This is a genomic window from Rhizobium sp. RU36D (genome assembly GCF_900176345.1).
Taxonomy (GTDB): Bacteria; Pseudomonadota; Alphaproteobacteria; order Rhizobiales; family Rhizobiaceae; genus Allorhizobium.
In genome coordinates, this window is sequence record NZ_FWXU01000009.1 from 113,213 (window position 1) to 198,183 (window position 84,971).

Sequence of the window (84,971 nt, forward strand, 5' to 3'; positions counted from 1 at the left end):
GCAAGTGGAAACCGCCCCTGAAGAATTTCTTCGGCAACGAAGGTGTCCGTGGCCCGGAGGTCGGTGGGCGCCACGATCAGGCGCGCCAGCGTTCCGCCGGAAAAGCGGAAAGCCGAGACATGTCCCACTGCGATCTTGCGCGATATCCTCCGCCACGCCTCACGGAGGTAGAGATAACCAAGTCGTCGCCGTTCCGTGATCCGCATCATATTTCCGTGCAAGCGCAGGCCAGCGCCGCCCGGCCGAACGACCGGAGGGATGCCGCCCCCTCCCGACAGCAGCTCAAAAACCCGAATCAGCAGGCTTTCCGATTACCGCCGGCAATCAGGCCTCTCCGCCTGACGAATCAAGAGTTTTTTGAAACCGCCATCGCAATATCCGAACAAGCGAATATCAGATTATGCATTTGGTAACAAAGGCTATGAATATTTCATTAACCCTTGCTAATCAAACAGGCATAGAAACCGTCAAGACCGCCGGAGACCCCATCCCGCGCGCCGAGCATGGCGGGCGTGGTGCGGATTTCGCCGAGCGGCGTGACGGCCTCTTCAAGACCGGGCAAAGCGTCGGGCGCAATCGGCACGCGGCGCAGATCGGGATTGGCAGCCAGAATGCTGGCGACGACATCCTCGCCTTCCGCCGGATCAAGCGAGCAGTTCGAGAAGACCAATTGGCCACCCGGCGCCAGCAGCGTTACCGCATGGGCCAGCAACTCCTCCTGAACCTTGGCAAGCTTGGCGATATCATCGGGACCCTTGGTCCAGAGAACGTCGGGATGGCGGCGCGTGGTGCCCGTCGAGGAGCAGGGGGCATCGAGCAGGATGGCGTCGAACAGTTCCGCGGGCTTGAAATCCCGGAGATTGGCCTTGACGCACTGGGCCGAAAGACCGAGCCGCTGCAAGTTTCCCTGCAGCCTTGCAAGGCGATTGGCCGATTGTTCGACGGCGGTCACCTCTGCACCCAGCAGAATAAGCTGTGCGGTCTTGCCGCCCGGGGCGGCACACAGATCGGCGGCGCGCTTGCCGGCGAGACCGTGGAACAGCCGGGCAGGGATCGCCGCGGCGGCATCCTGCACCCACCATTCGCCAGCCTCGAAGCCTTCAAGCGTCGAGACCGCGCCCTTGAAGTCACGAAGGCGCACCCCGCCGGTGGGAAGGACGACACCATTGAGAGTCTCTGCCCAGCGGGCGGGATCTGACTTCACCGTCAGGTCTATCGACGCAGGCGACAGCAAGGCTTCGCCGATCGCATGGGCGGCTTTCTCGCCATAGACGGCCTTGAGCCTGCTATCGAACCATTCCGGCACGCAGCTTATATCGGCCGCCCACTCCAGGAGGTCCTTCTTTTCCCGGCCAACGCGCCGCAGGATGGCATTGACCACTTTGGAAAAGCGCCGGCTGCGCGGATCGCGATTGGCCTGTTCAACCGCGAGATCGACGGCGGAGTGATCCGGTATGTCGAGATAGATCATCTGCGCGGCGGCCACGACCAGCAAGTGCTGCAGGGAGCGTGCGCCCTCCGGCAGTGGCGTGTCCAGGAGAGCCGAAATCATCGCCTCGATGCGCGGCAAGTGGCGTAGCGCGCTGTTCAGGATCGCCCGCACCAGGGCACGATCCGCATCCGACAGGGCCGTATAGCTTGGGTTGCCATGCTCGGCATCCAGCATGCCATCGAGCGAAGTCTTGCGGTCCACGACGGCCGAGAGGATCTTGGTCGCCGCGATCCGGGCCGCCAGGCCCGGCTTGAAGGGCTCCTGATCACGGGGGGCGGAGCCGTTTTGGGGCCTGGGCCGGGTTTTGCCGGCTGCGCCCTTATGCTTTTCGTTCAAGACCAGGGACCTTTACGCGGTTGAGAGCCATCGCGGCCCCAGCCGGTGTCGGGCACAGACCGCGTTTTGCGCGCGGGCTTAGCAGTTTGCTGCGGTTCCGTCGATCCCTGTCCGAAGCCGGGCGAGGCCGGGCGGAACTCAGCCGCCAGGCGCTGCAGGGCGTCGATGCGGTTCTGCGTGTTCGGATGGGTCGAAAACAGGTTGTCCATCCGCTCGCCACTCAGGGGATTGATGATGAACATATGGGCGGTCGCGGGATTGCGCTCGGCATCGTTGTTATGGATGACCTGGGCATCTCCGGCGATCTTGGCAAGCGCCGAGGCCAGCCAGATCGGATTGCCGCAGATCTCAGCACCGCGACGGTCTGCCGAATATTCACGCGTGCGGCTGATGGCCATCTGCACCAGCATGGCGGCCAGCGGCGCCACGATCATGGCCACGAGCACGCCGATGAAGCCCAGGGGATTGTTGTTGTTTTCCCGGTTGCCGCCGAACAGGAAGGCGAAATTGCCGAGCATGGAGATGGCACCGGCAAGCGCTGCGGTCACCGTCATCGTCAGGGTGTCGCGATGCTCGATATGGGCCAGTTCATGGGCCATGACGCCCGCGACCTCCTCCGGGCTCAGCCGGTTGAGAAGCCCCGTGGAGGCGGCCACCGCGGCGTTCTGCGGATTGCGCCCGGTGGCGAAGGCATTGGGCTGCGGGCTGTCGAAGATGTAGACCCGGGGCATCGGCAGACCGGCATTAGCCGCGAGATCGCGCACCATGCGGAAGAACTCCGGCGCGTTGCGCTCATCCACTTCCTGGGCCCGATAGGCCGACAGCACCATCTTGTCGGAGTTCCAATAGGAAAAAAAGTTCATGGCCGCGGCCACGAGAAAGGCGATCATCATGCCGCCCCGACCGCCGAGGAGAAAGCCGACGCCCATGAAGAGGGCAGTCATGAAGGCAAGCAACATGGCAGTCCGCATGAAGTTCATCATATCTCTCCGTCAGAGGGTGCAATTTCCGCGACCAAGGTTTAAATCCCGGTCTGGCTGCCCTATGATTTAAAAAGCAGACAGCCTGTTTTCAATGATCAGCGGAATGAATCCATGAGCTCGGAGCAGAATGAAGGCCTCAACGCCACCGATATCGCCAATGACAACATCGTTGGCGCGCCGCGGGCGCTGAGCCCGGCCGCAAAGCGTGCGCTGGCCGAGGCCGAGGAGCGTCGTCGCCAGGCCCAGGAAGTCGAGCCTGCCCCCGAAGTGGGAGGCCGCGGCGGCAAGGATCCTGCCCGCTTTGGCGACTGGGAAATCAAGGGCCGCGCGATCGATTTCTGACACCAGAACAAATTCCTATTGTTCTTTCGTGATTGACGGAATATATTCCTTATATGTTCGCTCGATCACTCGCCGCTATCGCCATATTCGCCTTGGTGCCGCTGACGGCAGCCGCCGCGGAGGCCGCGTCTCGGCATATCGCCGGCCCGGTTGCGGCCGATCTCATCAGGGTCATCGACGGCGACACCTTGCTGGTTTCCGCCGCGCCCTGGCCCGATCACCGCGTGACCACCTATGTCCGGCTGCGCGGGATCGATGCGCCGGAACTCAAATCCAAGTGTCCCTCCATTCGCCGTGCCGCGGCTGAGGCGCAGGAGGCCCTGGAAGCTATGGTGGGTGACGGCTCGTCCTTGCTGCTGGAGGATATATCCGGCGACAAATATTACGGCCGGGTGCTGGCGCGCGTGGTTCTAGCCGATGGTACCGACCCGGCAGACGCTTTGCTCGCGGAGGGGCTGGTCGATCCGTATGCGGGCGGCAGGAAGGCGAAACACACCTGCAACTGACGCAAAGCCCGAGCATAAAAAAACCTCCCGCCGGCTAAGCGACGGGAGGCTTTCAACGGCATATTTCAGCCTGATGTCACGCCGCCTTGTTCTGGCGGTTGGCAATGAGGTCCTCGACCACGGCCGGATCCGCCAGCGTGGAGGTATCGCCCAGTGCTCCAAAATCGTCCTCGGCGATCTTGCGCAGGATGCGGCGCATGATCTTGCCGGAGCGGGTCTTGGGCAGGCCTGGCGCAAACTGGATCTTGTCCGGGCTTGCGATCGGGCCGATCTCATTGCGTACATGCTTGACGAGCTGCTGACGCAATTCGTCCGTGCCTTCATGACCCGACATCAGGGTGACATAGCAATAGATTCCCTGGCCCTTGATGTTGTGCGGATAGCCGACAACAGCGGCTTCCGACACAAGCTCGTGCGACACCAGCGCCGATTCGACTTCCGCGGTGCCGAGTCGATGGCCTGACACGTTAAGCACGTCATCCACGCGACCGGTGATCCAGTAGTAGCCATCCTCATCCCGACGGCAGCCGTCACCGGTGAAATATTTCCCCTTATAGGTGGAGAAATAGGTCTGGATGAAGCGCTCGTGATCGCCATAGACGGTGCGCATCTGGCCGGGCCAGCTGTCGGTAATGCAGAGATTGCCGTCGGCAGGCCCATCGAGCACATTGCCCTCGTTATCGACGAGCTCTGGCTTGACGCCGAAGAAGGGTCGCGTGGCCGAGCCAGGCTTGAGGTCGGTTGCGCCCGGAAGCGGCGTGATCAGGATGCCGCCGGTTTCCGTCTGCCACCAGGTATCGACGATCGGGCAGCGCTTGTCGCCGACCACATTGTAATACCATTCCCAGGCTTCCGGGTTGATCGGCTCGCCGACCGAGCCGAGGAGACGCAGGCTTGACCGGGCCGAGCGGGTGACGAATTCGTCCCCGGCGCCCATCAGCGCGCGAATGGCCGTCGGCGCGGTATAGAAGACGTTGACATTGTGCTTGTCGATTACTTCCCAGAAGCGTCCCTGATCCGGGAAATTCGGCACGCCCTCGAACATCAGCGTGGTAGCGCAATTCGCGAGCGGGCCATAGACGATGTAGGAATGGCCGGTGACCCAGCCGACATCGGCCGTGCACCAGTAGATCTCGCCATCCTTGTAGTCGAACACATATTCATGGGTCATCGACGCATAGACGAGATAGCCGCCCGTGGTATGCAGCACGCCCTTCGGCTTGCCGGTGGAGCCCGAGGTGTAGAGGATGAACAGCGGATCTTCCGCTCTCATCTTCACCGGCTCGCAATGGCCCTTCACGCTGGCGATTTCCTGGTGATACCAGAGGTCGCGGCCGGGCGCCCAGTTGGTCTTGCCGCCGGTGCGGCGCACCACCAGCACGTTGTTGACCGTCACATACTGGCGCGCGGCGATGTGGATAGCCTTGTCGGTGTTTTCCTTGAGCGGCACCGGCTTGCCGCCGCGCAGGCCCTCGTCGCAGGTGATGACGAAGGTAGACTGGCAGTCGACGATGCGCCCGGCAAGTGCCTCCGGCGAGAAGCCGCCAAAGACCACCGAATGCACCGCGCCGATGCGGGCGCAAGCGAGCATGGCATAGGCCGCTTCCGGAATCATCGGCATGTAGATGGTGACGCGGTCACCCTTCTTGACGCCGTGCTTCTTCAGCACGTTGGCCAGGCGACAAACCTGATCATAGAGCTGGTTATAGGTGATCTTCTTGTCGATATAGGGGTTGTCGCCTTCCCAGATGATGGCGGTGCGCTCGCCATGGGTCTTCAGGTGACGGTCGATGCAATTGTAGGAGACATTGGTCAGGCCGTCTTCAAACCACTTGATCGAGACCTTGCCCTTGAAGGACGTGTTCTTGACCTTGGTATAGGGTTTGAACCAGTCGATGCGCTTGCCATGCTTATCCCAGAACCTTTCGGGATCCTCGACGCTCTCCTTGTACCACTTCTGGTACTTTTCATTATCGATCAAAGCGCGGGTCTTCGCCGATTTCAATACGGGATAGGTTTTGGCCGACATGATCTCCTCCTCATGTTGTGGCGCTGCTACTCCATCGAGCGTGGTGTCTACGCCCGGTCGTCGGCGCATTCTTAGCAGGTCACGCGCGTGCAGCAATTAGACAAAGGTCATTTCGAACTTGCCGAATTGCAATTGCAAGCCTTTGCCGCTATAAGGCCTCATATTTCCCGGAAATTGTGGTATTACCCCACGTCCCGCGGCCTCCGGCGCGGACAGAGAAGGACTGTAACTTCATGGCACAAACACTGCTCATGCCGAAGGCGACGGCCGTCTGGCTGGTAGACAACACGGCACTGTCGTTCGATCAGATTGCCAATTTCTGCAAGCTGCATCCGCTCGAGGTCAAGGCCATCGCGGACGGCGAAGCAGCACAGGGCATCAAGGGCCTGGACCCGATTTCGACCGGACAGTTGTCGCGTGACGAAATCCGCCGTGCCGAGAGCGATCCGAACCACAAGCTGAAGCTGTCGGAGCCGAAAGTCCGCGTGCCCGATTCGAAACGCCGCGGTCCGCGCTACACGCCGGTTTCCAAGCGCCAGGATCGTCCGAACGCCATTCTCTGGCTGGTGCGCAACCATCCCGAACTGAAGGACGCCCAGATCTCGCGCCTCGTCGGCACGACCAAGACGACGATCGAGCAGATCCGCGAGCGTACCCATTGGAACTCCACCAACCTCGCACCAATGGACCCGGTCACGCTCGGCCTCTGCAGCCAGATCGATCTCGATCTCGAAGTGGAAAAGGCCTCCAAGGGCCGTCCGCTGCCGACAGCTGCGGAACTGGGCGCGACCTTGCAGTCTGCGACCGAGACCGAACAGCGAGGTTTCAGCTATCGCCAGGACGACGAGGAAAAGGAAATCGACGCCAATGCGGTGTTCGCAAAGCTGAAATCCCTAAAGTCGGATCGCAACGACGACGAGGACGACGATCGCTACTGATCCCTCATTTTTACTGCAGACAGAATGTGGCCCGGTGCGACGACGCCCGGGCCTTTTCTTTGAGCCGCTTTGCTTCTCTTAAAGCCGGCTCACGGCTGGTCGCGTCGCAACTCCTCAGCAAGCGAATAGCTGCGGGTTATGAAGGCCTGGAGCTCTTCATTTTCCCTTGAGAAGATGCGGCCATCGCGCTGCAGAACGAGATCGCTGAGCGAGCCCATGCCGCCAAAGAGCCCAAAGAAGCGAACCACGCCATAGTAGTCCGACTGTTCCACCAGATCAGCGCATCTGGCGATCTCCTGCGCCCAGCTCGGCGCGCCATGAGTGCGCAGATGCGCCTCAAGGTCTCGAAGGGCCCGAGCAAATGCAGCGATATCAGGATGCAGTGCCATCAACGCAGCATAGGGCATCGAACCGAGCTGGGAAACACCTCGGCCCAATGCGCCTGGCGTTAGCATGCATCCACGGCGCGATGCAGGGAAGCAACGCCGCAGATCGCGATATGTTCTATGACGCCAGCGGGATCTGCGCCATGCCGTTGCGCTGCAGCACGGCGGTGATCTCGTCCAGGATCGCCGGATCGTCGATTGTTGCAGGCATTTTCCAGGGCAGTCCGTCGGCGATTTTTTGCATCGTGCCGCGCAGGATCTTGCCCGAGCGCGTTTTCGGCAGCCGCTCCACCACCATCACGGTCTTGAAGGCCGCGACAGGACCGATCTCATCTCGGACCAACTGCACGATTTCCCGCTGGATCGCGGAGGTTTCCCGTGAAACATTTCGCTTGAGCACGAGGAAGCCGCAGGGAACCTGGCCCTTCAAATCATCGGCTATGCCGATCACTGCGCATTCCGCGACGTCCGGATGCATGGCGCAGACCTCTTCCATTGCACCCGTCGACAGGCGATGGCCGGCGCAATTGATGATATCATCGGTGCGGGCCATCACGAAGACATAGCTTTCGTCATCGATCATCCCGGCATCGGCGGTCTTGTAGTAGCCGGGGAACTCTTCCAGGCAGGACGCACGGAAGCGCTCATCGGCATTCCAGAAGCTGACCAGACAACCGGGTGGCAAGGGAAGCTTGACCACGATGTTCCCGAGTGTACCAGGTCCGACAGGATGGCCGGCATCATCGACCACCTCGATCTGGTAGCCCGGCATGGCAACGGCGGGCGAGCCATACTTGATCGGCAACAGCCCGAGGCCTGCTGGATTGGCCGCCATCGGCCAGCCCGTTTCCGTCTGCCACCAGTGGTCGATCACTGGAACCTGGAGCTGCATTTCGGCCCATTTGATGGTTTCGGGATCGGCCCGTTCACCGGCCAGGAAGAGAGCGCGCAAGCCGGAGAGATCATATTTGCGGAAGAACTCGCCATCCGGATCATCGCGCTTGATCGCGCGAAACGCTGTCGGGGCGGTGAACAGCACCTTCACATCATGTTCCGACACGACCCGCCAGAAAGTGCCGGCATCCGGTGTCCCCACAGGCTTGCCTTCGAACAGGACGGTCGCATTGCCGGCGAGCAGGGGGCCATAGACGATGTAGGAATGGCCCACCACCCAGCCGATATCCGAGGCAGCCCAGAAAACTTCACCCGGCTTCACACCATAAATGTTTCGCATCGACCAGGAGAGCGCCACCATGTGACCGCCATTGTCGCGCACCACACCCTTGGGCTGGCCTGTCGTGCCCGATGTGTAGAGGACATAGAGCGGATCGGTGGCCAGAACCGGCGTGCACGGCACGTCATTGCCCAGAAGCTTCTCAGCCTCGATCGCCTGGCCGAAATCGACGTCGCCATGCTCGTAGCGTAGCGGAGCATGCAGTTCGTCCCGCTGCAGCACGAAGCAATAGTCCGGCTTGACGCGCGCGAGATCCACCGCATGATCGAGCATAGGCTTGTAGGGAACGACGCGGCCGGGTTCCAGTCCGCAGCTGGCGCTGATAACGGCCTTGGCACTACAGTCATCGATGCGCGTGGCCAATTCATGGGCGGCAAACCCGCCGAACACCACGGAATGCACGGCGCCAAGCCGCGCGCAGGCCAGCATCGAGAACACAGCTTCGGGCACCATCGGCATGTAGATGACCACCCGGTCGCCACGGCCGATTCCGTGATTGCGCAAAACAGCGGCAATCGCCTTCACCTCGGCCAGCAACTCGTCGAAACTATAACGCCGTTTGAGGCCGGTCATCGGGCTATCATAGATCAGGGCCGTATCGGCACCGCGACCGGCGAGAACGTGGCGGTCGACACAGTTGTGACAGGTGTTGGTTTCGGCTCCACTGAACCAGCGGCCGTAGGTACCCTGTTCGCCGTCGAATATGGAGGTCGCCGGCTTGAACCAATCAATCGCGTCCGCTGCAGTCTTCCAGAAGGCCTCCGGGTCGTTCTGCCAGGCCTTGAATGTGTCCAGATAGCTCATCGTCATAACATCCTCCCCGAGCCCATGCTCCAACCACGGCTCGTGAAGAGAGGTTACGGACGCACGGGCTTCATGGGAAGCCAGACGAAAGCGGTAGTGAGGCTTGTCTTTTGATAATTCCGATCCGGCCCGCCGTCAGCGCGTGCCGAAGATCGCCGAGCCGACCCGTACGCTGGTCGCGCCCATGGCGATGGCCGATTCGAAGTCTCCGGACATGCCCATCGAAAGCCTGGGCACACCATTCTCCCTGGCCAGCTTGGCAAGCAGGGCAAAATGCGGACCGGGATATTCGTCGGCCGGAGGGATGCACATCAGACCCTCGATCGACAGCGACAGTTCCTCACGGCAGAGCTTCAAAAAGGACCCGACATCATCAGGCGCAACGCCCGCCTTCTGCGGTTCCAGACCGGTATTGACCTGAACATAGAGCCTCACCGACCGACCCTGCCGCCGCATTTCGTCAGCCAGGGTGCGGGCGATTTTCTCGCGATCAACCGTTTCGATAACATCGAACAGCGCCACAGCGTCGGCCGCCTTGTTCGACTGCAGCGGGCCGATGAGATGAAGCTCGATCCCTGAAGTCTCGGCCTTCAGCTCCGGCCACTTGCCTTGCGCTTCCTGCACGCGGTTTTCGCCAAAGATCCGCTGCCCACAGGCGATCACCGGCCGGATGGCATCGGCTTCAAACGTCTTGGAAACGGCGACAAGGGAAACCGAATCCGGCTCACGACCGGACTGACGGACCGCCCTCGATATCCGTTCCCGCACCTCGTTCAAGCGTTGCTCGACTGTCATATCCATGCCCTCGCTGCAAATCACCGCATCCTATGTGCGACACCCTACGCTGCAGGGCAAGCCGCGGATCGCAGGGCAAGGTTCTGCCACGCCTATGGCGCAAGCTTTTCGGGGCACAGGGCGGGGAAAACTTGACGATAGGACTGTTTCATGGTGAAGGTCACCACCAAATTTCCCCTTTCAGTACCGGAATTTTAAAGTCCCATGAGCACCGAACGCTACAATCCGCGCGACGCAGAACCCCGCTGGCAGGCGAAGTGGGCAGAGGCACGCGTTTTCGAAACCGACAACGCGGATATGTCCAGGCAGAAATATTACGTGCTCGAGATGTTCCCCTATCCATCGGGACGCATCCATATGGGGCACGTGCGCAACTATGCCATGGGCGACGTCGTGGCGCGCTATAAGCGCGCACGCGGCTTCAACGTGCTGCACCCCATGGGCTGGGACGCATTCGGCATGCCCGCGGAAAATGCCGCCATGCAGAACAAGGTCCATCCCAAGGACTGGACCTATGAGAATATCGCCACCATGCGTGGTCAGTTGAAGTCCATGGGCTTGTCGCTGGATTGGTCGCGCGAATTCGCGACCTGTGATGTCGAATATTACCAGCGCCAGCAGCATCTGTTCCTGGACATGATGGAAAAGGGACTGGTCTATCGCAAGCAGTCCAAGGTCAATTGGGATCCGGTCGACCAGACCGTACTGGCCAACGAGCAGGTGATCGACGGCCGCGGCTGGCGCTCCGGTGCGCTGGTCGAGCAGCGCGAATTGACCCAATGGTTCTTCAAGATCACCGACTTCGCTCAGGACCTGCTGGAAGCGCTGGATACGCTCGACCAGTGGCCCGAAAAAGTACGCCTGATGCAGAAGAACTGGATCGGCCGATCGGAAGGCCTGACCCTGCGTTGGGAGATTGTTCCGGCATCGGCGCCGGAGGGTTTCACGGACCTGACCGTCTACACCACCCGGCCGGACACGCTCTTTGGCGCGTCCTTCATGGCGATTGCCGCGGATCATCCCCTGGCCAAGGCGGTTGCTGAAAACAATGCCGACCTCGCAGCATTCTGCGATGAGTGCCGTCGCCAAGGCACATCCCTTGCCGCTCTGGAGACTGCCGAGAAACGCGGTATGGATACCGGCATCAGAGTGAAACATCCCTTCGATCCCGCGTGGGAACTGCCAGTCTACATCGCCAATTTCGTGCTGATGGATTACGGCACCGGAGCCATCTTCGGCTGCCCTTCCGGAGACCAGCGAGACCTGGACTTCGCCCGCAAATATCAGTTGCCTGTGGTTCCCGTCGTCATGCCTGCCGATGCCCACGCAGCGAGTTTTGCGATCGGCGATGTGGCCTATGATGGCGACGGCGTGATGATCAATTCGCGGTTCCTCGACGGCATGACCCCCGCCGAGGCGTTTGAGACGGTAACCGAGAAGCTGGCTGCGACATTGCTGCACGGCCGGCCACAGGCAGAGCGCAAGGTGAACTTCCGACTGCGCGACTGGGGCGTCTCCCGCCAGCGCTATTGGGGCTGCCCGATCCCGGTGATCCACTGCGAGGACTGCGGCGTCGTGCCGGTGCCGAAGCAGGATCTGCCGGTCAAGCTGCCGGATGACGTGAGCTTCGATGTTCCGGGCAATCCGCTCGACCGGCATCCGACTTGGCGTCACGTGAACTGCCCTGTCTGCGCCAAGCCTGCCCGGCGGGAAACCGACACGATGGATACCTTCGTCGATTCGAGCTGGTACTTCGCCCGCTTTACCGCGCCATGGCAGAACGAACCGACCGATCCCAAGGTTGCCGACCACTGGCTGCCGGTCGATCAGTATATCGGCGGCATCGAGCATGCGATCCTGCACCTGCTTTACTCGCGTTTCTTCACCCGTGCGATGCGTGAAACCGGACATGTCAGCCTGTCAGAACCGTTCCGCGGTCTCTTCACCCAGGGCATGGTGGTTCATGAGACCTATCGTCTGGGCGAAGGCGCCAACGGCCAATGGGTAACGCCGGCCGAGATCAGGATCGAAGAGATCAATGGCGTGCGGCGCGCCCGCATGATCGCCTCTGGCGAGGACGTCGCCATCGGCTCGATCGAGAAGATGTCGAAGTCGAAGAAGAACGTTGTCGATCCCGACGACATCATCGCCTCCTACGGAGCCGACACCGCCCGCTTCTTCGTTCTCTCCGATTCTCCCCCGGAAAGAGACGTCATCTGGTCCGAATCAGGCGTTGAGGGTGCGCATCGCTTCGTGCAGCGCGTCTGGCGCCTGGTTTCCGAAGCCGCACCAGCCTTGCGAGCAGTTGCTGCGAATCCGGCTAAGGATGGCGAAGCTCTGGCGATCTCGCAGATTGCGCACAAGACGCTGATGGCTGTGCAGGGGGATTTCGACAAGCTCGCCTTCAACAAGGCTGTGGCGCGCATCTACGAACTTGTGAACGCCCTGGCGGCTCCGCTGACCCGTGTTGCCGGTGGCGAAGGGGACGCGACCTACACCGCCGCGGTGCGCAATGCCGCGGAGATCCTGGTGCAGCTCATCGCGCCCATGACGCCGCATCTGGCGGAGGAATGCTGGGCCGTGCTTGGCAATGCCGGCATGGTCTCGACCTCCACCTGGCCGGTATTTGATCCTGATCTGGTGGCCGAAAACGAGATTGTGCTGCCGGTCCAGATCAACGGCAAGAAGCGTGCTGAATTGACAATCGCCCGTGATGCGGACCAAGATGCCGTACGCGAGGCGGTGCTGGCCCTGGATGCGGTAGCGGCCGCGCTGCAGGGCCAGGCGCCAAAGAAGATTATTGTGGTGCCGCAAAGGATTGTGAACATTGTTGTTTGATTTCGCTCGCCTGCGGCTAAGCAAATTGGTTCTCGGTTCCACGCTCCTGGCGGTCAGCCTGGCAACTGGCTGCCAGGTTCGTCCGCTTTATGAGACGGGTGGGAATGCCGGAAAGGCGCTGCCTGCGATCGGCTTTGCTGATGCGACGGATCGCGTCACGCAGGAACTGCGTAATCGCCTGATCTTCCTGACCTCAGGCGGCGCAGGCGAGCCCCAGAACCCGGAATACAGTGTTCAGCTGAACGTGTCGTCCAGTGCGTCAGAGGTCTTGGGTGACAAAGATACCAATGTCATGAAGACGGGCAACCTGACCATGTCAGCAAGCTATTCGCTGAGCCGGATGTCCGATGGCACCATCCTGAAGGTGGGTAAGCGGACCGTATCGGTATTCGTCTATTATCCAATCCAGGAATTCGCCAAGATGCGCGCTGTGCGGGACGCGGAAGACAGAGCGGCCGGAGAGATCGCGGAACTGGTTCGGGCTGATCTGGCGGCTGTCCTGGGCCGCTGATACCGACATCAGATGACCGAGATAAAGTCCCACGAATTCGATCAGTTCCGTCAACGATCTCGTGGGCAATATCGCCTGTTTGTGTTTTATGGGCCTGATCAGGGTTTGATCAGCGAAAGAGCCGCGGCTATTGCCAGCAACACAGGCGTTGCCCTTGACGATCCCTTCTCTCTGGTTCGGCTTGATGCGTCTGACATCCAGAGCGATCCTGGGCGTCTGGCTGATGAGGTCAACTCGGTCGGCTTGTTCGGTGGCGAGAAGCTGATCTGGATAAAGGGGGCAGGGGCCGATAAGCGCCTTGCCGACGCGCTCGAACATATTTCGGCAACGGAACAACATGAAAGCTATGTGATTATTGAGGCCGGCGACCTAAAAAAGGGGGCTGCCTTACGCAAGATCGGCGAAACATCGCGCAATATCGCGATCGTGGCCTGCTATAGTGATGACGCTCGATCCCTCAACGCCTTGATAGACGCCGAACTTTCCGAAGCCGGGCTGGCGATTTCCCCCGCCGCACGGGCCCTCTTGATCGATTCCTTGGGCGGCGACCGGATTGCATCCCGAAACGAGATCCGCAAGCTGGCGCTCTATTGCCGGGGAATGCCCTCAATTGAGCGCGAGCATGTGGTCGACATCGTCGGTGACGCCAGTGCCATCTCTGTTGATGAAGCGGTCGACGCTGTCATGAGCGGCAAACCCGATGACCTGCTGCATGCGATGCAGAAAATCGCATCGTCCAAGACATCAGTGTTTCTCGTTCTGCAGAATTGCATGCGGCAGTTCCAGCAGCTTGAAGCGATGGCGGCGGAGATGCAGTTGAAAAAGCTCCAGCCGTCACAAGTGATGCAGACGCTTGGCCGGGGCATTCATTTCCGCCGTAAACCCGTCCTTGAAAATGCGCTAAGGACTTGGCCGCCGTCAGAACTGGCGCGCGAGGCCCGCCGTTTGCAGGCGACTATCCTGCAAACACGACAGAGGCAGGCACTGGAAGACACGATTGCCTTGCAGAGCCTGCTGTCAACGACGTTGCACGCTGCACGGTTTAATAGAAGAGCCGGCTAATCATTTTTGCCTGGGAGTTGAGCTTATCGGGCAGCCTCTAGCAGGCGGCAGATTTCCTCAAGTTGCTCCAGAGTCTTGTAAGCAATCCTCAACTGGCCACCAGCACCCTTGTGATTGATCGTCACGGAAAGGCCAAGACGGTCACTCAGGCTACGCTCCAATGCCAGCGTATCGGAATCCTTCATGCTGGCAGCGCTGGCAGCATCTGGAGCAGGTGCATTCTGAGCCTTGATGTCATTCTGCGCCAGGCGCTCTGCATCCCGCACAGACATGCCTTTGGACGTAATGACCCGTGCGAGCGCGACAGGATCCGAAGTCGGTACCAGTGCCCGAGCATGACCGGCGGACAGGCTGCCATCGGCCAGCATGTTCCGCACCTGATCGGGCAGCTTCAACAGTCTCAGGCTGTTTGCCACATGGCTTCTGCTCTTGCCGATAATCTCGCCGAGATCATTCTGCGTGTAGCCATGTTCAGCAATCAGCTGTTCATAGCCAAGAGCTTCTTCCAGCGGATTGAGATCTGCGCGCTGGACGTTTTCGACGATTGCGAGTTCTAGGGCTGTCCTGTCATCAACATCACGGACAATGACGGGAATTTCCACGAGACCGGCGAGCTGAGCCGCCCGCCACCGACGTTCGCCGGCAATGATTTCGAACCGATCACGATCACGCGTGCGGACGACCACCGGCTGCACGATGCCATGCTGGCGGATCGATCCGGCCAGTTCCTGCAACACGGCTTCATCAAAATAGCGGCGCGGGTTCTTCGGATTGCGCGAAACGAACTCGATCGGCACCATGCGATCAGCGCTGACCGTTGAACGGCCTTCTCCGACCGGCGCCGGCTGGTCCATTTCACCGATCAATGCAGCCAGGCCACGCCCAAGCCGACGTTTGGAGATGTCGTCATTCATACCGCAATACCTTCACATTCCCGGCGTCTTAGATCCAAATCAGGCGGCAGCTTTTCGCTGGCGCTCTCGCTGGATGACCTCGGAAGCCAGCTGCAAATAGGCCTGGCTGCCCGCACATTTCAGGTCATAAAGAATAGCCGGCTTACCATAAGATGGTGCCTCGGAAACTCGGACGTTACGCGGAATCAAGGTGTGATAGACCTTTTCACCCAGATGCGTGCGAACATCGTTGACAACCTGTTGCGCCAAGTTGTTGCGGGCATCGAACATCGTCAGAACAATACCCTGGATATCCAGCGAGGGATTCACGCTGCGGCGCACCTGATTGATCGTCTCAAGCAACTGGCTGAGACCTTCCAGCGCAAAGAATTCGCACTGCAAAGGAACTAGCACCGAATGCGCCGCGGCCATGGCATTCATCGTCAGAAGATTGAACGACGGCGGGCAATCCAGGAGGACATAGTTGTAGGACCGCGCATCGTCGGCAGACAGAGCCGTCTTCAGGCGAAACACCCGATCGGCCTGCTGGGCGATTTCCATCTCGAGCCCCAGGAGATCCAAGGTAGAAGGGATAATCGCCAGGTTGGGCACTGCGGTCTGCAAAGCGGCTTCCGCAACCGTGTTTGCTCCGACAAGGATGTCGTAGGACGACAATTTCCGCTCACGCCGACCGATCCCAAGGCCCGTGCTGGCATTCCCCTGCGGATCCAGGTCAATGATCAAAACCCGTTCACCGATCGCGGCAAGTGCCGTCGCAAGATTGATGGCGGTCGTGGTCTTGCCAACGCCACCCTTCTGGTTCGCGATGGTAATGATGCGGTTTTTTTCGCTCGTCATGCGGCACCTGAACTCAGTTGAGGCTTCGGGGCGATATCGGTGATCTCCAGAATGACGGAGTCAGGCTCGATCGCACTGGAATGTTTTATCATGTCGAATTGCCAGCGACCACGCGCTTTATCGACTTCGGCCTGATAATCCCGGCCTTTGTGGAAATAGGTTCTTATCTGGGGATTGCGCTGCACCCATGGAAGGGCAAATTCCAGGAGCATGTCGAGCTCCGCCAAGGCCCTGGCAGAAATTGCGTCACAAACGTCGATTCGGGCAGGAGCGTCTTCGATACGGCACGCATGGACCGTGCCGCGAGCCCCTGTCTCAAGAAGTACTTGCCGGAGAAAACCAGCCTTCTTGTGATTGCTTTCTACAAGATGAACCCAGCCATCTCCCAGCTCCGCCAGGAGAATTGCGGTAATGATGCCAGGAAACCCGCCGCCGCTACCAAGATCAATCCATTGTTTCGGATACGGTAGGAGATTGAAAATCTGAATACTGTCCGCCAAATGGCGCTGTTGAAAATCTTTCTTGGTGGATGACGCCACCAGATTCATGGTCGCTGACCACTTTTCGAACAGTCGCTGAAAGATCTCGAGCCGCTGGCGGGTTTCACGTGAAACATCCACGCCAGCAACCTTCAAGGGTATATTTGACTCTGACAACGCTCTAGCTCGCTTTCCGCTCGAAATCACCGCGGCGCAGCACGCCTATAAGCAAGGAGATGGCCGCCGGTGTCATACCATCGACCCGGCTTGCTTGAGCGATTGTAGAGGGTCGCGCGGCAGTGAGTTTCTGCTTTAGCTCGTTCGACAATCCTGGCAAGCCTAGGAAATCGAAATCCACCGGAATACCGCGCTGCTCTTCGCGCTTTGTGGCGTCGATATCCGCCTGTTGCCGATCCAGATAGGTCGCGTAGGCACAGTGAGTGGATAGAGCAGACGCAATTTTGGGCGACCAGCCCTCCAATTCAGGCCAGATCTGTCCCAGCTTGTTCAAGTCGATATCTGGAAAGCTGAGCAGTTCCGACGCAGACCTTCGGCGTCCGTCCTGATTCAATTTTAGACCATGAGCCGTGGCTTCATTCGGTGTCAACGACAGTTCCTGAAGCTTCTGTAGGCCTCCACGAAATGATGAATCAAATTCTACAAAGCGAGACGCACGATCGGGGCCAACGCATCCCCACTCGATGCCTTTCGCTGTCAGGCGCAAATCGGCATTGTCAGCTCGTAAGGACAAACGGAACTCCGCCCTCGAGGTAAACATGCGATAGGGCTCTGTTATCCCCCTTGTTGTCAGATCGTCGATCATGACCCCGATATAAGAATCAGCGCGGCTGAAATGCACTCCACGACGTTTCTGTGCGCGCAGCGCAGCGTTTAGTCCAGCCACGAGACCTTGCGCGGCCGCCTCTTCGTAACCGGTCGTTCCATTAATTTGGCCTGCCAGATAAAGACCTTTCACGGTCTTCAGCTCTAACGACGGCTGCAACTCTCGGGGGTCGACATGATCATACTCGATGGCGTAGCCCGTCTGAATAATCCGAACAGCTTCGAGACCAGGAATAGTCCGAATAAACGCTTCCTGGACGTCTTCAGGCAAAGATGTGGAGATGCCGTTGGGATACACCGTCGTGTCATCAAGGCCCTCCGGCTCCAGAAAGATCTGATGGCCGTCGCGCTCACCAAAACGGGTGATCTTGTCTTCAATCGATGGGCAATATCGCGGCCCCACACCCTCGATCTGGCCGGAATACATCGCCGAGCGATGAATATTGTCGCTGATGATCCTGTGGGTTGCCGCCGTCGTTCGCGTAACGCCACAATCGATCTGACGATTCACGATTTTGTCGGTCATGAATGAAAATGGTATCGGATCCGAATCGGCCTTCTGCATCTCAAGCGCCGCCCAGTCGATGGTGGTTCCGTCCAAACGCGCGGGCGTGCCAGTCTTGAGGCGCCCGAGGCGCAGATCGAATGACGCCAGAGTGGCGCTCAGACCAACGGAAGGCGCTTCTCCAATGCGTCCCGCAGGAATTTTCCGATCGCCAATATGAATAAGACCGCGCAAGAACGTGCCGGTCGTCAGAACCACGGCATCGGACTTGATCGTCCGCCCATCCGCCAACACGACACCATGCACGGTACGTCCTTCGTTGAGGAGATCGACAACGTCCCCCTCCATGATGTCCAGTCCAGGTAGATTGAACAAAGCAGCCTGTACCGCTTCACGATACAGACGGCGGTCCGCCTGCGTACGAGGACCCCAAACGGCTGGACCCTTCTTCCGGTTCAACATGCGGAACTGGATACCCGCCTGGTCGGCGCACACACCCATTACACCGTCGAGTGCATCGATCTCGCGGACCAGATGACCCTTTCCAAGGCCGCCAATAGCCGGATTGCATGACATGACACCAATTTTTTCCTTCTGATGGGTAATCAGAAGCGTCTTCACACCCATGCGTGCGGCAACAGCCGCTGCTTCAGTACCGGCATGGCCGCCGCCGATCACGATGACATCATATTTCGGGTCCGTCATGATTTAATCCTAGCTCTGGCGAGCCCCACTGGGTCGCCGGTGCATGTTTCACGTGAATCACTTGCCGATACAGAAGGATGAAAAGATAACACCGAGTACTTCCTCGGTGTCTATGCGGCCTGAAATACGCCCAAGCGCATCGGCAGCCTGGCGGAGATCCTCCGCCAAAAATTCTGTCTCGCGAATACTCCAATCATCAGCCGTCCGCAAGGCGAAAATGGCATTCTTGATATGGTTCACGTGTCTCAACCGGCTCGGAACAACCTGCGTCAAGCCATGCGTTCGGGCTTCGATATGACGGATAATTTCATTTCGCAACTCATCGATACCGGCGCCGGTCTCCGTCGAAATCACTAAATCATACTTCCCCGCATAAACGTCGGGGTTCAGATCGAGTTTGGTCCCAACACTGACGATCGGGATACCATCCGGTAAATCGGGGCCCGTGTGGTCAGTCGCCTGTAGATCACATAGCAAGAGGATTAGATCTGCTTCCGATATCTTAACACGGGCCCTATCGATGCCCATCCGTTCCACCTTATCAGTGGCTTCCCGTAGACCGGCCGTATCGTAAAGACGAACCAAGTAGCCGGAGAGGTTCAGGTCCGCATGAAGAACGTCCCGGGTAGTGCCAGCTATATCGGTAACGATGGCTACATCGTTACCCGCTAAGGCGTTCATAAGGCTCGATTTTCCGGCGTTCGGAGCGCCAACAATCACCGCCTTGAAACCATCACGAATGATTTCTCCGGCGCCCTCAAGCCGGATATGCTCCTGCATCTCCTCACGCAAGGCCGCTACATCGCGGATGACGCTTTGAGCAAGGCTACCGGGCACGTCTTCCTCATCGGCAAAATCAAGCTCTGCTTCCAGCATCGCACGAGCATGCAAGATGCGCTGCCGCCAGGATGCATAGAGTTTCGATTGCGTACCGGAACTTCCTGATATGGCTAGGCGTCGTTGCATCTCCGTTTCGGCGGCCAGCAGATCGCCAAGACCTTCCACCTCGGCCAGATCAAGCTTGCCACGCTGAAATGCGCGGCGAGAAAACTCGCCTGCCTCCGCCGTACGGCAACCAGATGCCTCAAGTTCGGCATAGACTGCCGAAAGCACGGCTCGGCTACCATGCAAATGGAGTTCCACGCAGTCTTCACCGGTAAACGAGTTGGGCCCAGGGAAGACCAACACAAGCGCTTGGTCCAATAGGTTACCGTCACGGTTTCGAATCGATCGCAGTGACGCGATGCGTGCGTCTGGTAGTTTGCCGGCGAGTTTCTCACAGGCAGCAAAAGCCGCTGATCCACTGATACGGACCACGGCGACACCGGCCGGCAGTGGGCCGCTGGAAAGCGCGAAGATGGTATCTGAGAAGCTGGCCATAATGAACTTTCCAAACGCTCTGCCACGCTGCAAAGCCAGTTAGTCTCAAAACGCACAACGCCGGAGCGTTAGCCCCGGCGCCGAAGACAAGCAATATGCTGCCTCGATCAGGTATTCATCGAATCGAAGAAGTCACCATTGTTTTTCGTCTGCTTCAGCTTATCCATCAGGAACTCGATCGCATCCGTGGTACCCATCGGAGCAAGAATGCGCCGAAGCACGAAGATCTTTTGCAGGTCCTGGCGCGGTACCAACAGGTCTTCCTTACGCGTACCGGATTTCAGGATATCCATGGCCGGGAAGATGCGCTTATCGGCGACCTTGCGGTCGAGCACGATTTCCGAGTTGCCGGTGCCCTTGAATTCTTCGAAAATGACTTCGTCCATACGGCTGCCTGTATCGATCAGGGCCGTCGCGATGATCGTCAGCGAGCCGCCTTCCTCGATGTTACGGGCCGCACCGAAGAAGCGCTTCGGGCGCTGCAAGGCGTTGGCATCAACACCACCGGTTAGAACCTTGCCGGATGACGGCACGACGGTGTTGTAGGCGCGGCCGAGGCGTGTGATGGAGTCAAGCAGGATGACGACATCCCGGCCATGCTCCACGAGCCGCTTTGCCTTTTCGATCACGATTTCAGCGACCTGGACGTGGCGCACCGCTGGTTCGTCGAAGGTGGAGGATACCACCTCACCGCGCACCGAACGCTGCATATCCGTCACTTCTTCCGGGCGCTCATCGATCAGAAGCACGATCAGGTAACATTCCGGGTGATTGGCCGTAATGGAATGGGCAATGTTCTGCAGCAGCACGGTTTTACCGGTGCGCGGCGGCGCGACGATCAGCCCGCGCTGGCCCTTACCGAGCGGCGCCACCAGATCAATCACGCGTGCCGACAGATCCTTGGATGTGGGAACGTCGAGCTCCATCTTGAACCGCTCGTTCGGGTAGAGCGGCGTCAGGTTGTCGAAGTGAACCTTGTGACGGATCTTCTCCGGATCCTCGAAATTGATGGTGTTGACCTTGAGCAAGGCGAAATAGCGCTCGCCTTCCTTGGGGCTGCGGATCGGCCCTTCAACCGTGTCGCCGGTTTTCAGCGAGAAGCGACGGATCTGTGAGGGCGAGATATAGATATCATCAGGGCCGGGAAGATAGTTTGCATTGGCCGAGCGCAGGAAGCCGAAGCCATCCTGAAGAACTTCAACAACACCCTCCCCGATGATCTCAACATCCTGGCTGGCCAGCATCTTGAGGATCGCAAACATCAGTTCCTGCTTGCGCATGGTGCTGGCGTTTTCGACTTCAAGCGATTCGGCAAATGTCAGGAGATCGGTCGGGGATTTGCTTTTGAGTTCTTGTAGCTTCATTTCTGCCATGAAGAAGGACCACGTATTATTTGTGAGGGGGAAGGCGTGCCGTTGGACTTCGCTACGGTCGGAGAAGAGACCGCAAATGACAGAACGCTACGCAAGCCTGAAAGATAGGATTTGCGGAAAATAGCGATTCACCCCGCCACCTGCAAGGGAAAAGGGAAAACAACGCAAAATTATACAAATTAAAGGCAGATGCCTATCAAAAAGGCTTCACGATGACCATGATAACGATCAGGATCATCAAGACCGTCGGAACCTCGTTGATCACACGCCAGTGCCGGGCGCTGCGCTCGCGTCGGTCTGCGGCAAACTCCCTGATGGCTTTTCCGTAATATTCGTGAACCCCTGTCAGGCCAACCACGGCAGCCAGCTTCACATGGAGCCAGCCGCCCATAAAGCCAAAGCCCTCCCAGGCAAGGTACAGACCAAAGACCCAGGTCACCGCCATCGCCGGCCGCATGATCAAGCGGAACAGGCGTTGCTCCATCACCTTGAAGGTTTCCGACTGGTTCGTACCGGGCTCACTGTCGAAATGATAGATGAACAGCCTGGGCATGTAGAGCATGCCTGCCATCCAGGAAATCACCGCAATCACATGCAGTGCCTTGGCCCAGAGGTAGAGATCGGCCGGCTCAAGAACGAAGATCGCAAGCGCCACGAGCAGGAAAACGACGAGGGCTGACACAGCGCGCCAGGCCGCCTTGGCGCCAGCCCGTTTTCCGCTCTCGAGCTCCCGGTCAGCCATGGGAGGTCCCGCGCACCCGCTTCACAAGCGCCGTCACGTGCTCCGGGTCCGCCTGGGGTGTGATGCCATGGCCGAGATTGAAGATCAGCGGTCCCTGGCCCAAAGCATTCATAATGCGGTCAATGCCCTCATCAAGCGCGGCGCCACCGGCAACGACCCGCATGGGATCGAGATTGCCCTGAACCGGTCCGTCCTTCTGCAATTCGGCGGCAAAACCCAACGGCACCGACCAATCTAGCCCGATCGCATCAGCACCGGTGCCCTGGCGGTAATCCTTGAGCAGATAGCCCGCACCCTTGGCAAAGGCGATGATCCGCGCCTGCGGCCGCCTGCTGCGCACCGAGGCAATCATCCGCTGAACCGGAGCAACGCAATAGCGCGCAAATTCCTCCTCACCCAGCACACCCGCCCAGGAATCGAAGATCTGCACCGCATCGGCGCCGGCATCGATCTGCTCCACGAGATAGTCAGCGGAAATTTCGGCAAGGATTGCCAGCAAGCGATCAAAGGCTTCGGGATAGCGATAGGCGAAAAGACGCGCTGGCGCCTGGTCTGGCGTCCCGTGCCCCGCAATCATATAGGTCGCAACCGTCCAAGGCGCCCCACAAAAGCCGAGCAGGGTGGTTCCCCCTGGCAATTCCTGGCGCAAGCGCCGCACGGTCTCGAACACCGGCTGGAGATGCGAAAGAACATTTTCCCGCGTCAAGTTTGCTATCCCCTCCGCATCGATTGGGGTCATCTGCGGTCCGTGTCCCTCAGTGAAGGTCACGTTCCTTCCAAGGGCATCGGGGATCACAAGGATATCGGAGAACAGGATGGCTGCATCGAAGCCATAGCGGCGGATTGGCTGGAGTGTCACCTCGACCGCGAATTCCGGGGTATAACAGAGATCGAGAAAACTCCCGGCCTTTGCCCTCACCTCACGATATTCAGGCAGATACCGTCCGGCTTGCCGCATCAGCCAGATGGGAGGCGGTGTCAGTGTCTTGCCGTTCAACACATCCATGATTCGCCGATGATGTTCGGTCACTCTGGCCATCCCTAAAAAATCTAAAATGATCTTAGATCTTCTTCTATTTCTAAGAGTCACTGACTATCAAGGATTAAACCCTGTCCACAATGCAAAGGGCAAACCGGGCACTGCTGCAAAACATCGACGCGGATACATCGGGACTTTCATAAAATCGCGCAAATATCCAAATCGAATTTCTGAATCAATGATTTAGGCGATAAACGGTTATAGAGCGGCCTGTGGATCACCTGTGTATGGGAGTCGGCATGCTCAGGTTATCCACATTGCACTCCCGAGGCCAGAAACCAGTCCCTGAGATCCGGCATTGTGGATAAAACGGCAGTTTTCCCCTTGCCTGCCAAGGCGCGCTGCGGATACCGCTTGTTCTCCCGGTTTATCAACAAGGGTCGGTTTATATCGTGGAGAACAAAAAACACTTCTTCCATCTCCATCTGATTTCTGACTCAACCGGCGAGACTCTGATCTCGGCGGGTCGTGCCGCTGCCGCCCAGTTCCAACAAAGTCACGCGATCGAGCATGTCTATCCGCTGATCCGAAGCCGCAAGCAGCTCACCCCCGTTCTTGAGGCCATCGACAGGGAGCCAGGCATTGTTCTCTACACCATCGTGGATGCCGATCTGTCGGCAAGGCTGGAGGACGGATGCCGGAGTATTGGGGTTCCCATCGTCAATGTGCTGGAGCCTGTTCTAGCGAAATTCCAGACCTATCTCGGCGCGCCTTCTCGCGGACGTGTGGGTGCCCAGCACGCCCTGAACGCGGAATACTTCGCGCGCATCGAAGCCCTGAATTTTACCATGGATCATGACGATGGGCAGATGCCGGACGATTACGACGAGGCGGATGTGGTGATCATCGGCATTAGCCGGACGTCAAAAACGCCGACGAGCATCTATCTCGCCAATCGAGGGATCAGGACCGCTAACATTCCGATCGTCAGCGGGGTGCCTCTACCCGAGAGCCTGTTCCGTGCCACCCGACCGTTGATCGTCGGATTGATCGCGACATCCGACCGGATTTCGCAAGTGCGCGGCAACAGGGAACTCGGGGTGACCGCGGGTTACGACCGAGAACACTATATCGATCGCGCCTCCATCGCCGAGGAACTGAAATATGCCCGGGCTCTTTGCGCGCGCAACAACTGGCCGATCATCGACGTCACCCGTCGGTCGATCGAGGAAACAGCGGCCGCTATCGTTGCCCTCCGGCCGAAGCTGCGATAAGCGGCGGGAAAAATGTGGATGGAGGATCCCCGATGAGTAGACTGGTGCTGGCCTCGGCAAGCCAGGCCCGACGCATGTTGCTGGCCAATGCGGGTCTTGAATTCGACTACGAGCCGGCAACGATCGATGAGCGGGCGATCGAACAGGGTATGGAGGTCGGCGCGACCCCCGTCGATGTGGCGTTGGAACTGGCTCGCAGAAAAGCACTGGATGTTGCCGGGCGCAATACCGGCGCGCTGGTGATCGGCTGCGACCAGACGATGTCGCTTGGTGCCGAGATCTTTCACAAGGCAGCAGATCTGGATGCGGCCCGTCGGCAACTTCTGCAACTCTCAGGAAAGACGCACCGGTTGAACAGCGCGGTGGTGCTGGCAAAAGACGATAAGGTTGTTTGGGAGCATGTGAGCGTCGCCGACATGGAGTGTCGCGTGTTCGACGCTGGCTTCATCGACCGCTATCTGGAACGGGCAGGTGGATCAGTCCTGGCGAGTGTCGGAGGCTATCAGTTGGAGGGGCTCGGCATTCAGCTCTTCTCCCGGATCACCGGGGACTATTTCACCATCCTCGGTTTGCCACTCTTGCCGCTGCTGGCGGAACTGCGTCGCATGGGAGAAATCGATGCGTGATTCACGTGAAACATTGGTTAAGAAAGCCTTTGTTGTCGGCTATCCAATTGCCCATTCCCGATCTCCGCTGCTGCACAATCACTGGCTCCGCGTGTTCGGGATCGACGGCTCCTATGACCGGATCGAGATCTCGCCATCAGAGTTCCCGCAATTCGTGGCAAGGCTCAAGTCGGGTGAGGCGGGTCTGATCGGAGGCAATGTCACTATTCCACATAAGGAACTCGCTTTCCAACTGGCTGACCGTCCTGACGAACTGTCTGAGGAGCTTGGGGCGGCCAACACCTTATGGTTCGAAGACAGCGCTTTGCGGGCGACGAATACCGACGGCTACGGCTTCGTCAGCAATCTCGACCAGCGTCATCCCAGGTGGGACAAGACAGACCGAGCCGTTGTCTTTGGCGCCGGCGGGGCAAGCCGCTCGATCCTACTGGCGCTGCGTGATCGCGGCTTCCGCGAAATCCATGTCGTCAATCGCACCCTTGATCGCGCCCGTGAACTCGCTGACCGCTTCGGCTCAACCATCCATGCCCATCCGCTGGAGGCCTTGAGCGAGGTGATGCAGGACGCGGGCCTGTTCGTGAACACGACGTCAGTCGGCATGGAGGGCAAGCAGGCCGCGATCGATATAGATTTCAGCCGGCTATCATCAGGGGCGGTGGTGACAGATATCATCTATGTCCCACTGGAAACCCCGATTCTTGTTCAGGCGCGCCGCCAGGGTTTTGCGACTGTCGATGGCTTGGGCATGCTGCTCCACCAGGCGGTGCCAGGCTTTGAAAAATGGTTTGGCGTACGGCCTGATGTGACGGAGGAGCTGCGGCAACTCGTCATTGCCGACATGGGGCAGGGCGCATGATCGTCGTTGGTCTCACCGGATCGATCGGCATGGGAAAATCGACGACCGCGTCGTTTTTCGTGGAGCGCGGGATACCGGTCAACGATGCAGACAAAGTGGTCCATGAGCTCTACAACAGCGAAGCCGTGCCCGCCATGTCGGCCCGGTTTCCCGAGGCGATCCGAGACGGCGTCGTTAATCGGGATCTGCTGTCGCAGACTCTGGCTAAGAATCCGGCTAAGTTTAAGGAGCTGGAAGCCATCATTCATCCCCTCGTTCGTGCGCGGGAGCGTCGTTTCCTGGAAGACCAGAAAGACGCCGGCGCCGATATAGTGGTCTTAGATATACCGCTGCTGTTCGAGACGGGCGGTGAAGATCGGGTTGACGTGATCGTCGTGGCGAGCTGCGCTCCGGAGATTCAGCGGGCGCGAGTGCTTGACCGGCCGGGCATGACACCAGAGAAGTTCCAGATGATCCTGTCGCGCCAGGTGCCTGATTCGGTGAAGCGGGAACGAGCCCACTATATCGTGGACACGGGTCTCGGCTATGACGAGGCGAGACGACAGGTCGACGAGATCATTGCCGCCATCAGGGCGGCGGCAACAGACGGAACGGGGAAGTAAAAAGATGCGCGAGATCGTCTTCGATACGGAAACCACGGGGCTCGAATTCAAGGCCGACCGCGTCATCGAAATCGGCGGCATCGAACTGCTCAATCAGTTCCCAACGGGTCGAAGCTTCCATGTCTACATTAATCCGGGCGACCGACAGATCCATCCCGATGCGCTGGCCGTGCATGGCATCACCGAGGAATTCCTGAAAGACAAGCCATTGTTCGCCGACATCGTCGATGATCTCGAGACCTTTTTCGAAGGTGCCCGTTGGGTCGCTCATAACGCGACCTTCGACATGAGTTTCATCAATGCCGAGTTTGCGCGGCTTGGCAAACCGCCCGTCCCGTCGGACCGGGTCATCGATACGCTGGCGCTTGCCCGTCGCAAACATCCCATGGGGCCGAACTCCCTGGATGCGCTTTGCCGACGCTACGGGATCGACAACTCCCACCGCACCAAGCACGGTGCACTTCTCGACTCCGAACTCCTCGCCGAAGTCTATATCGAGATGCTGGGTGGCCGGCAGGCGACATTCGGACTTAGCCAGACGGCAGGACCGAAGACGTCCGCGCGCGCGGACGAAGATGTCGTCGAGATTGCACTGGAAAGACCGCGTCCCTTGACGCCCCGGGTCAGCGCGGTGGAGACCGAAGGCCATCAGGCCCTGATCAAACGCCTGGGCGAAAAGGCGATCTGGAGCCGCTACTCCGCCTAAACGAAAATGCCCGGCGCGAGGCCGGGCATCATCATGATCAGCCGTAAAGCCAATCCTTAGTTCGGAACAGCCTGGACCTTGGCGCGCGCCTGATCTTCGGCGACGCGCTGGGCAAACATCTGCGCAAAGTCGATCGGGTCGATCATCAGCGGCGGGAAGCCGCCATTGCGCGTGGCATCGGCGATGATCTGGCGCGCGAAGGGGAAAAGCAGCCGCGGGCACTCGATGAAGAGGATCGGCAGCATGTGCTCCTGCGGGAAGCCCGAAATGCGGAAAACGCCGCCGTAAACGAGTTCAGCTGCAAACACTACCTTGTCGCCGTCCTTGGCTTCGGCACTCAGCGTCAGCACCACGTCGAAATCGTTTTCCGACAGTGGGTTGGCGTTGACATTGACATTGATGTTGATGGCAGGCGCCTTGTCACGGGACTGAAGGCTGCGCGGCGCGCCGGGATTCTCAAAGGAGAGATCCTTGATGTATTGTGCCAGAATGTTGAGGGACGGCGATGCTGTTCCCTGGGTGCTGTTGTCTTGGGCCATGGGGCTTCCTCGAGGCTTTTTTCGCTGAGGCCATCTAACATTTCAACCGATGGCTTACAACCCTCGCACTCCCGAGCGCCATGACGCCGTCAGCGTGCAGAACAACGGCTACACCCGCTCATTGCCGTTATTGTCGCGGCTACTTTGGTAATCCTCAGGCTCCAGGTCGATCACCTTGCCCTGGGACCGGGTCGGTTCCGATGGCTGTTCGGGACCGGTTGAAAATCCGCCGCGCTCAGTTCGCACGACAACAATGCGTGGTCGAACCAGCGACCAGACGAAATCGCGAACCGGGGGCAAAAACAGCAGAAGGCCTAGGATATCGGTGAGAAACCCGGGAATGATCAGCAGGATTGCAGCAACGACGATCAAGGCGGCATGCACCAGCGGTCGGCTGGCGTCACGGCCCGCGCGGCTTTCCGCGGCGAGCTTGCGCAGCGTCTCGGCACCCTGCATGCGCAATAGGACGATGCCCAGAAAGACCCCTGCGACCGTCAGCAACAGGACCGGCAGCACGCCGATGAGCCGTCCCACCAGCACGAAGCCGGCAATCTCAGCCAGAGGCAGAAGAAGGAAGGACAACAGCACAAGGCGCATGCATGAATTCTCCGCTGGGATCGCATTATCCGGCAGCCCGGTCTGCCTGATCACTCTATCCATGACCGATCTCTACAAAGAATAAAGATCAGCCATTTGAATGATGGCGGGATGCAGACTATATGGGAAGGCGACAACAGAATTAAACAGCGGCGCTGGGGTGTAATGGGATCGAACGATTTTATAACGGTTTTCTTTCTGATCGCGGCGGTGCTGATCTTTCTTCAGCTGCGCAGTGTCCTCGGCCGCCGCACCGGCCATGAAAAGCCGCCATTCGATCCTTACAGCCCACGCGACGTTGCCAAGGGACCCGGCAGTGACGATGGCAAGGTCATCACCCTGCCGCGCCGGGACGAGGCTGATGGCGACGAACGCTTTGCCGCGATCGACAGCTTTGCCAAACCCGGCACCGATCTCAATAAGGCACTACGCGATGTCTCGAAGGTCGACCCGAGCTTCAATCCGCGCGAATTCCTGAATGGTGCGCGCGTGGCCTATGAAATGATCGTGATGGCCTTCGCCGAAGGTGACCGCAAGACGCTGAAGAGCCTCTTGTCTCGCGAGGTCTATGAGGGCTTCGACAGCGCGATCTCCGAACGCGAGAAGAACGGCGAAGTCATGAAGGCGACCTTCGTCGGCATCGAGAAGGCAGAGATCACCCAGGCCGTGGTCAAGGATCACGACGAGCAGATCACGGTGCGCATCCTGTGCCAGCTGATCTCGGCGACCTACGACAAGGCGGGAACGCTTGTTGACGGCGATGCCGAAACCGTGGCCGAGGTGAACGACATCTGGACCTTCTCCCGCGATACCAGGTCGCGTGACCCGAACTGGAAGCTCGTCGCCACCGAATCGGAACGATGAGCACGGGCGCCCCTTTCCGGCTCCGCCCCCTTGCCTTTGCCGACCTTGTCGGCTGGCAGGACGACGATCCCTCTGCATTGCTGGAGGGATTGTTTTCCTGCCGAGAGCACATCCAGAACGTCAAACCCTACAAGACCGGCCAGCTTGGCCTGACCAGCGAAGACCTCTTGCCGTTGCTTGAGGCCGCGCGAAACCTGTCCGGCGACGCGGCTTCGATACGCAGCTTCTTCGAGCGCGAAACAGTGCCTTTCCGTATCGAGCGCACCGATGGTGGACGCGGCTTCGTGACGGCCTTCTTCGAACCCGAAGTCCAGGTGTCCCATGAAAGGGATGCGGAGTTCCGCTTCCCATTCTATCGGCGGCCTAACGATCTCGTTGATGTCGACGACGCCAATAGAACAGCCGATTTTGATCCGACTTACGCCTTTGCCCTGAAGACGCCGCAAGGCCTTGCCTTCTACCCGGACCGGCGGGCGATCGACCAAGGCTATCTTGAAGGAAAAGGCCTGGAGATCGCCTGGGCGCGCTCCAAGGTGGATGTGTTCTTCACCCATGTTCAGGGCGCCGCCCGGTTGCTCTTCCGCAACGGCGAGCGCAGGCGCATCACCTACGCGGCCAAAGCCGGCCATCCCTTCTCGCCGATCGGCCGGTTGCTGATCGATCGCGGTGAGATCCCTGCCGCCGAAATCTCGATGCAGGCCATAAGGGACTGGCTGATTGCCAATCCGGACCGGGCGGATGAGGTGCTCTGGCACAACAGATCCTATATCTTCTTTCGCGAAGCCGATGTGGCTGATCCTGAGAAGGGGCCGATCGCGGCGGCCAAGGTGCCACTCATCGCGGGACGGTCGCTTGCGGTGGACAGGTTCATCCACACCTTCGGCTATCCGTTCTTCATCAACGCCTCCAAGCTAACCCATCTCGATGGCGGCCAGCCCTTTGCCAGGCTGATGCTGGCGTTCGACACGGGATCGGCAATCGTCGGTCCGGCGCGTGGTGATATCTTCACGGGATCGGGATATGAGGCCGGTGAACTGGCTGGAACGGTGCGGCACGAAGCCGACTTCACCATCCTGATCCCTCGACAGGCGGCTGCGAGGTTTTGCCGATGACCGGCAATGGCAAGCTCAGCGCCGAAGATCGCATCCTGTGGGGCAAGGTGGCCCGCAGCACGCGGCCCATGCCTGGGCGCCAGGAGGAGATCGACGAATTCGAGCGCGTCATCGCGGAGATGGCGGCCGAAGCCGAGCAGGCCAGGCCAAGTCAGCAGGCACCTCGCGCGTCGGTCGATCCGCATCCCCAGCCGGTGCGAAAACCAAGCAGCCAGCACCACCCCCTGGAGCGACCGGTCAAGCGCAAGATCGCCAAGGGCCGGCTGCCGCTCGAAGCGCGCATCGACCTTCATGGGCTGGTTCAAAGCGAGGCCCACGCCATGTTGCTCGGCTTTCTGGTGCGGGCCCACGAACGGGGTCTTCGGCATGTTCTGGTCATCACGGGCAAGGGCAGTTCCATGGGTAGCGAAGGCGCCCTGAAACGCGCCGTGCCCATGTGGTTCTCGAAACTGGAATTCCGGCACCTGATCTCGTCCTATGAGCAAGCCGCTCGGCATCATGGCGGCGATGGCGCTTTGTATGTGCGTCTGTCCCGCGCTCCGGGGTCACGCGAATGACGCCGTTCGGCGAAGCCATGCGAAAGCTGCGGGAACGAAAGGGTGTCTCGCAGAAGGAAATGGCGGCGGCGATTGGTGTATCTCCAGCCTATCTCTCCGCTCTCGAGCATGGTCGCCGCGGCACGCCGAGCTTTGATTTCCTGCAGCGCGTTGCCGGCTATTTCAACATCATCTGGGACGAGGCTGAGGAACTCTTCCTTCTGGCGGGAACGTCGGATCCGCGGGTGGTGCTGGACACATCAGGACTGCCAGCGCCCTATACGGCCTTTGCCAACCATCTGGCCCGTCGGATTCGCTCTTTATCCCCCGACATGATAAGGGTTCTCGAACAGACCCTTGACGAGTTCGAAAAAACGACATGATCGCCTCGTCTAGAGGCGCTTTATCCCCAAGCCTATGGGCGATGCTGTTGGGAAACCTGCAACAAAACTCTTATAGTCGCCAGAGCCAATGCCGATGATTCGGCCCTGCGCGGCGGCTCTCCCGAGACCAGACTGGAAAAATATCGATGACCGACACACCCGCAATTGAAACCGGCGACACCGAAGAATACGGCGCCGATTCCATCAAGGTCCTGAAGGGACTGGATGCGGTGCGCAAACGTCCCGGCATGTATATCGGCGATACCGACGACGGCTCCGGCCTTCATCACATGGTCTACGAGGTTGTCGACAACGCCATCGACGAGGCGCTGGCGGGGCATGCCGACGTGGTGACAGTGACCCTGAATGCCGATGGCTCCGTCACCGTCACGGACAACGGCCGCGGCATTCCGACGGACATTCACTCGTCGGAAGGCGTCTCCGCTGCCGAGGTCATCATGACCCAGCTGCATGCCGGCGGAAAGTTCGACCAGAACTCCTACAAGGTATCCGGCGGCCTGCATGGCGTGGGCGTTTCGGTCGTGAACGCCTTGTCGGTCAAATTGAAGCTGAAGATCCGTCGCGCCGGCAAGGTGCACGAGATCAGCTTCACCCATGGCGTTCCGGATGAACCGCTAAAGGTGGTCGGTGAATACGAGGGCCGCTCCGGTACCGAAGTGACCTTCCTTCCCAGTGAGGAGACCTTTACCAAGACGGAATTCGACTACGGCACGCTGGAACACCGCCTGCGCGAACTCGCCTTCCTGAACTCGGGCGTGCGCATTCTGCTCACCGACAAACGTCGCTCCGATATTCGCCAGGAAGAGATGATTTACGACGGTGGTCTCGAAGCCTTCGTCACCTATCTCGATCGCTCCAAGAAGCCACTGGTGCAGAAGCCGGTTTCCATCCGCGGGGAGAAGGACGGCATCACCGTTGAAGTCGCGATGTGGTGGAACGACAGCTACCACGAAAACGTCTTGTGCTTCACCAACAACATTCCCCAGCGCGACGGCGGCACGCATATGGCCGGCTTCCGCGGTGCATTGACCCGCCAGGTCACGTCCTATGCGGAATCGTCCGGCATAACCAAGAAGGAAAAGGTGACGCTGCAGGGGGAAGACTGCCGCGAAGGCCTGACGGCCGTTCTCTCGGTCAAGGTTCCCGATCCCAAGTTTTCGTCACAGACCAAGGACAAGCTGGTTTCGTCTGAAGTCCGCCCCGTCGTTGAAAGTCTGGTGAACGAGGCCTTGAGCACCTGGTTCGAAGAACATCCTTCCGAAGCGAAGATTTTGGTCGGCAAGGTGGTCGAGGCCGCCGTGGCACGCGAAGCTGCCCGCAAGGCGCGTGAATTGACGCGCCGCAAGGGTGCGCTCGATATCGCGTCCTTGCCCGGCAAACTGGCTGACTGCTCGGAACGTGACCCGGCTAAGTCTGAGCTGTTCCTGGTCGAGGGTGACTCCGCAGGCGGTTCTGCCAAGCAGGGTCGCTCGCGCGAGCGTCAGGCCATCCTGCCGCTGCGCGGCAAGATCCTGAACGTCGAGCGTGCGCGTTTCGACAAAATGCTCTCCAGCCAGGAAATCGGCACGCTGATCACGGCGCTTGGTACCTCGATCGGCAAGGACGAGTTCAATGCCGACAAGCTGCGCTACCACAAGATCATTATCATGACGGATGCCGACGTCGACGGCGCCCATATCCGCACCCTGCTGTTGACATTCTTCTTCCGCCAGATGCCGGAACTGATCGAGCGCGGCCATCTCTATATCGCCCAGCCGCCGCTTTATAAGGTGTCGCGCGGCAAGTCGGTCCAGTACCTGAAGGACGAAAAGGCCTTCGAGGAATACCTGATTTCCATGGGTATCGAGGAAGCGCGCCTCACGCTTGGTAATGGTGAAGTCCGAGCCGGCCAAGATCTGCGGGACGTGATCCAGGACGCCCTGCGCTTGCGCTCCCTCGTGGAGGGCCTGCATTCCCGCTACAATCGCAATGTCATCGAACAGGCGGCGATCTCGGGGGCACTCAATCCCGAGCTCACCGACAATGCCGAGCGCGCAGCTGCAACCGCGGCTGATGTTGCGCATCGGCTGGACCTGATCGCTGAAGAGACCGAACGCGGCTGGACCGGTGAAGTGACGGGTGAGGGTGGCTTGCGCTTCGAGCGCATGGTGCGCGGTGTCAAGGAATATGCCGCTGTCGATGTGGCCCTGATCGGTTCGGCGGACGCGCGCCACATGGACCAGCTGACGCCGCGGCTGAAGGAAATCTACGGTGTCCCGCCGAAGCTGTCGCGCAAGGAAGGCGAGATCGAAATTTCCGGTCCGCGCGCCCTGCTCGACGCGATCTTCGCCACCGGCCGCAAGGGCCTCTCGATGCAGCGTTATAAAGGTCTCGGCGAGATGAATGCCGAGCAGTTGTGGGAAACCACGCTCGACCCGAATGTCCGCTCGCTGCTGCAAGTCCGCGTTAATGACGCGACTGATGCTGATGGACTGTTCTCACGGCTGATGGGTGACGAAGTGGAACCGCGCCGCGAATTCATTCAGGAAAACGCCCTGAGCGTCGCCAACCTCGACATCTGAGCGGCTACGAAGAGCGTTCTCGCACTGTCAAGAGTGTTTCACGTGAATCCAAAGTTAACTGTGATTCACGTGAAACGTTATTCATATCTTTACGATTGGCGGAACTTGCCTTCAAACACCATGGTATCGAGGGGATTGCGGCCATTGGGCTTCTCGCGTTCGCGCAGATGGTCTGGCAAGGCGCTGAGATCCGCCAGTTTCCCGATCGCGACCGCAGCCTCGATCTTGTGATCCGAGGGAACATCCAGTTCGACCTGAGCCCGATCGAAATTCACACCGCCCATGCCGTGGGCCAGATATCCTGACATCGTTGCCTGAAGCGCCAGCATCGCCCATGCGGCTCCCGCATCAAAACTGTGGCTGCGGATCGGGCGGGTGGTTCCATCAGGCCGGTGACGCACGGTTTCGGAAACCACGAAGACAAGCACCGATGCATCTTTCGCCCAAACCTGGTTCCCATCGTCCAGAAGCGACAGCAAGAGATTGAACGCCTCCGTCCCTCGATGGCCGTAGATAAAGCGCCAGGGCTGACCATTGCCCGCGGAGGGTGCCCAATGGGCGGCTTCAAGAATGGTCATCAGGTCATCCTCAGGCATGGCTTCGCCGGTAAATGCCCGGGGAGACCACCGCTGCAGGAAAAGGGGATGGATATTGTAGTCCGACTGGCGACCATTGGCCTGTATCATGTAGGGATCCCGTTGTTCGTTGAGCCGCATTCCAAGGCTTGAATCACCTCGGCCGCGATACCGCAGAGCAATAGATACCCCTGAACCCGGACCTGACAAGACAGGTGCTACAAAAGCCCGCAAAGGCGCACTCCACATGGGAATCGTGGGACGCGACGAATTTTAACGAGTCCAGAAGTGGGAACGTTAAGGTCCCCCAGGTATTCTTATCGTCGACCGGCCGAGAATTCCTTGGACAACTCAGGCCCCTAAAACTCGCAGGTTTCGCGCATGCGAAAATTGTTACTAATTTGTGAAACTCTGCTAGCGTTCCGAGCTCGGGCTCCGAAAACAGGCGGGTCCATGCGATCAGCAAAAGGTGCATAGTCGATGTTCTATCAGCTCTACGAAATGAACCACGCAGCCATGGCGCCGTTTCGGGCCACTGCTGACGCCATGCGCCTTGCCTATAAGAATCCGCTGAATCCCATCTCGCATACGGTATTTGGTCGCACGGTGGCTGCGGGCTTCGAAGTCTTCGAGCGGGTTACCCGCCGATACGCAAAGCCGGAATTCGGCCTACCGCGCACGCAGATCGGTGAGCACAGCGTTGCCGTGCATGAGGAAATCGTCTGGAAGAAGCCGTTCTGCAATCTCCTGCATTTCCAGCGCGTGCTGCCGGTCGGTCATGGCCAGGATCCCAAGATCCTGATCGTCGCGCCGATGTCGGGACACTACGCGACGCTGCTCCGCGGCACCGTGGAGGCCCTTCTGCCGAGCGCCGACGTCTATATCACCGACTGGATCGACGCCCGCGTGGTGCCGATGGCCGATGGCAATTTCGACCTGGATGACTACATCGACTACGTCATCGAGATGATCCATCATCTTGGGCCTAACACCCATGTGGTCGCGGTCTGCCAGCCCTCCGTGCCGGTCCTCGCCGCGGTGGCCGTGATGGAAGCGGCGAACGATCCTCTGGCACCCGCGTCGATGACGCTGATGGGCGGCCCTATCGATACCCGCATCAATCCGACGGCCGTCAACCAGCTGGCCCAGAACAAGCCGCTGGAATGGTTCCAGGACAATGTCATCATGAATGTGCCGTGGCCGCAGCCCGGCTTCATGCGCCCCGTCTATCCGGGATTCCTGCAGCTCTCGGGCTTCATGTCGATGAACCTTGACCGGCACATGATCGCCCACAAGGAATTCTTCATGCACCTGGTGAAGAACGATGGCGAGCCAGCCGAGAAGCACCGGGATTTCTACGACGAATATCTTGCCGTCATGGATCTGACGGCCGAGTTTTATCTGCAGACCGTCGACACGGTCTTCATCAAGCATTCGCTGCCGAAAGGCGAAATGCGCCATCGCGGCAAGATCGTTGACACCAAGGCGATCCGCAATGTCGCCTTGCTAACCGTCGAAGGCGAGAACGACGACATCTCGGGCGTCGGCCAAACCCACGCAGCCCAGACGATCTGCTCCAACATTCCCGACGACATGCGGATGCACTACCTGCAGCCCGATGTCGGCCATTACGGCGTTTTCAATGGTTCACGGTTCCGCAAGGAGATTGCACCGCGCATCGTCGCTTTCACCCGCAAGCACGCTCACCGCGCATCGCCTGCGATCAAGCGCGTGATCAAGGGCGGCAAGTCCGCCTGAAACGCTCAACCAAGCAAACAAGCCTCAGCGGCTCGGAACTCCATACGGTTCCGGGCCGATTTATTGTGAGAATATCAGCATTTTATGCGATTACGGCGGATTTCGCCTTGAAGCGCCATTTTTCATTTCCCACATCGAATTCATCCGGAAGCATGGGGCTTCCCGAGGGAACGTGAGGAAATTGATGATGAACCAGTCAGCTCTGCTCCGCCCTGACTGGACGCCGGCAACGGTTGTCCTGATGGTGCTGGGCTTCATGGTCTTCTGGCCATTGGGCTTGGCCATGCTGGCCTATATTCTGTTCGGCGAGCGTTTCAAGGGGTTCAAGCGGGATGCAAACCAGACCGCGGACACCATCTTCGCCAAATGCCGTGGCGCCGGCTTCCGCAGCCGCCCGCATTTTTCGACCGGCAATGTCGCCTTCGACGATTGGCGCAAGGCGGAGCTTGACCGCATCGAAGCCGAGCGTCGCAAGCTCGACGAAATGCGCGATGAGTTTGACGGCTACATGCGCGAACTGCGTCGTGCCAAGGACCAGGAAGAGTTCGACCGGTTCATGCGCGACCGCAACGCCAAGCGGGACCAGAACAACGGCTCGATCGAACCTTACACCCAGGCATAAGGCGCAAGCCATCACCGAGGGGTCGGCATCTCAATGCCGGCCCTTTTTTGCGCGGTGCAAGCGCCGCCGAATCGGCTAAAAGAGCCCAATGTTCACCCTGCTTCAGAAGAAACGAAAGCCTGCCGCGCCCGCGCCGCCGCAAAAGCGCGTTTTGGATGTTGATGGCCGGGCCATGCCTTTGACGGTCACCAAGAATCCCCGGGCGACGCGTCTCACCTTGCGCATCGAGCCTGGCGGACGCGGGCTGAAACTCACCGTGCCACCTGGATTGAAGGATCGCGAGGTCAATGACTTCCTCGATCGTCACCAGGGTTGGCTCCGGGTTCGGCTTGCAAAGTTCAGCGCGGACAATGCCATCCGTCCGGGCGGCGAGATCCTCTTCCGCGGCATTCCCCATCGCATCGTCCACACAGGTGAATTGCGTGGCCTGACCCAGGCCATCGATTCCGAGGTGGGCCATATCCTGAGCGTCGGCGGGCTGGAGGAACATATGGGCCGCCGCATCGCCACCTTTTTCAAGAAGGAGGCGCGCAAGGATCTGGAAACCTATGTCGCCATTCATACCAAGGCGATCGGTAAGCCGGCCAAGTCGCTCACGCTCAAGGATACGCGCAGCCGCTGGGGTTCCTGTTCCTGGGAAGGCAATCTGAGTTTCTCCTGGCGCATCGTCATGGCGCCGCCGGGGGTCATCAATTATCTCGCCGCCCATGAGGTTGCCCATCTCAAGGAAATGAACCATGGGCCGGGCTTCTGGTCTCTTTGCGAGCGGCTTTGCCCCGACATGGAAGAGGCCAAGCGCTGGCTGAAGCGCCACGGCTCGGCCCTTCATGCCATTGATTTCGAGTAAGACGGCATAGCCAGGCCATGCTTTTGTCGCGTTCAGGCTCGACTCTTTCGTCATTTCGTGTCACTGCGCTGCCATGAAACCGGATATCAAGATCTGTGGTCTGAAGACGCCTGAGGCCATCGCACGCGCCGTGGATCGCGGAGCGAGCCATATCGGCTTTATCTTTTTCGAGAAGAGCCCACGAAACATTGAGCCGGATATCGCGGGCGCCCTGGCCGATGCCGTGCGCGGCCGCACCAAGATCGTCGCGGTCACGGTTGATGCCAGCACGGATTACCTGGATGAGATCGTCGATCAGCTCCGGCCGGATATCCTGCAACTGCACGGCAGCGAGCGTCCGGAACGGCTTCTGTCGCTGAAGGCTCTCTACGGCCTCCCGATCATGAAGGCTTTCGCTCTTCGGGATCAGGATGATCTTCGCAAGATCGAGCCCTATATAGGCATAGCCGACCGGTTCCTGTTCGATGCCAAGCCGCCGCAAGGGTCTGACCTGCCGGGCGGCAACGGGGTTTCGTTTGACTGGCGTCTGCTGCGTGAACTTGACGCGGGCGTCGATTACATGCTTTCCGGTGGATTGAATAGAGACAATATAGCCGCCGCCCTCGCGGAAACTGGCGCCAAGGGCATAGACGCCTCATCCGGTGTTGAAAGTTCGCCTGGCGTGAAGGACCTGGACATGATCGACGCGTTCTTCGACGCATTCGAGCAGGCCACGTCCGCAAAGGCTTGAGATCAGGGAGAAGACAGTGAACGAGACGCCGAAACCGAATTCCTTCCGCGCCGGGCCTGATGAGGATGGCCGTTTTGGCATCTTCGGAGGCCGCTTCGTGGCGGAAACCCTGATGCCGCTGATCCTCGACCTGCAGGAAGAGTGGACCAAGGCCAAGACCGACCCGACCTTCAAGGCCGAGCTCGATCATCTGAACACCCACTATATCGGTCGTCCGAGCCCGCTGTATTTTGCCGAACGCCTGACGGCTGAACTCGGCGGCGCCAAGATCTATTTCAAGCGCGACGAGCTCAATCACACCGGCTCGCACAAGATCAACAACTGCATTGGCCAGATCCTGCTGGCCAAGCGCATGGGCAAGACCCGCATCATCGCGGAAACCGGTGCCGGCCAGCACGGCGTGGCCTCCGCAACCGTTGCCGCGCGCTTCGGCCTGCCTTGCATCGTCTACATGGGGGCGACAGACGTGGAGCGTCAGGCTCCCAACGTTTTCCGCATGAAGCTCTTGGGTGCCGAAGTGAAGCCTGTTACCTCAGGCCATGGCACCCTCAAGGACGCCATGAACGAGGCCCTGCGCGACTGGGTCACCAATGTCGACGACACCTATTACATGATCGGCACGGCTGCCGGTCCGCACCCCTATCCGGAAATGGTGCGCGAGTTCCAGTCGGTCATCGGTCGCGAAACCCGCGAGCAGATGCTGGCGGCGGAAGGCCGCTTGCCGGACATGCTGGTCGCAGCCGTTGGCGGCGGCTCCAATGCCATCGGCCTGTTCCATCCCTTCCTCGATGATGCCGGCGTCAGGATCGTCGGTGTCGAGGCGGGCGGCAAGGGCCTTGATGGCGAGGAGCATTGCGCATCGCTCACCGCAGGTTCGCCGGGCGTTCTGCATGGCAACCGCACCTATCTGCTGCAGGACAAGGACGGCCAGATCAAGGAAGGCCATTCCATCTCCGCAGGTCTCGACTATCCCGGCATTGGCCCGGAGCATTCCTGGTTGAAGGACATGGGCCGCGTCGAATATGTGCCGATCATGGACAACGAGGCGCTGGAGGCGTTCCAGCTTCTGACGCGCACCGAAGGCATCATCCCGGCTCTTGAACCCTCTCACGCTCTCGCCGAAGTTGTGAAGCGCGCGCCGAAGATGTCGAAGGACCAGATCATCGTCATGAACCTCTGCGGCCGTGGCGACAAGGACATCTTCACTGTCGGCAAAATTCTTGGAATGGGGCTCTGAACATGACCGCACGGATGGACAAGCGATTTGCGGATCTGAAGGCCGAGGGCCGGCCGGCGCTGATCACCTATTTCATGGGCGGTGACCCGGATTTTGCCACCTCGCTCGCGATCATGAAGACGCTGCCGGCGGCCGGCTCGGATGTCATCGAGCTCGGCATGCCTTTCTCCGATCCCATGGCCGATGGCCCGGCGATCCAGGCTGCGGGACAGCGCGCGCTAAAGGCGGGGCAGACGCTCGCCAAGACCTTGGATCTCGCACGCGAATTTCGCAAGAGCGACGACGCCACGCCGATCGTCATGATGGGCTACTACAACCCGATCTACATCTATGGCGTCGAGCGCTTCCTGGACGACGCGCTGGCTGCCGGCATCGACGGGTTGATCGTTGTCGACCTGCCGCCTGAAATGGATGACGAGCTCTGCATTCCGGCCCGTTCGCGTGACATCAACTTCATCCGCTTGGCGACGCCGACGACCGATGACAAGCGTCTGCCGATGGTGCTGCGCAACACCTCGGGTTTTGTCTACTACGTCTCGATGAACGGTATCACCGGCTCGGCATTGCCGGACACCACGAAGGTCGGTGGCGCTGTCAACCGCATCAAGCAGCACACCAATCTGCCGATCTGTGTTGGTTTCGGCGTCAAGACGGCCGAACATGCCCGCCTGATCGGTGCCAGCGCCGATGGCGTGGTTGTCGGCACGGCGATCGTCAACCAGGTGGCCTTGAGCCTCAATAAGGACGGGTCCGCCAGCGCCGATACAGTTCAGGCGGTGGCGACCCTTGTGAGCGGCCTTGCCGGCGGCGTGCGCACCGCACGTCTTGCTGCGGCCGAATAACAACCCATATATTCGGGATACATGCAGGAGTTACGCTAGTGAACTGGATCACGAATTACGTTCGGCCGCGGATCAATTCCATGCTGGGCCGCCGCGAGGTCCCGGAAAACCTCTGGATCAAATGCCCGGAAACGGGCGAAATGGTCTTTCACAAGGATCTAGAGGAAAACAAGTGGGTCATCCCGGCATCGGGCTACCACATGAAGATGCCGGCCAAGGCCCGCCTCGCCGATCTGTTCGATGATGGCTATTACGAGGCGCTGCCGCAGCCGAAAGTGCCGCAGGATCCGCTGCGTTTTCGTGATTCCAAGAAATATACCGATCGCCTGAAGGATAGCCGCGTCAAAACCGAGCAGGAAGATACCATCCTCGCCGGCATTGGCTCGGTTGGTGGCGTGAGGCTTGTTGCCGTCGTCCATGAGTTCAACTTCATGGGCGGCTCGCTTGGCATTGCTGCAGGCGAGGCGATCATCAAGGCCTTTGAACGTGCGATTGCGGAGCACTGCCCGCTCGTGATGTTCCCGGCGTCCGGTGGCGCGCGCATGCAGGAGGGTATTCTCTCGCTGATGCAGCTGCCGCGGACCACGGTTGCCGTGAACATGCTGAAGGAAGCCGGCCTTCCCTATATCGTCGTGCTGACCAACCCGACCACGGGCGGCGTCACGGCATCCTATGCCATGCTCGGCGATCTCCATATTGCCGAACCCGGCGCTGAAATCTGCTTCGCCGGCAAGCGCGTGATCGAGCAGACGATCCGCGAAAAGCTGCCGGAGGGATTCCAGACCTCCGAATATCTCCTGGATCACGGCATGGTCGACATGGTGGTCAAGCGGCACGACATTCCCGGATTGCTCGCCCGCAACCTGCGCATCATGATGAAGATGCCTGATCAGCTGTCCGACATGCTGGATGGCGGCGTGCGGACCCAGACGGCGATCGCAGCACAGTAGCCCCAGGCTCTAGAATAAGGGTAACGAAAACCCCATGGAAAAGCCCGCTGCGAGCGAGGCTGAGCGCGAGATCGAAAAGCTGATGGGGCTTCACCCCAAAGGCTTCGATCTCTCCCTCACGCGCATCAGACGTCTCCTGGAGACGCTGGATAACCCGCACCTGAAACTGCCGCCTGTCATCCACGTGGCCGGCACCAATGGCAAGGGATCGGTTTCGGCCTTCTGTCGGGCCCTTCTTGAGGCTGCGGGGTTGCGCGTTCATGTTCACACCTCACCACATCTGGTGAACTGGCATGAACGTTACCGGATCGCGGCCGAGCAGGGTCCGGGACGCTTTGTCGATGATGGCAAGCTCGCTGCCACGGTTCGGCGCGTCGCGGAGGCCAATGCCGGCCAGCACATCACCGTCTTCGAAATGCTGACAGCGGTCGCGTTCCTCCTGTTCTCGGAGGAGCCGGCCGATGTCGTCATCATGGAAGTGGGGATGGGCGGGCGTTTCGACTGTACCAACGTCATCGAAAAGCCCGTTGTCGCCGTGGTCATGCCGATCTCCTTCGACCATCAGGCCTATCTGGGCGATCGGGTCGAACTGATCGCCGCCGAAAAAGCCGGCATCATGAAATCAGGCTGTCCCGTCGTGATCGGGCATCAGGAATATGATGCCGCCCTGGATGTCCTGGTCACCACCGCGGAGCGGCTGTCCTGTCCCGTCAGCGTCTACGGTCAGGATTTCCATGCCCATGAGGAGTTCGGCCGCCTGGTCTACCAGGACGAATTCGGACTTGCGGATATCTCCCTGCCGCGGCTCCCCGGCCGCCATCAATATGCCAACGCGGCGGCCGCCATCCGTGCGGTCAAGGCAGCCGGATTTCCGGTAACGGAAGCGACCATGGAAAGGGCCATGACCTCGGTCGAGTGGCCAGGTCGTCTGCAGAAGCTGACCGAAGGTGCCCTGTTCGCCGCCGCGCCCAAAGGCGCTGAGCTCTGGGTTGACGGAGGCCACAATCCCGGTGCCGGTGAAGTGATTGCGGAAGCCATGGTTGGCTTTGAGGAGCGCCAGTCGCGTCCGCTCTATCTGATCATCGGCATGCTGAACACCAAGGACCCGATCGGCTATTTCAAGCCCTTCGCCGGTATTGTCGTGCATGTTTTCACTGTCGCGATCCGCGGTACCGATGCTGCGCTCGATCCCGTTGTGCTGGCCAATGCAGCCTATGATGCCGGGCTGGTCGCTGAACCGGTATCCAGTATCAACGAGGCGCTTGCCTTGATCTCTGAGCGTCTGGATCCGAGCGAGCCTGCGCCCCGCATCATGATTGGAGGATCGCTTTACCTCGCCGGTAATGCACTTGCGGACAATGGCACCCCGCCAAAATGAAAAAAGCCCGGCGAAACCGGGCTTTGATCTGCCTTATCTGACGTTGATCCGACCGATCACGCGGAAGCGCTGGAAATCCAGCTCGTCAAAGCCGTCTTCGGTGCTGCACCGACCTTGATGTCAGCAACCTGGCCGCCCTTGAACATGGCGAGCGTCGGGATCGAGCGGACGCCGAACTGAGCGGCCAGTTCCGGGTTCTCGTCGATGTTGAGCTTCGCGACCTTGACCTTGCCGGCGAATTCATTCGAAAGCTCTTCAAGGCTCGGGGCGATCATCTTGCACGGACCGCACCATTCCGCCCAGAAATCCACGACAACGGGTTCTGCGGATTCGAGCACTTCGGATTGAAAATTGGCATTGTCGACTTTTACGGTAGCCATTGGCTGCTCCTAACGGATCTTTGCGTTGTCCTATATGTGATGCTTTTCGCCGGCATTTCAATAAGCGCTATTTCACATGCCGTTGAGCTGGGCAAGCGTCTGCACCACGTCGTCCTCATTCAGTTCCAGCACACGCGCCGCCTCTGTGTAAACAAGCAGGCAGCCGATCCTCTTGTCCGGATAGAGAGGCTTGAGGATTTCCGAATAGATCGCCAATTGCGCGCGATGGGAAAAAGGAGCGTCAGGGACGGCAGAGGGCGCATGCCGGTTGGTCTTGTAGTCCAGGAGCAGCACGGCGTCATCGGTCACCACCATCCTGTCGATGCGACCTGAAACGGCCCGCGGTACCCCTCGCACGGCAATTGTTCCCATGACGGAGACCTCAGCCTGCCCATGGGCGGAAAACGCCTGCCTCAAGGCGGGATGCTGCAGGATCGCCATGACAGAGGCGACCAGTTTCGCCCGCTCGCCCGCCGGCCAGAAGCGCGCGGCACGCTCGCTGAACCGCTCGGCCGCCGCTGCCCGTTCCTCTTCAGCAAAGCCGGGCAGGATCTGCAGCATGCGATGCACCAGGCGCCCCCTCTGCAAGGCGATGCCCGCACTCTCCTTGGCTCCGAACAGTGGCGACACAAGCGGCGCGTCTGCCGCTTCTTCGTCCAGGGCAATCCCGATGCCGGATGGGCTCAAAGGTCGGGGCAGGGGCGGGGAGGGTGGCAGCGGAAGGCGAAGCGCATCCGGCAGGCGTTCGTCTATGCTCTCACGGCTTTGCTCCTCACGCCGGGGGAAGCGCAAATGCGATGCCGGCAGCCGCCAACTCAGCCCTTCCCATCCACCGTCAGGCCCGTCGAAATGCCGCTTCTCGCAACGGGATTCGTCGAGACCGAGGGTAGACGCGACCATCTCGTGCCATATGCCGGTATTCACCCGCACGCCCCGGTAGCCGCAGACGACAAGCTTGTCGGCAGCGCGTGTCATCGCCACGTAGAGCAGCCGCCGATACTCCTCCTCGGCCAGCGCCTTGTTGCGCTCACCATCCGCCTGGGTGAGTGAATTGCCGACTTCTCCCGTGGGTATCCAGACGGGAACAGGCAGCCGGCTGCCCGGCGTCTCCATCATGCGAAACCGGGCGAGATGGCTTGAGTTGAAGGCAGCCGAGCCGCCGTCGACGACGAAGACGATAGGTGCTTCCAGGCCTTTGGAGGCGTGCACCGTCATGATGCGCACCTCGTTGCGGGACTTGTCCTGCTCCCGCTTGACCTCGGGGGTCTCAAGTTCCAGGCCCGACACGAAGGCCTGCAAGGCCGGCAGGCCTGATGTTTCCGTGGCAAGGGCGTAGCTCAGGAATTCATCGAGAATATCGCTGACCTCGCTGCCGAGCCGGGCAAGGAAGGCGCGGCGCCCGCCATGTCCCGCCAGCACATGGGCGTAGAAATCATGCACCGAGAGGCGCTGCGAGAGCGCAATCATGACCTTTAGCCGCTCGACCACGGCCTGCCACTTGGCAATGCCTCCCTCAGCGAGCGCCTGGATCACGTGCCAGACGCTTTTGCCGGCGTCCCGGCCGGCAGAGGCTTCGAACACATCCGCTTCCGTCAGATCGAACAGCGGGCTTTTCAGAAGCGAGGCGAGTGAAAGATCATCCCCCGGCATCAGTGCGAACCGTCCAAGCGCCAGGAGATCCTGGACAGCGATATGGCCGTTGAGGCGCAGGCGGTCGGCTCCGGCTACCGGTACATCACCGCGACGCTTGAGTTCACGGGTGAGGGCTGTAACGAAAGCACCGCGCTTGCGCACCAGGACAAGGATATCGCCTGCCTCAATGGGCCGCTCCATGCCCTTTTCGATGATCGTGTCCCGACCGATCATGCCTGAAATCACATGGGCGATGCGGCGGGCCAGCACGGCCGATGGTGCACTTTCCGGCGTCGAATCGAAAGGCGCCGTCCAGTCCTCCGAGGCCTCCACCACAGGCGGCACCACCATATCCCACAGATCGACACTGCCGGGATGACCCGTTCGGCTCGACATATGCACAACGGCGTCGCGGGTCGCGCTAAGGCCGCGGGCATTCTCATCGACCGAGAAGACCTGATCCACGGCGCTGAGAACGGCTGCGGTGGAGCGAAACGATAGTGGCAGCCGGACGGAGCTGAATTTCTGCCCGCCTTGCTCCACTTCCCGCCTCGTATCGGCTCCCTCCAGCGAGAAGCGCTCCGGCCGCGCACCCTGGAACGAATAGATCGACTGCTTTTCGTCGCCCACCGCAAAGAAGGTCCTGAGCCGCGTCTTCGCGCCTTCGCCGCTGAAGAAATCATCCCTGAGCGAGCGAATGACGGTCCACTGGATCGGGCTGGTATCCTGCGCCTCATCAACCAGGATGTGGTCGATGCCCTGGTCGAGCTTGTAGTGGATCCAGGGACCGACGGCGCTTTTCGTCAGGAGATCGGCGGTACGGGCAATCAAATCCTCAAAATCCAGCTGGCTGCGGACTTTCTTCAGATCCTCGTAATCCTGGTCCAGCCGTTCGGCCAGCACGAGAGCGGCGCTGCTTGCCCGGTACATCTGGAAGACCCGCAGGCGATCGCGGCAGGCGACAACGTGATCGCGTGCCGCAGCGATGGCCTCGGGCAGCTCAGGCGCCAGCTTCAGCATGGCGGCCGTGCAGAAGGTCTTGTCGGCCTTGGGCTTGTCGCTTGCGGTGAGGAAGGCGCTCTCGATCAGCCGTAACCGTTCCAGCGCGTCCGTTGCCTGGGCCGCCGCTGCGAGATCCTCGGCTATGGCCTGGGCCTGAACGCCGCCCTTGGCCCTGGCGACCTCGATATAGCTTGTCAGCGCGGCGCCCGTCAGCCCCGGCAGCGGCCAGAAGCGTTCAAGCAGGGCCGCCTCGCTATCCTCCGGCTCGACGCCGAGCGCACGGCGAAGCGCTATGTCGGTGCCACCTGCATTGGCTGCCGCAGCGGTAAAGTCACGCACGGCGCGCCGGCTGGAGATGATCTCATTCAGTAGCTTGTCCAGGCCCCATTCGTCGGCGAGGTTCAACACTTCGCTGAAGGCATCGGCGAGGCTACTGTCCTTTTCGGCTGACGTTGCCGTCAGCAGCGCCCGGCGCGCATCTGCCAGCATGGTGGCTGCTGCCCGGTCGTCGAGCACCGAGAAGTGACCGGCAACATTGGCTTCCAGCGGAAACTGGTGGAGCAACGCCTCGCAAAAGGCGTGGATGGTCTGAATTTTCAGGCCGCCCGGCGTTTCCAGCGCCTTGGCAAACAGTCGCCGCGCCTCCGTCAGCGTCACGCGGCTCGGCTGCTTGCCATCGATAGCGGCGATCCGGTCTGAAAGCTCCTTGTCCGGCAGCACGGCCCATTCGGCCAGCCGGGCAAACACGCGGTTCGACATTTCCGAGGCCGCCGCCTTGGTATAGGTGAGGCACAGGATAGAGGACGGCCGCGCGCCCGAGAGAAGCAGGCGGATCACCCGCTGCGTCAACACATGCGTCTTGCCCGAACCGGCATTGGCCGAAACCCAGGCTGAGCGCTGCGGATCCGACGCCAGCGCCTGCTGCGAGCTGGTCCAGTCGATCCAGGCGACCGGATCCTGGCTTTGCGGAAGATCTGCCTCACTCATCCCCGGGCGTCTCCCCTGCCTCGGCGGTCGACCATTCCGCCACCCGGGCCAGATGGTCATATTCCCCGCTGAAATCGTTCTGCATGGCCGGTATCAGCCGCGACACGAACCCCTTCTCGCCGGATTGCAGCAAGCGCACGAGCTTCGTCAGTTGATCGATCGACTCCACAGCAAGATCCACGGCTGACTTCTGCACCTTGGCGCGTTCGGAAAACTCGTTGTTGACGGTTTCCGCCTTGAACCGGCCGCCTGGCCGCAAGCGCACATAAACAAGGTTTTCCGGAGCAAGCGAGCCGGCGCCACGGAATGCGCCGCCCCTCAGCGCCGCAGCCTCCAGCGCCAGCTGCGGGTCCAGCAGGCTTCGGGCCTGGGACACGCTGGGGTTCGAACCGGTCTTGTAGTCGATCACGTCGGCATAGCCTGCTGCCTTGATATCGATCCGGTCGGCGATGCCGGTCAGGCGAATGCCCGCCTCGGCGATATCGAGACCCGCCGGCACCTCTGTCAGCGAGCGGATGATCGTCTGCCGCCTGGCCTTCTCCCAGGCCAGGAATGCGCGGCCAACCTCGGCAAAGCGCAGACGCCACACCACGTCGATATGCGGCGGCAAGCCCTCTTCATCAAACAACCCGTTGGCGATGGCGTTCATGATCGCGGCGGCTTGCGGAGCATCCGGAGGATGACCCTCGCGCACGAAGCGTTCGACGATACGGTGATAGAGAGTACCGCGTTCGGCGGTGCCGGGATCCCGATTGAAGGGATCGACCGGATCAAGCCGCAAGATGCGCCGCGCATAGATCGAATAGGGGTCGCGGCGCAGACGACCGACCTCGCTGAAGGAATAGCTCTTGGGCTGTAGATGCACCGGCGGCCGAGGTTCCGGTCGCTGCGCCGGCTTCTGGCTTTCCGCCTGGTCCAGTTGCTCGGCGAAATGCCGGTAGCGATCGCCGCGGTTCCTCAGGGCATTTGCAAACTCGGTGCCGCCCAGTGCCAGAAGCCGCTGCAGCCAGCGGGAAGCCACTGTCGGCGCTCCTCCCTGACGCAACGCGCGGGAATAGATCAGCCGGCGCGTACCGTTTGCCATGGCAAAGTCATGGGCCTGCTGACCGATGCGCCGCTCCGGCGGCTCCAGACCGATTTCGGTCTTCATGATCCGCGACAGGAAGGGGTTGTTGGCCGTCTGTCCGGGCCAGGACCCCTCGTTCAGGCCGCCCAGAATAATGGTGTCGACATGCTGCAGCCGCGCCTCCAGCGTACCGAAGATGAAGACTCGGGGATGGCGCAGCGCCTTCGGCTTGACCGCCGATCCCGCCATCAGCGCATCCATGATATCGACGAATTGTCCACCTGATGCCTCGATATCGCCATCGGTCGCGATGATTTCGGTGAGCAGGCCGGCGAGCGTTTCGCCTGCCTCATTCCCCCAGAGTTCGGCGAGATTGCCTTTTTCATCGCCGCAGATCGCCTCGATCACCCGTCCCGTGCGTTCTGCCCAAACCCGCAAGGGCAGGGACTGGCGAAACCTGCCCTCCGGTTGCTGATGCAGCAGGCTGCCGGCCAAGGGTTCAATGGCGGCTGCGATCCGGTCGGCCAGGGCTGCCGCGGCTGGATAGGCCTGCGCGCCAAGATTGAGACGCCACTGGGGAGGATGCCGGTCCTGCGCATCCGCCGTCACGCGATGCTCCAGCAGCGGTCTCAGCTCGGCAATATCCACGCTTGCCACACCGCCGCGCAGGCAGAGGATTTCAAGCGCCTGGACCGACTGGAAATAGGGTTCCGCCTCCATGCCGAACCGGCAAAGCGGGTGCTTGAGCAGCGACACGATCGCCACGGGATCACCTGGACGCAAGCTCGCTTCAAGGAGAAGCTTGAGAAGCGTGCCTTGTGGCGTTGCGTTGAAGGGCGTGCCGGCCGAATCGTCGGCTGTTATGCCGAAGCGGGCAAGCTCGGCTGCGACACGCCGCGCAAGCGCACGGTCGGGGGTGATCAGAGCCGCGCGGCTCTCACCGTTTTCACCGGGCTCCTCCTCCAGTGCCAGTCGCAGGGCAATCGCGATGGCGGTTGCTTCCTCCCGCTCATTCGCCGCCTCAATCAGGCTGACATCCGCGAACGCGGCATGGAAACGCGGGTCGCCGAACCCCTCGCGCCACCCCGTCCAGCCATGGGTGGCCTCTGCCGGTGCCATGGCGCGCGAGAGAATTGCAGCCCGATCCGCCAGGGCACCATCTTCGTCACCCAGCGCGGCAATATCCTGCCGGCCAAGGCCGAGTTTCTTGAGCAGCCGGCTCATTCCATATTGCGGATGGGACCGTGTCGACGGATCCAGCAGCCGGTCGGCAAGGGGTTCCGGATCGACAAGACCCCAGTCCTGCTCGGGCATGGACAGATCAAGGCCGGGAAGAACGACCACCCCCTGGGGATGGCGGGCGATGGTCGAAATGAGATCGGCCGCTGCCGGAATTGAACCTGTGGAACCTGCAACGATGACAGGATGATCCGTTTCGCGGCTGGCGAGCCGTCGCGTTTCGGCGCCAAGCGCCGCATTTCTGTGGCGTGACGGCGACGACCGGTTCAGCTCCTTCAGGCGCTCGGGCCAGAAGGCATTGGCGATCCGCAGGAATTCCAGCGTGAGTTGCCACCAGGAGGCAAAATCCCGCGCGTCCAGCTTGTCGAGATCGGCCCAATCCCGTTCCTCCGTCTCGACCGCGTCGATCAGCTCGATCAATGCGCGTGCGAGCCAGATCGCATCTGCCGGGCTTGCCGGTGCCACCAGCGGCGAATCGCTGTGAATGCTGCGCACGATCTCTGGCAGCTTGTTGCGCCAGGCCAGAATCAGCCGGGCCAGTTCGAGAAGCCTGACGATATTGCTGACCGGCGGCGCGAGATCCAGCATTTCAGGCACATCGGCCTCGAAGAAATCGACATCGTCGTCGGTTTCCCCGAGGGGTTTGATGATCGGCAGGATCGCAGATCGTCCGCCAAGCAGGTCCGCGAATTCCGCGCGCAGCACGCGGGCCGAGCGGCGGGTCGGGACCAGGATGGTGACTTTGGCAAGCGAAAGCGGATCGGCCGGATCATATCGGTAGTCAGGGGTGAGGCGCCCGTCGAGCAGGGATTGCGCCAGCACGCGCAGGAAAGGCAGGCTCGGCGGAATGGTGAGGACGCGCGGCGACGTTCCTCTGTCTCCCGATGGGGTCATGGCCGCGCCAACCGGCTGACCACGGCCTCGGCAGGCGCGATGGCGTCCGGCGTGCCCACAGTCAGCCAGTGGCCTTCAAGCGGCAATCCGTAAAGACGCCCTGCCGCGATCGCCCTGTCGAAATAGATATTCAGGTTGAAGGCATCCGCTGGCGCGTCATCAAGCAGGGCCGAATGCAGCACGATCGCGCCTGCATAGATCACCGGTTCCGGATCGCCGTCGCGGTATCGCGCCAGTCGTCCGTCGGAACCAAGATTGAAATCGTTCTTCTCACCATGGCCAGTCGTCTGGTCCGGCCGGGCGCAGAGCAGGGCCATGTCCATGCGGGCAGGATCGAAGAAGCGCGCCAGCCGCGGCAGGTTTGCCTCCGCACCCGGCTTGTCACCCACCCAGAACAGGTCGGCATTCATGACATAGACGGGGCCACGCCCCAGCAGCTTCAGCCCCTTGGCCAGGCCGCCGCCGGAGTTCATCAGCGTCTCGCGTTCGTCGGATACGACGATGTCCAATCCGTCATAGCGAGCCAGATGGGCCTCCATCTGGTCGGCGAGGTGGTGGACGTTCACCACGGCCTTGCGCACCCCGGCCTCGGCGAGAATATCCAAGGCATAGTCGATCAGCGGCTTGCCGCCGATCTTCACCAGGGGCTTAGGGATCGTTTCGGTGATCGGGCGCATGCGCGTGCCGAGGCCCGCGGCGAGCACCATGGCTTCTGTAATGGTCATGGCCTTGAGCTGACTGATTCGGTGGCGCCGATTCCAACCTTTGCGCACCATTCCCGCAAGGGCAAAAGCGCCTCGTGCCGTAAGGCGGTGCTGAGATATCGCAGGGTGCGCGGCATGTGTTTCATATATCCGGGCTTGCCATCCCGTTTGGCAAGCCGCACCCAGATGCCCGTGAGCTTGCAGGCCCGCTGGGCGGCCATGATCGACCAGGCGCGAAGAAAGTTCTGTTCATCGAAACCGGGATCGCGGCGCCGCAAGCTCAGATAATCGTCCATCAACTTGTGCGCCAAATCGTCCGGTATATCGACCCGCGCATCCTGGACGATGGACGCGAGATCATAGGCCGAAGGACCGATCATGGCGTCCTGGAAGTCGATGAGGCCGATCCGCGCAAGTCCCTCGTGCTGCGGTCGCCATATGATGTTGGGCGAATGAAAATCTCGGAGCAACAGGGTTTTTTCAGAGGCTTCGAGCGCATCGATCAAGCCGTCCCAGACCGTGTTGTAGTCTGCCCGTTCAGCGTCGCTCGCAGCCGCGCCGCGCTGAGAGGGAAGGTACCAGTCCAGCAGCAGCGAGACTTCCGTCTTGATCGCCACGCGGTCGAAATCCGCGATATGGTGACGTCTTCCACCGCCGGCGTCGACGTCGCGCTCGAACCGTTGGCCATGTAACTCGGCAAGGCAGGCGATGCTGGCGCGGTAGCGCTCCTCGATAGGCTGGCCAGCTGATGTCACGATCAACTCGCTTCCCAGGTCTTCGATCAGGAGCAGGCCGATATCGGCTTGTTCGGCAATGATATCCGGCGCGGCAAAACCATGGGCCTTCAACAGGCCGGCAATGGCGATGAAGGGCTCGACATTCTCCGCCAGATGCACCAGTTGCGGATAGGTCTTTCCGTCAGCGATGATGGGTCCCGGTGGTCGCGCCGGTGCATCCATCAGGATCAGGCGGTCGCCGTCGGCGGGATAGATATATTCATAGGCGCGGCTTGAGGCATCCCCTGTCAAATGCCGGCGCCGGGCCTCGCCATATCCGTGGTCCGCCAGAAAGTGCCTGATGTCGAGGACACGCTGGATGCGTTGAAGTTTCTGTTGCGGACCGCTGATGCGCACGCGCCTGCCGGCACCCGTAAAGGCGAATGTCAGTGAAATCCTATTCCCTGGCAGATCGTCCAGCGCCCGCTCCGGCCATTCGATCAATGCAATGCCGTTTTCCAACGCGTCATCCAGGCCGAGTTCGGCCATTTCCGACGCATCACCGAGGCGATAGAGATCGAAATGCGCCACGGGCAGGCGCAGCGCATAGGATTGCACCAGCGTGAAGGTGGGGCTCGGCACTTCCAGGTCGTCGTCATCGGCCATCGCGCGCAGGAAGGCGCGGGCCAAGGTGGACTTGCCCGCACCGAGATCGCCATGCAGCGCCAGGCAATCGCCGGCTGACAGGGCCAAGGCCAGGTCTTCCCCCAGCCTCGCCGTCGCGCCTTCATCGGCAAGCTCAAGCTCAATGGACGATGAGTCCAGGCTCATTCAGCGGCCACGGATTGCTGCGCCTCGGACGCGGTCGGAATGCGGCACAGAACCCGCGTGCCCTGTCCTGGCGTGCTTTCGATCGAAACGCTGCCATTGTGCAGGTTGACGAAGCTCTCGACGATGGAAAGGCCAAGTCCTGCTCCGCTGCGTTTGCCGCCCTTGCCATTGGCGGAGAAACGCTGGAACACGGTCGCCAGCATCTCCTCGGATATGCCGCAGCCGCTGTCGGTGACGGTGAAGACAAAATCCTCGTCCTCGCGCCAGCATTTCAGCACCACGGCCGTTCCTTCCGACGAGAAGTTCACGGCATTGGTCAGGAGCTTGATCAGCACCTGCTTCAAGCGCTGCTGGTCGGCGATGATGTGGCCGAGGCTTGGCGGAGCGACAATCTCCAGCGTCACATTGCTCTCCTGCAGACGATCCGTCATCTGCATCGAGACATCGTCAAGCAGGTCGCTGAGATCGATTTCCGCGTAGTTCAGCTGCATGATGCCGGCATCGACGGTCGCGAGATCGAGGATGTCGTTGACGATCGTCAGCAGCACCGATGAGGAGGTGGAGATGTGATCGATGTATTCCGCCTGGCGGATGTTGAGCGGTCCAACAGCCTGCGCCTTCAGGAGATCGGTGAAGCCGATAATGTTGGTCAGCGGCGACCGCAGCTCGTAGGAGACGTGCTGGACGAAATCGTTCTTGAGTTCGTCGGCCTTGCGCAGCGCCGCATTCTTCTCCGTCAGTGCCCGTTCAGCGCGCACACTGTCGGTCATGTTGACGAAGGTCAGCATGGTCTGGGCGTTGGAGAGCGGAATGACCGCGTAATCCAGCACGAGACCGGACATCAGCTCCAGCGTGCCCTGACGCGAGGGGCGTTCGTCCTCAAAGCTGGTGATCATCTGGCTGAAGGCCTTCCAGCCATCGGCCCGATCATAAGACGGCAGGCAGGCGTCCTCGATCGCGCGAATATGGGTACCGGCCGCAGCTTCTTTCTCGGTGATGCCCCAGAGCGCCCGGAAGGCAGGGTTTGACAGGCGAATGCGACCGTCGGGACCAAAGACGGCCACGCCTTCGGAGAGGTGGTCGATCGTTTCGCCCTGCACGCGCAGCAGCGTGTTGTAGCGTGTTTCCAGCTCGACCTGTTCCGTCAGGTTCTCGAAGACCCATGTCGCGCCGCCTTGCGGATGCGCCGAGGCGATCACACGGAGGGTCTGGCCATTGGGAAGGTGCCAGATATCCGTCTGCGTATCGATGGCGCGATAGACCGAAAGGGCATTTTCCTTCCAGGTCTTCCAGCTCAGCTGTTCGGGAAGCTTGTTGGCAGAACGTAGCCGGTCCAGGAGTTCCGCATTGTCAGGCCGCTGATCGAGGAAGGCCTGATCCAGGCTCCACAATTGCTGGAAGGCCTGGTTGTAGAACTGCAGCCGCCTGTTGCCATCGAAGATGGCGACGGGGGTCGCCAGGTGATCCAGCGTGTCGGCATGGCTTTTCAGCGTGCGATCCAGTTCCTCGCGCAAGGCTTCGGCCTGGCTGACATCAATGGCAATACCGGCCGAACCGGCAGCGCTTCGGGCATCCACCACATCAAAGAAGCTGCGATTGCCGTGAACGACGGTTGACACCCGGTCCTGATAAGGAGATTCCAGCGTCCGGACGGCTTTGATTTTTTCGCGGGTCACGGTCTGCAGAATTTCGCGGCTTTCCCGCACGGCCTGCTCGGGCGAGGCGGCTTCGACAGCGGCGCTATAGGCGTGGTTGACCCATTCCAGACGACCTTCGCCATCGCGGCGCCAGACCGGCTGTTCAATGGCGTCGAGCAGGCTCTCGAAGGTCGCGATCGACGCGGCAAGGCGGGCCTTCTCGATTTTCAGCTCGGCCAGTTCGGCGCGAAGATTATTGAGCGCGACAAACCGCGCAAAGGCACGACCGCCCGAAACACGACCCTGCACCTCAAGCACTTCGTCGCGCTGGGTTTCGATCACGAGATCGAAGCTGCATGCCTGCGACTTCAGCTCATCCAGGGCCTTTTCAAGCGCCATGGCCGAATTCGGCTTCAGCCAGCGACCAAGTGCCAGAAACTCTGCGTCCGACTGGGGAGCGCCGGTTTCCGGCGGTAATTGTCCCAGGAATTCCGGGCGCCCATTCTGGCCGTCCCATATGACGATGCGTCGGCTTTTGTCAGCGATCAACGCCTGGTAGCGGGAAATGCTCTGCCGGGCATCGGAAAGCGCACCGCGCATTTCCTTGGTTTCGGCCGCCATGGCGCCGCGCTGTCGCACCAGCCATACCGCCGAGACCAGCGCTGCCGAGAGAACCCCGAGCACCAACGAGTAGCCGGCCATCTCGCCCGTCGTGAAAAGTCGCGCAGCCTGCGCGCTCTGGGCCGCTGCCGCACCGGGCATCGCTGTCAGAGCGGTGGCCGTCATCGACCAACGCCAGAATCGAGACATGCCCGAATCCGGCTGGCCCAAATCCCGCCGATTTGTGCCCGCGCGCGAGAAATTCGTCTCGGTGCACGGACCCCGTTCTTCCGTCACCGGCGCCTCTATGGACGCATGGTCCTGCGCCACGCTGTTACGCGGGCTCAGGCTATTTTTTGATACCGACATTTTCGGTCTGTCTCCGCCATATGTGCCGCATTTGTCGACAAGACATCCCCTTCCGCTGCGTAAGGCCAAGCCTACGCGGCGAATCAAGTCCTAAAACAATACTGCCTAAGGGAATCCTCTGGAAGGGCAGCGGGCAAAAAAGAAGCCGCGATCTTTGTCAAGATCGCGGCTACCAGATTTGGTATGTTGTCTACAGGATATTAATAGCGGTAGTGGTCGGACTTGAACGGACCAGACTGGGTCACGCCGATATAGGCGGCCTGCTCGTCCGACAGTTCGGTCAGCTTCACGCCGAGCTTTGCGAGGTGCAGGCGAGCGACCTTTTCATCGAGGTGCTTCGGCAGGATGTAGACCTTGTTCTCATACTGGCCGGGCTTGGTGTAGAGCTCGATCTGCGCCAGAACCTGGTTGGTGAACGAGGCCGACATCACGAAGGACGGATGGCCCGTGGCATTGCCGAGGTTCAGCAGACGGCCTTCCGAGAGCAGGATCATGCGGTTGCCGGCGGGGAAGTGGATCAGGTCCACCTGCGGCTTGACGTTTTCCCACTTGAGATTGCGCAGCGACGCGACCTGGATCTCGTTGTCGAAGTGGCCGATATTACCGACGATCGCCATGTCCTTCATCGCACGCATGTGCTCGATGCGGATGACGTCCTTGTTGCCCGTCGTGGTGATGAAGATGTCGGCGGTGGAGACGACGTCTTCCAGCGTGACGACTTCAAAGCCGTCCATGGCAGCCTGCAGCGCGCAGATCGGGTCGATTTCCGTGACCTTCACGCGGGCGCCGGCGCCCTGCAGCGAAGCCGCCGAACCCTTGCCCACATCGCCATAGCCGCACACCACGGCGACCTTGCCGGCCATCATGACGTCGGTGCCGCGACGGATGCCGTCAACCAGCGATTCCTTGCAGCCATACTTGTTGTCGAATTTCGACTTGGTGACGCTGTCGTTGACGTTGATCGCCGGGAAGGGCAGCAGGCCCTTCTTCGACAGTTCGTACAGGCGGTGAACGCCCGTGGTGGTTTCTTCGGTCACGCCCTTGATGGCGTCGCGCTGTTTGGTGAACCAGCCGGGGGAGGCGGCCAGGCGCTTCTTGATCTGGGCGAACAGGATTTCTTCTTCTTCCGAACCGGGGTTCGACAGCACGTTCTCGCCGGCTTCGGCGCGGGCGCCGAGCAGGATGTACATGGTGGCATCGCCACCGTCATCCAGGATCATGTTGGAGAGGCCGCCATCGGCCCACTGGAAGATCTTGTCCGTATAGACCCAGTAGTCTTCGAGCGACTCGCCCTTGACGGCGAAGACCGGGATGCCGGAGGCTGCGATGGCAGCGGCGGCATGGTCCTGGGTGGAGAAGATGTTGCAGGACGCCCAACGGATTTCCGCGCCGAGAGCCGCCAGGGTCTCGATCAGCACGGCCGTCTGGATGGTCATGTGCAGCGAACCGGTGATGCGCGCACCCTTCAACGGCTTGGATTCGCCAAATTCGGCGCGGCATGCCATCAGGCCCGGCATTTCGGTTTCGGCAATCGTGATTTCCTTGCGTCCGAAATCGGCAAGGCCGATATCCGCGACGACGTAGTCCTTCTCAGTGCTCATAGCTATCTCCAGGCTAGCTTAAGGGCGCCGGTTCCGGTGTCTTGAGGCACGGAACAGGAATGGCCCAACCGCATCCGCCTTCAATGGCGGATTTCCGCCCTGCCATGTATCAGTCTTCGAGCGATCTGGCAACCTGGATATAAAGAAGTCTTTATGTCTTTATATGGTGGTAAATACCGAGTTACATCTCTTCGCCGAACTTATTCTCGATCAGCCGCTCCAGGGCCTGGAGTGCCTCAGTGGCCTGAGCGCCTGAGGCGGAGACTTCGATGCTGCAGCCGGGGCTCGCCGCCAGCATCATCAAACCCATGATCGATGTGCCGCCGACGGTGGTACCGTCCTTGGAAACCGTGATCTGGGCGTCGAATGCCTCCACGGTCTGCACGAATTTGGCGGAGGCACGGGCATGCAGGCCGCGCTTGTTGGTGATGAGCAGAAGCCTGGTCAGCGACGACATGAGGGTGGGTCCTGGAATTACTTGCCGCTCAAGACGCGGCTGGCGACATTGATGTATTTGCGGCCGGCCTCGGATGCGTCGATCAAGGCCTTTTCCATGTTGTTTTCGCCGCGCACGCCGGCAAGCTTGATCAGCATCGGCAGGTTCACCCCGGCGATCACCTCGATACGGCCACTGTTCATCACGGAGATCGCGAGATTCGACGGCGTGCCGCCGAACATATCGGTCAATATGATCACGCCATGACCGTCATCGGCACGCATGACCGCATCGAGTATATCCTGGCGCCGCTGATCCATGTCATCTTCGGGACCAATCGAGACAGTTTCCACGAATTTCTGTGGTCCGACGACATGTTCCACAGCGTGATGAAACTCTTCAGCCAGCTTGCCATGAGTGACAAGCACAAGTCCGATCATTCTTTACCGCCCCCTTGGACACCAAACAGATGGCACATATCGCAATGCGGAAAAATCGTCCATCGGTGGGCGATCATCTTGGCTATGAAAATCTCAAGTGCAAGTTAAAATCTCGCCATTTTTACCGCGCTATAGCCGATCTTGCCGCCAGAAGCGCCTGAAATACCGAAAAAGGTGCATGCAGATCGTGTTGCAGCCGAATGGCCGGAAGGCCAAAATCGCTTCCAAATTCATAGATTTCATCCTCCGGTGGCAGGCGCTCGGCCTCCTCGACCCGAACCGGAAGGATCGCCCAATGCATCACGGCTTTGTCAATGCTTTGCACCTTGCCGATGCCACTGCCGCGGATCTCGATCAGGCCGGCGATGCTGGCGGGCCGACGCGCCACGACCACATCTCCATGACGCGCAAGGAACACCCGGTCATCGGCCACCAGTGCGCTGAACTGGCCGTGCGCGCGGGCATCACTGATCAGCGCCAGCGCCAGCCTTGATTTGCCGGATCCGGACGGACCCACAAGCAGCAGGCCGGTCGTGCCCACCACGATGGCGGTGGCGTGAACCGCGCCGGTCATGCACCCTGCTCGACCGGCAGCGACAGAACGAAGCGCGCCCCGAGAATTGCGCCGCCATCGGGATCGATGATGTTTTCCGCAAACAGCGTGCCGCCATGGGCCTCGGCGATCTGCCGACTGATCGATAGGCCGAGGCCCGAATTCTGGCCAAAGCCTTCGCCTTCCGGGCGATCGGTATAGAAGCGCTCGAAGATCCGGTCGATATTCTCCGCCTGGATGCCTGGACCATTGTCTTCGACGTGCACGACACAGCGCCCCTTGACGCGAGACAGGCGTACCGTGATGCGGCCGCCCTTCTCGGGAACAAAGGAGCGGGCGTTCTCGATCAGATTGGTGATGATCTGGCCGATGCGCAGGTCGTGCCCACTGACGGAGAACTTGGTTTTGCTGCCAGGCTTCTGGTCGACGACATATTCGATTTCGACCGGCTTTTTCGTGCTGCGAATCTGCCGGGAGATGTCGACCATATTGGCGAGCAAAACCTCGAGATCGACATGCCCGGCATCCGTGCGTGCCAGTTCCGCATCGAGCCGCGAGGCGTCGGAAATATCGCTGATCAGGCGATCCAGCCGGCGCACGTCGTGCTGGATAATGTCCATCAGCCGCTTCTTGGAATCGTCATTGCGCGCCAGCGGCAGGGTTTCCACCGCGCTGCGCAGCGAGGTCAGCGGGTTCTTCAATTCATGGCTCACATCGGCGGCGAACTGCTCGATGGCGTCGATGCGGTCGTAAAGTGCCGTGGTCATTTCCCGCAAAGCGACCGACAGGTTACCAATTTCGTCCTGGCGAGCCGAAAAGTCCGGGATCTCCTCACGCTCTCTCGCGCCGCGTCGAACGCGGATGGCGGCAGCAGACAGGCGACGCAAGGGATTGGCAATCGTCGACGACAACAGCAGCGACACGACGATGTTGACCAGCGTCGCCACGCCGAAGACCCGCATGATGGCCAGGCGCTCGGCATGGACGATCTTGTCGATATCGCCGCCTTGCGTCGAAAGAAGCAGCACGCCAAGCACGGCGCGCGAACGCTGCACGGGGACCGCCACCGAGACGATCAGTTCGCCCCGGTCCGTTACCCGGACAACCGCGCCGCGCACGCCGGTAAGTGCGTTCATCACCTCTGGGTAGATCGAGCCATCGCCGCCAGGCGCCTCTCGGTAGAGGGAGAGGTTTGCCGGTTGCAGAAGCTTGTTGAAGATGCGGCCGATCCAGTCGGTGATGCCGCCGCCATCATCGTCCAGCGGCGGTAGATCGAAGCGCAGGACCTGGCCGCGGGAATAGAGGTGACGGGAATCGAGCAGCAGATTGGCATCGGCATCGTAGACCCGCGCTCGGGTGCGGGTCGGTGAGATCAGACGCCGCAGGAGAGGGGCAACCTGTTCCGGATTGATCGAGAACTCCAGATCCTCGTCCTTGGGAACCGGCGTGATGCTCTGGCCCGCCTGCAGTTCAAGCAGTTTCTGTGGGTCGATGGTGATGGAATTGGTGTCGACGGAGGCCGAGGACTGGATCGCTGCCGCGATGATTTCACCTTGGGTCAACAGGCTTTCCACGCGGGCATCGATCAGCCCTTCGCGAAACTGGTTGAGATACATGATGCCGGCGACCAGCACCACGAGTGCGGCGAGGTTGAAGAAGACGATGCGGCGCGTCAGGCTTGAAAACAGCGCATTGCCAAACAGCCGCCGGATCAGAGTGAAGGAGTGCGACAACAGGCGACGAGGTTCGTCCTCGACTTCGTCGAGCCTTGTCAGTCGCCTGTTCGAGATCTGCTTGTCCAACTGTCAACCCTTTGGTCGCGACGCAGCCCTCCGTCAGCGTCGCGCGGTCGCCGGCGCCCGCCGGGCCGACGCTATTTCAAGGCCCTGATTATGCCGCCTCGCGGAACCGGTAGCCTACGCCGTAGAGCGTTTCAATCATGTCGAAGTCGGTATCGACCATCTTGAACTTCTTGCGAAGCCGCTTGATGTGGCTGTCGATTGTCCGGTCGTCCACATAGACCTGCTCGTCATAGGCCGCGTCCATCAGGGCGTCGCGGCTCTTGACCACGCCGGGACGCTGGGCGAGCGAGTGCAGGATCAGGAATTCGGTGACGGTCAGGGTGACCGGATCGCCCTTCCAGGTGCAGGTGTGGCGTTCCTGGTCCATCGAAAGCTGGCCGCGCTCCAGAGTGCGCGCCTGGACCTCGCCCGCGGTCTTTGCCGTTCCGCCTGCCGCCGCTGCCGCTTCCCGTCCGGCCGCACGGCGCAGGATAGCCTTTACCCGCTCGACCAGCAGCCTTTGCGAGAATGGCTTGGTGATGAAATCATCGGCGCCCATCTTCAGGCCGAACAATTCGTCGATTTCCTCATCCTTGGAGGTCAAGAAGATCACCGGCAGGTCACTCTTCTGTCGCAAGCGGCGCAGAAGTTCCATGCCGTCCATGCGCGGCATCTTGATATCGAAGATCGCCAGTTGCGGCGGCCTTGCCAGCAGCCCGTCCAGCGCTGACGCCCCATCGGTATAGGTTTCGACCTTGTATCCTTCAGCCTCCAGCGCAATGGAAACCGAGGTCAGGATATTGCGGTCGTCATCCACGAGGGCGATTGTCTGCATGCTGTTCGTCTCCGTCATCATCGCGCTTATCCCAGCCAGATCCCCAGCCCGGGTTGTGGCGGTACAACGCGTACATGAGGATAAAGGTGGAACAAATTGTGGCAAAGATAAAGGGTGCGTGGGGGAAAGCCCTTGTTTTGCGTCTTTCATGACGCCTGCCAATGCATCAGATGAGGCGTTTCAAACCGATTTAAAAGAGCGTTTAGAAATTTAAATCGATTAAATAATTGATATCATTAATCTATTTTCGTTTTGTCGCTTGCCTTTTCTAAAAAGCATCACTAGCCTTTAGAGAAATTCAACGGCGCTCTGCCCAAAGCTAAAGGATGATGCCATGGAGGAGCTTGGTGTAAACAATCCGCTCGTCGGAATTGCGGGGATTGGTTTGGGTGACGCTGCGCGTGTCTTCTACAACCTCACCCCCAGCGAATTGTATGAGGAAACAATTCGCCGCGGCGAAGCGGTATTGACCGCTGACGGTGCCATCTGCGCCGAAACCGGTCAGCACACCGGTCGCTCGCCCAAGGACAAATTCGTCGTCCGGGACAGCAATACCGATGACCAGGTCTGGTGGGACAACAACAAGCCCATGACGCCTGAACATTTCGGTCTGCTGCACAAGGACATGCTGGCCCATGCCGCGGGCATGGACCTCTTCGTTCAGGATCTGGTGGGTGGCGCCGATGCCGACAATGCCCTGCCGACTCGGGTTGTTACGGAATATGCCTGGCATTCCCTGTTCATCCGCAACCTCCTGATCCGCCCCGAGCGCTCCACGCTCAAGGATTTCGTGCCGAAGCTCACGATTATCGACCTCCCGAGCTTCCGGGCCGATCCGGCGCGCCATGGCTGCCGGACGGAGACGGTCATCGCTTGCGACTTCACCAACGGCCTCGTCCTGATCGGCGGTACGTCCTATGCCGGCGAGATGAAGAAGTCGGTGTTCACGGCTCTGAACTACCTGCTTCCCGCCAAGGGCGTGATGCCGATGCACTGCTCCGCCAATGTCGGCCCGTCGGGTGATTCCGCCGTGTTCTTCGGCCTGTCCGGTACCGGAAAGACGACGCTGTCGGCCGATCCGAGCCGCACGCTGATCGGCGATGATGAGCATGGCTGGGGCGAGGCCGGCATCTTCAATTTCGAAGGTGGCTGCTATGCCAAGACCATTCGGCTATCGGCCGAGGCCGAGCCGGAAATCTTCGCCACGACCAAGCGTTTCGGCACCGTCCTGGAAAACGTGGTTCTCGACGAAAACCGCGTGCCTGATTTCAACGATGGCTCCAAGACCGAGAACACGCGCTGCGCCTATCCCCTGCATTTCATCCCGAATGCGTCGGAAACCGGCATTGCCGGCCACCCCAAGACGATCATCATGCTGACGGCGGATGCCTTCGGTGTCATGCCGCCGATTGCGCGCCTGACACCCGAGCAGGCCATGTATCACTTCCTGTCCGGCTACACCGCCAAGGTGGCGGGCACGGAAAAGGGCGTGACCGAACCGGAGGCCACTTTCTCGACCTGCTTTGGCGCCCCCTTCATGCCGCGCCATCCGGCAGAGTATGGCCGGCTGTTGCGCGACCTGATCGCTGGACACAAGGTTGACTGCTGGCTGGTCAACACCGGCTGGACCGGTGGTGCCTATGGCACCGGCCACCGGATGCCGATCAAGGCGACCCGTGCGCTTCTGGCCGGTGCTCTGAATGGCGAGTTGAAGACCGCGCAGTTCCGCACGGATCCGCATTTCGGTTTCGCGGTGCCGGTCTCCGTCGAAGGCGTCGATGCGCGTATCCTCGATCCGCGCTCGACCTGGGCCGATGGCCAGGCCTATGATGCCCAGGCGCGCAAGCTCGTGGCGATGTTCATCACCAACTTCGCCAAGTTCGAAGATCACGTCGATGGCAATGTTCGCGACGCTGCACCGACGGTCAGCATCGCTGCCGAGTAAGAGCAGTTACAGCAATCGAGGATCCGGCCCCGCGGCCGGATCTTTTCGTTTTTAGAGCTTGGCGGTTTTCCCGGGCGCCTGAATATGGGATATGGTCCGCAGGAGAGCAGACCATGGCCAGCGAAACGCTTCACATCAATGACCGAATAGCGATTGCCGGCTGGGAACTCACGGAGCAGTTCGTGTTGGCTGGAGGCCCTGGCGGCCAGAACGTCAACAAGGTCTCCACCGCGGTCCAGCTGTTCTTTAACCTTGCAAACTCGCCGTCGCTCAACGAGCGGGTCAAGGCGAATGCGATGAAGCTCGCCGGCCGGCGCCTGTCCAAGGATGGCGTGCTGATGATCGAATCAAGCCGTTTCCGCAGCCAGGATCGCAACCGCGAAGATGCCCGGGAGCGGCTGAAGGAACTGATCCTTGAGGCCGCCAAACCGCCGCCGCCGCCCCGCCGCAAGACCAAGCCGACCAAGGGCTCGATCGAGCGACGGCTGAAGGAGAAGACTGGCCGATCCGAGGTCAAGAAGATGAGGGGCCGACCGGTCGGCGACTGACCGGCAGGCAGAAACCGATATGGCCAAAACCAATCCCTTGCCGGAAGGCCTCAGGTTTTATCCCGGTTTTCTGGATCGCCAGCAGCAGGAAAGGCTGGTCGATCAGGTGCGGGACGTCGTTACCGTGGCGCCGCTCTATGTCCCCGTGATGCCAAAGACCGGCGCCCCGATGTCCGTTCGCATGACCAATTGCGGCCCTCTCGGCTGGGTGACGGACAAGGACCGGGGCTATCGCTATCAGGCCACCCATCCGCTGACGGGAAAGCCCTGGCCCGACATTCCCTCGGAAATCGGCGCGATTTGGGACGCTGTTGCGGACTACTGCAAGCCGCCGGAAGCTTGTCTTGTGAACTTCTATGGCGAGGATGCCAAGATGGGCCTGCACCAGGACCGCGACGAGCAGGATTTTTCTGCACCCGTCGTCTCGATCTCGCTGGGAGATACCTGCCTGTTTCGCGTCGGCGGCCTGCACCGCAAGGACCCGACCCGCTCATTCCGCCTGGAAAGCGGTGACGTGCTGGTTTTGGGCGGGGAGAGCCGGCTCAGATTTCATGGGGTGGATCGCCTGTATCCGGGAAGCTCGACGCTTCTGCGCCAGGGAGGCCGGATCAATCTGACCCTTCGACGGGTCAATCCCTGAATTGGAGAGTGCCCGATATATCGCAAGCTTTCTAATTTAGAAATGCATGCTATAGTTTGCGGAGCGCAACCTTTTCAATGAGATGGTTCTCACCCTTCTGCAGGATGAGGTCGGCGCGCGGCCGTGTCGGCAGGATGTTTTCCCGTAGATTCTTCAGGTTGATATTGGCCCAGAGGTCTTCTGCGCGGGCCAGCGCTTCGCTTTCGCTGATGGAGGCATAGCGATTGAAATACGAACTGGGATCCCGGAAGGCGGTCTCCCGGAGACGCATGAAACGCTCCACATACCAGCGATGGATCTGGCTTTCATCGGCATCGATATAGATCGAGAAGTCGAAGAAATCTGAGACCATCGGCACGATCTTGCCGTCGGCGGGCAGGTTGCGCGATTGCAGGACATTGATGCCCTCGAAGATCAGGATGTCGGGACGATCCACGATGCGATATTCGTTCGGCAGCACGTCATAGGTCAGGTGCGAATAGCTGGGTGCCTTCACGTTCGGCTGACCCGCCTTAATGGCAGACAGGAATCGCAGAAGCGCGCCGATATCGTAGCTTTCCGGAAAACCCTTGCGATTGAGCAGGTTTTCCCGGATCAGGGTAGCGTTGGGATAAAGAAAGCCGTCGGTGGTCACCAGATCCACCTTGGGGCTGGACGGCCAGCGAGCGAGCAGTTCCTTCAGAATACGCGCCGTGGTCGATTTGCCGACTGCCACCGATCCGGCAATGCCGATGACGAAGGGTGTCTTGGTGACCTCCGACATGCTGAGGAAGCGGTTGCGCTGCTCGAACAACAGTTGCGACGATTCCACATGGGATGACAAAAGGCGCGACAGCGAGAGATAGATGCGCCGGACTTCGGTAAGGTCGATCGGGTCGCCGATAGAGCGCAGCCGCTGGACTTCATCGGCTGTCAGGGTAAGCGGCGTATCCGCGCGAAACCGAGCCCATTCGTCCGAGGTGAAGAAGTTATAGGGGGAATAGGCGTTGGCCTGAAAATGATCCAGCGTTTCCGGCGCCTCTGCTTCCCTGCTTGACGTCATCATGGGGTTGTTCGGCCGGCCTTTTCACTGAGGCCTGTCTGGCCCGTGCGACGCTGTAACTCCTGCATGACCGTTTCTAACGGTATATCGGCAATTTTCAATACGACCAAAAGATGAAACAGCAGATCGGCGCTCTCATAGACCAGGTTTTCCCGGTCATTGGCGATTGCCGCGATCACAGTTTCCACCGCTTCCTCGCCCAGCTTCTTGGCCGCCTTGGGTTGACCGCCGGCCACCAGCTTGGCGGTCCAGGATTCCTCGGGAGACGCTGCCGCCCTTGTGGCAACAATGCGCTCAAGATCTTTGAGACTGAAATCAGACATGGCGTTGGTTCCGGACTGGCTCAGTCGAGCCGCATGGCGATGCCGTGCGAGGCCATGTAAGACTTGGCCTCGGCGATGGAATAGGTGCCGAAATGGAAGATGGATGCCGCGAGAACGGCGGTTGCATGGCCGTCCCGAATGCCGGCCACCATGTCGTCCAGGTTTCCAACACCTCCCGACGCAACGACCGGAACCCGGACGCTGTCGGCAATCGTGCGGGTCAGCGCAATGTCATAGCCGCTCTTGGTGCCGTCGCGATCCATAGACGTGACCAGCAGCTCGCCAGCGCCGCGCGCGACGACCTTGGCGGCGAATTCGATGGCATCGATGCCGGTCGGCTGGCGTCCGCCATGGGTGAAGATTTCCCAGCGATCGGTTTCACCGGCTGCCGACACCTTCTTGGCGTCGATCGACACCACGATGCACTGGTCACCGAATTTGTCGGCCGCTTCCGCCACGAAATCCGGGTTCTTCACCGCTGCGGAATTGATAGAGACCTTGTCGGCCCCGCAGAGAAGCAATTTGCGGATATCCGCGACCGTACGAACGCCGCCACCGACCGTCAGCGGCATGAAGCAATGATCGGCGGTCTGGGCCACGACATCGAAGATCGTATCGCGATTGTCGGACGAGGCGGTGATATCGAGAAAGCAGAGTTCGTCGGCACCGGCAGCGTCATAGGCCTTCGCGGCGGCCACGGGATCGCCGGCATCAATGAGATCGACGAAATTGACGCCCTTGACGACACGACCGTCCTTGACGTCGAGGCAGGGAATGACACGGGCCTTGAGGGTCATGGTAAGGTCCTAGTTCCGGCCGCTGCGGGCCGCGCGAATGAGATCCAGCGCTTCCTTTGGATCGATGCGGCCATCATAGAGTGCGCGGCCGGAAATGGCACCTTCAAGTTTGCGGGCATCCGGCTGCAGCATGCGCTTGATATCGTCGATCGAGGCAAGGCCGCCTGAGGCGATGACCGGGATGGAGACCGCATCAGCCAGTTCCAGCGTCGAGGCCCAGTTGATGCCGGTGAGGATCCCGTCCCGATCGATATCCGTATAGATGATCGCGGCGACACCGGCGCCCTCGAATTTCTTCGCCAGCTCGATAATCCCGAGTTCCGAGGCCTCGGCCCAGCCTTCGACGGCCACCTTCCCGCCCTTGGCATCGATGCCGACGGCGACCTTGCCGGGAAACTTCTTGCAGGCTTCCATCACAAGCGCCGGATCGCGCACAGCCACGGTGCCGAGAATGACACGGGTCAGGCCGCGCGACAGCCAGCTCTCGATATGGTCGAGCGTACGGATGCCACCGCCAAGCTGGACCGGGTTCTTCGTCGCCTTGAGGATGGCATCAACGGCATCACCGTTGACGCTCGATCCGGCGAAGGCGCCGTTGAGATCGACCACATGCAGCCACTCGAAGCCCTGGTCCTCAAAGGATTTTGCCTGGGCTGCCGGATCGGGATTGTAGACCGTCGCCTGGTTCATGTCCCCGAGCTTCAGCCGAACACATTGGCCGTCCTTGAGGTCTATCGCTGGAAAAAGGATCATGTCGTCGTCACGTTTGAATGCTGCGCCCGCTCAGGCTCTTCACCGCATCTACGATATCCGCGCCGAAAAGCATAGCGCCAACACCCACCGCCGCGAAAACTATCGCCAGAAACAGCACCGCAAAAAATGCCACGCGCACATGCCGCCAGAAGCTTGAACCTCGCCTCGCGCTCTCCTCCAGGTCCCGGGCCTGCCGCAGCGCCTCGGTGTTCAGCGTGGCGATACGAATGTCCGGCTCGATCGCCTCGACATAGGTTTCCGCATAGCTCGTCAGGATATGGGCGGCCCGCTCCCGCAGCGTATGCCGCAGGTCCTGCGAAAGATAGTTGCTGGTGACGGCGGCGATTTCCTCCTGGCTTGGCGTGCGGCCGGAATTGCGCCGTCTATGGCTCACCACCCAGTCGCGCTTCTGCCGCTCGTAAAGCCCATAGGCGAGCAGCCCGATGAGGTCGTCATCCCCTTCGACGTAGAAATCCAGCACGGATTCCGAGAGATCGGCCGCGCTGGTTTCGTTGCCGCGCATCTTCATGCCCGTGTCAGAGAAGGTCTCATGCATCATGGGTCGAGCCTCTTCTTGAGAATCCGTGCCGCCTTGGCGAGCGCTGCCAGATGAACCGCTCGATCCACCTGCCGGAGGACGGTGCCATCCGAGAGCCTGACGTCGGAAAATGCCCGCATGCCGGTGCGCGCGGGCTTCAGCAGATAGACGATATGACCGGACCGTTTGGGCGCCATGACGTGGCTCCTCGCCTCAAGGCTTCATAGAGAAGAGATAAGGCATCCGTGTGAAATTGAAAGGATCATGGCTTCCAGGACAGGAAGTTGGCAATCAACCTCAGGCCCAGAGTCTGGCTCTTTTCCGGATGGAACTGGGTGCCAACCATGTTGGCGCGCCCAACCACCGCGGTCATCGCGCCACCGTAATTGGTGGTGGCGATGACAGCGTCAGGGTTTTCGGCGGCAAGGTGATAGGAATGCACGAAATAGGCGTGCAGCCCATCCGGACCCGTCTTGATACCCTCGAAGATCGGGTGTGGGCGCTTGAGATCAAGCGTATTCCAGCCGATCTGCGGGATTTTCAGGTTGGGATCGTCAGGCGTCATCTCAACGACATCGCCCTTGATCCAGCCAAGGCCTTCCGTCACGGTCTTTTCGAGCCCGCGCGACGACATCAACTGCATGCCGACGCAGATGCCGATGAAGGGCCTTGCTTTTTGCTCTACCGCTTCGATGAGGGCATCCGTCATTCCGTCGACTGCATTCAGCCCGCGGCGGCAATCGGCATAGGCGCCAACACCCGGCAGGACGATGCGATCTGCGGAGGCGACCGCATCGGCCTTGTCCGTCAGGTGGATCACCGCGTCGATCCCGGCTTCGCGCGCCGCGCGCTCGAAGGCCTTGGTGGCCGAGCGCAGGTTTCCCGAACCGTAGTCGATAATGGCTACACGCATGTAAGCTCCTGTACTGCTGGCTAGCTCAGCATGCCCTTGGTAGACGGGATACGGCTGGCCTGCCGCGGATCAATCTCGGTGGCCGTGCGCAAGGCGCGTGCGACGGCCTTGAAGCAGGTCTCGGCGATATGATGGTTGTTGGCGCCGTAATGGTTCAGGATATGCAGGGTAATGCCTGCATTCTGCGCCAATGCCTGGAAGAACTCCCGCACCAGTTCCGTGTCGAAGGTGCCGATCTTCGGCGCGCTGAAGGCGACGTTCCACACGAGGAAGGGCCGGCCGGAGACGTCGATCGCTGCCTTCGTCATGGTTTCGTCCATGGCGAGGTCGATCGATGAATAGCGGGTGATCCCCCGGCGGTCGCCAAGGGCTTTGGAAATCGCCTGGCCGATCGCAATGCCGGTGTCTTCCACGGTATGATGGTCATCGATATGCAGATCGCCCTTGACCTCGATATCCATGTCGATGAGGGAATGACGGCTGAGCTGATCCAGCATATGGTCGAAGAAGCCGACACCGGTCGAGATTTTCGAGGTGCCCGTGCCGTCGATATTCACGGAAACGGACACTGAGGTCTCGTTGGTCTTGCGTGAAATGCTGGCGGTGCGGAGGGAAGCGGCTTCGGCCATGGCTTGGTTCCAGATGCGACGATGATGCCGCTCATTAACAGGCGGCGCCTGAAGAATCCAGAAGTTGCGTCGTAAAATGCCCTTGACCGACATAGGCATCGACCGGCGTCATTTCAACGGATTGTAATCAGACTGATGCCGCTTACATAGGTGCCGAGTGCCTGGACAGGGCGATTATGAGGGCCGGATGTGCCGGCGCATGGGTGTTTGATGACAACGATTGTGACAATTCGCAAAGCTGGAAAGGTCGTCATGGCCGGTGATGGCCAGGTGAGCCTTGGACAGACCGTGATGAAGGGCAATGCCCGCAAGGTCAGGCGCATCGGCAAGGGTGGTGAAGTCATCGCCGGGTTTGCCGGCGCCACGGCAGATGCCTTTACCTTGCTCGATCGGCTCGAAAAGAAGCTGGAGCAGTATCCCGGCCAGCTGATGCGCGCGGCCGTGGAACTTGCCAAGGATTGGCGCACGGACAAATACCTGCGCAATCTCGAAGCCATGATGCTGGTGGCCGACAAGGACATCACTCTGGCGGTGACCGGCAATGGCGACGTTCTGGAGCCCGAACACGGCGCCATGGCGATCGGCTCGGGCGGCAATTTTGCGCTTGCCGCTGCACGGGCGCTGATGGACGGCGAAAAATCGGCTGAAGATATTGCCCGCCGCTCGCTGGAGATCGCGGCTGATATCTGCGTCTATACCAATGGCAATATCGTGCTGGAGAGCCTGGACGCTGCCTGATGGGGCGTCCGGTGAGACAAGAACAGGTTTTGATCCCGGCGGCCTCTAGGGAGCCGGATGTTCAGGAGTTTAGACACAATGACCAATTTTTCTCCGCGCGAGATCGTCTCGGAGCTCGATCGCTTCATCATCGGCCAGCATGAGGCCAAGCGCGCGGTCGCCATCGCGTTGCGCAACCGCTGGCGGCGCCAGCAGCTCGACGAGAGCCTGCGCGACGAAGTGATGCCGAAAAACATCCTGATGATCGGCCCGACCGGTGTCGGCAAGACGGAAATCTCCCGCCGTCTCGCCAAACTGGCGGGCGCGCCATTCATCAAGGTTGAAGCGACCAAATTCACCGAAGTCGGCTATGTCGGCCGCGATGTCGAGCAGATCATTCGCGATCTCGTTGAGATCGGCATTGGCCTGCAGCGCGACAAGAAGCGCGCCGAGGTCGAGGCCAAGGCCCATGCCGGCGCCGAAGAGCGCGTTCTGGATGCGCTGGTCGGCGCTACCGCGTCTCCGGCCACGCGCGACAGCTTCCGCAAGAAGCTGCGCAACAACGAACTCGATGACAAGGAAATCGAGATCGAAGTGGCCGATTCCGGCAGCGGAATGCCGGGCTTCGAGATCCCGGGCATGCCGGGCGCCAATATCGGCGTGCTGAATCTCTCGGAAATGTTCGGCAAGGCCATGGGCGGCCGCACCAAGAAGGTGCGCACGACGGTCAAGGCCTCTTATGCGGACCTTATCCGCGACGAATCCGACAAGCTCATCGATACCGAGGTCATCCAGCGCGATGCCGTGCGGTCGGTGGAGAACGACGGTATCGTGTTCCTCGACGAAATCGACAAGATCGCCGCTCGCGAGGGTGGCGTTGGCGCCGGTGTATCCCGCGAAGGCGTGCAGCGTGACCTTCTGCCGCTGGTGGAAGGGACGACCGTATCAACCAAATACGGACCCGTGAAAACGGACCATATCCTCTTCATCGCCTCGGGCGCCTTCCACGTCTCAAAGCCCTCGGATCTGTTGCCGGAACTTCAGGGCCGCCTGCCGATCCGCGTCGAGCTGAAGGCCCTGACCAAGGAAGACTTCCGCCGCATCCTGACGGAGACCGAGGCGAGCCTCATCCGCCAATATAAGGCGCTGATGCAGACGGAAGAGCTGAACCTCGACTTCACCGAGGACGCGATCGATGCCCTGGCGGACGTTGCGGTCAAGCTCAACAGTTCCGTCGAGAATATCGGTGCGCGTCGCCTCCAGACTGTCATGGAGAGGGTGCTGGACGATATCTCGTTCAACGCGCCGGACCGGGGCGGTTCGCAGGTCATGATCGACTCCGACTATGTTAAGAAGCATGTCGGAGACATCGCGGCCGATGCTGATTTGTCCCGCTATATCCTGTGATTCACGTGAAACGGGCGGCGTTGAAGCCGCCCGTTAACGTCGAATTGAGCAGGTTTCGGCTCGACAGTGAGGCAGGACAGTCTATAAGTGCTGCCTTTAGAACCAAGCGTGCCGTCAGATTCGACCGCGAGCCTTCGCGCCCGGTATACGCGACATGCAAGATCGAATCATCTGACGTGTCATCGAGGACCTATAGAACGTGCGACGAATAACTTTGGCCGTCATCTGGGCGTTCAGCCTGATAGCAACGGAAGCAAGTGCAGCGTCGACCGTTCCTCCGGGAAACCGTCATGTCGAGCAACCGGCAATCCCCGGCGCATCCGTCAGGCGCACCAATTCTGGCAAGACGTCATTCGATGCAAAGTATGAGAAGGTCCGGGACCTCCTGGCATCCGACCGTGCGCTGGTCAGCAAGATCAAGAAGACGGCGTCCGCCTACGGGATCGATCCGATTCACATGATCGGCGCCATCGTCGGCGAACATACCTTCAACGTCGATGCCTATGATCGTCTCCAGACCTATTATGTGAAGGCCGCGTCCTATGCCGGCAGCAGCTTCAGCTTTTCCTATGATGGGGAAAGCATAGCGAGCTTCGTCGCCCGCCCCGAATTTGCGGAATGCAAGGACAAGCGCGACTCTTATCAATTGTGGTCCTGCCGAGAGGAAATCTGGGAACGGGATTTTCGCGGCAAGACGGTGGGGGGCACCAAGTTCCCCAACAACCGGTTCAGCGCCGTGTTCTTCCAGCCCTTCTACGCCGGCCAGACGTTCGGGCTTGGCCAGATCAATCCGTTGACCGCGTTGATGATGACCGATCTGGTTCACCAGAAATCCGGCTATCCGAAGCTCGACGAGAACGATGCGGCCGGCGTCTACAAGGCGATCATGGAGCCGGATATTTCGCTGGCCTATATGGCTGCCGTCCTGCGCCGGGCGATCGATGACTACAAGCAGGTCGCCGGGATGGATATCTCAAGCAATCCGGGCGTCACCGCAACGCTGTTCAACATCGGTAACTCGCTGCAGCGCGCCCGCGCGCTTGCTGGTCGAAATGCCGGTGGAGCGACCGTATGGCCGGAAGAAAACTATTACGGCTGGTTGGTCAACGACAAGCTCGAAGAGCTGAAGTCGCTGCTCTAAGTCCTGTCTTGCGAACTGCGTAGCGGTTCCGCGCAAAAGATAGGCCATCACAAAAGGCTGCAGCAGGTCGCGTCTGATCTATATCAGTGCTGCCTGAAGTCAGCGACGGAAAGGCAAGTCCAATGAACGGCCCGACCACCTCTACCAAATGTCTCGACGGAGCCCTGTTCGAGCCGCCGGCACCAACACCGCGAACCGTGCCGCCCTCGCGGCTGGAAATCATCCGCACCGTGTTCCGCAATCCGCTGGAACTGTGGGGCGAGCCGTCCTACACACTGCCCTATATCGATACGAAGTTCTTCAATCAGCGCACGCTGATCGTCAACCATCCCGGCCTCATCCGTCATATCCTGGTCGACAATGTCGCCAACTACGAGATGGCCGAGATCCGCCAGCTTCTGCTGCGGCCGATTCTCCGCGACGGTCTGCTGACGGCCGAAGGCGACGTCTGGAAACGTGGCCGCAAGGCCATGGCACCCGTTTTTGCGCCACGCCACGCCAAGGGTTTTGCGGCGCAGATGTTGGAGCAGTCCGAACTCTATGCGGCCAAATACGAGAGACTGGCGCGATCCGGCGCTGTCAGTGACCTCTCCGTCGACATGACGGAACTGGCCTTCGGCATTCTCTCCGAAACCCTGTTTTCCGGTGATGTTGTCACGGAGTCTGGTGACATCTCGGGCGATGTCGATCGGCTTCTGCATGTGATGGGCCGTGTCGATCCGATGGATCTGTTGCGCGCCCCGTCCTGGGTGCCACGCGTCACCCGTTTCGGCGGTGCCCGCGTGCTCGGAAAATTCCGCGCCATGGTCTTGGAAACCATGCGAAAGCGACAGGCAATTCTGCAAAAGACACCGGATGCCGCGCCGCAGGACTTTCTCACCCTGCTCCTGCAGCGCATGGGGCCGGATGGGCTGACCGAGGAGGAGATCGAGGACAACATCCTGACCTTTATCGGCGCCGGCCACGAAACCACCGCCCGCGCGCTGGCCTGGACACTCTATTGCGTCTCGCAGCGACCGGAATTCCGCCAGCGCATGGAAGACGAGATCGACCGTGTGATCGCCGAGGGTGCGGAGCCGGTCGAATGGCTCGACCGCATGCCCTATGTCAGGGCCGCCTTCGAGGAGGGATTGCGGCTTTATCCGCCGGCACCTTCGATCAACAGACAGGCAATTTCGCAAGATCGCTGGACGGCACCGGATGGCGAGGTGGTTGAAATCGAAGCCGGTATGACCATCCTCGTCATGCCCTGGACGCTGCACCGCCATTCCCTTCTGTGGGAGAGCCCAAGGGCCTTCCTGCCGGAGCGTTTCCTGCCGGAAAACCGGGCGTCGATCGAACGTTTCCAGTATCTGCCCTTCGGCGTTGGCCCCCGGGTCTGTATCGGTGCGACCTTTGCGTTGCAGGAGGCGGTGATCGCATTGTCGGTTCTGATGCATCGCTATCGCTTCGATACGACGGCAGAGACCCAGCCTTGGCCGGTGCAGAAGCTCACCACCCAACCCGCCAATGGCATGCCGATGCGCGTAACGCTCAGGCCGCGCGCGGCCGCAGGCGAAAAGGCGGCATGATTCTGCCGCAGGCTCGCTGGCATTGCGCCGGGCCTCCATGTCATATAGCCGCGCCGACGGGAGAATCGCCCGCATCGGCCCAGACAACCGGCCCGGAGATAGCCTCACGTGACGTCTTCCATCCTGCTCGGCATTGATACCGGCGGCACCTACACCGATGCCGTGCTGTTCGATGAGGACAAGGGCGTCATCGCCAAGGCGAAATCCCTGACCACGCGGCATGATCTGGCCGTGGGTATCGCGGGCGCCGTGGATGCGGTGCTCGCGCTGGCGGACCGGCCGCCGCAGACGATTGGCCTGGTCTCCTTGTCGACCACCCTTGCCACCAATGCGCTTGTCGAGGGGCAGGGAGGGCGTGTCTGTCTGGTCATGATCGGCTTTGGGCCTGATGACCTCAAGCGCGACGGCCTTGCCGAAGCATTGGGCAATGATCCCGTCGTCTTCCTGCCGGGCGGGCACGACGTGCACGGAAACGAAACGCCGCTCGACATGGCCGAGCTTGAGGCGCGGCTGCCGGATCTGCGGGAAACCGTCTCGGCCTTTGCCATCGCTGGCTACTTTGCCGTGCGAAATCCGGCCCATGAACAGCGCGTTCGGTCCCTTGTGCGGGATGGGACCGGCTTGCCGGTGACCTGCAGCCACGAGCTATCCTCGAAGCTGGGCGGACCCCGACGCGCGCTGACGACGCTGCTGAACGCCAGGCTCACCGGCATGATCGACCGCCTGGTCGGCGCCTGCGAGGGGTTCGTTCGAACACGGGGCATCGCCGCGCCTGTGATGGTGGTGCGTGGCGACGGCGCCTTGATTTCAGCCTCCGAAGCCCGCCTGCGACCGATCGAGACGATTCTATCCGGTCCTGCCGCAAGCCTGGTCGGTGCCCGCTATCTGACCGGACTGGACGAGGCCGTGGTCAGCGATATCGGCGGCACGACGACGGATGTCGCCGTGTTGGACCGTGGAACACCGCGCCTTGACGCCGAGGGCGCTGTCGTCGGCGGCTACCGGACCATGGTCGAGGCGGTTGCGATGCGCACCTATGGCCTGGGCGGTGATTCGGAAGTGCGAATCAACGACCGTGGCCTGACGGCGCAGATCGAGCTTGGCCCGCGGCGCGTCCTGCCGCTTAGCCTTGTCGCCGCTCTCCATGGCGATGACGTGATTGCTGAACTCGATCGGCAGTTGCGGGCGTCCAGTCCCGGGCGTCATGACGGGCGATTCGCGTTGCGCACGGGTGTTCCGCATCATCTGTCCGCCGGCCTGCAGCCGCAGGAACAGGCGCTGTATGACCGGATCGATGTCGTGCCGCAACCGCTGGACAAGCTTCTGACGTCCACGCCGCAGAAGGCGACATTGGACAAGCTGGTGGCGCGGGGCCTCGTCCATCTCTGCGGCATCACCCCTTCGGACGCGCTTCACGTGCTGGGTCGGCAAGGCCAATGGAATGGAACGGCGGCAGAGGCGGGGCTTCGGCTCGCTGCGCGAGGCAAGGATGGCAGCGGCCGGCCGATTGCAAGCTCAGCGGAAGAATTGGCTCAAGGGATTGTCGACCGGCTGACCCGTCAGTCCGCCGATGTCATTCTCGCTGCCTGCCTGTCGGAAGATCGGGTGCCCGGCATCGATCCCGCCACGTCCATCCTGGTGGATCGCGCCTTCAATCGGCCCGATGGCATCGTGCGCTTCAGCTTGACCCTCGATCGCGCTCTGGTCGGTCTTGGCGCTTCGGCCCAGGTCTATTATCCCGCGATTGCCGGCCTGTTGAACGCGGCCTCGGTCATTCCCTCCGATGCCGATGTCGCCAATGCCATCGGTGCTGTGGTCGGCCAGGTGCGCTCCACGGCGACCGTCTTCGTGACGAGCCCGGAGGAGGGAATCTATTTCATCGCCGGCAGCGGAGAAAACCTCAGGCTATTGGATGAAGCCGAGGCCTTTTCCCAAGCGCGCGAGCGCGCACAGCTTGCGGCAACAGCCCTGGCGAATGCCAATGGCGCTGTGGATCCGGTGGTGAGCCTCCACGAGGAAGTCGATGCTCCCGAAATTGAAGGCAGGCGTAAGCTGGTGGAGGCGCGGTTTATCGCCACGGCCACCGGCAGACCCGCGATCGCAACGACGTGATTGTTTCCAAAATGGAACAAATCATTCTAATTCATGCCTGATTGAAGAATGAGTTCACATTCGTCATCTTGGGGCAGAGACACAGGACCGCTTGGCCGGCAGGAGAAAACGATGGCGCGCACGGAAATACATGGACTTGCATTCGACAACGCTCTGCACAGCTTCCTGCTGGAAAAGGCGCTTCCCGGCACCTGCGTGGACGCCCAGGCGTTTTTTGCGGCCTTCTCCGCCATCGTCCACGATCTGGCGCCCAAGAACCGCGCCTTGCTCGCCAGGCGGGACGCGCTCCAGGGCGAAATCGATGCATGGTACCGGAAAAACGGCGCGCCGACGGACATGGATGCCTATCAGGCCTTCCTGCGCGAGATTGGCTATCTTCTGCCTGAGGGCGAGGATTTCACCGTCTCGACCGCCAATGTCGATCCGGAAATAGCGTCGATTGCTGGCCCTCAGCTCGTCGTTCCCGTCATGAATGCCCGCTATGCACTGAATGCCGCCAATGCCCGCTGGGGTTCGCTTTACGACGCGCTCTACGGCACCGATGCCATTCCCGAGAGCGATGGCGCCGAAAAAGGCAAGGGCTACAATCCCGCGCGCGGCGCGAAGGTGATCGCCTGGGCCCGTGACTTCCTCGACCAGTCCGTGCCGCTGTCGGGCGCGAGCTGGAAAGAGGTCGCTTCATTCAAGATCGAAAATCAGGCCCTGTTCGTCACGCTCGCCAGCGGCACGACGACCGGTCTCAGCGATCCCACGCAGTTCGCCGGCTATCTCGGCGAGGCGGGAGCGCCGAAGCAGATTCTGTTGTCGAAGAACAAGCTGCACATCGAGATCCTGATCGACGCCATAACCGCGATCGGCAAGGACGATCCTGCCCATATCTCCGACGTCTGGTTGGAATCGGCAATCACCACCATCATGGACTGCGAGGATTCCGTTGCAGCCGTCGATGCCGAAGACAAGGTCGTCATCTATTCGAACTGGCTGGGTCTGATGAAGGGCGATCTGACCGAAGCGGTCAGCAAGGGCGGCAAGAGCTTCATCCGCAAGCTGAACCCCGATCTCGACTATACCGCGCCAGACGGCTCTACCTTCGAACTGCATTGCCGGTCGTTGATGCTGGTCCGCAATGTCGGTCACCTCATGACCAACCCGGCGATCCTGGACCGCGATGGCAACGAGGTACCGGAGGGAATCATGGACGCCATGGTGACCGCATTGATCGCCTTGCACGACATCGGTCCGAATGGCCGACGCAAGAACTCCCGAGCCGGCTCGATGTATGTCGTCAAGCCGAAGATGCATGGACCGGAAGAAGTGGCCTTCGCCTGCGAGATCTTCACCCGCGTGGAGCAGGCGCTCGGCATGGCCCCCAATACCATCAAGATGGGCATCATGGACGAGGAGCGCCGCACCACGGTCAACCTCAAGGAATGCATCCGCGCGGCCCGCGAGCGGGTGGTCTTCATCAATACCGGCTTCCTCGACCGCACCGGTGACGAGATTCACACCTCGATGGAAGCCGGCCCGATGATTCGCAAGGGCGACATGAAACAGGCCGCCTGGATCGCGGCCTATGAAACCTGGAACGTCGATATCGGCCTCGAATGCGGCCTGTCGGGCCACGCCCAGATCGGCAAGGGCATGTGGGCCATGCCGGACCTGATGGCGGCCATGCTGGAACAGAAGATCGCTCATCCCAAGGCTGGCGCAAACACCGCCTGGGTCCCCTCGCCGACGGCCGCGACATTGCATGCGACGCATTATCACAAGGTCAATGTCGCCGAGGTTCAGTCAGGCCTGAAATCCCGTTCCCGTGCCAATCTCTCCGATATTCTCTCGGTACCGGTGGCCGTCAGGCCCAACTGGACGCCGGAGGAAATCCAGCGGGAACTCGACAACAATGCCCAGGGTATTCTCGGCTATGTCGTGCGCTGGGTCGATCAGGGCGTCGGCTGCTCCAAGGTTCCGGATATCAACAATATCGGCCTGATGGAGGATCGTGCGACGCTGCGCATTTCCGCCCAGCACATGGCGAACTGGCTGCATCATGGCATCGTGACGGAGGCGCAGGTTCTCGAGACCATGAAGCGCATGGCCGCTGTCGTTGATACGCAGAACGCGGCTGACCCGGAATACCGGCCCATGGCGGCCGATTTCGACGGCTCCGTCGCCTTCCAGGCAGCACTCGACCTGGTGCTGAAGGGCCGCGAACAGCCGAACGGCTATACCGAACCGGTCCTGCATCGCCGGCGAATCGAGCTCAAGGCCAAGCTGTCGGCATAACATCGCGCGATTCGACACTCGACGCATCCTCCGCCGTGAGCCTGGGATGCGTCCGTTGCTTGCCACGCCAGGCAGTCATATCCGCAAAGCAAAAGGCCTCCGATTCGCATCGAAGGCCTTTTTCATTTGCAATTTCGATAGTCAGACTTACTGCTGAACGATGACCTTGGCGCTCTTGCCCGGACGTACGCGGGAATAGAGGTCGATGATGTCCTGGTTCATAAGGCGGATGCAGCCGGACGAGGCGGCGGTGCCGATCGAGGCCCATTCCGGCGTGCCGTGCAGGCGGAACAGGGTGTCCTGGCCCTTTTCGTTGAACAGATAGAGGGCGCGCGCGCCAAGCGGGTTGCGCAGGCCGGGACCCATGCCTTCCTCGACATATTGCGCCACTTCCGGCTTGCGGGCTGCCATTTCCTTCGGCGGATGCCAGGTCGGCCATTCCTGCTTCCAGGCGATATAGGCTTCACCCTGCCATGCAAAACCCTGCTTGCCCACGCCGATGCCGTAGCGCACTGCCTTGCCGCCGGGCAGGATGTAGTACAGGAAGCGCTCGCGCGTATTGACGATGATCGTGCCCGGCTTCTCGGTCGTGCTGTAGGACACGATCTGACGGTGGAACTTCTTGTCCAGCTTGTTGATCGGAATGGCCGGCAGCGCATAGCCCGCATCGGTGACCGCGCCATAGGAATCACTGAAGATCTTGGTGGTCTCGATCTTGGCCTGTTCCGTTGTTGTCGTGGTGGTGGTGCAACCGGTAAGCGAAAGTGTGGCGGCGAGGCCAAAAACTGTCAAAGCAACGCTGAGGCGCATGGAAATCTCGTGATTTGAGCTGGGCAGATGATCTCTTCCGACCATCTTTGATTACGGTTTATTTTTGATTAATCTGGGCTTGGCAAGAGTCGGTTTGGCCGCCTGGTCTTGCGGCACCGCAAAATGACAGGGCATTGCTTTTTTGCAACATGCCGTCGGCCCCTTCTGAAAGAGCGCTATGACAATTGTCTCGGTGATGGATAACAATCCCTTAATCGACGGTCGGCAGTCCGATCGGGCGATGTTGGTGCGTCGTGGCGTCCAGGTGCTGCTGCACGAGATGCGCCATGCCGTGCTTCCGGAACTATCCCTGGCCAGCGGCAGGCGCGCCGACCTCATCACCCTTTCGGAGAAGGGGGAGATCTGGATCGTCGAGATAAAGACGTCGATCGAAGACTTCAGGGTCGACCGCAAATGGCCCGAATACCGCCTCCATTGCGACCGGTTGTTCTTCGCAACCCATCCCCAGGTGCCCCTGGAGATATTTCCCGAGGACTGCGGCCTGCTGCTATCGGATGGTTACGGTGCCCATATGGTGAGGGAGGCGCCCGAACACCGGCTGTCGCCCGCCACGCGCAAGGCGGTGACGCTCAGTTTTTCGCGCAATGCGGCCCAACGGCTGATGATGGCGGAGTGGGCCGCCGTCAGGCAGCCTAGGTAGCGCTATTTCGGCGCGCGCTTGGCAAGAATGCGCTGCAGCGTCCGGCGATGCATGTTCAGCCGGCGCGCTGTTTCCGAAACATTGCGCTCGCAATTCTCATAGACCCTTTGGATATGTTCCCAGCGAACCCGGTCGGCCGACATGGGGTTTTCAGGGATCTCGGCCTTTTCGCCGGGCCTCTGCGTCAGCGAGTTGAACACATCGTCCGCATCCGCCGGCTTGGCCAGGTAGTCCAGCGCTCCAAGCTTGACCGCGGTCACCGCAGTCGCAATGTTTCCATAGCCGGTCAGCACCACGATCTTGGTGTCATTGCGCCGCTGCCGGATCGATTCGATGACATCGAGCCCATTTCCGTCCCCAAGCCTCAGGTCGATGACGGCATATTTCGGCGGGTTGCTCTTGGATTTGGAAATGCCTTCAGCCACGGACGAGGCTGTATCGACATTGAAGCCGCGCGTTTCCATGGCGCGCGCCAGACGCTTGAGGAATGGCACATCGTCATCGACGATCAGCAGGCTGGGATCAGGCCCAAGTTCGCCCTCGGTCCCGTTCGCCGATGCCGCCGCATCCTGGTATGTATTGTCCGTCATGGCATCAAATCCTGCGATCACCGAGCCGGTCGCCTGATTTGGCGCCTCGGCCGGATTGAAAAACGTCAACTTCGGTTATGTCCACTTCAATAGGAAGGGTAAAGTCACTTTATTGCCGCAGTCTCCATCACGTCCCGCGGCCATGAGATGCGCACCCTGGCGCCCGGCTTTTCCGCGCTGCCATTGTCGAAATGGAGTGCTGCGCCCGATCGTTCAAGAAGCGTCTTTGCAATAAAGAGACCGAGTCCCAATCCACCGGCGCTGTCGCCCCGTGAGCGGCTTGTGACATAAGGCTCTCCAATCCGCGCGAGAATGTCAGGGCTATAGCCGGGTCCATCATCCTCGATCGTCAGCACCACCTTGTCGCGGTCATGCTCAACATGGATGGTTACGATCTTGCGGGCATAGTCGACGGCGTTTTCGACGAGATTGCCGAGACCAAACAGAATGCCGGCATTGCGTGTTCCGACCGGCTCGCTTGATCGATCCGACAGCCAGTTGACCTCCAGCGCGATGCCCGCGCCGCGATGCGATTCAACCACTTCCTCGATCATCGATGACAGTGGCAGGCGCCGCATATGCTCCTCGTCCGCCGTCGGCAGCGAACTCAGGCGTCGCAGGATATCGCGGCAACGCTCGCTCTGGCTGCGCAAGAGATGGACATCCTCGCCGAAGCGGGGATCATCGCCGAGTTCTTTCTCCATCTCCCGTGCCACCACGCTGATCGTGGCAAGCGGCGTGCCGAGTTCGTGGGCGGCGGCGGCTGCCAGGCCGTCGAGCTGCGACAGATGGTTCTGCTGCTGCAATACCAGTTCCGTCGCCTGCAAGGCATCGGCCAGCAACACGGCTTCCTGGGAAACGCGATAGGCATAAAAAGCCGCGAACGCCATCATCGACACGATGGAACACCAGGTCGCAAATTGGATTACAGACTGCATAGCCAATTGTTGGTCTTCATACCAGGGCAGGGGATAGGGCGTCAGCACCAGCGCCGAGACCGCCAGTATCGCCAGCAGCAACAAGGCCATGGAATGGCGCAGCGGCTGCGATGCAAAGGATATGATCACGGGAACGCAGATCAGTGGCGCGAATGGATTGGCAAGTCCGCCTGTTATGAAGAGCAGGCCGGCCAGTTGCAAGAGATCGAAGCCCAGCAGGGCGGATGCGGCAAGCGGCTCCAGTCGATGGGTGGGCGGAAATGCCGTCGCAAGTAGCAGGTTGGCAGCCGCCAGTCCGCCGATCAGCAGGGCGGCGAAATGCAGTGGCAGCGGAAAGGCCAGCCATTGCGCGACGATGACCACCGTCAGCGCCTGACCGGCCACCGCCAGCCAGCGCAATCGAACCAGGGTCTGCAGCCTCAACCGGCGGCTTGAATTGCCGAATTCGCTTTTCATCTCATCCTCCGGTGGCACAAAACAGTGCCATCGCCGCGCCTCTCGCTTCAAGGCTGAGATAGAGCATGTTCACCACCGTGATGAAAGAACCAGGCGCGGGACTTTTGGCCGCAAGGCCTCACGTGCCCCGCGGCTTGGCCCGCGTGGTCGGCGCCGCCTCCGCTGGGTCTTCCGGCCAGGGATGCTTGGGATAACGTCCCCGCATATCGGCCCGCACATCCTTCCACGAGCCCGCCCAGAAGCCGGGCAGATCCCGCGTCGTCTGGATCGGCCGGTGCGCGGGCGAGGTGAGTTCCAGCAGCAGCGGCAACCTGCCACCCGCAACCGATGGATGGCTCTTGAGCCCGAACAACTCCTGCACCCGGATCGCCAGGACCGGCTCCTCGCCATCATAACGGATCGGGTGGCTCTGTCCCGTCGGGGCGGTGAAGTGGGTGGGAACCATCTGATCGAGATCGCGCTGCATCCCATAGGGCACCAGGGATGCGAGGCCCTCGGTCAGGCTATGCGGGGAAATTCCATCAAGACTTCGCGCGGTGCCCTGGAAGGGTATGAACCAATCCTCAAGCCGCTCGATCAGCGCCTGGTCGGAAACATCAGGCCAGGGCTCTCCCATGCTCCGGTGCAGGAAGCCGATGCGCTGCCGCAGCTGTTCTGCAGCCTTGCTGAAAGGCAGGACCGCCAGTCCAAGCTGCCGCACGCCATCCGCCAGGGCGCGGGCCAGCCGCTCACCCTGGGGTGCGGGAAGTGGAGCCTCTTCCAGCAGCACCGCCCCGAGCCTCACGATGCGCCGGGCTCGCACCTGCCGACTGTCCGCGTCGAAATAGCTTTCTTCCAGGCGCTCTATATTGTGACCCAACAGTTCCTCGACATCGTTGCGGTCGATTTCGGCCGCGGCAAGGATCCGTCCCTGGGCCGCACGGCCCGTCAGGTCGGCCACCACCAGCATTCGGCATCCCGCCAGCCGATCCGTTTCCGCGATCTCGGCGCCGCGGCCATTGGCCATGACGAATCGTCCGCGCGCACCGCGGGCAATCGCCACGCGATCGGGGAATGCCAGCATCAGCAGCCTGCCCGCGGTCGTTGGACTTCCGGCCTCCGCACTCTTGCCAAGGCCGTCGGCAAGCCGCCGCGCAAGCCCGCGCGCCGCCTGTGCCCGTTCCCCGCGGTCGGAGCGAAACCGTCGCATCCTTTCCTCAAGGTCGAGGTCCGCGCCCCCCAGCCCTTGTTCTGTCAGAAGGACGGCCAGTTCGCAGGCCTGGAGGGCATGTCCCAGGGCTGCCGCCTTGATGACCATGGCAGCAAGGCGCGGCGGCAGGCCAAGACTGCGCATTCGGCGTCCCATGGGAGTGAGATCGCCCTGCGCATCGAGCGCGCCGATCTGTTTCAGCATGTTGACGGCTTCGGCTAGGGCCGGTGACGGCGGCTGGTCGGGAAAGGAGAGGGCGGCCGGATCGCGCACACCCCAGAGCGCCATATCGAGAACCAGGCCCGACAAATCGCTGGAGAGAATTTCGGGTGGGGTAAAGGCCGGCAGGGCCGCCATCTGGCCGGAATGCCACAACCGTATCGCCACCCCCGGTTCTGTGCGCCCTGCGCGGCCGGCGCGCTGCTCTGCCGAGGCACGCGACACCCGCACGGTTTCCAGGCGCGTAATGCCGGTTGCCGCCTCGTGCACCGGCAGCCTCTGAAGGCCACTGTCGATCACCACGCGAACGCCATCGATCGTGATCGAGGTTTCCGCAATCGAGGTCGCCAGCACGACCTTGCGTCGCCCTGAAGGTGCGGGCTGGATCGCCTCGTCCTGCTCCTTCTGGGTCAGATTGCCAAAAAGCGGCGTAATCATCGTGTCTGGTCCCAGATTGCCCTGCAGCCGCTCGGCAACCCGGCGGATTTCCGCCTGCCCCGGCAGGAAGGCGAGGATCGATCCGCTTTCGGCACTATGCGCGTCGCGAATCGCATCCACCATGGCGTCCTCGATTCGGGTTCCGCCCGGACGATCGCGATAGCGAATCTCGACCGGAAAGCTACGGCCTGGGCTTTCGATGACCGGCGGATTCTCGAGCAGTTCGGCCACCCGCGCGACATCGAGTGTGGCCGACATCACCACGATTCTGAGATCCGGACGCAGCGCCGATTGGGTATCGAGCGCCAGTGCCAGGCCAAAATCCGCATCCAGCGACCGCTCATGGAACTCGTCGAATAAGACAGCAGCAACGCCCGAGAGTTCCGGATCATCGAGGATCATGCGAGCGAACACGCCCTCAGTCACCACTTCGATCCGCGTGCGGCTGGAAATCTTCACGTCGAGGCGCATGCGATAGCCGACCGTTTGCCCCACGGCCTCGTTCAACAAGGCTGACATCCGGGACGCCGCGGCGCGTGCCGCAAGCCTGCGCGGCTCCAGCAGAATGATGCGGCCGTCCCCAAGCCATGGTGCGCTCAGGAGACTGAGCGGAACCAGCGTCGTCTTCCCGGCCCCAGGCGGTGCCGATAGAACGGCCCTGTTTCCGCTGTCGAGCGCCGCGGCGATCTCGGGTAGCGCAGAGGAAATGGGAAGGCTCGGCAGGTTAGGCAGGCGTGTCATGGTTTACGCAGATTTCCCCGTGACGCTTTCATAGGCCAGGATCGCACCCGCCAGATCTTCCAGCGCCGCTCCCACGGACTTGAACAGCGTGATTTCATCAGGTGACTTGCGACCCTCGACCGCGCCGGAGACAAGGTCTTTCAGGCTCCCACGAATACGATCCGCTGAGAAAGCGCCGGCGGCTATGGGCTGAAGCAGGTCGCCGGCCTCGGCGAGGGCGCCCTCGCGCGTATCGACATAAACCGAAGCTTTGGCGACCGCCTCGTCATCACTTTCCCGCATGCTGGACTTGAAGGCACCGACGAGGTCGAGATGCGCGCCTGGCTTCAGCCAGGCACCCCGGACCAGCGGAGTTGAAGACAGGGTTGCACAGGAAATGATGTCTGCCGACCGCACAGCGCTTTCGAGGTCTGTGCAGACGGATGCATCGAAGCCAAGGACGCGAGCCTCTTGAGCGGTCGCCTCCGCCTTCTCGATGGAGCGGCCCCAGATCGAGATCCGCTTCAAGGGACGGACCATCGAATGCGCCTGGATCAGGTTGAGCGAGAGACGACCGGTTCCGACCATGACCATGGCTTCAGCCCCAGGTGCCGCAAGGTACCGAGCGGCAAGAGCCGAGGCCGCAGCCGTACGCCGCGCGGTCAGTTCGCCGCCATCGATCACTGCCAGCATTTCTCCCGTCTTGCCCGATGTCAGCAGATAACTGCCATGGATGGCAGGCAGAGAAGACTTGTGGTTATCTGGATAGACGGAGACGAGCTTCACACCCACATAACGTCCGGGAACCCAGGCTGGCATCAGCAGAAGGGTGGCGTCTGCACCTTCAGGGACTTCAACCTCATGATGATGTCGCGTAGGCATGACGCACTCACTCCGGAACATTGTCTCCAGGGCCTCAATCAATGCGCCCCAGCTCAACGCCGCAGCCGTTTCGCTCTCGTTCAATAATAACATACCAGCGATCTCCCATATAAGGTGCTACTCTTGTGAGCCTTTATAGGAGAGTGGCGGCCTATTTGAATGGCCCTGCCGAAAAACAGCGGCGTCATAAGCGCGTGTGAGGGCCTGATTGTCATAAAACTGGGATGGAACCGATGCCGTTTCAGGCTTGGCACCGCATCCCCGATCAATATTCCCTATTGATTCCAATCACTTGTATCTTTCTCGGGAAATTTTAGAAATGAGAGTTGACTGTAAAAAGGTGTGTGTCTATAAGTCCGCTCACTGACGAGGGCGGC

The 84,971-nt window shown here is 60.5% G+C and carries 78 protein-coding genes (1 of these 78 cut by a window edge); 35 read left to right on the forward strand and 43 right to left on the reverse strand.

Annotated features, from left to right (window positions below; translation table 11 throughout):
* The 3 genes from B9A97_RS13565 to htpX form a co-directional block, all read right to left on the reverse strand.
* Nucleotides 1-206, reverse strand: the start of a protein-coding gene (locus tag B9A97_RS13565; RefSeq protein WP_084365878.1) for a heparinase II/III family protein. 1,471 nt of this gene lie to the left of the window's left edge; 206 of the gene's 1,677 nt are visible here — the first part of the coding sequence; the start codon lies at nt 204-206; the stop codon falls past the left edge of the window.
* Between the two features lie 227 nt (nt 207-433).
* Nucleotides 434-1,828, reverse strand: a complete 1,395-nt coding sequence (locus B9A97_RS13570; protein ID WP_244564216.1) for an RsmB/NOP family class I SAM-dependent RNA methyltransferase — start codon at nt 1,826-1,828, stop codon at nt 434-436.
* Nucleotides 1,825-2,808: a zinc metalloprotease HtpX gene (gene htpX, locus B9A97_RS13575; protein WP_084365880.1), complete on the reverse strand. Its 984-nt coding sequence runs from the start codon at nt 2,806-2,808 to the stop codon at nt 1,825-1,827. The genes B9A97_RS13570 and htpX overlap by 4 nt, the downstream gene beginning before the upstream one ends.
* 114 nt (nt 2,809-2,922) lie before the next feature.
* Here htpX and B9A97_RS13580 point away from each other — a divergent pair, with 114 nt between their 5' ends.
* Together B9A97_RS13580 and B9A97_RS13585 are read left to right on the forward strand one after the other, a co-directional pair.
* On the forward strand, nt 2,923-3,153 hold the full coding sequence (locus tag B9A97_RS13580) for a DUF1674 domain-containing protein (protein ID WP_084365881.1): 231 nt from the start codon (nt 2,923-2,925) through the stop codon (nt 3,151-3,153).
* Between the two features lie 53 nt (nt 3,154-3,206).
* Nucleotides 3,207-3,659, forward strand: coding sequence for a thermonuclease family protein (locus B9A97_RS13585; RefSeq protein WP_084365882.1), 453 nt, complete (start codon nt 3,207-3,209; stop codon nt 3,657-3,659).
* A gap of 76 nt (nt 3,660-3,735) precedes the next feature.
* Here B9A97_RS13585 and acs read toward each other — a convergent pair whose 3' ends face one another.
* Nucleotides 3,736-5,688, reverse strand: coding sequence for an acetate--CoA ligase (gene acs / locus B9A97_RS13590; RefSeq protein ID WP_084365883.1), 1,953 nt, complete (start codon nt 5,686-5,688; stop codon nt 3,736-3,738).
* Nucleotides 5,689-5,921: 233 nt separating this feature from the next.
* On the opposite strand from acs, the gene B9A97_RS13595 reads away from it, so the two are divergent.
* Nucleotides 5,922-6,626: a DUF1013 domain-containing protein gene (locus B9A97_RS13595; protein WP_084365884.1), complete on the forward strand. Its 705-nt coding sequence runs from the start codon at nt 5,922-5,924 to the stop codon at nt 6,624-6,626.
* An 89-nt stretch (nt 6,627-6,715) separates the two neighbouring features.
* Here the strand turns inward: B9A97_RS13595 and B9A97_RS13600 are convergent, their stop codons facing one another.
* The 3 genes from B9A97_RS13600 to B9A97_RS13610 form a co-directional block, all read right to left on the reverse strand.
* On the reverse strand, nt 6,716-7,015 hold the full coding sequence (locus B9A97_RS13600) for a DUF6966 domain-containing protein (protein WP_179145281.1): 300 nt from the start codon (nt 7,013-7,015) through the stop codon (nt 6,716-6,718).
* Nucleotides 7,016-7,130: 115 nt separating this feature from the next.
* Nucleotides 7,131-9,056, reverse strand: coding sequence for a propionyl-CoA synthetase (locus B9A97_RS13605; RefSeq protein WP_084365886.1), 1,926 nt, complete (start codon nt 9,054-9,056; stop codon nt 7,131-7,133).
* A gap of 129 nt (nt 9,057-9,185) precedes the next feature.
* Complete coding sequence (locus B9A97_RS13610; RefSeq protein WP_084365956.1) at nt 9,186-9,845, reverse strand: YggS family pyridoxal phosphate-dependent enzyme; 660 nt, start codon at nt 9,843-9,845, stop codon at nt 9,186-9,188.
* 204 nt (nt 9,846-10,049) lie between these two features.
* On the opposite strand from B9A97_RS13610, the gene leuS reads away from it, so the two are divergent.
* The 3 genes from leuS to holA are packed head-to-tail and all read left to right on the forward strand — an operon-like array spanning nt 10,050 to nt 14,256.
* Nucleotides 10,050-12,683, forward strand: a complete 2,634-nt coding sequence (gene leuS / locus B9A97_RS13615) for a leucine--tRNA ligase (protein WP_084365887.1) — start codon at nt 10,050-10,052, stop codon at nt 12,681-12,683.
* A complete protein-coding gene (locus tag B9A97_RS13620; protein WP_084365888.1) occupies nt 12,673-13,194 on the forward strand; it encodes a hypothetical protein in 522 nt (173 codons plus the stop codon). The genes leuS and B9A97_RS13620 overlap by 11 nt, the downstream gene beginning before the upstream one ends.
* A 12-nt stretch (nt 13,195-13,206) precedes the next feature.
* The gene (gene holA / locus B9A97_RS13625) at nt 13,207-14,256 is read left to right on the forward strand and encodes a DNA polymerase III subunit delta (RefSeq protein ID WP_084365889.1); all 1,050 of its coding nucleotides are present in this window, start codon (nt 13,207-13,209) and stop codon (nt 14,254-14,256) included.
* A gap of 23 nt (nt 14,257-14,279) precedes the next feature.
* Here holA and B9A97_RS13630 read toward each other — a convergent pair whose 3' ends face one another.
* From B9A97_RS13630 to hemE, 8 genes are all read right to left on the reverse strand, one after another.
* A complete protein-coding gene (locus tag B9A97_RS13630; protein WP_084365890.1) occupies nt 14,280-15,170 on the reverse strand; it encodes a ParB/RepB/Spo0J family partition protein in 891 nt (296 codons plus the stop codon).
* A gap of 39 nt (nt 15,171-15,209) precedes the next feature.
* Nucleotides 15,210-16,007 (reverse strand): ParA family protein, encoded by a 798-nt coding sequence (locus B9A97_RS13635; RefSeq protein ID WP_084365891.1) that lies wholly within the window; start codon nt 16,005-16,007, stop codon nt 15,210-15,212.
* Entirely contained in the window at nt 16,004-16,642 is a 639-nt protein-coding gene (rsmG, locus tag B9A97_RS13640) for a 16S rRNA (guanine(527)-N(7))-methyltransferase RsmG (protein ID WP_084365892.1), read from the reverse strand. Before rsmG ends, B9A97_RS13635 begins: the two co-directional genes overlap by 4 nt.
* A 25-nt stretch (nt 16,643-16,667) precedes the next feature.
* Entirely contained in the window at nt 16,668-18,539 is a 1,872-nt protein-coding gene (mnmG, locus tag B9A97_RS13645; protein WP_084365893.1) for a tRNA uridine-5-carboxymethylaminomethyl(34) synthesis enzyme MnmG, read from the reverse strand.
* Between the two features lie 57 nt (nt 18,540-18,596).
* Entirely contained in the window at nt 18,597-19,919 is a 1,323-nt protein-coding gene (gene mnmE / locus B9A97_RS13650) for a tRNA uridine-5-carboxymethylaminomethyl(34) synthesis GTPase MnmE (RefSeq protein ID WP_084365894.1), read from the reverse strand.
* Nucleotides 19,920-20,026: 107 nt separating this feature from the next.
* Nucleotides 20,027-21,292, reverse strand: coding sequence for a transcription termination factor Rho (gene rho / locus B9A97_RS13655; RefSeq protein ID WP_143530452.1), 1,266 nt, complete (start codon nt 21,290-21,292; stop codon nt 20,027-20,029).
* Nucleotides 21,293-21,488: 196 nt separating this feature from the next.
* Nucleotides 21,489-22,034 (reverse strand): protoporphyrinogen oxidase HemJ, encoded by a 546-nt coding sequence (gene hemJ / locus B9A97_RS13660; RefSeq protein WP_084365896.1) that lies wholly within the window; start codon nt 22,032-22,034, stop codon nt 21,489-21,491.
* Entirely contained in the window at nt 22,027-23,064 is a 1,038-nt protein-coding gene (hemE, locus tag B9A97_RS13665; RefSeq protein ID WP_084365957.1) for a uroporphyrinogen decarboxylase, read from the reverse strand. Before hemE ends, hemJ begins: the two co-directional genes overlap by 8 nt.
* A gap of 401 nt (nt 23,065-23,465) precedes the next feature.
* Between hemE and B9A97_RS13670 the strand changes: the two genes are divergently transcribed.
* From B9A97_RS13670 to dnaQ, 5 genes are read left to right on the forward strand one after another with little or no spacing between them, the layout of a single operon-like run.
* Nucleotides 23,466-24,287, forward strand: coding sequence for a pyruvate, water dikinase regulatory protein (locus B9A97_RS13670; protein WP_084365897.1), 822 nt, complete (start codon nt 23,466-23,468; stop codon nt 24,285-24,287).
* A 32-nt stretch (nt 24,288-24,319) separates the two neighbouring features.
* Nucleotides 24,320-24,913 carry a Maf-like protein gene (locus B9A97_RS13675; RefSeq protein ID WP_084365898.1) on the forward strand — a complete coding sequence of 198 codons (594 nt, stop codon included), beginning with the start codon at nt 24,320-24,322 and terminating at the stop codon, nt 24,911-24,913.
* Complete coding sequence (locus tag B9A97_RS13680; RefSeq protein WP_084365899.1) at nt 24,906-25,769, forward strand: shikimate dehydrogenase; 864 nt, start codon at nt 24,906-24,908, stop codon at nt 25,767-25,769. Before B9A97_RS13675 ends, B9A97_RS13680 begins: the two co-directional genes overlap by 8 nt.
* Entirely contained in the window at nt 25,766-26,371 is a 606-nt protein-coding gene (coaE, locus tag B9A97_RS13685) for a dephospho-CoA kinase (protein WP_084365900.1), read from the forward strand. The genes B9A97_RS13680 and coaE overlap by 4 nt, the downstream gene beginning before the upstream one ends.
* A gap of 4 nt (nt 26,372-26,375) precedes the next feature.
* Nucleotides 26,376-27,077: a DNA polymerase III subunit epsilon gene (gene dnaQ / locus B9A97_RS13690; RefSeq protein ID WP_084365901.1), complete on the forward strand. Its 702-nt coding sequence runs from the start codon at nt 26,376-26,378 to the stop codon at nt 27,075-27,077.
* Nucleotides 27,078-27,133: 56 nt separating this feature from the next.
* Here the strand turns inward: dnaQ and secB are convergent, their stop codons facing one another.
* Nucleotides 27,134-27,616, reverse strand: coding sequence for a protein-export chaperone SecB (gene secB, locus B9A97_RS13695; RefSeq protein ID WP_084365902.1), 483 nt, complete (start codon nt 27,614-27,616; stop codon nt 27,134-27,136).
* Between the two features lie 108 nt (nt 27,617-27,724).
* Nucleotides 27,725-28,213 carry an FxsA family protein gene (locus tag B9A97_RS13700; RefSeq protein ID WP_084365903.1) on the reverse strand — a complete coding sequence of 163 codons (489 nt, stop codon included), beginning with the start codon at nt 28,211-28,213 and terminating at the stop codon, nt 27,725-27,727.
* Between the two features lie 165 nt (nt 28,214-28,378).
* Between B9A97_RS13700 and B9A97_RS13705 the strand changes: the two genes are divergently transcribed.
* The 5 genes from B9A97_RS13705 to gyrB all read left to right on the forward strand — a co-directional run bounded on the left by B9A97_RS13705 (nt 28,379) and on the right by gyrB (nt 33,690).
* Nucleotides 28,379-29,077: a Tim44/TimA family putative adaptor protein gene (locus B9A97_RS13705; RefSeq protein WP_084365904.1), complete on the forward strand. Its 699-nt coding sequence runs from the start codon at nt 28,379-28,381 to the stop codon at nt 29,075-29,077.
* On the forward strand, nt 29,074-30,189 hold the full coding sequence (locus B9A97_RS13710; protein WP_084365905.1) for a murein transglycosylase A: 1,116 nt from the start codon (nt 29,074-29,076) through the stop codon (nt 30,187-30,189). Before B9A97_RS13705 ends, B9A97_RS13710 begins: the two co-directional genes overlap by 4 nt.
* Complete coding sequence (locus B9A97_RS13715; RefSeq protein ID WP_084365906.1) at nt 30,186-30,746, forward strand: Smr/MutS family protein; 561 nt, start codon at nt 30,186-30,188, stop codon at nt 30,744-30,746. Before B9A97_RS13710 ends, B9A97_RS13715 begins: the two co-directional genes overlap by 4 nt.
* Complete coding sequence (locus tag B9A97_RS13720) at nt 30,743-31,108, forward strand: helix-turn-helix domain-containing protein (RefSeq protein ID WP_084365907.1); 366 nt, start codon at nt 30,743-30,745, stop codon at nt 31,106-31,108. Before B9A97_RS13715 ends, B9A97_RS13720 begins: the two co-directional genes overlap by 4 nt.
* Nucleotides 31,109-31,254: 146 nt before the next feature.
* Nucleotides 31,255-33,690 carry a DNA topoisomerase (ATP-hydrolyzing) subunit B gene (gyrB, locus tag B9A97_RS13725; protein WP_084365908.1) on the forward strand — a complete coding sequence of 812 codons (2,436 nt, stop codon included), beginning with the start codon at nt 31,255-31,257 and terminating at the stop codon, nt 33,688-33,690.
* Nucleotides 33,691-33,779: 89 nt separating this feature from the next.
* Here the strand turns inward: gyrB and B9A97_RS13730 are convergent, their stop codons facing one another.
* On the reverse strand, nt 33,780-34,376 hold the full coding sequence (locus B9A97_RS13730; protein ID WP_084365958.1) for a nitroreductase family protein: 597 nt from the start codon (nt 34,374-34,376) through the stop codon (nt 33,780-33,782).
* Nucleotides 34,377-34,745: 369 nt separating this feature from the next.
* Between B9A97_RS13730 and B9A97_RS13735 the strand changes: the two genes are divergently transcribed.
* The 8 genes from B9A97_RS13735 to B9A97_RS13770 all read left to right on the forward strand — a co-directional run bounded on the left by B9A97_RS13735 (nt 34,746) and on the right by B9A97_RS13770 (nt 42,629).
* On the forward strand, nt 34,746-36,023 hold the full coding sequence (locus tag B9A97_RS13735; RefSeq protein WP_084365909.1) for a polyhydroxyalkanoate depolymerase: 1,278 nt from the start codon (nt 34,746-34,748) through the stop codon (nt 36,021-36,023).
* A 187-nt stretch (nt 36,024-36,210) separates the two neighbouring features.
* Nucleotides 36,211-36,645 (forward strand): DUF2852 domain-containing protein, encoded by a 435-nt coding sequence (locus B9A97_RS13740; protein ID WP_084365910.1) that lies wholly within the window; start codon nt 36,211-36,213, stop codon nt 36,643-36,645.
* An 88-nt stretch (nt 36,646-36,733) separates the two neighbouring features.
* Nucleotides 36,734-37,492: a M48 family metallopeptidase gene (locus tag B9A97_RS13745; protein ID WP_084365911.1), complete on the forward strand. Its 759-nt coding sequence runs from the start codon at nt 36,734-36,736 to the stop codon at nt 37,490-37,492.
* 73 nt (nt 37,493-37,565) lie between these two features.
* The gene (locus B9A97_RS13750; RefSeq protein ID WP_084365912.1) at nt 37,566-38,222 is read left to right on the forward strand and encodes a phosphoribosylanthranilate isomerase; all 657 of its coding nucleotides are present in this window, start codon (nt 37,566-37,568) and stop codon (nt 38,220-38,222) included.
* Nucleotides 38,223-38,238: 16 nt separating this feature from the next.
* Complete coding sequence (gene trpB, locus B9A97_RS13755) at nt 38,239-39,459, forward strand: tryptophan synthase subunit beta (RefSeq protein ID WP_084365913.1); 1,221 nt, start codon at nt 38,239-38,241, stop codon at nt 39,457-39,459.
* A gap of 2 nt (nt 39,460-39,461) precedes the next feature.
* Complete coding sequence (trpA, locus tag B9A97_RS13760) at nt 39,462-40,301, forward strand: tryptophan synthase subunit alpha (protein ID WP_084365914.1); 840 nt, start codon at nt 39,462-39,464, stop codon at nt 40,299-40,301.
* 38 nt (nt 40,302-40,339) lie between these two features.
* A complete protein-coding gene (accD, locus tag B9A97_RS13765) occupies nt 40,340-41,251 on the forward strand; it encodes an acetyl-CoA carboxylase, carboxyltransferase subunit beta (RefSeq protein WP_084365915.1) in 912 nt (303 codons plus the stop codon).
* Nucleotides 41,252-41,285: 34 nt separating this feature from the next.
* The gene (locus B9A97_RS13770; protein WP_244564218.1) at nt 41,286-42,629 is read left to right on the forward strand and encodes a bifunctional folylpolyglutamate synthase/dihydrofolate synthase; all 1,344 of its coding nucleotides are present in this window, start codon (nt 41,286-41,288) and stop codon (nt 42,627-42,629) included.
* 56 nt (nt 42,630-42,685) lie between these two features.
* On the opposite strand, the gene trxA is transcribed toward B9A97_RS13770, so the two are convergent.
* From trxA to B9A97_RS13830, 12 genes are all read right to left on the reverse strand, one after another.
* A complete protein-coding gene (gene trxA, locus B9A97_RS13775; protein WP_084365916.1) occupies nt 42,686-43,009 on the reverse strand; it encodes a thioredoxin in 324 nt (107 codons plus the stop codon).
* A gap of 72 nt (nt 43,010-43,081) precedes the next feature.
* Nucleotides 43,082-46,630, reverse strand: a complete 3,549-nt coding sequence (gene addA / locus B9A97_RS13780; RefSeq protein WP_084365917.1) for a double-strand break repair helicase AddA — start codon at nt 46,628-46,630, stop codon at nt 43,082-43,084.
* Complete coding sequence (addB, locus tag B9A97_RS13785) at nt 46,623-49,829, reverse strand: double-strand break repair protein AddB (protein ID WP_084365918.1); 3,207 nt, start codon at nt 49,827-49,829, stop codon at nt 46,623-46,625. Before addB ends, addA begins: the two co-directional genes overlap by 8 nt.
* On the reverse strand, nt 49,826-50,554 hold the full coding sequence (locus tag B9A97_RS13790; protein ID WP_084365919.1) for a nucleotidyltransferase family protein: 729 nt from the start codon (nt 50,552-50,554) through the stop codon (nt 49,826-49,828). Before B9A97_RS13790 ends, addB begins: the two co-directional genes overlap by 4 nt.
* A complete protein-coding gene (gene tsaE, locus B9A97_RS13795) occupies nt 50,551-52,080 on the reverse strand; it encodes a tRNA (adenosine(37)-N6)-threonylcarbamoyltransferase complex ATPase subunit type 1 TsaE (RefSeq protein ID WP_084365920.1) in 1,530 nt (509 codons plus the stop codon). The genes B9A97_RS13790 and tsaE overlap by 4 nt, the downstream gene beginning before the upstream one ends.
* A complete protein-coding gene (locus tag B9A97_RS13800) occupies nt 52,077-54,503 on the reverse strand; it encodes a sensor histidine kinase (RefSeq protein WP_244564223.1) in 2,427 nt (808 codons plus the stop codon). The genes tsaE and B9A97_RS13800 overlap by 4 nt, the downstream gene beginning before the upstream one ends.
* 383 nt (nt 54,504-54,886) lie before the next feature.
* The gene (ahcY, locus tag B9A97_RS13805; protein WP_084365922.1) at nt 54,887-56,287 is read right to left on the reverse strand and encodes an adenosylhomocysteinase; all 1,401 of its coding nucleotides are present in this window, start codon (nt 56,285-56,287) and stop codon (nt 54,887-54,889) included.
* A gap of 181 nt (nt 56,288-56,468) precedes the next feature.
* Entirely contained in the window at nt 56,469-56,744 is a 276-nt protein-coding gene (locus B9A97_RS13810; RefSeq protein WP_084365923.1) for an HPr family phosphocarrier protein, read from the reverse strand.
* A 17-nt stretch (nt 56,745-56,761) separates the two neighbouring features.
* Nucleotides 56,762-57,163 (reverse strand): PTS sugar transporter subunit IIA, encoded by a 402-nt coding sequence (locus tag B9A97_RS13815; RefSeq protein ID WP_084365924.1) that lies wholly within the window; start codon nt 57,161-57,163, stop codon nt 56,762-56,764.
* 121 nt (nt 57,164-57,284) lie between these two features.
* A complete protein-coding gene (locus tag B9A97_RS13820) occupies nt 57,285-57,737 on the reverse strand; it encodes an HPr kinase/phosphorylase (RefSeq protein WP_084365925.1) in 453 nt (150 codons plus the stop codon).
* Nucleotides 57,734-59,506 carry a sensor histidine kinase gene (locus B9A97_RS13825; protein ID WP_280164082.1) on the reverse strand — a complete coding sequence of 591 codons (1,773 nt, stop codon included), beginning with the start codon at nt 59,504-59,506 and terminating at the stop codon, nt 57,734-57,736. The genes B9A97_RS13820 and B9A97_RS13825 overlap by 4 nt, the downstream gene beginning before the upstream one ends.
* Nucleotides 59,507-59,606: 100 nt before the next feature.
* Nucleotides 59,607-60,332 (reverse strand): response regulator transcription factor, encoded by a 726-nt coding sequence (locus B9A97_RS13830; RefSeq protein ID WP_210189701.1) that lies wholly within the window; start codon nt 60,330-60,332, stop codon nt 59,607-59,609.
* Here B9A97_RS13830 and B9A97_RS29790 point away from each other — a divergent pair.
* From B9A97_RS29790 to B9A97_RS13845, 4 genes are all read left to right on the forward strand, one after another.
* Nucleotides 60,331-60,546 carry a hypothetical protein gene (locus B9A97_RS29790; RefSeq protein ID WP_179145280.1) on the forward strand — a complete coding sequence of 72 codons (216 nt, stop codon included), beginning with the start codon at nt 60,331-60,333 and terminating at the stop codon, nt 60,544-60,546. The genes B9A97_RS13830 and B9A97_RS29790 overlap by 2 nt on opposite strands.
* Before the next feature lie 120 nt (nt 60,547-60,666).
* Nucleotides 60,667-62,277 carry a phosphoenolpyruvate carboxykinase gene (locus B9A97_RS13835; RefSeq protein ID WP_084365927.1) on the forward strand — a complete coding sequence of 537 codons (1,611 nt, stop codon included), beginning with the start codon at nt 60,667-60,669 and terminating at the stop codon, nt 62,275-62,277.
* Between the two features lie 113 nt (nt 62,278-62,390).
* Nucleotides 62,391-62,825, forward strand: coding sequence for an alternative ribosome rescue aminoacyl-tRNA hydrolase ArfB (arfB, locus tag B9A97_RS13840; protein WP_084365928.1), 435 nt, complete (start codon nt 62,391-62,393; stop codon nt 62,823-62,825).
* A gap of 37 nt (nt 62,826-62,862) precedes the next feature.
* Nucleotides 62,863-63,465, forward strand: a complete 603-nt coding sequence (locus B9A97_RS13845; RefSeq protein WP_084365961.1) for an alpha-ketoglutarate-dependent dioxygenase AlkB family protein — start codon at nt 62,863-62,865, stop codon at nt 63,463-63,465.
* Between the two features lie 49 nt (nt 63,466-63,514).
* On the opposite strand, the gene coaA is transcribed toward B9A97_RS13845, so the two are convergent.
* The 8 genes from coaA to hisB all read right to left on the reverse strand — a co-directional run bounded on the left by coaA (nt 63,515) and on the right by hisB (nt 68,460).
* Nucleotides 63,515-64,510: a type I pantothenate kinase gene (gene coaA / locus B9A97_RS13850; RefSeq protein ID WP_084365929.1), complete on the reverse strand. Its 996-nt coding sequence runs from the start codon at nt 64,508-64,510 to the stop codon at nt 63,515-63,517.
* Nucleotides 64,507-64,830, reverse strand: a complete 324-nt coding sequence (locus tag B9A97_RS13855) for a phosphoribosyl-ATP diphosphatase (RefSeq protein WP_084365930.1) — start codon at nt 64,828-64,830, stop codon at nt 64,507-64,509. Before B9A97_RS13855 ends, coaA begins: the two co-directional genes overlap by 4 nt.
* A gap of 20 nt (nt 64,831-64,850) precedes the next feature.
* The gene (gene hisF / locus B9A97_RS13860; protein ID WP_084365931.1) at nt 64,851-65,627 is read right to left on the reverse strand and encodes an imidazole glycerol phosphate synthase subunit HisF; all 777 of its coding nucleotides are present in this window, start codon (nt 65,625-65,627) and stop codon (nt 64,851-64,853) included.
* A gap of 9 nt (nt 65,628-65,636) precedes the next feature.
* Nucleotides 65,637-66,380: a 1-(5-phosphoribosyl)-5-[(5-phosphoribosylamino)methylideneamino]imidazole-4-carboxamide isomerase gene (gene hisA / locus B9A97_RS13865; protein WP_084365932.1), complete on the reverse strand. Its 744-nt coding sequence runs from the start codon at nt 66,378-66,380 to the stop codon at nt 65,637-65,639.
* Nucleotides 66,381-66,387: 7 nt separating this feature from the next.
* The gene (locus tag B9A97_RS13870) at nt 66,388-66,939 is read right to left on the reverse strand and encodes a hypothetical protein (RefSeq protein ID WP_084365933.1); all 552 of its coding nucleotides are present in this window, start codon (nt 66,937-66,939) and stop codon (nt 66,388-66,390) included.
* Nucleotides 66,936-67,115 carry a hypothetical protein gene (locus tag B9A97_RS13875; RefSeq protein ID WP_084365934.1) on the reverse strand — a complete coding sequence of 60 codons (180 nt, stop codon included), beginning with the start codon at nt 67,113-67,115 and terminating at the stop codon, nt 66,936-66,938. Before B9A97_RS13875 ends, B9A97_RS13870 begins: the two co-directional genes overlap by 4 nt.
* A gap of 65 nt (nt 67,116-67,180) precedes the next feature.
* Nucleotides 67,181-67,831: an imidazole glycerol phosphate synthase subunit HisH gene (hisH, locus tag B9A97_RS13880; protein ID WP_084365935.1), complete on the reverse strand. Its 651-nt coding sequence runs from the start codon at nt 67,829-67,831 to the stop codon at nt 67,181-67,183.
* A gap of 20 nt (nt 67,832-67,851) precedes the next feature.
* Complete coding sequence (gene hisB / locus B9A97_RS13885; RefSeq protein ID WP_084365962.1) at nt 67,852-68,460, reverse strand: imidazoleglycerol-phosphate dehydratase HisB; 609 nt, start codon at nt 68,458-68,460, stop codon at nt 67,852-67,854.
* A 210-nt stretch (nt 68,461-68,670) separates the two neighbouring features.
* Here hisB and hslV point away from each other — a divergent pair, with 210 nt between their 5' ends.
* The 6 genes from hslV (at nt 68,671) to B9A97_RS13915 (ending at nt 77,691) form a co-directional block, all read left to right on the forward strand.
* Nucleotides 68,671-69,198, forward strand: coding sequence for an ATP-dependent protease subunit HslV (hslV, locus tag B9A97_RS13890; RefSeq protein ID WP_084365936.1), 528 nt, complete (start codon nt 68,671-68,673; stop codon nt 69,196-69,198).
* A gap of 78 nt (nt 69,199-69,276) precedes the next feature.
* On the forward strand, nt 69,277-70,584 hold the full coding sequence (hslU, locus tag B9A97_RS13895) for an ATP-dependent protease ATPase subunit HslU (RefSeq protein WP_084365937.1): 1,308 nt from the start codon (nt 69,277-69,279) through the stop codon (nt 70,582-70,584).
* 199 nt (nt 70,585-70,783) lie between these two features.
* A complete protein-coding gene (locus B9A97_RS13900; RefSeq protein WP_084365938.1) occupies nt 70,784-71,725 on the forward strand; it encodes a DUF1402 family protein in 942 nt (313 codons plus the stop codon).
* Nucleotides 71,726-71,847: 122 nt separating this feature from the next.
* Nucleotides 71,848-73,296: a cytochrome P450 gene (locus B9A97_RS13905; protein ID WP_084365939.1), complete on the forward strand. Its 1,449-nt coding sequence runs from the start codon at nt 71,848-71,850 to the stop codon at nt 73,294-73,296.
* Nucleotides 73,297-73,404: 108 nt separating this feature from the next.
* A complete protein-coding gene (locus B9A97_RS13910) occupies nt 73,405-75,408 on the forward strand; it encodes a hydantoinase/oxoprolinase N-terminal domain-containing protein (RefSeq protein ID WP_084365940.1) in 2,004 nt (667 codons plus the stop codon).
* Nucleotides 75,409-75,519: 111 nt separating this feature from the next.
* Nucleotides 75,520-77,691: a malate synthase G gene (locus tag B9A97_RS13915; RefSeq protein ID WP_084365941.1), complete on the forward strand. Its 2,172-nt coding sequence runs from the start codon at nt 75,520-75,522 to the stop codon at nt 77,689-77,691.
* A gap of 147 nt (nt 77,692-77,838) precedes the next feature.
* On the opposite strand, the gene B9A97_RS13920 is transcribed toward B9A97_RS13915, so the two are convergent.
* Entirely contained in the window at nt 77,839-78,501 is a 663-nt protein-coding gene (locus B9A97_RS13920) for a L,D-transpeptidase (RefSeq protein ID WP_084365942.1), read from the reverse strand.
* 178 nt (nt 78,502-78,679) lie between these two features.
* On the opposite strand from B9A97_RS13920, the gene B9A97_RS13925 reads away from it, so the two are divergent.
* The gene (locus tag B9A97_RS13925) at nt 78,680-79,162 is read left to right on the forward strand and encodes an MmcB family DNA repair protein (protein WP_084365943.1); all 483 of its coding nucleotides are present in this window, start codon (nt 78,680-78,682) and stop codon (nt 79,160-79,162) included.
* Nucleotides 79,163-79,164: 2 nt separating this feature from the next.
* Here the strand turns inward: B9A97_RS13925 and B9A97_RS13930 are convergent, their stop codons facing one another.
* From B9A97_RS13930 to B9A97_RS13945, 4 genes are all read right to left on the reverse strand, one after another.
* A complete protein-coding gene (locus B9A97_RS13930; protein WP_084365963.1) occupies nt 79,165-79,752 on the reverse strand; it encodes an ActR/PrrA/RegA family redox response regulator transcription factor in 588 nt (195 codons plus the stop codon).
* A 104-nt stretch (nt 79,753-79,856) separates the two neighbouring features.
* Entirely contained in the window at nt 79,857-81,146 is a 1,290-nt protein-coding gene (locus B9A97_RS13935; RefSeq protein WP_084365944.1) for an ActS/PrrB/RegB family redox-sensitive histidine kinase, read from the reverse strand.
* A 118-nt stretch (nt 81,147-81,264) separates the two neighbouring features.
* Nucleotides 81,265-83,733, reverse strand: a complete 2,469-nt coding sequence (gene hrpB, locus B9A97_RS13940) for an ATP-dependent helicase HrpB (protein WP_084365945.1) — start codon at nt 83,731-83,733, stop codon at nt 81,265-81,267.
* Nucleotides 83,734-83,736: 3 nt separating this feature from the next.
* Entirely contained in the window at nt 83,737-84,687 is a 951-nt protein-coding gene (locus B9A97_RS13945; RefSeq protein ID WP_084365946.1) for a bifunctional Delta(1)-pyrroline-2-carboxylate/Delta(1)-piperideine-2-carboxylate reductase, read from the reverse strand.
* Nucleotides 84,688-84,971: the final 284 nt, after the last annotated feature.

Excerpts from the sequence above, each read along its gene's own strand:
- htpX (WP_084365880.1), bottom strand. The coding sequence starts at position 2,808 with ATGAACTTCATGCGGACTGCCATGTTGCTTGCCTTCATGACTGCCCTC.
- B9A97_RS13580 (WP_084365881.1), top strand. The coding sequence starts at position 2,923 with ATGAGCTCGGAGCAGAATGAAGGCCTCAACGCCACCGATATCGCCAAT.
- B9A97_RS13585 (WP_084365882.1), top strand. The coding sequence starts at position 3,207 with ATGTTCGCTCGATCACTCGCCGCTATCGCCATATTCGCCTTGGTGCCG.
- acs (WP_084365883.1), bottom strand. The coding sequence starts at position 5,688 with ATGTCGGCCAAAACCTATCCCGTATTGAAATCGGCGAAGACCCGCGCT.
- B9A97_RS13595 (WP_084365884.1), top strand. The coding sequence starts at position 5,922 with ATGGCACAAACACTGCTCATGCCGAAGGCGACGGCCGTCTGGCTGGTA.
- B9A97_RS13600 (WP_179145281.1), bottom strand. The coding sequence starts at position 7,015 with ATGGCACTGCATCCTGATATCGCTGCATTTGCTCGGGCCCTTCGAGAC.
- B9A97_RS13605 (WP_084365886.1), bottom strand. The coding sequence starts at position 9,056 with ATGACGATGAGCTATCTGGACACATTCAAGGCCTGGCAGAACGACCCG.
- B9A97_RS13610 (WP_084365956.1), bottom strand. The coding sequence starts at position 9,845 with ATGACAGTCGAGCAACGCTTGAACGAGGTGCGGGAACGGATATCGAGG.
- leuS (WP_084365887.1), top strand. The coding sequence starts at position 10,050 with ATGAGCACCGAACGCTACAATCCGCGCGACGCAGAACCCCGCTGGCAG.
- holA (WP_084365889.1), top strand. The coding sequence starts at position 13,207 with ATGACCGAGATAAAGTCCCACGAATTCGATCAGTTCCGTCAACGATCT.
- B9A97_RS13630 (WP_084365890.1), bottom strand. The coding sequence starts at position 15,170 with ATGAATGACGACATCTCCAAACGTCGGCTTGGGCGTGGCCTGGCTGCA.
- B9A97_RS13635 (WP_084365891.1), bottom strand. The coding sequence starts at position 16,007 with ATGACGAGCGAAAAAAACCGCATCATTACCATCGCGAACCAGAAGGGT.
- mnmG (WP_084365893.1), bottom strand. The coding sequence starts at position 18,539 with ATGACGGACCCGAAATATGATGTCATCGTGATCGGCGGCGGCCATGCC.
- mnmE (WP_084365894.1), bottom strand. The coding sequence starts at position 19,919 with ATGGCCAGCTTCTCAGATACCATCTTCGCGCTTTCCAGCGGCCCACTG.
- rho (WP_143530452.1), bottom strand. The coding sequence starts at position 21,292 with ATGGCAGAAATGAAGCTACAAGAACTCAAAAGCAAATCCCCGACCGAT.
- hemJ (WP_084365896.1), bottom strand. The coding sequence starts at position 22,034 with ATGGCTGACCGGGAGCTCGAGAGCGGAAAACGGGCTGGCGCCAAGGCG.
- B9A97_RS13675 (WP_084365898.1), top strand. The coding sequence starts at position 24,320 with ATGAGTAGACTGGTGCTGGCCTCGGCAAGCCAGGCCCGACGCATGTTG.
- B9A97_RS13680 (WP_084365899.1), top strand. The coding sequence starts at position 24,906 with ATGCGTGATTCACGTGAAACATTGGTTAAGAAAGCCTTTGTTGTCGGC.
- coaE (WP_084365900.1), top strand. The coding sequence starts at position 25,766 with ATGATCGTCGTTGGTCTCACCGGATCGATCGGCATGGGAAAATCGACG.
- dnaQ (WP_084365901.1), top strand. The coding sequence starts at position 26,376 with ATGCGCGAGATCGTCTTCGATACGGAAACCACGGGGCTCGAATTCAAG.
- secB (WP_084365902.1), bottom strand. The coding sequence starts at position 27,616 with ATGGCCCAAGACAACAGCACCCAGGGAACAGCATCGCCGTCCCTCAAC.
- B9A97_RS13700 (WP_084365903.1), bottom strand. The coding sequence starts at position 28,213 with ATGCGCCTTGTGCTGTTGTCCTTCCTTCTTCTGCCTCTGGCTGAGATT.
- B9A97_RS13705 (WP_084365904.1), top strand. The coding sequence starts at position 28,379 with ATGGGATCGAACGATTTTATAACGGTTTTCTTTCTGATCGCGGCGGTG.
- B9A97_RS13710 (WP_084365905.1), top strand. The coding sequence starts at position 29,074 with ATGAGCACGGGCGCCCCTTTCCGGCTCCGCCCCCTTGCCTTTGCCGAC.
- B9A97_RS13715 (WP_084365906.1), top strand. The coding sequence starts at position 30,186 with ATGACCGGCAATGGCAAGCTCAGCGCCGAAGATCGCATCCTGTGGGGC.
- B9A97_RS13720 (WP_084365907.1), top strand. The coding sequence starts at position 30,743 with ATGACGCCGTTCGGCGAAGCCATGCGAAAGCTGCGGGAACGAAAGGGT.
- gyrB (WP_084365908.1), top strand. The coding sequence starts at position 31,255 with ATGACCGACACACCCGCAATTGAAACCGGCGACACCGAAGAATACGGC.
- B9A97_RS13730 (WP_084365958.1), bottom strand. The coding sequence starts at position 34,376 with ATGATACAGGCCAATGGTCGCCAGTCGGACTACAATATCCATCCCCTT.
- B9A97_RS13735 (WP_084365909.1), top strand. The coding sequence starts at position 34,746 with ATGTTCTATCAGCTCTACGAAATGAACCACGCAGCCATGGCGCCGTTT.
- B9A97_RS13740 (WP_084365910.1), top strand. The coding sequence starts at position 36,211 with ATGAACCAGTCAGCTCTGCTCCGCCCTGACTGGACGCCGGCAACGGTT.
- B9A97_RS13745 (WP_084365911.1), top strand. The coding sequence starts at position 36,734 with ATGTTCACCCTGCTTCAGAAGAAACGAAAGCCTGCCGCGCCCGCGCCG.
- B9A97_RS13750 (WP_084365912.1), top strand. The coding sequence starts at position 37,566 with ATGAAACCGGATATCAAGATCTGTGGTCTGAAGACGCCTGAGGCCATC.
- trpA (WP_084365914.1), top strand. The coding sequence starts at position 39,462 with ATGACCGCACGGATGGACAAGCGATTTGCGGATCTGAAGGCCGAGGGC.
- B9A97_RS13770 (WP_244564218.1), top strand. The coding sequence starts at position 41,286 with ATGGAAAAGCCCGCTGCGAGCGAGGCTGAGCGCGAGATCGAAAAGCTG.
- trxA (WP_084365916.1), bottom strand. The coding sequence starts at position 43,009 with ATGGCTACCGTAAAAGTCGACAATGCCAATTTTCAATCCGAAGTGCTC.
- addA (WP_084365917.1), bottom strand. The coding sequence starts at position 46,630 with ATGAGTGAGGCAGATCTTCCGCAAAGCCAGGATCCGGTCGCCTGGATC.
- addB (WP_084365918.1), bottom strand. The coding sequence starts at position 49,829 with ATGACCCCATCGGGAGACAGAGGAACGTCGCCGCGCGTCCTCACCATT.
- B9A97_RS13790 (WP_084365919.1), bottom strand. The coding sequence starts at position 50,554 with ATGACCATTACAGAAGCCATGGTGCTCGCCGCGGGCCTCGGCACGCGC.
- tsaE (WP_084365920.1), bottom strand. The coding sequence starts at position 52,080 with ATGAGCCTGGACTCATCGTCCATTGAGCTTGAGCTTGCCGATGAAGGC.
- B9A97_RS13800 (WP_244564223.1), bottom strand. The coding sequence starts at position 54,503 with ATGACGGCCACCGCTCTGACAGCGATGCCCGGTGCGGCAGCGGCCCAG.
- ahcY (WP_084365922.1), bottom strand. The coding sequence starts at position 56,287 with ATGAGCACTGAGAAGGACTACGTCGTCGCGGATATCGGCCTTGCCGAT.
- B9A97_RS13810 (WP_084365923.1), bottom strand. The coding sequence starts at position 56,744 with ATGTCGTCGCTGACCAGGCTTCTGCTCATCACCAACAAGCGCGGCCTG.
- B9A97_RS13815 (WP_084365924.1), bottom strand. The coding sequence starts at position 57,163 with ATGATCGGACTTGTGCTTGTCACTCATGGCAAGCTGGCTGAAGAGTTT.
- B9A97_RS13820 (WP_084365925.1), bottom strand. The coding sequence starts at position 57,737 with ATGACCGGCGCGGTTCACGCCACCGCCATCGTGGTGGGCACGACCGGC.
- B9A97_RS29790 (WP_179145280.1), top strand. The coding sequence starts at position 60,331 with ATGCTGTTCGTCTCCGTCATCATCGCGCTTATCCCAGCCAGATCCCCA.
- B9A97_RS13830 (WP_210189701.1), bottom strand. The coding sequence starts at position 60,332 with ATGCAGACAATCGCCCTCGTGGATGACGACCGCAATATCCTGACCTCG.
- B9A97_RS13835 (WP_084365927.1), top strand. The coding sequence starts at position 60,667 with ATGGAGGAGCTTGGTGTAAACAATCCGCTCGTCGGAATTGCGGGGATT.
- arfB (WP_084365928.1), top strand. The coding sequence starts at position 62,391 with ATGGCCAGCGAAACGCTTCACATCAATGACCGAATAGCGATTGCCGGC.
- coaA (WP_084365929.1), bottom strand. The coding sequence starts at position 64,510 with ATGATGACGTCAAGCAGGGAAGCAGAGGCGCCGGAAACGCTGGATCAT.
- B9A97_RS13855 (WP_084365930.1), bottom strand. The coding sequence starts at position 64,830 with ATGTCTGATTTCAGTCTCAAAGATCTTGAGCGCATTGTTGCCACAAGG.
- hisF (WP_084365931.1), bottom strand. The coding sequence starts at position 65,627 with ATGACCCTCAAGGCCCGTGTCATTCCCTGCCTCGACGTCAAGGACGGT.
- hisA (WP_084365932.1), bottom strand. The coding sequence starts at position 66,380 with ATGATCCTTTTTCCAGCGATAGACCTCAAGGACGGCCAATGTGTTCGG.
- B9A97_RS13870 (WP_084365933.1), bottom strand. The coding sequence starts at position 66,939 with ATGATGCATGAGACCTTCTCTGACACGGGCATGAAGATGCGCGGCAAC.
- B9A97_RS13875 (WP_084365934.1), bottom strand. The coding sequence starts at position 67,115 with ATGGCGCCCAAACGGTCCGGTCATATCGTCTATCTGCTGAAGCCCGCG.
- hisH (WP_084365935.1), bottom strand. The coding sequence starts at position 67,831 with ATGCGTGTAGCCATTATCGACTACGGTTCGGGAAACCTGCGCTCGGCC.
- hisB (WP_084365962.1), bottom strand. The coding sequence starts at position 68,460 with ATGGCCGAAGCCGCTTCCCTCCGCACCGCCAGCATTTCACGCAAGACC.
- hslV (WP_084365936.1), top strand. The coding sequence starts at position 68,671 with ATGACAACGATTGTGACAATTCGCAAAGCTGGAAAGGTCGTCATGGCC.
- hslU (WP_084365937.1), top strand. The coding sequence starts at position 69,277 with ATGACCAATTTTTCTCCGCGCGAGATCGTCTCGGAGCTCGATCGCTTC.
- B9A97_RS13905 (WP_084365939.1), top strand. The coding sequence starts at position 71,848 with ATGAACGGCCCGACCACCTCTACCAAATGTCTCGACGGAGCCCTGTTC.
- B9A97_RS13915 (WP_084365941.1), top strand. The coding sequence starts at position 75,520 with ATGGCGCGCACGGAAATACATGGACTTGCATTCGACAACGCTCTGCAC.
- B9A97_RS13920 (WP_084365942.1), bottom strand. The coding sequence starts at position 78,501 with ATGCGCCTCAGCGTTGCTTTGACAGTTTTTGGCCTCGCCGCCACACTT.
- B9A97_RS13925 (WP_084365943.1), top strand. The coding sequence starts at position 78,680 with ATGACAATTGTCTCGGTGATGGATAACAATCCCTTAATCGACGGTCGG.
- B9A97_RS13930 (WP_084365963.1), bottom strand. The coding sequence starts at position 79,752 with ATGACGGACAATACATACCAGGATGCGGCGGCATCGGCGAACGGGACC.
- B9A97_RS13935 (WP_084365944.1), bottom strand. The coding sequence starts at position 81,146 with ATGAAAAGCGAATTCGGCAATTCAAGCCGCCGGTTGAGGCTGCAGACC.
- hrpB (WP_084365945.1), bottom strand. The coding sequence starts at position 83,733 with ATGACACGCCTGCCTAACCTGCCGAGCCTTCCCATTTCCTCTGCGCTA.
- B9A97_RS13945 (WP_084365946.1), bottom strand. The coding sequence starts at position 84,687 with ATGTTATTATTGAACGAGAGCGAAACGGCTGCGGCGTTGAGCTGGGGC.